102 protein-coding genes, 2 tRNA genes and 1 riboswitch are annotated in these 115,343 nt (G+C 66.8%); of the genes, 53 read left to right on the top strand and 51 right to left on the bottom strand.

Annotated elements, in window-relative coordinates:
• Positions 1–151 precede the first annotated feature (151 nt).
• The 3 genes from L1787_RS13750 to L1787_RS13760 all read right to left on the bottom strand — a co-directional run bounded on the left by L1787_RS13750 (position 152) and on the right by L1787_RS13760 (position 1,689).
• Positions 152–598 (bottom strand): YcgN family cysteine cluster protein, encoded by a 447-nt coding sequence (locus tag L1787_RS13750; protein WP_235709415.1) that lies wholly within the window; start codon positions 596–598, stop codon positions 152–154.
• Positions 591–890 (bottom strand): DUF1491 family protein, encoded by a 300-nt coding sequence (locus L1787_RS13755; RefSeq protein WP_235709416.1) that lies wholly within the window; start codon positions 888–890, stop codon positions 591–593. The genes L1787_RS13750 and L1787_RS13755 overlap by 8 nt, the downstream gene beginning before the upstream one ends.
• An 85-nt stretch (positions 891–975) precedes the next feature.
• Positions 976–1,689, bottom strand: coding sequence for a peptidoglycan-binding domain-containing protein (locus L1787_RS13760; protein ID WP_235709417.1), 714 nt, complete (start codon positions 1,687–1,689; stop codon positions 976–978).
• Positions 1,690–1,844: 155 nt separating this feature from the next.
• On the opposite strand from L1787_RS13760, the gene L1787_RS13765 reads away from it, so the two are divergent.
• Both L1787_RS13765 and gpt read left to right on the top strand, forming a co-directional pair.
• Positions 1,845–2,228 (top strand): hypothetical protein, encoded by a 384-nt coding sequence (locus L1787_RS13765; protein WP_235709418.1) that lies wholly within the window; start codon positions 1,845–1,847, stop codon positions 2,226–2,228.
• A 123-nt stretch (positions 2,229–2,351) separates the two neighbouring features.
• On the top strand, positions 2,352–2,858 hold the full coding sequence (gpt, locus tag L1787_RS13770; RefSeq protein WP_235709419.1) for a xanthine phosphoribosyltransferase: 507 nt from the start codon (positions 2,352–2,354) through the stop codon (positions 2,856–2,858).
• Between the two features lie 117 nt (positions 2,859–2,975).
• Here the strand turns inward: gpt and rnd are convergent, their stop codons facing one another.
• The 13 genes from rnd to L1787_RS13835 form a co-directional block, all read right to left on the bottom strand.
• A complete protein-coding gene (gene rnd, locus L1787_RS13775; protein WP_235709420.1) occupies positions 2,976–4,244 on the bottom strand; it encodes a ribonuclease D in 1,269 nt (422 codons plus the stop codon).
• Between the two features lie 19 nt (positions 4,245–4,263).
• The gene (locus tag L1787_RS13780; RefSeq protein ID WP_235709421.1) at positions 4,264–5,415 is read right to left on the bottom strand and encodes an osmoprotectant NAGGN system M42 family peptidase; all 1,152 of its coding nucleotides are present in this window, start codon (positions 5,413–5,415) and stop codon (positions 4,264–4,266) included.
• Positions 5,403–7,103 (bottom strand): N-acetylglutaminylglutamine synthetase, encoded by a 1,701-nt coding sequence (gene ngg / locus L1787_RS13785; RefSeq protein ID WP_235710029.1) that lies wholly within the window; start codon positions 7,101–7,103, stop codon positions 5,403–5,405. Before ngg ends, L1787_RS13780 begins: the two co-directional genes overlap by 13 nt.
• Before the next feature lie 90 nt (positions 7,104–7,193).
• Positions 7,194–8,969, bottom strand: coding sequence for an N-acetylglutaminylglutamine amidotransferase (locus L1787_RS13790; protein WP_235710031.1), 1,776 nt, complete (start codon positions 8,967–8,969; stop codon positions 7,194–7,196).
• 290 nt (positions 8,970–9,259) lie between these two features.
• Positions 9,260–10,021, bottom strand: a complete 762-nt coding sequence (locus L1787_RS13795) for an ABC transporter permease (RefSeq protein ID WP_235709422.1) — start codon at positions 10,019–10,021, stop codon at positions 9,260–9,262.
• Complete coding sequence (locus L1787_RS13800) at positions 10,018–10,959, bottom strand: ABC transporter ATP-binding protein (protein ID WP_235709423.1); 942 nt, start codon at positions 10,957–10,959, stop codon at positions 10,018–10,020. Before L1787_RS13800 ends, L1787_RS13795 begins: the two co-directional genes overlap by 4 nt.
• Before the next feature lie 563 nt (positions 10,960–11,522).
• Entirely contained in the window at positions 11,523–12,992 is a 1,470-nt protein-coding gene (gene gatA / locus L1787_RS13805) for an Asp-tRNA(Asn)/Glu-tRNA(Gln) amidotransferase subunit GatA (protein ID WP_235709424.1), read from the bottom strand.
• The gene (gene gatC / locus L1787_RS13810; protein WP_235709425.1) at positions 12,989–13,276 is read right to left on the bottom strand and encodes an Asp-tRNA(Asn)/Glu-tRNA(Gln) amidotransferase subunit GatC; all 288 of its coding nucleotides are present in this window, start codon (positions 13,274–13,276) and stop codon (positions 12,989–12,991) included. The genes gatA and gatC overlap by 4 nt, the downstream gene beginning before the upstream one ends.
• A 99-nt stretch (positions 13,277–13,375) precedes the next feature.
• Positions 13,376–14,590: an ABC transporter permease gene (locus tag L1787_RS13815; protein ID WP_235709426.1), complete on the bottom strand. Its 1,215-nt coding sequence runs from the start codon at positions 14,588–14,590 to the stop codon at positions 13,376–13,378.
• Positions 14,591–14,606: 16 nt separating this feature from the next.
• On the bottom strand, positions 14,607–15,632 hold the full coding sequence (locus L1787_RS13820) for an ABC transporter permease (protein ID WP_235709427.1): 1,026 nt from the start codon (positions 15,630–15,632) through the stop codon (positions 14,607–14,609).
• 27 nt (positions 15,633–15,659) lie between these two features.
• Positions 15,660–17,549 (bottom strand): ABC transporter substrate-binding protein, encoded by a 1,890-nt coding sequence (locus L1787_RS13825; protein WP_235709428.1) that lies wholly within the window; start codon positions 17,547–17,549, stop codon positions 15,660–15,662.
• Entirely contained in the window at positions 17,549–19,402 is a 1,854-nt protein-coding gene (locus L1787_RS13830; protein ID WP_235709429.1) for an ABC transporter ATP-binding protein, read from the bottom strand. Before L1787_RS13830 ends, L1787_RS13825 begins: the two co-directional genes overlap by 1 nt.
• A 357-nt stretch (positions 19,403–19,759) precedes the next feature.
• Positions 19,760–20,977, bottom strand: coding sequence for an acyl-CoA dehydrogenase (locus L1787_RS13835; protein WP_255720515.1), 1,218 nt, complete (start codon positions 20,975–20,977; stop codon positions 19,760–19,762).
• A gap of 98 nt (positions 20,978–21,075) precedes the next feature.
• Here L1787_RS13835 and pepN point away from each other — a divergent pair, with 98 nt between their 5' ends.
• Both pepN and L1787_RS13845 read left to right on the top strand, forming a co-directional pair.
• A complete protein-coding gene (pepN, locus tag L1787_RS13840; protein WP_439648294.1) occupies positions 21,076–23,649 on the top strand; it encodes an aminopeptidase N in 2,574 nt (857 codons plus the stop codon).
• 390 nt (positions 23,650–24,039) lie between these two features.
• Entirely contained in the window at positions 24,040–26,388 is a 2,349-nt protein-coding gene (locus L1787_RS13845) for an ATP-binding protein (protein WP_369415100.1), read from the top strand.
• Between the two features lie 70 nt (positions 26,389–26,458).
• On the opposite strand, the gene L1787_RS13850 is transcribed toward L1787_RS13845, so the two are convergent.
• Entirely contained in the window at positions 26,459–27,634 is a 1,176-nt protein-coding gene (locus L1787_RS13850; RefSeq protein WP_235709431.1) for a CaiB/BaiF CoA transferase family protein, read from the bottom strand.
• A 273-nt stretch (positions 27,635–27,907) separates the two neighbouring features.
• Here L1787_RS13850 and L1787_RS13855 point away from each other — a divergent pair, with 273 nt between their 5' ends.
• The 4 genes from L1787_RS13855 to L1787_RS13870 all read left to right on the top strand — a co-directional run bounded on the left by L1787_RS13855 (position 27,908) and on the right by L1787_RS13870 (position 31,815).
• Positions 27,908–28,738 (top strand): enoyl-CoA hydratase-related protein, encoded by an 831-nt coding sequence (locus L1787_RS13855; RefSeq protein WP_235709432.1) that lies wholly within the window; start codon positions 27,908–27,910, stop codon positions 28,736–28,738.
• A gap of 75 nt (positions 28,739–28,813) precedes the next feature.
• Entirely contained in the window at positions 28,814–29,785 is a 972-nt protein-coding gene (locus L1787_RS13860) for a TRAP transporter substrate-binding protein (protein WP_235709433.1), read from the top strand.
• 173 nt (positions 29,786–29,958) lie between these two features.
• Entirely contained in the window at positions 29,959–30,498 is a 540-nt protein-coding gene (locus L1787_RS13865) for a TRAP transporter small permease (protein WP_235709434.1), read from the top strand.
• A 12-nt stretch (positions 30,499–30,510) separates the two neighbouring features.
• Positions 30,511–31,815 carry a TRAP transporter large permease gene (locus L1787_RS13870; RefSeq protein WP_235709435.1) on the top strand — a complete coding sequence of 435 codons (1,305 nt, stop codon included), beginning with the start codon at positions 30,511–30,513 and terminating at the stop codon, positions 31,813–31,815.
• Between the two features lie 73 nt (positions 31,816–31,888).
• On the opposite strand, the gene L1787_RS13875 is transcribed toward L1787_RS13870, so the two are convergent.
• Positions 31,889–32,770, bottom strand: a complete 882-nt coding sequence (locus tag L1787_RS13875; protein WP_235709436.1) for an alpha/beta fold hydrolase — start codon at positions 32,768–32,770, stop codon at positions 31,889–31,891.
• A 94-nt stretch (positions 32,771–32,864) separates the two neighbouring features.
• Complete coding sequence (locus tag L1787_RS13880; RefSeq protein ID WP_235709437.1) at positions 32,865–33,647, bottom strand: short-chain dehydrogenase/reductase; 783 nt, start codon at positions 33,645–33,647, stop codon at positions 32,865–32,867.
• A 252-nt stretch (positions 33,648–33,899) separates the two neighbouring features.
• Here L1787_RS13880 and L1787_RS13885 point away from each other — a divergent pair, with 252 nt between their 5' ends.
• The 3 genes from L1787_RS13885 to L1787_RS13895 all read left to right on the top strand — a co-directional run bounded on the left by L1787_RS13885 (position 33,900) and on the right by L1787_RS13895 (position 36,825).
• On the top strand, positions 33,900–34,901 hold the full coding sequence (locus tag L1787_RS13885; protein ID WP_235709438.1) for a TRAP transporter substrate-binding protein: 1,002 nt from the start codon (positions 33,900–33,902) through the stop codon (positions 34,899–34,901).
• Between the two features lie 115 nt (positions 34,902–35,016).
• On the top strand, positions 35,017–35,526 hold the full coding sequence (locus L1787_RS13890) for a TRAP transporter small permease (protein WP_235709439.1): 510 nt from the start codon (positions 35,017–35,019) through the stop codon (positions 35,524–35,526).
• A gap of 27 nt (positions 35,527–35,553) precedes the next feature.
• Positions 35,554–36,825: a TRAP transporter large permease gene (locus L1787_RS13895; RefSeq protein ID WP_235709440.1), complete on the top strand. Its 1,272-nt coding sequence runs from the start codon at positions 35,554–35,556 to the stop codon at positions 36,823–36,825.
• On the opposite strand, the gene L1787_RS13900 is transcribed toward L1787_RS13895, so the two are convergent.
• Positions 36,791–37,633, bottom strand: a complete 843-nt coding sequence (locus tag L1787_RS13900; RefSeq protein WP_235709441.1) for a sugar phosphate isomerase/epimerase family protein — start codon at positions 37,631–37,633, stop codon at positions 36,791–36,793. The two genes, L1787_RS13895 and L1787_RS13900, sit on opposite strands and share 35 nt — an antisense overlap.
• A gap of 112 nt (positions 37,634–37,745) precedes the next feature.
• Between L1787_RS13900 and L1787_RS13905 the strand changes: the two genes are divergently transcribed.
• Positions 37,746–38,693, top strand: coding sequence for a LysR family transcriptional regulator (locus L1787_RS13905; RefSeq protein WP_235709442.1), 948 nt, complete (start codon positions 37,746–37,748; stop codon positions 38,691–38,693).
• Between the two features lie 21 nt (positions 38,694–38,714).
• On the opposite strand, the gene L1787_RS13910 is transcribed toward L1787_RS13905, so the two are convergent.
• From L1787_RS13910 to L1787_RS13920, 3 genes are all read right to left on the bottom strand, one after another.
• Positions 38,715–40,241 (bottom strand): Ppx/GppA family phosphatase, encoded by a 1,527-nt coding sequence (locus L1787_RS13910; protein ID WP_235709443.1) that lies wholly within the window; start codon positions 40,239–40,241, stop codon positions 38,715–38,717.
• Between the two features lie 5 nt (positions 40,242–40,246).
• Positions 40,247–42,373, bottom strand: a complete 2,127-nt coding sequence (locus L1787_RS13915) for an RNA degradosome polyphosphate kinase (RefSeq protein ID WP_235710037.1) — start codon at positions 42,371–42,373, stop codon at positions 40,247–40,249.
• A gap of 96 nt (positions 42,374–42,469) precedes the next feature.
• Positions 42,470–43,132 carry a P-loop NTPase family protein gene (locus L1787_RS13920; RefSeq protein WP_235709444.1) on the bottom strand — a complete coding sequence of 221 codons (663 nt, stop codon included), beginning with the start codon at positions 43,130–43,132 and terminating at the stop codon, positions 42,470–42,472.
• A gap of 213 nt (positions 43,133–43,345) precedes the next feature.
• On the opposite strand from L1787_RS13920, the gene purM reads away from it, so the two are divergent.
• Both purM and purN read left to right on the top strand, forming a co-directional pair.
• Entirely contained in the window at positions 43,346–44,392 is a 1,047-nt protein-coding gene (gene purM, locus L1787_RS13925) for a phosphoribosylformylglycinamidine cyclo-ligase (protein ID WP_235709445.1), read from the top strand.
• A 2-nt stretch (positions 44,393–44,394) separates the two neighbouring features.
• On the top strand, positions 44,395–45,081 hold the full coding sequence (gene purN, locus L1787_RS13930; RefSeq protein WP_235709446.1) for a phosphoribosylglycinamide formyltransferase: 687 nt from the start codon (positions 44,395–44,397) through the stop codon (positions 45,079–45,081).
• A 128-nt stretch (positions 45,082–45,209) separates the two neighbouring features.
• On the opposite strand, the gene L1787_RS13935 is transcribed toward purN, so the two are convergent.
• Both L1787_RS13935 and L1787_RS13940 read right to left on the bottom strand, forming a co-directional pair.
• Positions 45,210–47,318 carry a molybdopterin oxidoreductase family protein gene (locus L1787_RS13935; protein WP_235709447.1) on the bottom strand — a complete coding sequence of 703 codons (2,109 nt, stop codon included), beginning with the start codon at positions 47,316–47,318 and terminating at the stop codon, positions 45,210–45,212.
• Between the two features lie 43 nt (positions 47,319–47,361).
• Positions 47,362–47,892, bottom strand: a complete 531-nt coding sequence (locus L1787_RS13940; RefSeq protein WP_235709448.1) for a GNAT family N-acetyltransferase — start codon at positions 47,890–47,892, stop codon at positions 47,362–47,364.
• A 71-nt stretch (positions 47,893–47,963) separates the two neighbouring features.
• Here L1787_RS13940 and L1787_RS13945 point away from each other — a divergent pair, with 71 nt between their 5' ends.
• The 6 genes from L1787_RS13945 to L1787_RS13970 all read left to right on the top strand — a co-directional run bounded on the left by L1787_RS13945 (position 47,964) and on the right by L1787_RS13970 (position 54,480).
• The gene (locus L1787_RS13945; RefSeq protein ID WP_235709449.1) at positions 47,964–48,869 is read left to right on the top strand and encodes an AAA family ATPase; all 906 of its coding nucleotides are present in this window, start codon (positions 47,964–47,966) and stop codon (positions 48,867–48,869) included.
• A 94-nt stretch (positions 48,870–48,963) separates the two neighbouring features.
• Positions 48,964–49,449 (top strand): MarR family winged helix-turn-helix transcriptional regulator, encoded by a 486-nt coding sequence (locus L1787_RS13950; protein ID WP_235709450.1) that lies wholly within the window; start codon positions 48,964–48,966, stop codon positions 49,447–49,449.
• Between the two features lie 3 nt (positions 49,450–49,452).
• Positions 49,453–50,640, top strand: coding sequence for a vWA domain-containing protein (locus L1787_RS13955; RefSeq protein ID WP_235709451.1), 1,188 nt, complete (start codon positions 49,453–49,455; stop codon positions 50,638–50,640).
• A gap of 269 nt (positions 50,641–50,909) precedes the next feature.
• Positions 50,910–52,877, top strand: coding sequence for an aq_1923 C-terminal domain (locus L1787_RS13960; protein WP_235709452.1), 1,968 nt, complete (start codon positions 50,910–50,912; stop codon positions 52,875–52,877).
• 123 nt (positions 52,878–53,000) lie between these two features.
• On the top strand, positions 53,001–53,288 hold the full coding sequence (locus tag L1787_RS13965) for a DUF1294 domain-containing protein (protein ID WP_235709453.1): 288 nt from the start codon (positions 53,001–53,003) through the stop codon (positions 53,286–53,288).
• A 298-nt stretch (positions 53,289–53,586) separates the two neighbouring features.
• On the top strand, positions 53,587–54,480 hold the full coding sequence (locus tag L1787_RS13970) for a sugar kinase (RefSeq protein ID WP_235709454.1): 894 nt from the start codon (positions 53,587–53,589) through the stop codon (positions 54,478–54,480).
• A 20-nt stretch (positions 54,481–54,500) separates the two neighbouring features.
• On the opposite strand, the gene L1787_RS13975 is transcribed toward L1787_RS13970, so the two are convergent.
• Complete coding sequence (locus L1787_RS13975; RefSeq protein WP_235709455.1) at positions 54,501–55,031, bottom strand: gamma carbonic anhydrase family protein; 531 nt, start codon at positions 55,029–55,031, stop codon at positions 54,501–54,503.
• Positions 55,032–55,080: 49 nt separating this feature from the next.
• Positions 55,081–55,512 (bottom strand): cupin domain-containing protein, encoded by a 432-nt coding sequence (locus L1787_RS13980; RefSeq protein WP_235709456.1) that lies wholly within the window; start codon positions 55,510–55,512, stop codon positions 55,081–55,083.
• Between the two features lie 415 nt (positions 55,513–55,927).
• On the opposite strand from L1787_RS13980, the gene L1787_RS13985 reads away from it, so the two are divergent.
• The 11 genes from L1787_RS13985 (at position 55,928) to phnE (ending at position 64,919) form a co-directional block, all read left to right on the top strand.
• Positions 55,928–56,506, top strand: coding sequence for a permease (locus L1787_RS13985; protein WP_235709457.1), 579 nt, complete (start codon positions 55,928–55,930; stop codon positions 56,504–56,506).
• Between the two features lie 7 nt (positions 56,507–56,513).
• Positions 56,514–57,026 carry a permease gene (locus L1787_RS13990; protein ID WP_235709458.1) on the top strand — a complete coding sequence of 171 codons (513 nt, stop codon included), beginning with the start codon at positions 56,514–56,516 and terminating at the stop codon, positions 57,024–57,026.
• Positions 57,027–57,352: 326 nt separating this feature from the next.
• Entirely contained in the window at positions 57,353–57,568 is a 216-nt protein-coding gene (locus tag L1787_RS13995) for a DUF2934 domain-containing protein (RefSeq protein WP_235709459.1), read from the top strand.
• Between the two features lie 119 nt (positions 57,569–57,687).
• The gene (locus tag L1787_RS14000) at positions 57,688–58,359 is read left to right on the top strand and encodes a Crp/Fnr family transcriptional regulator (RefSeq protein WP_235709460.1); all 672 of its coding nucleotides are present in this window, start codon (positions 57,688–57,690) and stop codon (positions 58,357–58,359) included.
• Positions 58,360–58,497: 138 nt separating this feature from the next.
• The gene (locus tag L1787_RS14005; protein ID WP_235709461.1) at positions 58,498–58,932 is read left to right on the top strand and encodes a YeeE/YedE family protein; all 435 of its coding nucleotides are present in this window, start codon (positions 58,498–58,500) and stop codon (positions 58,930–58,932) included.
• Positions 58,929–59,357, top strand: coding sequence for a DUF6691 family protein (locus tag L1787_RS14010; protein ID WP_235709462.1), 429 nt, complete (start codon positions 58,929–58,931; stop codon positions 59,355–59,357). Before L1787_RS14005 ends, L1787_RS14010 begins: the two co-directional genes overlap by 4 nt.
• An 11-nt stretch (positions 59,358–59,368) precedes the next feature.
• Positions 59,369–60,253, top strand: coding sequence for an MBL fold metallo-hydrolase (locus tag L1787_RS14015; RefSeq protein ID WP_235709463.1), 885 nt, complete (start codon positions 59,369–59,371; stop codon positions 60,251–60,253).
• Positions 60,254–60,309: 56 nt separating this feature from the next.
• Positions 60,310–62,031, top strand: a complete 1,722-nt coding sequence (locus L1787_RS14020) for a SulP family inorganic anion transporter (RefSeq protein ID WP_235709464.1) — start codon at positions 60,310–60,312, stop codon at positions 62,029–62,031.
• Positions 62,032–62,161: 130 nt separating this feature from the next.
• Positions 62,162–63,010 carry a phosphonate ABC transporter ATP-binding protein gene (gene phnC, locus L1787_RS14025; RefSeq protein ID WP_235709465.1) on the top strand — a complete coding sequence of 283 codons (849 nt, stop codon included), beginning with the start codon at positions 62,162–62,164 and terminating at the stop codon, positions 63,008–63,010.
• Between the two features lie 26 nt (positions 63,011–63,036).
• On the top strand, positions 63,037–64,035 hold the full coding sequence (gene phnD, locus L1787_RS14030; RefSeq protein WP_235709466.1) for a phosphonate ABC transporter substrate-binding protein: 999 nt from the start codon (positions 63,037–63,039) through the stop codon (positions 64,033–64,035).
• Positions 64,036–64,106: 71 nt separating this feature from the next.
• Entirely contained in the window at positions 64,107–64,919 is an 813-nt protein-coding gene (gene phnE, locus L1787_RS14035) for a phosphonate ABC transporter, permease protein PhnE (RefSeq protein ID WP_235709467.1), read from the top strand.
• A 42-nt stretch (positions 64,920–64,961) separates the two neighbouring features.
• Here phnE and typA read toward each other — a convergent pair whose 3' ends face one another.
• A complete protein-coding gene (gene typA / locus L1787_RS14040) occupies positions 64,962–66,812 on the bottom strand; it encodes a translational GTPase TypA (RefSeq protein WP_235709468.1) in 1,851 nt (616 codons plus the stop codon).
• A 129-nt stretch (positions 66,813–66,941) separates the two neighbouring features.
• A complete protein-coding gene (locus tag L1787_RS14045) occupies positions 66,942–67,943 on the bottom strand; it encodes a LacI family DNA-binding transcriptional regulator (protein WP_235709469.1) in 1,002 nt (333 codons plus the stop codon).
• A 290-nt stretch (positions 67,944–68,233) separates the two neighbouring features.
• On the opposite strand from L1787_RS14045, the gene mgrA reads away from it, so the two are divergent.
• Genes mgrA through L1787_RS14060 form a run of 3 tightly spaced genes read left to right on the top strand, consistent with a single transcriptional unit; the run spans position 68,234 to position 70,374 of the window.
• Complete coding sequence (gene mgrA, locus L1787_RS14050) at positions 68,234–69,277, top strand: L-glyceraldehyde 3-phosphate reductase (protein ID WP_235709470.1); 1,044 nt, start codon at positions 68,234–68,236, stop codon at positions 69,275–69,277.
• A gap of 23 nt (positions 69,278–69,300) precedes the next feature.
• A complete protein-coding gene (locus L1787_RS14055; RefSeq protein ID WP_235709471.1) occupies positions 69,301–69,600 on the top strand; it encodes a hypothetical protein in 300 nt (99 codons plus the stop codon).
• 18 nt (positions 69,601–69,618) lie between these two features.
• Entirely contained in the window at positions 69,619–70,374 is a 756-nt protein-coding gene (locus L1787_RS14060; protein WP_235709472.1) for an SDR family NAD(P)-dependent oxidoreductase, read from the top strand.
• Between the two features lie 42 nt (positions 70,375–70,416).
• On the opposite strand, the gene L1787_RS14065 is transcribed toward L1787_RS14060, so the two are convergent.
• From L1787_RS14065 to L1787_RS14075, 3 genes are read right to left on the bottom strand one after another with little or no spacing between them, the layout of a single operon-like run.
• The gene (locus tag L1787_RS14065; protein WP_235709473.1) at positions 70,417–70,995 is read right to left on the bottom strand and encodes a peroxidase-related enzyme; all 579 of its coding nucleotides are present in this window, start codon (positions 70,993–70,995) and stop codon (positions 70,417–70,419) included.
• Positions 70,992–71,492: a CMD domain-containing protein gene (locus tag L1787_RS14070; protein WP_235709474.1), complete on the bottom strand. Its 501-nt coding sequence runs from the start codon at positions 71,490–71,492 to the stop codon at positions 70,992–70,994. The genes L1787_RS14065 and L1787_RS14070 overlap by 4 nt, the downstream gene beginning before the upstream one ends.
• An 8-nt stretch (positions 71,493–71,500) precedes the next feature.
• Positions 71,501–72,988: an NAD(P)-binding domain-containing protein gene (locus L1787_RS14075; RefSeq protein WP_235709475.1), complete on the bottom strand. Its 1,488-nt coding sequence runs from the start codon at positions 72,986–72,988 to the stop codon at positions 71,501–71,503.
• Between the two features lie 449 nt (positions 72,989–73,437).
• Between L1787_RS14075 and L1787_RS14080 the strand changes: the two genes are divergently transcribed.
• The 4 genes from L1787_RS14080 to L1787_RS14095 all read left to right on the top strand — a co-directional run bounded on the left by L1787_RS14080 (position 73,438) and on the right by L1787_RS14095 (position 80,345).
• A complete protein-coding gene (locus L1787_RS14080) occupies positions 73,438–74,982 on the top strand; it encodes an OpgD/OpgG family glucan biosynthesis protein (RefSeq protein ID WP_235709476.1) in 1,545 nt (514 codons plus the stop codon).
• A gap of 133 nt (positions 74,983–75,115) precedes the next feature.
• Complete coding sequence (locus L1787_RS14085) at positions 75,116–75,646, top strand: hypothetical protein (protein WP_235709477.1); 531 nt, start codon at positions 75,116–75,118, stop codon at positions 75,644–75,646.
• Positions 75,647–75,845: 199 nt separating this feature from the next.
• Positions 75,846–76,820 carry a M15 family metallopeptidase gene (locus L1787_RS26095; RefSeq protein WP_235709478.1) on the top strand — a complete coding sequence of 325 codons (975 nt, stop codon included), beginning with the start codon at positions 75,846–75,848 and terminating at the stop codon, positions 76,818–76,820.
• 87 nt (positions 76,821–76,907) lie between these two features.
• Positions 76,908–80,345 carry an indolepyruvate ferredoxin oxidoreductase family protein gene (locus L1787_RS14095; protein WP_235709479.1) on the top strand — a complete coding sequence of 1,146 codons (3,438 nt, stop codon included), beginning with the start codon at positions 76,908–76,910 and terminating at the stop codon, positions 80,343–80,345.
• Positions 80,346–81,895: 1,550 nt separating this feature from the next.
• Here L1787_RS14095 and L1787_RS14100 read toward each other — a convergent pair.
• From L1787_RS14100 to L1787_RS14110, 3 genes are all read right to left on the bottom strand, one after another.
• Positions 81,896–83,428: a L,D-transpeptidase family protein gene (locus L1787_RS14100; RefSeq protein ID WP_235709480.1), complete on the bottom strand. Its 1,533-nt coding sequence runs from the start codon at positions 83,426–83,428 to the stop codon at positions 81,896–81,898.
• A gap of 145 nt (positions 83,429–83,573) precedes the next feature.
• Entirely contained in the window at positions 83,574–84,530 is a 957-nt protein-coding gene (locus L1787_RS14105) for an acetyl-CoA carboxylase carboxyltransferase subunit alpha (RefSeq protein ID WP_235709481.1), read from the bottom strand.
• A gap of 82 nt (positions 84,531–84,612) precedes the next feature.
• Positions 84,613–85,488, bottom strand: coding sequence for a tyrosine recombinase (locus L1787_RS14110; protein WP_235709482.1), 876 nt, complete (start codon positions 85,486–85,488; stop codon positions 84,613–84,615).
• Between the two features lie 329 nt (positions 85,489–85,817).
• On the opposite strand from L1787_RS14110, the gene L1787_RS14115 reads away from it, so the two are divergent.
• Genes L1787_RS14115 through L1787_RS14125 form a run of 3 tightly spaced genes read left to right on the top strand, consistent with a single transcriptional unit; the run spans position 85,818 to position 88,851 of the window.
• The gene (locus tag L1787_RS14115) at positions 85,818–86,405 is read left to right on the top strand and encodes a shikimate kinase (RefSeq protein ID WP_235709483.1); all 588 of its coding nucleotides are present in this window, start codon (positions 85,818–85,820) and stop codon (positions 86,403–86,405) included.
• A gap of 2 nt (positions 86,406–86,407) precedes the next feature.
• On the top strand, positions 86,408–87,547 hold the full coding sequence (gene aroB / locus L1787_RS14120) for a 3-dehydroquinate synthase (protein ID WP_439648295.1): 1,140 nt from the start codon (positions 86,408–86,410) through the stop codon (positions 87,545–87,547).
• A 29-nt stretch (positions 87,548–87,576) separates the two neighbouring features.
• Positions 87,577–88,851 (top strand): HlyC/CorC family transporter, encoded by a 1,275-nt coding sequence (locus L1787_RS14125; RefSeq protein ID WP_235709485.1) that lies wholly within the window; start codon positions 87,577–87,579, stop codon positions 88,849–88,851.
• 701 nt (positions 88,852–89,552) lie between these two features.
• Here L1787_RS14125 and olsB read toward each other — a convergent pair.
• The gene (gene olsB / locus L1787_RS14130; protein WP_235709486.1) at positions 89,553–90,458 is read right to left on the bottom strand and encodes a l-ornithine N(alpha)-acyltransferase; all 906 of its coding nucleotides are present in this window, start codon (positions 90,456–90,458) and stop codon (positions 89,553–89,555) included.
• A 321-nt stretch (positions 90,459–90,779) separates the two neighbouring features.
• Here olsB and L1787_RS14135 point away from each other — a divergent pair, with 321 nt between their 5' ends.
• The 7 genes from L1787_RS14135 (at position 90,780) to L1787_RS14165 (ending at position 95,205) form a co-directional block, all read left to right on the top strand.
• Positions 90,780–92,282 carry a YifB family Mg chelatase-like AAA ATPase gene (locus tag L1787_RS14135; protein ID WP_235709487.1) on the top strand — a complete coding sequence of 501 codons (1,503 nt, stop codon included), beginning with the start codon at positions 90,780–90,782 and terminating at the stop codon, positions 92,280–92,282.
• 72 nt (positions 92,283–92,354) lie between these two features.
• A complete protein-coding gene (locus L1787_RS14140; RefSeq protein WP_235709488.1) occupies positions 92,355–93,131 on the top strand; it encodes an SIR2 family NAD-dependent protein deacylase in 777 nt (258 codons plus the stop codon).
• 223 nt (positions 93,132–93,354) lie between these two features.
• Complete coding sequence (locus tag L1787_RS14145) at positions 93,355–93,867, top strand: cold-shock protein (RefSeq protein ID WP_255720557.1); 513 nt, start codon at positions 93,355–93,357, stop codon at positions 93,865–93,867.
• An 11-nt stretch (positions 93,868–93,878) separates the two neighbouring features.
• On the top strand, positions 93,879–94,499 hold the full coding sequence (locus tag L1787_RS26100) for a DUF192 domain-containing protein (protein ID WP_235709490.1): 621 nt from the start codon (positions 93,879–93,881) through the stop codon (positions 94,497–94,499).
• Positions 94,500–94,595: 96 nt separating this feature from the next.
• Positions 94,596–94,672: transfer RNA gene (locus L1787_RS14155), tRNA-Pro, on the top strand.
• A gap of 24 nt (positions 94,673–94,696) precedes the next feature.
• Positions 94,697–94,999, top strand: a complete 303-nt coding sequence (locus L1787_RS14160; RefSeq protein ID WP_235709491.1) for an ETC complex I subunit — start codon at positions 94,697–94,699, stop codon at positions 94,997–94,999.
• Between the two features lie 129 nt (positions 95,000–95,128).
• Positions 95,129–95,205: transfer RNA gene (locus L1787_RS14165), tRNA-Arg, on the top strand.
• A gap of 196 nt (positions 95,206–95,401) precedes the next feature.
• Here L1787_RS14165 and L1787_RS14170 read toward each other — a convergent pair.
• The 7 genes from L1787_RS14170 to L1787_RS14200 form a co-directional block, all read right to left on the bottom strand.
• Entirely contained in the window at positions 95,402–95,986 is a 585-nt protein-coding gene (locus tag L1787_RS14170) for an SAM-dependent methyltransferase (protein ID WP_235709492.1), read from the bottom strand.
• On the bottom strand, positions 95,983–96,726 hold the full coding sequence (locus tag L1787_RS14175; protein ID WP_235709493.1) for a PIG-L deacetylase family protein: 744 nt from the start codon (positions 96,724–96,726) through the stop codon (positions 95,983–95,985). The genes L1787_RS14170 and L1787_RS14175 overlap by 4 nt, the downstream gene beginning before the upstream one ends.
• Positions 96,723–97,841 carry an acyl-CoA dehydrogenase family protein gene (locus L1787_RS14180; protein WP_235709494.1) on the bottom strand — a complete coding sequence of 373 codons (1,119 nt, stop codon included), beginning with the start codon at positions 97,839–97,841 and terminating at the stop codon, positions 96,723–96,725. The genes L1787_RS14175 and L1787_RS14180 overlap by 4 nt, the downstream gene beginning before the upstream one ends.
• The gene (locus L1787_RS14185) at positions 97,834–98,976 is read right to left on the bottom strand and encodes a glycosyltransferase family 2 protein (RefSeq protein WP_235709495.1); all 1,143 of its coding nucleotides are present in this window, start codon (positions 98,974–98,976) and stop codon (positions 97,834–97,836) included. Before L1787_RS14185 ends, L1787_RS14180 begins: the two co-directional genes overlap by 8 nt.
• A 242-nt stretch (positions 98,977–99,218) precedes the next feature.
• On the bottom strand, positions 99,219–100,610 hold the full coding sequence (locus L1787_RS14190; RefSeq protein WP_235709496.1) for a PepSY-associated TM helix domain-containing protein: 1,392 nt from the start codon (positions 100,608–100,610) through the stop codon (positions 99,219–99,221).
• Positions 100,611–100,793: 183 nt separating this feature from the next.
• Positions 100,794–101,783: a copper chaperone PCu(A)C domain-containing protein gene (locus L1787_RS14195; protein ID WP_304523964.1), complete on the bottom strand. Its 990-nt coding sequence runs from the start codon at positions 101,781–101,783 to the stop codon at positions 100,794–100,796.
• A gap of 77 nt (positions 101,784–101,860) precedes the next feature.
• Positions 101,861–102,241 carry a hypothetical protein gene (locus L1787_RS14200; protein WP_235709497.1) on the bottom strand — a complete coding sequence of 127 codons (381 nt, stop codon included), beginning with the start codon at positions 102,239–102,241 and terminating at the stop codon, positions 101,861–101,863.
• Between the two features lie 316 nt (positions 102,242–102,557).
• Positions 102,558–102,760, top strand: a riboswitch (cobalamin riboswitch).
• Positions 102,761–102,914: 154 nt separating this feature from the next.
• Between L1787_RS14200 and L1787_RS14205 the strand changes: the two genes are divergently transcribed.
• Genes L1787_RS14205 through L1787_RS14215 form a run of 3 tightly spaced genes read left to right on the top strand, consistent with a single transcriptional unit; the run spans position 102,915 to position 105,745 of the window.
• Positions 102,915–103,934, top strand: coding sequence for an ABC transporter substrate-binding protein (locus L1787_RS14205; protein WP_235709498.1), 1,020 nt, complete (start codon positions 102,915–102,917; stop codon positions 103,932–103,934).
• A gap of 24 nt (positions 103,935–103,958) precedes the next feature.
• Positions 103,959–104,984 (top strand): FecCD family ABC transporter permease, encoded by a 1,026-nt coding sequence (locus L1787_RS14210; protein WP_235709499.1) that lies wholly within the window; start codon positions 103,959–103,961, stop codon positions 104,982–104,984.
• Complete coding sequence (locus L1787_RS14215; protein WP_235709500.1) at positions 104,981–105,745, top strand: ABC transporter ATP-binding protein; 765 nt, start codon at positions 104,981–104,983, stop codon at positions 105,743–105,745. The genes L1787_RS14210 and L1787_RS14215 overlap by 4 nt, the downstream gene beginning before the upstream one ends.
• 13 nt (positions 105,746–105,758) lie before the next feature.
• On the opposite strand, the gene L1787_RS14220 is transcribed toward L1787_RS14215, so the two are convergent.
• The 4 genes from L1787_RS14220 to L1787_RS14235 are packed head-to-tail and all read right to left on the bottom strand — an operon-like array spanning position 105,759 to position 109,145.
• Positions 105,759–106,298, bottom strand: coding sequence for a VOC family protein (locus L1787_RS14220; protein WP_235709501.1), 540 nt, complete (start codon positions 106,296–106,298; stop codon positions 105,759–105,761).
• Between the two features lie 5 nt (positions 106,299–106,303).
• A complete protein-coding gene (locus L1787_RS14225) occupies positions 106,304–107,581 on the bottom strand; it encodes a TRAP transporter large permease (protein WP_235709502.1) in 1,278 nt (425 codons plus the stop codon).
• Complete coding sequence (locus L1787_RS14230) at positions 107,578–108,144, bottom strand: TRAP transporter small permease (RefSeq protein ID WP_235709503.1); 567 nt, start codon at positions 108,142–108,144, stop codon at positions 107,578–107,580. The genes L1787_RS14225 and L1787_RS14230 overlap by 4 nt, the downstream gene beginning before the upstream one ends.
• Positions 108,141–109,145 carry a TRAP transporter substrate-binding protein gene (locus L1787_RS14235; protein ID WP_235709504.1) on the bottom strand — a complete coding sequence of 335 codons (1,005 nt, stop codon included), beginning with the start codon at positions 109,143–109,145 and terminating at the stop codon, positions 108,141–108,143. Before L1787_RS14235 ends, L1787_RS14230 begins: the two co-directional genes overlap by 4 nt.
• A 122-nt stretch (positions 109,146–109,267) precedes the next feature.
• On the opposite strand from L1787_RS14235, the gene L1787_RS14240 reads away from it, so the two are divergent.
• Both L1787_RS14240 and L1787_RS14245 read left to right on the top strand, forming a co-directional pair.
• Positions 109,268–110,323 (top strand): LacI family DNA-binding transcriptional regulator, encoded by a 1,056-nt coding sequence (locus tag L1787_RS14240; protein ID WP_235709505.1) that lies wholly within the window; start codon positions 109,268–109,270, stop codon positions 110,321–110,323.
• Positions 110,320–111,177, top strand: a complete 858-nt coding sequence (locus L1787_RS14245; protein ID WP_235709506.1) for an N-acyl homoserine lactonase family protein — start codon at positions 110,320–110,322, stop codon at positions 111,175–111,177. The genes L1787_RS14240 and L1787_RS14245 overlap by 4 nt, the downstream gene beginning before the upstream one ends.
• A gap of 77 nt (positions 111,178–111,254) precedes the next feature.
• Here the strand turns inward: L1787_RS14245 and L1787_RS14250 are convergent, their stop codons facing one another.
• The 4 genes from L1787_RS14250 to L1787_RS14265 form a co-directional block, all read right to left on the bottom strand.
• Complete coding sequence (locus L1787_RS14250) at positions 111,255–112,364, bottom strand: isocitrate/isopropylmalate dehydrogenase family protein (protein ID WP_235709507.1); 1,110 nt, start codon at positions 112,362–112,364, stop codon at positions 111,255–111,257.
• A 60-nt stretch (positions 112,365–112,424) separates the two neighbouring features.
• The gene (locus tag L1787_RS14255; protein ID WP_235709508.1) at positions 112,425–113,381 is read right to left on the bottom strand and encodes a TRAP transporter substrate-binding protein; all 957 of its coding nucleotides are present in this window, start codon (positions 113,379–113,381) and stop codon (positions 112,425–112,427) included.
• A gap of 83 nt (positions 113,382–113,464) precedes the next feature.
• A complete protein-coding gene (locus L1787_RS14260; protein ID WP_235709509.1) occupies positions 113,465–114,742 on the bottom strand; it encodes a TRAP transporter large permease in 1,278 nt (425 codons plus the stop codon).
• A 13-nt stretch (positions 114,743–114,755) separates the two neighbouring features.
• Positions 114,756–115,253, bottom strand: a complete 498-nt coding sequence (locus L1787_RS14265) for a TRAP transporter small permease (protein WP_235709510.1) — start codon at positions 115,251–115,253, stop codon at positions 114,756–114,758.
• Between the last annotated feature and the right edge of the window lie 90 nt (positions 115,254–115,343).

Raw genomic sequence — 115,343 nt, forward strand, 5'->3', positions numbered from 1 at the left:
CGCTCACCCTTCCGGTCCCGACGGAAGAGTCATTGCCGAATATCGAACGTTGCGACTGAACCCATTTCCCGGTGGGCCCCGTCGCTCGGCCCTTCTTCGCGACAGTGCCCAACCTATAGCCTAGCAGCGGGAGGGTGTCAACCTATAGTTTTCATTCTTCGTCGGGCCAACCGACGATATGTTCCTCGTACGCCTCGACACCCACGTCGTCCTCGGACACCACGCGCCCGCGGACCGAGATGCCGGCCTCGTGCACGGTCGCCGGATCGCCCGATTTCAACGGATGCCACCAGAAAAGGTCGCGCCCCTCCCGCACCAGGCGATAGCCGCACGTCGCCGGCAGCCATGTCAGCGCGCGCACCGTTTCGGGGGTCAGGGGAACACAATCGGGAACCACCTCCGTCCGCCGCTCATAGTTGCGGCACCGGCACGTCCCGTGATCGAGCAAGGTGCAGGCGACGTTCGTCCACGCGATCTCGCCCGTATCATAATCCTCGAGCTTATTGAGACAGCAGCGCCCGCACCCGTCGCACAGCGCTTCCCATTCGCTCGGGTTCATCTCCTCCAGCGCCTTCGTGCGCCAGAACGGCTCACTCATATTCGTCCGCCGTGAAGAACGCGCGCCCGTCACGGTCCTCGACCGTCACCAGCCAGAGATCGCGGTCGAACGAGGCTTCCCGCTCGATCCGTTCCGTGACGTCCATATACGGCGCGCCGCTGAGCAATTTCTCAAAGCCCCGCCGCCCGTCGTCGAACGTATGGGGGCCATAAAGGTCCGCCCCGTTCCCGTGCAGACACTCGACGAAGACCGCGCCCGCGCTCTCGTCACCCTTGCGCGAGATCGCGGCGAACGCGCCCGCGGCGGAACATCGACGCACGTAGGCGCTCACCCAGACGGCGGCCTTCAGCCGGGGTGCGGGCGCCCACTCGTCTCTATCGTCAAATCTCAGATCACTCACGCAAGGGGAATTGGGCTCAAGCGCCCTCGCCCGCAAGCGCCCGCAGCACTTCCGGCGTCATCCCCTGCGAACGAAGGCCGCGCGCCGCGGAAAAGCGCTCGAGCGCCGACCTTGTTTGCGGTCCCATTTTACCATCCACGGACACCGGGCCGAATCCGCGCTCGTTGAGCAGTGCCTGGACCTCGAAAATGTCCATCTGCGCGGCGGGCCGCCGTGTCACGGGGGCCGGCTCCGCGACAACCGGACGCGGCGCATCGACGCTCACCGCCGCCACGATCGCAACGTTAGGCTGCCCCGTCTCAGGAAGGCCGCGATCCCGCTCGAACTGGCGAATGGCCTCGGCCGTCGGCTCGTCGAGAATGCCGGTCACCTCACCGGAATAATAACCGGCTTCGGCAAGGCCGGCCTGGACATCCTCGATCAACGAGATATCCGCATCGGTCTGCCCGGCGTCGAGGGTGATCTCACGGATCGGGTCGTTGTCGGCGCCATTGTGCGCGGCGAAGGACTGGGCGCTCTCACCCGCTCCCCATAGCGGGGCCGGATGTCGCTCGTCCTGCTGCCACAAGGCGTTGCTCGCGACGACCGCGACGATCGCGATCCCGGCGACCGAAGCCGCCGTCGCTCCCTTCCGGCGCATCACACGCCGGCGAATGCGCCGCCCGGTCTGGCTGACCACGGCCGCCCAATCCTCGATAGGCAATCGATCAATATGTTCGGTCAGACGCACAGTGAGGTACCTCCTTGACCCAGGTTGCCAAAAACCTGTGAAAAGGGTGTTAAACGTGACCTCACTCGGGCCTGCACAATCCGATCGGACGCGCCAACCTGCCCGTTACCCGCTCCTGCTATCTTCGGTTCGAACAACGATCGGACACAAGCCTCATGTCAACTCTGTTCAAGCTTATCGCGCTCGCGATCGTGGTGGTCCTGCTGAGCCCGGTTTTCGCGGGGAACACCCAATTCGGTCAGGTGGTCGGCGCTGCGATCGACGATGCGCGCTCCTTCTGCGACCGCCGGCCGGAAACCTGCCGCCAGGGCATGGAACTCATGCGCGTGACGGGTCGCCTCGTCGGTGAAACGCTCACCAACCTCGCCGATAACGTCCACAACGCGGCGACGAGCGGCAATGACGATGCCCTCACTCCCGAGGATCGTGCCCTGTCCCCCGCTTCGGTCAACACACGCATGCCCGACGCATCGGCCGCCGCCAAAGGCGACGTGAAGCCCGACGCCTTCGCCGCACACGGCCAAGATCGACCGATCTGACCGCGAGCGCGGCCGGCTCAGGCCAGGAATCTCTCGAAAAGCGCCATTTGCGCCATCAACGCCTTCCGTTTCACACGATCGGAAGGGATGATGGCGCAACGCTCTTCAACAACCCCGGACGCCATGGCCGAACAACGACTTCGACTTCCCGAAAAAGCCTTCCCCGTCTCGTGGGACCAGTTTCACCGTGACTGCCGCGCCCTCGCATGGCGGCTCAACGGGGCCGGTCCGTTCGAGGCGATCGTGTGCATCACGCGCGGCGGCCTCGTCCCGGCGGCGATCGTCGCGCGCGAACTCGGCGTTCGCGTGATCGATACGATCTCCATCGTCTCCTACGGTGATTTCAAGCAGCTCGAAGCGCTGAACGTCGTGAAGGACGTCGATCCCAAGATCGCATCGGGCGACCCGGCCAAGACCCTCATCGTCGACGACCTCGTCGACACCGGTAAAACCGCCCGTCTCGTCCGCGACAAGCTGCCCGGCGCCCACTTCGCGACGGTCTACGCCAAGCCCAAAGGCCGCCCCCTCGTCGACACGTTCGTCACCGAGGTCAGCCAGGACACTTGGATCTATTTCCCGTGGGATCTCGGCTATTCGTTCCAGCCCCCGATCCACGGCGGGATCGGCTAGAAAGAGCCGCGCCACGAAGCCAAAAAAACCGCGCGACTAAGCTGGAAGGGCCGCCGCGGTGGGGCCGGAGCGGCCGCCGCGGCGCATTTGCCCGTCACGATCCGCGCGAGCCGTGGCTCAGAGCGAATCCTGCGCCGCATCCTCGTGCGGCGCCGTCTCGGCGGACATCGCCTCGTCACCGCCATTGCGCTTGCGGCGCCGCCGGGAGCGCCCACCGGTCGCCGGAACCGGGTTCACCGGACGATCGCAATCGATCGTCTTCAACCCGCGCCCGTCGAACGCGATCGCGATCTCGCCCGCCCGCAGCTTGAGCGCCGCCTCGCCGAAGACCGACCGCCGCCAGCCCGCGAGCGCCGGTGCGTCATGCCCCGCGACGATCGCCTCCAGCTCATCGACCGTCGCGACCACCTTCGGCGCGACGCCGTTCGCCTCGGCGCACAGCTTCAAAAGCACCTTCATCAGCTCGACCGCCGAGCTCGCGCCCTCGATATTCGGCTTGCGCTTGGGCAGCGCCGGCAGCTCGCTCGCCGGCCGTGACGTCACCTCGTTGACGATCGCAAGGCTCGCCTGGCCGAGCCGCGAGCGCTCGAACCCCTTGCCGACGGCCCGCAATTTCGCGAGCGCCTCCGGCGATTTCGGACGCTGGAGCGCGATCTCGTAGATCACATCGTCCTTCATCACACGGTTGCGCGGCACGTCGCGCTCGCGCGCCTCCCGCTCGCGCAGGGCCGCGATCTCCATCAGAACCGCGAGTTCCACCGGCTGCCGCGCGCGCGCCTTGAGGCGTTTCCAGGCGTCCTCCGGCTTGATGTCATAGGTCTCGGCCGAGGCGACCAGCGCCATCTCCTCCGACACCCAGTCCGTCCGCCCCTTCTCGGCGAGGGTGTCGCGAAGATGGGTGTAGACGGCGCGAAGGTGCGTCACGTCCGCGAGCGCGTAAGTGAGCTGCGCGTCCGTCAGGGGCCGCTCGGCCCAGTTGGTGAAGCGGGACGACTTGTCGACGATGCTTCCCGTCACCCGCTGGACGATCTGATCATAGGCGACGCTGTCACCGAAGCCGCACACCATCGCCGCGACTTGCGTGTCGAAGATCGGCGACGGCACCTTGCCGCTCAGATGATGGAAGATTTCAATGTCCTGACGCGCGGCGTGAAACACCTTCATCACCGCCTCGTTCGTCATGAGATCGAACAGCGGTTCGAGCGACAGCTCCTCGGCGAGCGGATCGATGATCGCCGCCTCGTCCATCGATGCGATCTGGACGAGGCACAATTTCGGCCAAAACGTCGTCTCGCGCATAAACTCGGTGTCGACCGTCACGAACGGCGCCGAGGAGAGACGCGTGCACAAGGCTTCGAGCGCGTCCGTCGTCCTGATGATATCCATCGCCTTCAGCCTGCGTCTTTCAAACCTGCGGCTTGCCGGGACGCGGGAACACGTCCGCGTCCTCCATCGGCTGGGTGGTGAAGCCGGCAATCGGCCCCATCGCATCCCGATCGCGTTGGATCTCCACCGGGCTTACCGCATAAGCCGTCAAGAGTTCCGCGATCGACCGCAACGCGTGCAGATGTACGCGTTCATAGCCGTGCGAGCTATCCACGCCGAACGTCACCAGAGCTGTGCGTACGTCATGGCCGGCCTGCAACGCTGCCGCGCTGTCGGAACGGTAATAGCGGAACACGTCCTTCTGATAGCGTATTTCGTTCTCTTCGCACAAACGCACCAGTTTTTGCGTCAAATGCCAGTCGAACGGCCCGGATTGGTCGGCCATGCCGACGGTGACGCCGAACTCCGCGCTCGCCTGGCCGGGCGCCGTCGTCCCGTTGTCGATCGTCACCATGGAGGCGATATCGTCGGTCAGCACCGACGCGCCGCCGATCCCGACCTCCTCGGCGATCGAGAACAGAAAGAAGAGATCGACCGGCAGCTCGACCTTTTCCCGCAAAATCGCGTCGATCGTCGCAAACAGGATCGCGACCCCCGCTTTGTCGTCGAGATGGCGGGAGACGATGTAGTCGTTGTCCATGAACTCCGGCTGCGGATCGATCGCGACGAGATCGCCGATCCCGAAGCCGAGACGGCGCAGATCATGCTCGTCCTTGAGGATCGCGTCGACCCGCATTTCGACATTGGTCCAGGCGACGGGCTGGGTGTCGATCTCGTCGTTGAAGGTATGGCCCGAGGCCTTCAGCGGCAGGATCGTCCCCCGATAGGCGCCATTGTCGGTGAAGACGGTCGCCCGCGCGCCCTCCGCGAAACGGGAGGACCAATGCCCCACCGGCACGAGCTCCAGGCGCCCGTTCGACTTCAGCTGCTTGACCTGCGCCCCGATCGTGTCGAGGTGAGCGATCATCGCCCGCGCGCCTTTGGGGCTCGCGCCCGGCAGACGCGCCCGGATCGCACCGCGCCGGGTGATCTCCATCTCGACGCCGAGCCGCCGCAGCTCGCCGACCGCCGTGCGGACGATCGTGTCCGTGTACCCGGTCGGCGACGCGATCGACAAAAGCTCGGCCAACGTGTCCTTTAGATAGACGGTGTCGATGGTCAGGCGGGACACGTTGCCCCCATTTCGGACGAGCCCTGTCGCGCCTGCCGTGCCGCATGGGGCACCGAAAGCGGGAACAGGAGGTCGATGAAGCGCTCGGCCGTCGGCTGCGGCTCGTGATTGGCAAGGCCCGGCCGCTCGTTCGCCTCGATGAAGCGATAGTCCGCCTCGCGATGCGACGGCACCATCAGATCGACGCCGACGACCGGAATGTCGATCGCCCGGGAGATCCGCACCGCCGCATCCACCAGCGCCGGATGCACGTGATCCGTCACGTCGTGGATCGTCCCGCCGGTGTGAAGGTTCGCCGTGCGGCGCACCTGCACCTCGCGCCCGTCATCGGGAACGCTGTCCATCTCGAATCCTTGCAGCCGAAGGCAGCGCTCGGTCTCGGCGTCCATCGGGATCGACGCCTCCCCGCCTGTCGCTGCCGCCCGGCGGCGGCTCTGCTTTTCGATCAACGCCTTCACGGTCGATGTACCATCTCCGAACACACGCGCCGCCTTGCGGACGGCCGCGGCGACGACCCGATGATCGATCACAACGAGCCTCAGGTCATCGCCCTCGACGAATTCCTCCACGAGAACACGCTCGCACACCTCCCTTGCGCGGGCAAAGGCGGCCTCGATATCGTCCTCGGCGGTCAGTCCGACCGAAATTCCGCGCCCCTGTTCGCCCCGCGCCGGCTTCAAAACGATCCGCTCGTGCTGCTCCAGGAAGCCGCGCGCCTCGTCGGCGGTGGTCGCCTCGATCTCGTCCGGCACCTCGATCCCGGCGCGCTCCACGATCCCGCGCGTCACGGCCTTATCGTCGCAGATCGACATCGCGACCGCGCTCGTCATCTCCGAGAGCGATTCGCGGCAACGCAGCGAACGCCCGCCATAGGTCAGCCGGAAATAACCGTTCGCGCCGTCGATGATCTCGACGTCGATCCCCCGCCGCCGTGCTTCTTCCACGATGATGCGCGCATAGGGGTTGAGGTCCACCTCGGGCGCGGGCCCGGCGAAGAGACGCTCGTTGATCGGATTCTTCCGCTTCAGCGTGTAGGCCGCGAGCCGCTCGAAACCGAGCTTTTCATAAAGCTGGATCGCAAGGTCGTTGTCGTGCAGCACCGAAAGGTCGAGCGTTGCGCACCCGCGCGCCTTGAAGACGTCCGCCAGGCGGCGCACCAGCGCCTCACCGACCCCGGAATGGCGGGTTTGCGGATCGACCGCGAGGCACCAGAGCGACGTCCCCTTCTGAGGATCGTCGAAGGCCCGCGCGTGATCGATCCCGGTCACGGTCCCGATGATGGCGCCCGTCGCCTCGTCCTCGGCGACGAGATAGGTGAAGGCTCGGCTGTCACGCCGACGCCAGAAGAAATCCGGCCGCACCACCACCATACCGCGCGAGGAATAGATGCGGTTGACCGCCTCCGCGTCCTCCTCGCTCGTCAGGCGGCGCACGATATAACCCTGCGGCGGCTTGTCGGCCGGCTCATAGGCCGAAAGATCGAGCCGAAAGGTGTGGCTCGGATCGAGAAAAAGTTCGAGCGGCGCCGCCGACAGCATGACGTGCGGCTCTTCGACGTAGAAGGCGATATCGCGCCGTCCGGGCCCTTCCGAGCGCATTGCCTCGGCGAGCGCTTCGGCGCTTTCATACGTTTCGGCGAAATGAAGTGTCCCCCAGCCGCAATCGAGCCCGACATTGGTCGGGCCCATCGCGGACCGGGGGCGCACCGGGTTCTCTTGCGAAGCGCCTTCGCTCGTCGACTGCGCTCCGCTCTCGGTCTTCTTGGTCATCGGTACCTCTTAGATCCGATGGGACTGCAACCACATCTCCAACAACGCCACCTGCCAAAGCTCCGATCCGCGCAGCGGCGTGATATGAGCCGGCGGGTCGGCAAAGAGTGTGTCGAGATATTGAGTCTGGAACAGGCCCCGGTCCTTCGCCGCGGATGCACCCAGAACGTCCCGCACCATGTCGAGTACGGGGCCCGAGATATATTTGAGCGCCGGCACGGGGAAATATCCCTTCTTCCGGTCGATCACTTCATGCGGAACGAGCTGACGCGCGACGTCCTTCAGGACGCCCTTTCCGCCTTCCTTCAACTTGTGCTCCGGCGGGATCCGCGCCGCAAGCTCGCAAAGCTCGTGATCGAGGAACGGCACGCGCGCCTCGAGGCCCCAAGCCATCGTCATCGCATCGACGCGCTTCACCGGATCGTCGACCAGCATGACGGTGGAATCGATCCGCAGCGCCTTGTCGACCGGATCGTCCGCCCCCGCCATCGCAAACTGCTCACGCACGAAATCGAGGCTCGCATCGTGGTCGGCGAGATAAGGCGGCGCGATCTCCGACTTCAGCCGATCGTGCGAGCGGTCGAAAAAGGCCTTGCTGTAGGCAGCCAGCGGATCGTTGGCCGAGGCCATCGGCGGATACCAGTGATAGCCACCGAACACCTCGTCCGCGCCCTGGCCGGACTGAACGACCTTGATGTGCTTCGCCACCTCCCGCGACAACAGGAAGAAGCCGACATTGTCGTAGGAAACCATCGGCTCCGGCATTGCCGACACCGTCGCCGGCATCGCCTCGATCATCTCCGAGGACGGGATGAAGATCTTGTGATGGTCGGTCCCGAACCGCTCGGCGATGAGGTCGGAATATTGATACTCGTTGCCGACCTCCCCGTGCGCGTCCTCAAAACCGATCGAGAAGGTCTGAAGTCCGGTCTGCCCCGCCTCGGCGAGCAGCGACACGATCACCGAGGAATCGACACCGCCCGAGAGGAGGACGCCCACCGGAACGTCGGCCACCATGCGCCGGCTCACCGACGTCCGCAGCGCTTCGAGCACCCGGTCGCGCCACACCTCGCCGGAGGTCGCGAGGTCCTCCGCGGTGCGCGTATAATCGATGCGCCAATAGACTTCGTCCTTCATCGACCCGTTCGGCTCGATGACGCGGATGGTCGCCGGCGGCAGCTTGCGCACACCCGACAAGATCGTGTGCGGCGGCGGCACGACCGCGTGGAAGGTCATATAATGGTGAAGCGCCACCGGATCGATCGAGGTGTCGACATCGCCGGCCGCGAGGATCGCTTGCAGCGAGGACGCGAAACGGATGCGGTCTTTCGTCTGCGAATAATAAAACGGCTTAATCCCGAAACGGTCGCGCCCCATGACGACGCGCTGGCTGTCCCGCTCGTGGATCACGAACGCGAACATGCCGTGAAAGCGCTTCACGCAGTCGGTGCCCCAGGCGTGATACGCCTTCAAGATCACCTCGGTGTCGCCCGAAGAGAAGAACTGATACCCCTTCCCCTCGAGCTCCCTGCGCAGCTCGGGATAGTTGTAGATGCAGCCATTGAAGACGATGGAGAGCCCGAGATCGGGATCCGTCATCGGCTGCGCCGAACGGGTCGAAAGGTCGATGATCGTCAGCCGTCGATGACCGAAGGCGACACGGTCACGCGCGAGAATGCCGGCCCCGTCGGGCCCTCGCGGCGCCATCGCATCGGCCATCGCGGAAACGGCCCCCACAGATGCGATGCTCCCGTCGAATGTGATCTCGCCGCAAATTCCGCACATCCGGTCCAAACCCCCTTATTCAATCGAATTGTTATGCGACATCCGTCGCCGATGATAGGCGCGTGCCATCAGGCCGGAGGCCCCGAAGGGCCGTCCAGCCGCCGCACGCTCACGTGGATAAGGTTAGGTCTGGATGGTCAGAGATAAAGGACGCGCGAGACGCAAATGCACGCCGGTGCGCCTTTTCGGATCGCGCAGAACCCATGCAACCCATTGATTCAAAACATGATTTTCAGGCGGGAGCCTGGAATGCACGCGCGAAAGAAAATTTCGCGCGTGCGGCCCGCCTCCTATGTCCGCAACCGATAACCCGTGCGGAACATCCACCAGATCACGCCGAGACACAGCGCGACGAAGAGCACGATCATCGACGCCGACAGCGCCAGATTGACGTCGGCATAGCCGAAGAAGGTCCAGCGATAGGTCGACACGAGATAGACGACCGGGTTGAACAGCGTCACCGTCTGCCAGACCGGCGGCAACATCGAGATCGAGTAGAAGCTGCCGCCGAGGAACACCAGCGGCGTGATGATGAGGAGCGGGACGAGCTGAAGCTGCTCGAAATTGCGCGCCCAGATCCCGACGATGAACCCGAACAGCGAGAACACGAGACACGTCACGATCAAGATGACGACCATCAGGATCGGATGGGCGACCTCGATGTCGACGAAGGCGTGCGCTGTGATGAAGATCACGATGCCGATCAGGAACGACTTCGTCGCCGCCGCCGACACGAAACCGATCACGATTTCGAGGAACGAGACCGGCGCCGACAACAGCTCGTAAATCGACCCGATGAATTTCGGAAAGAAGATGCCGAACGCCGCGTTGGTGACCGATTGGGTCAACACCGTCAGCATGATGAGACCCGGCACGATGAACGAGGCGTAGCTGACGCCTTCCACCTGCTCGATGCGCGAGCCGATCGCCCCGCCGAACACGACGAAATAGAGCGAGGTCGTGATCACCGGCGAGACCAGGGATTGCAGGACGGTTCGGAACGCCCGCACCATTTCGTGGCGATAGATCGCCCAGATTGCGAGCCAGTTCACGCCGCGTCTCCATTCCCGTTATGGACGAGTTCGACAAAGATGTCCTCGAGCGAGCGCCGGCGCGTGTCGACGTCGGCAACGACGATCCCCGCCCCCGCGAGGTCGGCGAAGAGCCCCGCGAGCGGCGGCCCGCCTTCGAGGGTGGTGTAGATCAGCGAACGCCCGTCCTCCGCCCGCTCGAGCCCATGGTTCGACAACACATCCGGCACACGCTCGACCGGCTCGGCGAGATGGATGCGCACTTGCCGCTGCCCGAGCCGCTTCATCAGCGCGCCTTTTTCCTCCACGAGAAGGATCTTGCCGCCCGAGATGATCCCGACGCGATCGGCGATCGCTTCCGCCTCCTCGATATAATGGGTGGTCAGGATGATCGTGACGCCGTCGGCGCGGAGCTGGGCGACGACCGCCCACATCTCCTTGCGCAGCTCGACATCCACCCCCGCCGTCGGCTCGTCGAGAAACAGAACGCGCGGCTCGTGGGCGAGCGCCTTCGCGATCAGCACGCGCCGCTTCATCCCGCCGGACAACTCCATCACCGCCGCGTCCCGCTTGTCCCACAGCGTCAGCGCCTTGAGGAGCCGCTCGATGTGCGCATCGTTCGCCCGCTTGCCGAAGAGCCCGCGCGAGAACCGGACCGTGTCCCAGACCTTTTCGAACGGCTCGAGCGTGATTTCCTGCGGAACGAGCCCGATCAGCGAGCGGGCCTTGCGATAGTCGTCGACGATATCGTACCCGCCGACCGACACCCGCCCGGACGTCGGGCGCACGAGCCCGCAGATCGTCGAGATCAGCGTCGTCTTGCCCGCGCCGTTCGGGCCGAGAAGCGCGAGGATTTCACCCCGCTCGATGGTGAGGGACACGTCCGACAAGGCGGTGTGCCCGGAATCGTACGTCTTGTTGAGGCGATCGACCGTTAAGATCGGATCATGCTCGTTCATGGGGTTCAGTCCATTCCTATTCCGGTGCGCCCGGCGTCTTTCGCCCGCGCGCATCGTCTCGTACCGACTGGGAACGGCGCGTCGTGTGCGAGCCGCGTCTACGGTTCGCGCCCCTTTCTCTCCGTCCGGTGTAAGGGAACCACGTCGATGAATCTGCCTGGCGAGACACCGGCCCGGCCTCGATGAGGCAGAGCGGAGCCACCCTCCAATTAAGCGCGATGGCACGCATGTCCAGAGCGACGCTCACAATGTGAAGTCAACGTCCCGATCCGGCGAGGCGAAGGCCGCCCGAGGCGGCCCGGCGCACCGTGCGCGGGCGTCCCGCCCGCCCGAAAAATCGCCCAGACCAAGACCCGAACATCGAAGCCATCCGCCGCGTGACGGACGTCACGCCGGCCAACGTCGCCGCCCGAACTCACGGGCGGACGGGACGGGCCTCTTGCGAGGGCGCGCCGCGACGGTGGTTCCACCATCGGCCCCCGCCCCCGCTGATGCCGGACGCGAGATAGCCTAACGCAGCGCCGCGCGCCGGCTCAGGGCGGACGGCCGCGGCAATGCCCGGCCTATGTCGTCCACCACATCTGCGGCGAGAAATGCCCCGCCGCATCCTCGATCGCCCGCGCGAGGGGCATCAGCGCCTCCTCCTCGAACGGCCGACCGATGAGCTGGAGCCCCAGCGGCAGACCGCTTTCCGAAAGCCCCGCGGGGATCGAGATCCCCGGCAGCCCCGCCATGTTCACCGGCACGGTGAACACGTCGTTGAGGTACATCTCGACGGGATCGGGCTTGCCACCAAGACCGAAGGCCGGCCCCGGCGTCGTCGGCGTGAGGAGAGCGTCGATCCCCTCATCGAACACGGTTTCGAAATCGCGCTTGATCAGCGTGCGGACCTTCTGGGCGCGCAGATAATACGCATCATAATAGCCCGCGGAGAGCACGTAGGTGCCGATCAGGATACGCCGCTTCACCTCGTCGCCGAACCCGGCGGCGCGGGTGTTCTCGTACATCGAAATGATGTCGTCGCCCGGCACGCGCAGCCCATAACGCACGCCATCATAGCGCGCGAGGTTCGACGACGCCTCCGCCGGTGCCACGATATAATAAGCGGCGAGCGCGTATTTCGTGTGCGGCAGCGAGACCGGCACGATCTCCGCCCCCGCATCGCGCAGCCACTCGACGCCCTTCTGCCACAACGCCTCGAGCGCGTCCGGCATCGGGTCGACGCGATATTCCTTCGGAATGCCGATCCGCTTGCCCTTCACGCTGCCGCCGAGCGCGGCTTCATAATCGGCGACCGGAAGATCGACCGAGGTGGAATCCTTCACGTCGACCGAGGCCATTTCCTTGAGGAGGATCGCCGCGTCCTGGACCGTCCGCGCGATCGGCCCGGCCTGATCGAGCGAGGAGGCGAACGCCACGATGCCCCAGCGCGAGCAGCGCCCATACGTCGGCTTGATGCCGACCGTGCCGGTCAGCGCGGCCGGCTGGCGGATCGAGCCGCCGGTGTCGGTCCCGGTCGCGCCGGCGCACAGATGCGCCGCGACCGCCGCCGCCGACCCGCCCGAGGAGCCACCCGGAACGAGCTTGCCGTCCTTCCCGCCCCATGGATTGAGGACCGGTCCGAACGCGCTCGTCTCGTTGGAGGAGCCCATCGCGAACTCGTCGAGATTGAGCTTGCCGAGCTGCACGGCGCCCGCGGCCCACAGATTGGCCGTGACCGTCGATTCGTAAGGCGGCACGAAATTGCCGAGGATCTTCGATCCGGCCGTCGTCGCCGTGCCCTCGGTGCAGAACAGATCCTTGACGCCGAGCGGCACGCCTTCGAGCGCCCCACCCGTCCCGGTCGCAAGGCGCGTGTCCGAGGCCGCCGCCATCTCCCGCGCCTTCTCCGGCGTCACGGTGATGTAGGCGTTGAGCGCGGAAGCCGCCTCGATTGCGTCGAGATAGGCGTCGGTCAGCTCAACCGCGCGGATTTCCTTGCTCTTCAGCTTGTCGCGCGCCTCGGCGAGCGTGAGATCGGTCAGCGCGCTCATTCGACCACCTTCGGCACCAGGAAGAAGCCATCGTCGGACTCAGGCGCGTTGGCGAGCACCTTGTCCGGGTTGCCGCCGTCCGTCACCTCGTCCGCGCGTCGGCGCAGCGCGGCGTCGACGGTCGCCGTCATCGGCTCGACGCCGTCGACATCGACCTCGCCGAGTTGCTCGACAAAGCCCAGGATGGCGTTCAACTCGCCCTGAAGGCGCTCTGCTTCGTCATCGCCCACCTTGATGCGGGCGAGGTGCGCCACGCGGCGCACGGTTTCCAAGTCAACGGACATGAGGGTCGCTCCAACGGTGCGCTCCGCCTACCACCCGCCGGGCGGCCGGCGCAACGGTCAAGGCATGCCGCGCGCCGTTCGTCACCCGTTGCGGCCGCCTCAATTCTTGTAAGGGTCGGCCGCGTCGCGCAATCCATCGCCGAGGAAGTTGAAGGCGAGCACCACGATGATGATCGGGATCACCGGCGCCATCAGCCAGGGATAGATCGTCACGACGGTGATGTTCTGCGCCTCGTTGAGGAGGACGCCCCACGAGATCGCCGGCCGTTGCAGGCCGAGATTGAGGAAGGAGAGCGCCGTCTCGCCGAGGATCATCGTCGGGATCGACAGTGTCGCCGAGGCGATGATGTGGCTCGAAAAGCCCGGCAAGAGATGCCGCCGGATGATCCGCTGTGGCGGCGCGCCCATCAGCATCGCCGCCCGCGCATAATCCTCCTCGCGCAGAGCTAGGAGTTTGGAGCGGACCGCACGCGCAAGCCCCGGCCAGTCGAGAAGCCCCAGAATGATGGTGATGCCGAGATAGATCCACAACGGCGACCACGTGACCGGTAGGGCCGCCGAAAGCGCCATCCACAAGGGCAACTCCGGCAGCGATCGGAGAATCTCGATGAGCCGCATGATCACGCTGTCGACGATGCCGCCGAAAAAGCCCGCGATGCCGCCGAAGAGCATGCCGAGCCCGATCGAGATCGCGACACCCACGAGACCCACGGTCAGCGAGATCCGCGCCCCGTGGACGAGGCCGGAAAGAACGTCGCGCCCGAGCCGGTCCGTGCCGAGAAGGAAGAAGGTTCCTCCTTCGGGCGGGCAGACGAGATGGAAGCGGCCTTCGATCATCCCCCAGAACCGATAGGAATCGCCGAGGCAGAAGAAGCGCAATCTCTGCGGCTCGCTCACGTCGGTCTTATAGACCCATTGCAGCGTGTCGAGGTCGATCTCGGAGACCATCGGATAGACGAACGGTCCGACGAAACGCCCCTCGTGAAAGAGCTTCACCGGCTGCGGCGGGGCATAGAGGAACTCGGCATTCCGCCCGTTCGGATCATACGGCGCGATCGGATCGGCGAACGGAACGCACAGATAGAACAGGAACAGCACGACCGCCGACCACACGGCGAGCTTGTGGCGGCGGAAACGCCACCAGATGATCCGCCATTGCGAGGCCTGGAAATAGCGCTCCTGCTCCGGCGAGAGGCGCTCGGCCTCTCCCGGATCGAACGGGCGATCGTCGACATAATGATCGGCGGCGCCCGGAAGATCGACGCTTGCCTCTCCCGCGCGACGCTCGGGATCGAGCCGGGTCGTCTCTTTCATCGTGCGTACGCCCCGCTCACGCCGGCGCCTCCTGGCCGAGGCGGATTCGGGGATCGAGCGCCGCCAACAAAAGATCCGAAATGAGCATACCGATGAGCGTGAGAACCGCGACGAAGAGGAGAATGAAGCCGGCGAGATACTGATCTTGCGACTGGAGTGCGCCGAGCAGGATCGGCCCGACCGTCGGCAGGTTGAGGACGACCGAGACGATCACCGAGCCCGACACAAGCGACGGAATGAGATTGCCGATGTCCGCGATGAACGGATTGAGAGCGACCCGGAGCGGGTATTTGAGGACGAGATTGCGCTCCTTGAGCCCCTTCGCCCGCGCCGTCGTCACGTATTGGCGGTTCAGCTCGTCGAGGAGGTTCGCCCGCAAGCGGCGGATCATCGCCGCCGTTCCTGCCGTTCCGATCACGATCGTCGGCACCACGAGGTGGGACAGGATCGACATCAATTTGTCGAAGCTCATCGGCTCGTCCATGAAGCGCGGCGCCATCAGGCCACCGACCGACACGCCGAACCACTCGTTCATCAGGAAGAGGAGGATCAGCCCGAGCAGGAAGTTCGGAACCGCGAGCCCCAGATAGCCGAGAAAGGTGAAGCCGTAATCGCCCCAGGAATATTGCCGCGTCGCCGAATAGATCCCGATCGGGAACGAGACGATATAGACGAAGAGGATCGTCGCGAAATTGAGGATCACGGTGAGGAGGAGCGAGCCGGACACCACGTCCCCGACCGGCTTCTGAAACTCGAACGACCAGCCCCAATTGCCCTGCAGGATCCCATCGAACCCGTGCTGACCGGGCCAGATGCCGACCCACACCCCGTACCGCTCCAGGAACGGGCGATCGAGGGCGAACTCACGCCGCAGAAACTCCAGCTTGGCGACCGAGGCCGCCTCGCCTTGCGCCTGGAGCTGCGAGATCTGGTTCGTCAAATAGTCGCCGGGCGGCAACTCGATGATGAAGAAGATCAGCAACGAGATGATGAACAGCGTCGGCACCATGCCGGCGAGCCGACGCAGAACATAGGCAATCATGACGGCTCCGGCCCTTGACGCGAGAGGTTAGCTGGCGTCGTCAAAAAAGAACTCGTCCATCCGATAGACGCCGAATTGGGCGCCCGGATCCCAGCCATAGACGGCCTTCTCCGGCACATTCTTCAGCGTGTTCTTGACGACGACGGGCTGCACCACCCCTTCGACGGTCCCGATGGTCAGCACCTCGGAGGCGTGCAGTGCCAGGATCTGCTCCCAGGCCGATGCGCGCTCTTCCTCCGTCTCGGTCGCGAGCCAGTCGTTATAAAGGGTCATCAGCTCGATCGCCGGTTGATAATCCGGCTTCTCGCCGCTCTCCCCGCCGCTCATCTCGAAAGCGCCCCAAGACGGGCCGGTGAGGAAGATCGTCGACACCGGCGCCCGTTCGTCCGGCGGCATGTTGGCCGAGGGAATGCCGTTATCGAAGCCGGCCCACACGCTCATCGCGAGTTCGCCGGAGAAGGCGCGGTTGCGCAGGACGTCGCGCTGGGACGGCCGCGGAAACAGTCCCACGCCGACCTCCTTCCACGTGTCCTTGATGAGCTCCAGCGCGTCGATTTCGATCGCGTTCTCGCCCGCCGTCTCGACGATCAGCTCCAACGGCCGCCCGCTCGGCAGGAGGCGGATACCGTCCGAATTGCGCTTGGTCAGGCCGATCTCGTCGAGGAGCGCGCTCGCTTTCTTCGCATCATAAGCGGGCGGGTCGAAATGGCCGGCCTCATAAAGCGGGCTTTGCGGCAGCACGGTGTTCGCCGACGGCTTGCCGAGCCCGAAGAACAGGACGCGGTTCAAAAGATCCCGGTCGATCGCCATCGACAGCGCCTGACGGAACCGCTTGTCGCGAAAGAGCTCGCGAAGCTCCGGGTCCTTCACGGTGAGGTTCGGATAGAGCGCGATCGCCGAAGCATAGGCCTCCGGCCAGAGGTAGGTCTTGTAACCCTTTTGCTGCTCGCCCCGCTTGAGGACCGGCAGATCCCCGAACACGAGACCGCGCGACTGAAGATCCGCCTCACCCGCCTGCACCTTGGTCGCGATCAGGCTGCCGTCGACGACCGACATCACCACCTTGTCGATATAAGGAAGCTGCTGCCCCTCGGTGGTGACGCGGTGGAAGTACGGGTTGCGCACCATGACGAAGCGTCGATCGGTGCTGCTCTTGGTCGGGATCCAGGGCTGAAGGGACGGCAGATCCTGGTTCGTCGCGTCGTACATATCGTCGCGCAGATTGTGGAGCGGTGCCCAGGAACGGACCCGCGCTTCACGAACTTGCCGGTCGATCTCCGCCTGATCGCCATATTTCGGGTTGAATTGTTTCAGATAATGCGCCGGCCGGTAGATGAAGGGCGGACGCGCCTGGGCGAGCGTCGGGAGGAAGCGCGGATTGGGCTTGTCCCACGTGTAGCGCACCGTGGTCTCGTCGATCACCTCGAAGGCGGGCAACTTGCCGTCGACCAGCATGTAAGGCGGCGGGGTCGGCGTCAGCTCCTCATTGGTGAGGATGTCCTCGTAGAAATAACGCAGATCCTCGGAGGTGAACGGCGCCCCGTCCGACCATTTGTGCCCCTTGCGCAGATGGAAGGTGAAATCCCGCCCTTCCTCCACATCGACGGCCCGCAAAATGTCGGGCTCGAGGTCATAATCCTCGTTGTAGCCGACGAGCCGCGCATAGCCCCACACATTGATGAGGCGCATATCCTTCGCGCGGCCGATCAGCGTCTCGAGTTCACCGCCGTGCTTGCCGACCGTCCGCCCCGTCGCGGCGAGATCGACGACCAACGGCTCTTCGGGAACGCGCTCCTCGATCGGCGGGAGCCCGCTATGGGTGTTGGACAGGGTCGCAGTTTCGACCAGAGCCGGCCGCTCGGCGAAGGCCGAGGGCGCAACCAGCATCAAAGCGCAGACGATGAGTGTGCGGATCATCAAGCGGCATCCTTAATTGCCGGAACCTCGCCGGGCGCGCAGACGAAATGGCCAGGGAAACGCTCGACCATGGTGGGCGTTTCGCCGGGCAGGAGTCGATAGGGTTCGGGCCATGCGGCCGGATCGGACGCGCGTCCGGCCGACAGCGCCGCAAAATCGAGCGGGCGATGGAGATTGGCGTCCGGAACCGCCGTCAGCAACGCCTTCGTGTAAGGGTGCTGGGCATTGTCGATCACCGCCCGTGTCTCGCCGAGCTCGACGAGGCGGCCGCGACACATCACGGCGATCCGGGTCGCGAGGTAATCGACCACCGCCAGATTGTGGCTCACGAATAGATAGGTCAGGCTGAGTTCGCGTTGTAGATCACTCAGAAGATTCAAGACCTGCGCCTGAACCGACACGTCGAGCGCCGACACCGGCTCGTCGCAGACGAGAATATCCGGCCGCAACGCCAGAGCGCGCGCAATGCCGACCCGCTGGCGCTGCCCGCCGGACAGCGAATGCGGATAGCGGCGCAGCATTTTCGGGTCGAGCCCGACAAGTTCCATCAGATCGCGCACGTGTTGCTTGCGGCTCTCCGGCGTTCCGACATTGTGGATCACCAGCGGCTCGCCGATCACCTCGTTGATCGACATGCGCGGATTGAGCGAGGAGAACGGATCCTGGAAAACGAGCTGGATCCGCCGCCGATAGGCGAGCAGGTCCTCGCCCTCGAGCGTTGCGATATCGCGCCATCCATCCCCCTCGCGGATCCGGATATGACCGGACGAGGGTTGGAATGCGCGCATCACGGCGAGCGCCGCTGTGGTCTTGCCCGAGCCCGATTCGCCGACGATGCCGAGACACTCCCCGGCATTCACCGTGAAGCTCACCTGATCGACCGCCGTCATCGTGCGCGGCTTGGAGAGGAAGCCGCCTTTCTTGAGCTGGAAGCGTTTGACGAGATTGTCGACCTCGATCAGCGGCTCGCCGCGCTTTACCTCGCACGGCGCCCCGAATGCGGACAATTTCGGCTCGATCGGCCGGATCGGCACCAGCCGCTCGGTCATGTCGAAGGTCGGCACGGCGTGCAGCAGCGCCTTCAAATAAGGATGCTGTGGCGCCTCGAAGATCCGCTTCGACGGCCCCTTCTCCATCACCCGGCCCTGATAGACGACCACCACCTGGTCGGCCATGTTCGCGACCACGCCGAAATCGTGCGTCACGAGCATGATGCCCATGCCGATCTCGGCCTGCACGTCGCGCAGGAGCTTCAGGATCTCGGCCTGGATCGTCACGTCGAGCGCCGTCGTCGGCTCGTCGGCGATGACGAGCGCCGGGCGGCACATCATCGCCATCGCGATCATCGCGCGCTGGCGAAGCCCGCCCGACAGCTCGAACGGATAGGTGTCGAGCGCATGATCGGGGTTCGGGAACTGCACAAGGCGCAGCATCTCGCGCGTCGCGTCCCGCGCCGTCTTCCGGTCCATATTCTGATGGAGCCGCCCCGCCTCGCCGATCTGATCGCCGATCGTGTGGAGCGGCGACAGGCTCGTCATCGGCTCCTGGAAGATCATCGCGATACGGTTGCCGCGGATCTTGCGCATCAGATCGCCGTCGCGCGGCAGGCCGACGAGATCGGTCGTGCTCTGGTCGACGGGATCGGTGAAGAGGATCTCGCCCTCGGGAATCGTGGCGACCGACGGCAGCAGCCCCATCACCGCCTGCCCGATCGTCGACTTGCCGGACCCGGATTCGCCGACGATGGCGACGGTCTTGCCTTCGGGTATTTGAAACGAAATGCCGTCGACCGCCCGGTTCACCCCGTCGATCCGGTATTCCACTACGAGGTTACGCACGTCGAGGACGGCCATAGATCCTACGTCCTAAGGCGTTGAGACCATGCAAGTCTTGCGGTGATTGCATGATCGAGCGTGAAGGGCAACGCTGCCGAACGCCGACAATCACCGCTCCACCGTCGGTTTCGCGCTCTTGTCTGGCAGCGTCCGAGATAGACCGTCACCCCGACGACAAGATGACAACAAGGCAATCGTCCGGCGACAATTATTTCGCCCTCATCGGCGAAATGGTCGTCTCTCAACGTCCCACCCTATCAATTCGTCTCGCCCGATGCCGCCGATTGAAACAAAAAACGCCTCCGCCGGCACGCGAAATCGCGGCTGGCGGAGGCGTCTGACGTTGGCGGCGGGGCGTCGGCCGCCTTGTGCCGCTCAGAAGAAGGCCTGAAGCCCGGTCTGCGCCCGGCCGAGGATCAGGGCGTGGACGTCGTGCGTGCCCTCGTAGGTGTTCACCGTCTCGAGGTTCACCATGTGGCGAATGACGTGATACTCCTCGGAGATCCCGTTTCCGCCGTGCATATCCCGCGCCATCCGCGCGATATCGAGCGCCTTGCCGCAATTGTTGCGCTTGACGAGGGAGATCATCTCCGGCGCCATCTCCCCGTCGTCGAAGAGGCGGCCGACGCGCAGCGAGCCCTGGAGGCCGAGGGCGATCTCGGTCTGCATGTCGGCGAGCTTTTTCTGGACGAGCTGGGTCTGGGCGAGCGGGCGGCCGAACTGCTTGCGGTCGAGCGTATATTGACGCGCGGCGTGCCAGCAGAATTCCGCCGCCCCCATCGCGCCCCAGGAGATGCCGTAGCGCGCCCGGTTGAGGCAGCCGAACGGACCGCGGAGGCCGGACACGTTCGGCAGGAGATTGTCCTCCGGCACGAACACGTCGTCCATCATCACCATGCCGGTGACCGAGGCACGCAGCGAGATCTTGCCCTCGATCTTCGGCGCATCGAGCCCCTTCATCCCCTTTTCGAGGACGAAGCCGCGGATCTTGTCGTCATGCGCGTCGGACTTCGCCCAGATGACGAAGACGTCGGCGATCGGCGAGTTGGAAATCCACGTCTTGGCGCCCTTGAGGAGATAGCCGCCATCGACCTTCTTGGCCCGCGTCGTCATCCCGCCGGGATCGGAGCCGGCGTCGGGTTCGGTCAGCCCGAAACAGCCGACGAATTCGCCGCTGGCGAGCTTCGGCAACCACTTTTTGCGTTGGCTCTCGTCGCCATAGGCATAGATCGGGTACATGACGAGCGAGGATTGAACGCTCATCATCGAGCGATAGCCCGAATCGACGCGCTCCACCTCCCGCGCGACGAGCCCATAGGAGACGTAACTGGCGCCCACTCCGCCATATTCTTCCGGGATCGTGACCCCGAGAAGGCCGATCTCACCCATCTCGTTGAAGATGGACCGGTCGGTCTTTTCCTCGCGAAACGCGTCGATCACGCGCGGCAGGAGCTTGTCCTGCGCATAATCATGGGCCGTGTCGCGAATCATCCGCTCGTCTTCGGTGAGCTGCCCCTCCAAGCGGAAGGGGTCGTCCCACTGGAACGGAACGGTCTTGTCGCGCACATTCCCGGACTCGGCTGCGGCCGACATGTTCTCTCCTACCCCAAACTCAGTGATCTTTCATACGTGAAGGATCATAGGCGCCGCCGCCCGAAAGGGCAAAGGACCGCGAAAGGATACCCGAGATGATGCGCACCGACACAGGCCAGACGGTCCGGCTGATCGACTATGCGCCAACCCTCTACCGCGCGCCCCGCACCACCTTGATGTTCGCGCTCAATCCGACGCGGACCGTCGTGCGCAACACCACGACCTACGAGCCGCGCGGTTCGGTGGACGGCCCCCTGACCCTCGTCGGTGACGGCCTGATGCTCCTCGGCGCCGAGCTCGACGGACGCGCCTTGCCCCAATCGGCCTATGAAGCGAGCCCCGACGCCTTCATCCTCAAATCCCCGCCGAACCGGCCGTTCGAGCTCTCGCTCATCACTGTCATCTCGCCCGACGAGAACACCGAGCTCATGGGCCTCTACCGCTCGAACGGCGTCTATTGCACCCAGTGCGAGGCCGAAGGCTTCCGCCGCATCACCTACTCCTATGACCGCCCCGACGTCCTTTCGGTCTACGACGTCTTCATCATCTCGGACGGTTCCGGCGATCCTGTCCTCCTGTCGAACGGCAATCTCGTCGAGACCGGCGAGATGAACGGCGCAAAGACCGCCCTCTGGCACGACCCGTTTCCGAAGCCGACCTATCTGTTCGCCCTCGTCGCCGGCGAACTCGGCGTCGTCACCGACACCTTCACGACGATGTCGGGCCGCGCCGTCGACCTTGCGATCTATGTCGAAAAGGGCAAGGAGCCCCGCGCCACCTACGCGATGGACGCCCTCAAGCGCTCGATGCGCTGGGACGAAACCCGCTTCGGCCGCGAGTATGATCTCGACGTCTTCAACATCGTCGCCGTGTCCGACTTCAACATGGGCGCGATGGAGAACAAGGGCCTCAACGTCTTCAACGACCGCTATGTGCTCGCCGATCCGGGCCTTGCGACCGACACCGACTATGCCGGTATCGAGACGGTGATCGCCCACGAATATTTCCACAACTGGACCGGCAACCGGATCACCTGCCGCGACTGGTTCCAGCTCTGCCTCAAGGAAGGCCTCACGGTGTTCCGCGACCAGGAGTTCACCGCCGATGTGCGCTCCCGCTCGGTCAAGCGCATCGAGGACGTGCGGCGCCTGCGCCTACATCAGTTCAGCGAGGATGGCGGCCCGCTGCGCCACCCGGTTCGCCCGAACGAATATGCCGAGATCTCGAACCTTTACACGACCACGGTCTACGAAAAGGGCGCCGAGGTCATCCGCATGCTCCACACCCTCATCGGTGAGGCGGCGTTCCGGCGGGGGATGGACACCTATTTCGCCCGCTATGACGGCACCGCCGCCACCATCGAGGACTTCATCGCCTGCTTCGAACTCTCCGATCCGAGCGCCTTCATGCGCTGGTATCTCGAAGCCGGCACGCCCACCGTCGCGGTCGAAGAGGCATTCGCCGACGGCGCCTACCGGCTCACCCTCACCCAGAAGCCGTTCATGGGCGCGGCGCTGAAGCCGATCCCGGTGCGCCTTGCCCTCATGGGCGGCGGCGGCGCGCACGATCTCACCCGCGCCAAGATCGAGGGGGCGAGCCTCAAGGGCGACCGTCTCGTGCTCGGCGAGACGGCGACGATCACCCTCGACGGCCTCAACGAGGCGCCTGTCGCGTCGGTCTTCCGCGCCTTCTCCGCGCCGGTCCATGTCGAGCGCTCCGCCGATCCGGAACGCGACTTCCAGCTCCTCGAGCGCGACGACGATCCGTTCAACATCTGGGACGCCGCCCAGCGCCGCGGCCTCGATGCCCTGCGCGCCGACTATGACGGCGTGGGGTTCGACGCCGAGCGGCTCGCCCGCGCCCTCGCCGCCCTCGCGAGCGATCCGGCGCACGAGCCCGCCTTCCGCGCCTTCATCCTTCAGCTTCCGACCCGCCACATGCTGGTGGAGGCGATCGGCAACGACGTTGACGCCGAGAAGGTAGACGCCGCCCACAAGGCGCTGTCGGCCGCGCTCGGTAACGCCATGATGGCGACGCTCGAGGCGATCCACGACAAGCCGGCCCCCGCGCCGGACGACGTCTCGCCGGAGGCGGCCGGCCGCCGCTCGCTGCGCAACGCGGCGCTCGCCCTCCTCACCGCCGCCGGCAACGCCGACCGCGCGACCGAACAGGCCGCGAGCGCGACCAACATGACCGACCGCCTCGCCGCCCTCGCGGCCCTCGCGGCCGCCAATGCCCCGACGGCGGACGACGCGCTCGCCCGCTTCCACGACGATTTCGAGAGCGAGCCCCTCGTCCTCGACAAATATTTCGCCCTTCAGGCCTCCCGCAGCGACGGCAAGGCGCTCGATCGCACCAAGGGGCTGATGGATCATCCACGCTTCAGCCTGAAGAACCCGAACCGCACCCGCAGCCTCATCGGCGCGTTTGCCCAGAACACCGCCGCATTCCACGCCGCGGACGGGTCGGGCTACCGCTTCCTCGCCGATATCGCGCTGAAGCTCGATGCGGCGAACCCGCAGGTCGCGGCGCGCCTCCTCACCCTCTTCAGCGAGTATCGCCGCTTCGACACGCCCCGCCGCGAGGCCGCTTATGCCGCTCTCAACGGTGTGCTCGAACAGGCGAAATCGTCCGACGTGGGCGACATCGTCCGCCGCCTCCTGAAGGCATAGCGACCAGACGGGCCGGCGGGCCTTGCGCCGCGCCGGTCCGTGTCCCGTTGGGGCAAAAAGGAAACGCTTAACGAAGTGTTAACCACACTTGGACAAAGCTCGGGAGCCGCTCATAATCTAGGTCGATTCGAGCACATTTTGCGGGATTCCATGGCAGCGACCACGCGCATGTCGGACGAGGACGAGCCGCGCGTCGGCTCCGCGTCGGCCGCGACGGCAAACGCCGGGGCCGGGGGAGCCGCACGTCATCGCCCCGCCCCGAGATCCGAAACGAGCGCGCCCGGCCGCCCGAGAGCCGGCACGTCGCAGGCCCGCCCACGGCCGCGCACTCCCGAACCGCCGGCGAACCGCCGCGCCGCCACCCCCGCCGTCCGCGCCGAGGCGCCGCCGGTGGAGGCCGACGCGGCCGAGCCGCCCGCCTCGGTCCAGCGCCTCTATTCGGCGAAGGCGAGCGGCAACGGCGATGCGGCCCGCGCGAGCCGCTTGCGGATGGACGGTCACGTCCGCCTCCTCGCCGAGCCCGGCTATGGTCAGCTTCTCGCCCGCGAGCCGCTCTTGCGCCGGGCGATCCCGCTCCTCACCATCATCTTCATCCTGGTGATCGCCGCCTATCGCGTCGCGATCACGCTCGACCATCGCGCCACCGCCGAGGCCGAGGCCCGCAGCCAGATCGGCCTGATCGCGAGCGCGATGTCGGCCGAGATGAGCCGCCGGATGGCAGAGGAAGATCTGCCGATCGAATCGATCTTCGCGACGAGCCTGCCCGAAGGCGCCACCGAGAGCGGGCGGCAAGTCACCCTGATCGACGAGGACACGATCCTCGCGTCGACCCCGTTCCGCCAGGATCTCGTGGGCGGTCCCGTCGCGAACCTTCTCGGCCCCAACCAGCCGATGACCACCTTCGGCCGGCGCGCCGGGGTGATGGAGGTCGCCGGCGACGGCACCACCTTGTTCGCCACCGTCCATCACCTCGCCGACCGCTCGGCGATGATCGCCGTCACGCAGCCGGAGCAAGCCGTCCTCTCGGCCTGGCGCGACGAGATGAACACCAACGCCGTCCTCTTCATGTGTACGGCCGGCGTCATCATCGTGGTCGTCTACGCCTTCTATGCCCAGTCGGCGCGCGCCCGCTCGGCCGATCAGATCTACACGGCGACCACCACCCGCATCGACACCGCCCTCACCCGCGGCCGTTGCGGCCTCTTCGACTGGGACGTCGCGCGCGGCCGCATGTTCTGGACGCAGTCGATGTTCGAGGTGCTCGGCATGCCGCCGCGCGACGAGCTGATGGGATTTCGCGAGGTCGCCGCGCTCGTCCACCCCGACGATGGCGGGCTTTACGAGCTCGCCCAGCGCCAACTCACCACCGGCGAGCGCGTTCTCGACCGCACGCTGCGGATGCGCCACGCGGACGGCCGCTGGATCTGGCTGCGCTTCCGCGCCGAGCTCGTCACCGACGACGAATCGGGCCGGCCCCATCTCATCGGCGTCGCGCTCGACACCACGGAACAGAAGCGCCTCGCCGAGCAGTCTGCGACCGCCGACATGCGCCTTCGCGACGCGATCGAGACCGTGTCGGAGGCGTTCGTCCTGTGGGACGCGCAGAACCGCCTCGTGATGTGCAACACCAAATATCAGGAGATGCACAATCTGCCGGACGACGCGGTGAAGCCCGGCACGCCCTACCATGTCGTCATCGAGGCGGCGCTTCAGCCGGTCGTCTCCTCCCACCTCCTCACCCACACGGCGGGACCGGACGACGACCGCTCCTATGAGGCCGAGCTCGCCGGCGGCCGCTGGCTACAGATCAACGAGCGCCGCACCAAGGATGGCGGCTTCGTCTCGGTCGGCACGGACATTACGACGCTGAAGACGCACGAAGAGCGGCTGATGGAGTCGGAAAAGCGCCTCAAGGCGAACGTCGTCGAGCTGAAGAGCGCCCGCAGGACCGCCGAAAATCAGACGCGCCAACTCGCCGAGCTCGCCGAGAAATATGCCGAGGAGAAGACCCGCGCCGAGGACGCCAACCGTGCGAAATCGGAATTCCTCGCCAACATCTCGCACGAACTGCGCACGCCGTTGAATGCGATCATCGGCTTTTCGGAGATCATGCGGAACCAGATGTTCGGCACGCTCGGTTCACCGAAATACGAGGAATATTGCGCCGATATCCACCATTCGGGCACTTACCTGCTCGGCGTGATCAACGACATTCTCGACATGAGCCGCATCGAGGCGGGTCAGGTCGATCTGTCGGTCGAGATGGTCGACCTCGCCGAGCTTTTCACCGAGGCGACGCGCATCATGACGCCGACCTCGGCGGAGAAGAACATCACCCTCGCCTCGGCGATCACCGACGGCATGCGGATCCAGGTCGACCGCCGCGCGATGAAGCAGATCCTCCTGAACCTCATGTCGAACGCGGTGAAGTTCACCCCGAACGACGGCTGCGTCACGACGCGCGCCCGGCTCGAACGGGACTGGGTCGTCGTCGCCGTGGAGGACAACGGGATCGGCATCCCGAAGCGCGAGCTCGAACGCCTCGGCCAGCCCTTCGTGCAGGTGGAGAACCAGTTCACCAAGACACACCAGGGGTCGGGTCTCGGCCTTGCGATCGCCCGCTCCCTCACCGAGCTTCACCGCGGCAAGATGGACATCCAGTCCGAGGTCGGCCACGGCACGACCGTGACCGTCCGCCTCCCGCGCGAGCACGCCGCCGAAAGCCGCAACGCCGCCTGAATCACGGCGCCGCAGGATGCGGCGCCCCGGGATCATTCATCCCGAGACGCCGCGCCCTCGTCGGTCGATGTCAGACCACCCCGTCCGAGCGCAGAGCGCCGATCCGCGCCGCGTCATAGCCGAGTTCCGAGAGGATCGAGTCGGTATCCTCCCCGAGATCGGGCGCGGCGCGCGAGATCGCGGGCGGCGTGCGGTCGAGGTGGACGGGAAGGCCCACGAGCTGGATCGGTCCCCGGCGCGGATGCTCCACCGTGGCCGCGATGCCGAGATGCTGAACCTGCGGGTCGGCGAACACCTCGTCCATCCGGTAGATCGGGCCGGCCGGCACGTGGGCGGCTTCGAGCCGGTTCAGCCAGTTCGTCGTCGTGTCGGACCGGAAGATCGGATCGAGGAGCGCGTTCACCGCCGGGCGGTTGTCGAGCCGGGCCTGGACGGTCGCAAATCGCGGGTCGGTGCCGAGCTCGGGGTGACCGATCTCGGTGCACAGATCGCGCCACTGCCCGTCACCAGCGACACCGAGATTGAGATAGCCGTCCTTGGTCGCGACGACGCCGGTCGGGGTCGAGACGGGGTGATCGTTGCCGGCCTGCTCGGGCACGTCCCCGTCGACGAGATAGCGCGCGGCCTGAAAGTCCATCGTCGCGATCTGCGCCTCGAGGAGCGAGGTGTGCACCCACTGCCCCTTGCCGGAGACTTCACGCTCGACGAGCGCCATCAGCGTCCCGGTCGCCGCATAGACCCCGGCCGACAGGTCCGCGACCGCCGCGCCCGCCCGCACCGGCCCCTGCCCCGGCAGGCCCGTCACCGCCATCAGCCCGCCCATGCCCTGCGCGATCTGATCGAAGCCCGGCCGCTTGGTGTACGGCCCATCCTGGCCGAAGCCGGAGATCGAGGTGAGGATGATGCGCGGATTGATCGCCGACAGCGTCTCATAGTCGACGCCGAGACGATATTTGACGTCCGGCCGATAGTTCTCGACGACGATATCGGCCGTCTTCACCATCTCCTCGAAGATCTTGCGGCCTTCGGGTTTCTTGAGATTGAGGCTCAGCGACCGCTTGGAGCGATGCAGGTTCTGCATGTCGTACCCGTCGCGCGGACCATTGATGGTCGCGTTCGGGTCGACCCCTTCGGGCGGCTCGATCTTGATGACGTCGGCGCCGTAATCCGCGAAAAGCCGACAGCATGTCGGCCCCGCGCGCACGCGCGTCAGATCCAGAACCCGAATATGTGATAGCGCTCCCATACGCCTCCCTCGCTCCACACGTGTTGGGATGATGTTCCCCCGAAACTGCGATGGTTCGGCGAGACACATTCATACCTTATCGTTATCTCAGCTATTCAGTTGTAACCGCGAAGACCCGCTCGATAGGATGCCGTCAGAGACTCGCCGGAGCGCGTCGCGACGTGACCCATGGCGGTGATCGTAACCCTTGCGCTCCGGTTTCAACACGATGCGCGCGTTGACGTTTTCCGGCCCGCCGGTTCGGACGTCACGCACTTCAGGACGGTGACACGATTGACCGCACAGAGCATAGACATTCCCACCTCGCCGGCCACCGCCGATCTCGGGGATGCCCTCATTGTCGAGCGTGCGTCCGACACGACGGCGCTCGTCACGATCAACCGTCCCGACCAGCGTAACGCGCTGACACTCGCGATGTGGGTGCGCCTCGCGGAGATCTTCGAGGCGCTCGCCGAGCGCTCCGAGCTGCGGGCGATCGTCCTGACCGGTGCCGGCGGGGCCTTTTGCGCCGGCGCCAACATCAAGGAATTCGACACGGTCCGCGCCACCAATGACGATGCGCTCCATTATGCTGCCATGGTGGACCGGGCGACGGTCGCGATCACCCGATGCCCGAAGGCGACCTATGCGGCCGTGTCCGGGCCGTGCTTCGGCGGAGGCGTCGGCGTCGCGGTCGCCTGTGATTTCCGCATCGCCGACACGAGCGCCTATTTCGCGATCACCGCCTCGCGCCTGTCGATCGTCTACGGGATCGAGGAAACGCGGGCGCTCTATCACACGGTCGGCCTCGTCGCGGCCAAGGAGATGCTGTTTTCCGGGCGCCGCTATCACGCCGAGGACGCGCTGAGGATCGGCCTCGTCTCCGAGATCAGCGAAGGCGAGGCCCTGCCCGCGGCGATCGCCGCGGCGGACGAGCTCGCCGGCTGCGCCCCGTTGTCGATCGCCGGCACCAAGATCGTCCTCGAAGCTCTCACCGAGGGCGAGACGGCGGAGCGCGAGGAACGGATGTCGGTCGCCGTTGAGCGCGCCGTCACCAGCGAGGACTATCGCGAGGGCCGCGCCGCCTTCGCCGAAAAACGCCGCCCGCATTTCACCGGGCGGTGAATAAAGACGCACGGAACTTGCATGACCCGTCGTCGGTGCGTCCGGCGTATGGGCGTCACATAAGGGAATGAGCTGATGAAGAGCTTGAAGGCTGCCGCAGGTTCGGCACTGATCGCGTCCATGGTGTTCGCTGTGCCGGCCTCGGCCCAGACGCGTTGGGATATGGCGACGCCCTATCCGGACGCCGAGTTCCACACCAAGAATATCCGCCAATTCGCCGAGGACGTCGCCACCGCGACCGACGGCGATCTCGAAATCACGGTGCATTCGGGCCAATCGCTCTTCAAGCACCCCGAGATCAAGCGCTCGGTTCAGTATCAGCTCGTGCCGCTCGGCGAAGTCCTGATGGGCAACCTCTATAATGAGGATCCGCTCTTCGGCGCCGACAACATCCCCTTCATCGCGACGAGCTATGACAAGGCGAAGGCGCTTTGGGATGCGCAGCGGCCGATGATCGAGGAAAAGCTCGCCGCCGACGGTATCCGCCTCCTCTTCGCCGTGCCGTGGCCGGGCCAGGGCTTTTACCTGACGGACGCGATCGAGACCGCGGACGACCTCAAGGGCGTGCGCTTCCGCACTTATAACGCGACGACCGCACGCATGGCCGAGCTCCTCGGCATGGTGCCGACGACCGTCGAGGCGGTGGAAATTCCGCAAGCCTTCTCCACCGGCATCGTCGACGGCATGGTCACCTCCGCCGCCACCGGCGTGCGCACCAAGGCGTGGGATTTCACGGATAATTTCTACGACATCAACGCCTGGCTCCCGAAGAACATGATCATCGTCAACGAGAGCGCCTTCTCCTCGCTTCCCGAAGAGACGCAGGCCGCCGTCCTGGAGGCCGCCAAGACCGCCGAGACCCGCGGTTGGGAAATGAGCCAGGCCGAGAGCACCTCCGCCGTCGAGACGCTCGCCGAGAACATGAACGTCATCGAGCCGACCGACACGCTGATGAGCGGCCTTCAGGCCGTCGGCGAGGAAATGGCGACCGAGTGGGCCGAGGCGAGCGGTGACGAGGGCAAGACCGTCCTCGACGCGATCAAATAAAGCCGCGTGCATTGCGACACGATCGCGGGCGACCTGTCTCGCCCGCGCCTTTTTCCGACGGGCGGCCTCGGCCGTCCGTCTTGCCATGATGCGTCCGGCGCCGTGCCCGTCACCGCGCCGGCTCGTCCGCGTCTCGTTCCTGCGCGATTGCGCATCCTGATCGGAGGACCACTGTGCTGACGCGCGTTCTCGACATCCTCTATCGCGGCGCCGGGGTCCTCGCCGGGGTCTTCCTGGTCGCCATCGCGGTCATCGTCGCCTCGCAGATCGTCGCCCGGCTGATGGGCAAGATCGTGCCCTCGGCCGACGAGTTCGCCGGCTTCTGCCTCGCCGCGACGTCCTTTCTCGGCCTCGCCTTTGCCTTCCGCGAAGGCAGCCACATCCGCGTCACCCTCTTCGTCCATGCCGCGCGCGGCTGGCTGCGTCAGGTGTTCCTCGTCGTCGCCCTTGCGATCGCGGCGACGATCATGGGGATCTTCGCCTGGCACACGCTGAAGATGGTGGGCCAGAATCTCATGCGGAACGAGGTCACCTCCGGCCTCATCCCGATGCCGCTCTGGTTGCCGCAGGCCGGCATGGCGATCGGCGTCCTTCTCTTCTTCATTGCGATCCTCGAGGATCTCGTGCGCGCTCTTCTCGGCAAGAGTCCGGTCTTCACGACCGGCGAGAGCGACCCGAGAGGCTCCGACAACCCCGCCGCCGACACGCACTAGGACGGACTTTTCATGGATCCCATGCTCGTATCGGGCTTTCTGATCGTCCTGATGCTGGTGCTCCTGGCGCTCGGCGTCTGGGTCGCCCTCACCTTGATGATCGTCGGCTATCTCGGCATCGTTCTCTTCTCCGGAGCGCCCGCCGGGGCGATTATGGCGACGACGATCTGGGGCCAATCCTGGTCCTGGGCGCTGACCGCCTTGCCGCTGTTCATCTGGATGGGCGAAATCCTCTATCGCTCGAAGCTCGCCTCGGAGATGTTCCGCGGGCTCGCGCCATGGCTCGCCCCGCTTCCGGGCCGCCTTCTCCACGTCAACATCGCGAGCTGCGGCCTCTTCGCGGCCGTCTCAGGCTCCTCCGCGGCGACGACGGCCACCATCGGCCGCATCACCATCCCGGAGCTCACCCGCCGCAATTACGACGCGCGCGCCGTCATCGGAACGCTCGCCGGCTCGGCGACGCTCGGCTTCCTCATCCCGCCCTCGATCATCCTGATCGTCTACGGCGTCGCCGCCGACGTCTCGATCTCCCGCCTCTTCATCGCCGGGATCCTGCCCGGCCTGATGCTCGTCCTCCTCTTCATGGGTTATGTCGCGGTCTGGGCGAGCTTCCATAAGGATCGGATCCCGCCGGCGGAGCCCAAAATGCCGTTCTGGCAACGGGTCAAGGCGACGGCCGGCCTCATCCCGATCATCGGCCTCATCGTCTGCGTGATCGGCTCGATCTATGCCGGCATCGCGACGGCGACCGAGGCGGCGGCCGTCGGCGTCATCGGCGCGCTCGTCCTCTCGCTCTTGTCGGGAACGCTCAATTGGGCCTCCTTCCGCGACAGCGTCGCCGGGGCGACGCGGACCACCTGCATGGTGACTCTGATCCTCGCGGGCGCCGCCTTCCTGTCGGTTGCGATGGGCTTTACCGGCATTCCGCGCAATCTCGCGAGCTGGGTGGGCTCGTTCGAGCTGACACAGTTCCAGCTCCTCCTCGCCCTCACGGTCCTCTTCATCGTGATGGGCTGCTTTCTCGACGGCATTTCGATCGTGGTGCTCACCGCCTCGGTGATCATGCCGATGGTGCAGGCGGCGGGGATCGATCTCATCTGGTTCGGCATCTATCTCGTCGTCGTCATCGAGATGTCGCAGATCACGCCGCCGGTCGGCATCAACCTCTTCATCCTGCAATCGATGACCGACCGTGACCTCCTCTTCGTCGCGAAGGCGGCCTTTCCCTTCTTCCTCCTCCTCGTCGCGGCGACGATCCTCCTGATCCTCGTCCCCGAGATCGCGACCTTCCTGCCCTCCCTGATGACACGGGGCTGACGGCCGGACGCGGGCACAAGAAAAAACGCCGGCCCCTCGGGGCCGGCGTTTTCGTTTGCGACGGAGGCGATGCCTACTTGTCGGAGATGATCTTGCCCGACACCGAGCGCGGATCCCGCGCCGGCCAGCGGCCGACATCGACGAGGTGCAGGAACGCCTCGATCTGACGGTTGAACTCGGCCGGCGTCTCGATGTTGATCGTGTGGCCCGCATTGGGGATCACCACCAGCGCGGCGGTCTGGATCTCCCGCTTCATCAACAGTGACGGCTCGAGGCACGGCCAGTCCTCGTCGCCGGTGATGACGAGCGTCGGCGCGGTGATCGTGCGCATCTTGTCGATAAGCTCGTAGAGCGACGGGCGCTTGCTCTGCACCCCACGCATCGTGTTCGCCGAGCCCTTGGCGGAATGCTCGATGAGCTGGTCGCGGAACTCGGCCCAGCCGCGCGGATCGTTGTTCTGGAACTGCACCCGCGTCGGTCCGAGCGCGTAGGCGCCGCCGGCCTTTTCCATGCCGTCATTCTCGAAACCGTCGGCGGCGGCGTTCGCCTCGTTCGAGAACTGATCGCGCTTGCCGGGTTCGGCGCCATAGCCGCAGCCGCCGATCACCAGCGACAGGCAGCGCTCGGGATAGGTGAAGCCGAAATGAAGGGTCGCGAAGCCACCCATCGAAAGGCCGACAATGTGCGCTTTCTCGATCCCGAGACCGTCGAGCACGGCCTTGATGTCATCGCGCGCACGGTCTTGCGAGTAGCTCGACGGATCGGGCGGCACGTCGGACGGCAGAAAGCCGCGCGCCGAATAGGTGATGCAGCGGTAAAAGCGCGCGAAATGGCGAAGTTGCGGCTCCCAGGAGCGCCAATCGCCGGCGAACTCGTGGACGAAGACGATCGGCGTCCCACTCCCCGCCTCTTCGTAATAAAGGTTCACTCCATCGTCGGTGGTGACGTGGGGCATAGTCGAAGATCCTCCTCGTCTCGACGCCGGCGCCGGGGCCGCGCGTCGCTCGTGCTTCGCCGTGTGGCGAACGTCTCAGTCCCGCGCGACGCGCCTAGAATGTGCGGCTCCGGCTCGCGATCCCGCCATCGATCGTCACCACGGTGCCGCTGGTATAAGCGGACCGATCGGACGCGAGCATCGCGACCATCCAGCCGATCTCTTCCGAGCTCGCACCGCGCTTGAAGGGAAGCGGCTCCCTGAGGCTTTCCCAGTTTTCCGCCGATCCGGTCCGCGCTGCCGCTTTCTTGCGCATCAAGGCGACGAGGCGGTCGGTCTCGACCGGGCCGGGATTGAGGGCGACGACGCGGATGCCGTCACGGAAAGAATAGCTGCCGAGCGCCTTGGAGAAGGCGCACAGGCCGGCATTGGCCGTCGAGCCGCAAATATAATCGAAGTCGAGCGCCTCGGCGGCGTTGCCGATGACGTTGACGATGACGCCGCTCTGCTGCGCCTTCATCCGCTCATAATAATGGCGGCACATCGAGATATAGCCGAACACCTTGAGGGCCCAGGCGGCCGACCAGCTCGCATGGTCGAACTCCAGGAGATTGCCGCCCGGAATCGCGCCCGCATTGTTCACGAGGATGTCGATATCGCCGACGGTCTCGACGACACGGAGCCGTTCCATCTCCTCGGATAGGTCCGCGGCGATGGTCACGACGTCGATCGAAAGCCCGTCGCGGACATAGTCGGCCGCCTCGTGGAGCGTCGCCGGATCCCGCGAGACCATCGCGATATTGCATCCTTCCTCGGCGAGGATCCGCGCCGTTGCGCGGCCGATCCCCTTCGAGGCGCCGGTGACGAGGGCCTTACGCCCATTCAGTCCCAATTCCATAGCAATCGCCTTTTTGGCCGGTTCGACCGCGCCGTGTCGATCCATTCGCATCGCGCCAAGGGGGAAGATTCGTACCAGCTCGCCGAAGGCCCGGACTATGCCGGATCGATATATCTGGTACGCCGCGCGGCTGCCGACATCGGGGCCGATTTGGCGCAAGCTCTGCACGATCGGACATAACGGCCCGCGCTTTCACGCATGAGCAAGGGCCACACGGAAACGCAAACAAAGACCGATCGAAGGAGCAGCGCGATGACGAAGAGAAAGATGCAAATCCGCCTTGGCCTTACCGGGACGGCCTTGGCCGTGCTCGTCGGCGCCGTCGCCGCCGCGCCCGTCGCCGAAGCCGCGGAAAAGACGATCCGCGTCAGCTACGAAACGCCCGACGCCCACATCAAGAGCCGCACGATCGTGGCCTTCAAGGAGGAGATCGAGAAGATCTCCGACGGTTATTTCGAGGTGGAGCTCTATCCCGCCGCGCAGCTTCTCGGCCCGTCCGAGGAGGTCGCCGCCACCGCCCGCGGTCAGATCGAGATGTCGGCGCCCTATTTCAGCTACATCGCGCCGGTCGAGCCGCTGATGAACATCTACCAGGCACCCCTGGTGTTCGACAGCTACGACCAGCTCATCAAGTTCCTCGAGACCGACGAGGCGAAGGCGCTCGCCGAGAAGCTTGAGGCGCGCAATCTGGAATCGACCGGCTACTGGTTCGAGAACCCGACGCGCCTTTGGGGCAAGGAGCCGCTGCGCACGATCGACGACCTCAAGGGCAAGAAGATCCGCACCGTTCCGTCCGAGATCCTGCAAGGCGCCGTCGCCGCGATGGGCGCACAGCCGACCGCGATCCCCGGCACCGAGCTCTATCTCGCCCTTCAGCAGGGCGTGGCGGACGGGGCGTTCACCGCGCCGAATTACGGCCTCACGATGAAATATTACGAGGTCACCGACGCGGTCACGAAGCTCGACCTCTTCTATGGCGGCTATCTCGTCCTCTTCAACAAGCGCTGGTACGACGCGCTGCCGGAAGAGCGTCAGGCCCAGCTCGTCGAGGCCGTCGCCGCCGCGCGCGCCTTCAACGAGGAGAACGTCAAGGCGGACCTCGAAAAGGTCGATGAGGACCTGCGCGCCGTCGGCCAGGAGGTGATCGAGCTCAGCCCCGAGGCGCTCGCCGACTTCCGCGCCGCGCTCGCCCCCTATTACGAGACGCTCGACCCCGAGATCCAGGAGATGATCAAACAGGTCCAAGGTCTCTGATCATCCCGTATTCTCTGGCGAAGGAGGACTTCATCGTGCTGGATCGAACACGTGCGCACGGCCTTTTGTCCGTGACCGATTTCCGATCGCCCTCAACTTCGAGCGGGGTGGCGCGATGAGGTTCGTCCGGGCCTTCTATTGGACGATCGCCGCCGCCATGGCCTTGTGCTTCATGGTGGCGGTGCTCCTCACCTTCGGCATGACGGTGAGCCGTTATCTCCTCTCCTTCTCCGACCCGACGGCGGAGTATCTTTCACGCTATTTCGTCATCCTCGGCACCTTTCTCGGCTTTCCCGTCGCGGTGCTTCAGGCGCTGCACGTCCGCTTCGACCTCATCGACTATTCATTGCAGGGGCGGATCAAGGCGATCTTCCAGTTGATCGGCTCGCTCCTGTCGATGCTGATTTGCGTGATCTTCGCCTATGCGGCCTACCTCTTCGTCGATGACAGCATGCTCTTCGGCGAGATCATGCCCACCGGGTTCAACATGCCGCTGTGGATTCCACACGCGAGCATCCTTCTCGGCATGGGGCTCGGCGTCGTCGCCTACGCGCTCGTCATCGTGTTCGGCCCGATCGAGGTCGAGGACGCTGCCGAGATCGAAGCCGTCATCCATCATCCCTGACCGGCACGGGATCGAAACGACACCATCATGGGACCACTGCTTCTCTCCTCCGGCGCGCTCTTCGTTCTCGGTGTGCCGATCGCCCTCGCGATGTCCGCCGGTGCGCTGCTCTATCTCTATCTGAGCGGCAATCTCCTCCTGATCGGCCCCGCGACCTGGTTCTCCGGGCTCGACAAGGCGCCGATCATGGCGATCCCGTTCTTCATCCTGTCGGCGGAGATCCTGAGCCGCGGCGGCGCCGTCGCGCGTCTCGTCGACGCGATCGACAGCCTCATCGGCCACATCAAAGGCGGTCTTGCCGTGGTGGCGGTGATCGCGACGATGATCTTCTCCGCCGTCAGCGGCTCGTCGATCGCGACGGCGGCGGCGGTCGGCATCGTGCTCATCCCGCAGATGCTGCAACGCGGCTATCCGGAACGCTTCGTCCTCGGCCTGATCGCGTCCGCGGGCGGGCTCGGGATCCTCATCCCGCCCTCCGTGCCGCTGATCATCTACGGCACGGTGACGGGGGTGTCGGTCGGCAAGCTCTTCCAGGCGGGCATCCTGCCCGGCATCATGATCGCGATCCTGTTGTGCCTCTTCGCGATCCTCCAGGCGCACCGCCTCGGCCTCGACAGCCGGCCGCCCGACAGTTGGGCGAGGCGGCGCCAGGCGCTGTGGGACGCGCGGGCGATCTTCTCGTTTCCGGTCGTCATCCTCGGGTCGATCTATGGCGGCATCTTCACGCCGTCCGAATCGAGCGCGCTCGCGGTCATCTACGCCCTCGTGATCACCGCGCGGACCTACATGCGCATGGGCCTCGGCCAGCTCCTTGCGGTGATGGTGAGCGCCTGCGCCACGACCGCGGCGATCCTGATGATCCTCGCGGCCGCCGCCCTCTTCGGTTACGCAGTCACGCTCTCCGGCATCCCGCAGCTCGTGGTCGATTGGATCGCCTCGCTGGGGCTCGATCGGACGACATTCCTCCTCCTGATCAACCTCGTTTTCATCGTGCTCGGGATGTTCCTCGAGATCATCTCGATCATTCTGATCACGCTGCCGATCATCTTCCCGCTCCTCGCGATGTTCGGCGTCGATCCGATCCACTTCGCGATCATCATGATCGTGAACATGGAACTCGCGGTGATCACCCCGCCGATCGGTCTCAATCTCTTCGCCATCGCCGCAATCGCCAAGCGGCAGGTGAAGGACCTCTTCATCGGCGTGGTGCCGTTTTATCTGGTCATCTTCATCGGCCTCATCATCGTCACCTACGTCTCCGACGTCAGCCTGCTGCTCGTTCGCTGGGCACCGATCTGACGTCCGACGCGGCAGCCGCGAGGCGGGCGAACGCCTCGCGGCTCTCCACCATCACCTGCCGCAGCGGGCGGCCGTCGAGTTGGTGGTGGAAAAGCTCCACCTCGTAAACGTCGGCCCAGCCGCCGGCCTCGGCGAGGCGGAGGATCCGTGCAAGGTCCATCATGCCCTCGCCGAGCGGGCGGCGCATCGGCGGCGCCCCTTCCGGGCACGCGACGTCGCAGACCTGCAGCACCGCGAGCCCGCCGGGTGCGGCGAGAACGCGGTCGAGATCGTGGTCCCACCAGGAATGGAAGAGGTCGAGGGTGATCGCGAGGCCCGGCACGCGCGCGCACACCGCCTCGGCATGGGCGAGCTGGCAGATGGCGCCCTTGTAAGCGAGATCCATCGGATGGATCGGCTCGAGGGTGAGCCGCGCCCCGAGATCGCGCGCCGCCCCCGCGAACGCCTCGATCGCCGCGTCGATCTCGGCCCGCGCCCGCTCCACCGAGAGGCCGCCCGGCCCCGGCCCGCCCGGAATGAGGTTGAGCGGCGCGCCGAGCACCGGCGCCGCCTCCAACAGACGGCGATTCTTCCACTCCTGACGGCGCCGCGCCGCCTCGTCGGCCTGCAGGAAATAGCCCGCACTGTTCAGCGAAGAGACCGTGAGGCCGCGTGCGGCGATCGCCTCGGCGAGACGTTCGGCGCTCATCTCATCGAGCGCCCGCTCCACGATCGCGACGGCCGAATAGCCCTCCGCCGCGGCGTGATCGAGGAAATCGAGGACCGTATCGGCCGGTGAAGCGGCATATTGGCTGATCGACAGGTTCAAGCGTGATCTCCATCACAGAGCGGGGCGGACCGGCGCCACGGTGAAACGTGCGGACGACCGAATTGCGCTGTAGGGTGGGACGGCGCGGGTCGAGCGTGTGCGAAAGCGTGTGATGGAAATTCGTCAGCTGCAATATTTCGTAGAGGTTGCGCGCAGCAAGAGCTTCTCGCGGGCGGCGGTGGCGCTCGGCGTCGCCCAGCCCGCTTTGTCGCGTCAGGTCCAGCAGCTCGAGGCCGAACTCACCGTCCCGCTCTTCTACCGCAATGGGCGCGGGGTGAGCCTCACCTCGGCGGGCGAGCTTTTGCTGTCCCACGCGAACGAGATCCTCTCCTCCGTCTCCCGCGCCTCCTCCGAGGTCGCGGCCCTGCGCGGCCAGCCGACCGGCTCGGCGGTGATCGGCGTTCCCCCCTCGGTCGGCCGCGTCCTCACCCTCCCGCTCGCCCAGAAGCTGAAGCAGGAGTTTCCGATGGTCTCGGTGAAGATCGTCGAGGGGTTCAGCGGCCACATCCTCGAATGGCTCGGCAATGGGCGCATCGATGTCGGCATCTTCTACGACGACCCGATGACCCACCGGTTCGTGCTGGAGCCACTCGCGCGCGAGGCGCTCTATCTGATCGGCCCGGCGGAGGCCCATCGCGACGACACGTCCGAGACGATGCAAGCCGCCTCCCTCTTCGACCTGCCGCTGATCCTGCCGTCCCGCTCGCACGGATTGCGGCTCTATCTCGACGATGTGGCGCTGCAGTTCAAAAGGCAGTTTCGCATCGAACTCGAGGTCGATGCGCTGTTCTCGATGATCCACGCCGTTCGCGACGGGATGGGCTACACGATCCTGCCGCAGACCGCGATCCTCAACGAGCCGTCGAGCGAGGCGTTTCGCTGCTGGCGGCTCACCGATCCCGACCTCGTCCGCGTCATCACGATGTCGACCTACGGGCATCGGCCGGACTCGGTGCCGACGCAGCAAATTTGCCGCATCGTGCGCCAGGAGGTCCGCGGGCTGATCGCCAACGGTTATTGGTCCTCCGTCGCGAAGCTCACCCCGCCCGACACCGCCTGAGCCGGTAAGGCCGGCCCCACCTCATTCGATGCGGATCATCCCCTGCCCGCCGATCTGCTTGGCGAACTGACGCATCCGCCGCAACGGCCGCTCGCCCTCGATCGCGGCGAGATCGCGCGGGAGATAGAGAACGAAATCCTTGCCGTCCCACTCCACCCGCGTGCGCGGCAAGATCCCCGGAACGCCCGGCGACAGCACATAGGCGATGCGGAAGGCCGCCGCGAGGAAGCGCGCCCGCTCCTGCAACGCCTTCGAGCACAGGATGTCGGCCGAATGCTGGCCCGACGGATCGGCGAGCCCGCCATAACGGTCGTGCAGAACGAGGGCGAGGAAGCCCCGGCCGGCATGGTCGACCCCGTAGAGCGCCGCGTTGGAGACGATCGCGAGCGCCTGATCGCCGCGATAATCGGGATGGGCGCGCCAGCCGATATCGGAGAGGAGGCAGGCGGCGACGCGAAGGCGCTGCTCGTCCTCGCTTTCCTCGATGCCGAGGGCGCGGAAGACGGCGCCGGACCATTCGACGAGCTCGGCCGAATGCTGCGGCGAGCGACTGCGCAGGAGCGCGAGCTCCTCCGTCGCGAGAAGCAGCGGATCGCGCCGCTTCTCCGCCTCGCCGAGCGTCGAATAGAGGAGACCCTCGCGCACGCCGAGCGCGGAGGCGACGATCGATGTCGGCCGGCCCTGCCGGATGATCGTCTGCAAGGCCGCCGCGCCCCACGGAAGCAGCGGACGCCGCCCCTTCGAGACGACGCCGGCATGGGACATCGTGTCGAGACCGTCGCGCAGCAGCCTGGCGCAAAACTCCGACATCTCGGCCGCGTCGACGCTATAATGGTGCATGATCGAGATCGGATAATCCGTCTCGGCCATATGCAGCCGCACCAGCGAACGCCAGGTGCCGCCGACCGCGTAGAAGGGCCGCCCCGCCAGAAGCGGGAGCTGACGCGAGGCGCCGAGCGTCTCCTCGAGGATCGCGACGCCGCGGGGCAGGTTGTTCTTCGCATCGCCTTTGAGGCGCAACGTGCCGAGGGGAAAGCTTTCCCCCGCCCCGAGATTGGCCTCCGTCAGGTCGATCAACTCGAGCGAGCCGCCGCCGAGATCGCCGACCAGCCCATCCGCCCGCCAAAAGCCGCACAGGACGCCGTTCGCGGCCATCGTGGCCTCTTCCGACCCGTCGAGCACGCGCACGCCGATCCCGGAAATGGCCTCGATCTCGCGGATGAAGTCCGGTCCGTTCGAGGCATCGCGCGCCGCTGCGGTCGCCACGATGGTGACATCCTGCACCGAAGCCGCCTTGACGATCGCCATGAAGCGGCGGATCGCGGCGAGCGCGCGCTCCATCGCCTCGTCCGAGATCCGCCCCGTCTCGGCCAGTCCTTCACCGAGCGCGGCGAGGACCTTTTCGTTGAAGAGAACCGTCGGCGCCCGGCAGGCGTGCTCATAGAGCACCAGGCGAACGGAGTTGGAGCCCACGTCGACGACACCGACGACGCCGCTGCCCATCCGTCGGCCGCGCGGCATCCCGGCGGCCTGGGAGAGTTCACCCATCACGCTCAATGGGGAGGCAACGCGAAGGTCTTGGGCGAGGAGAGCTCGAGCGCCCGCCCCCGACCCGAGAGCGACGGATTGGTCATGAAATAATAGTGCGCATTCACAGGCTCTTCGCCCTCCCCGCGGATCACGCGCTGGTGCCCGCCATCCGGCAGAACGCTCCAGCTTTGTTCATTGTCACGCAGGTTTGCGACCATGATTTGGTCGAGGATCTGCGCATGGACCGTGTCATTGTCGATCGGAACGAGTGTTTCGACCCGGCGATCGAGGTTACGCGGCATGAGGTCAGCCGACCCGATATAGATAACGGCGTTCGGCGACGGCAGATCCGAACCATTGCCGAAACAGAAGATGCGGCTGTGTTCCAGGAAGCGGCCGATGATCGACTTGACCCGGATATTTTCCGACAACCCCCTGACGCCCGGCCTCAGACAGCAGATCCCCCGGACGACGAGATCGACCTCGACCCCGGCGGCCGACGCATCATAGAGGGCGTCGATGATCCGGGCGTCGACGAGGGAGTTCATTTTCATCCAGATCGCGCCATGGCGCCCCGCCTTCGCGTGGCCGATCTCGGCCTCGATATGGTCGAGGATGCGCTTGCGCAGCGTAATCGGCGACACCGCGAGACGGGACAGCTCCGCCGGCTCGGCATAACCGGTGATGAAGTTGAAGACCCGCGCGACGTCCTGGGCGATCACCGGATCGGCGGTGAAGAAGGACAGATCGGTGTAAATCTTCGCGGTGATCGGGTGATAATTGCCCGTCCCGATATGGACGTAGGTGGCAAGCCGCCCGCTCTCGCGCCGCACCACCATCGAAAGCTTGGCGTGTGTCTTCAGCTCCAGAAAACCAAACACCACCTGAACGCCCGCCCGCTCCAGATCGCGCGCCCAGCGGATATTCGCCTCCTCGTCGAAGCGCGCCTTGATCTCGATGAGCGCGGTCACCGACTTGCCGGCCTCGGCCGCGGCGATGAGGGCGGCGACGATGGGGCTGTCGTTCGAGGTGCGGTAGAGCGTCTGCTTGATCGCCACCACATCGGGATCGGCGGCGGCCTGGGCGATGAATTGGACCACCACATCGAAGGATTCGTAGGGGTGGTGGATCACCATGTCCTTGGTGCGGATCGCGGCGAAACAGTCCCCGCCTTGGTCGCGCACGCGCTCGGGAAAACGCGGCGTATAGGGCTGGAATTTGAGATCCGGCCGATCGAGCGAGACGAGCTGCGACAGATCCTTCAGCGCGAGCATTCCGTCGACCACCATCATCCCGCTTTCGTCGACGCCGAGCGCGGAGGCGACGAAGGCGCGCAGGTCCTCCGGCATCGAGGATTCGGTCTCGAGGCGGATCACGCTGCCGCGCCGGCGCCGCTTCAACGCGCTCTCGAAGGTGCGCACGAGATCTTCGGCCTCTTCCTCGATTTCGAGATCGCTGTCGCGAATGACGCGGAAGGAGCCGGTCGAAAGGATCTCGTGTGCCGGAAAGAGACGGTGAAGGTGAAGGCGGATCGCGTTGCCGAGCGCGATGAAGCGCTGCGTCGTCCCTTCGCTCTCGAGCCGCAAGAAACGCTCCACCTGGGCCGGAATGCGCACCAAGGCGACGCGCTTCTCTCCCTCGGGCGCCTTCAACATCAGCGCGAGCGAGAAGCCGAGATTGGGAATGAAGGGGAAGGGATGTGCCGGATCGATGGCAAGGGGCGTCAGAACCGGAAAGACATGGGTGAGGAACGTCTGCTCGAGCCCTTCGAGCTCACGCTCGCTGAGGCTGTCGAGGGCGGCGATCTCGATACCGGCGTTAGAGAGATCGTCCCGCAATTGAAGGAATTGCTGCTGTTGCTGGGCCTGGAGATCGGCGACCGCGGCGTTGATCTTGGCGAGCTGCTCGGACGGGGTGAGGCCGTCATCGCTGATCGCATCGACGCCGGCACGGACCTGGGCGATGATACCGGCGACGCGGACCATCAAAAATTCGTCGAGATTGTTGGCCGAGATCGACAGAAAGCGGAGCCGCTCCAAGAGCGGATGATGCGGATTGGCGGCCTCTTCGAGGACGCGCTCATTGAAGGAAAGCCAGGAAAGCTCACGATTGATGAAGCGCGCGGGACTGGACCTCAGCGCATCGTCCATGTCGTGACGTAAAGAAACGCTGGGCGGCGCGTCCGGCGCCTCCAGAGTTGCCGTATCCGCTGCCATGTCTGTTCCCCGCATTGGCGTTCCGCCGGGCTATGGCACAATGTTGTCCGATGGTGAACCGCTCTCGCGCAACACTCTTGCCGCAAGTGGCCGTGTCGGGGGGCGACGCTCGGCGAGGCCGGTCTTGTCCATCTCCTCGACGACCTGACAGGCGGCGTGAAGCGTCCGCTCCATCCGCGCCATGAGAAAGGTGACGACGGCGGGATCGGCCGGGAGCTGGCGGGCGATGAAGGCGTCCAGCAAAACGCGGCGAAGGAGCGCATCGTCGGGCGCGTCGAGCGCCACCTCCGGCACCGCGCGAAGGCGTGAGGCGAGGTCGGCGAGGCGGATATTGGCGCGGGTCGTTCCGGTCAGCAGGAGCGTCGAATTGGCCGCCCGCACCGCGTTGATGAGATGGAACAGCGCCTGTTCGTCGACATTTTCGATATCGTCGACCGCGACCGGCCCCGTCGCGATCGCGACCGCGTTCTCGCCCGTCAACGCCGGGCCCGGCACCACGAGCCCGCCCGACAGGTCCGCGAAGGCGTGTGCGAGATGGGTCTTGCCCGATCCTCGCGGACCGCGCACCATCACGATCGGATGCGGCCAGCGCGGCCAATCGTCCAAGATTCGATAGGCGTCCTCGTTGCTGCGCGAGATCACCGTCTCCGGCGGCGCGGCAGGTATGCCAAGATCGAGGGCAAGCTGTTCCATCACCCATCCGTCGCACGGGACGCGGCCGAAATCCGCCGCTCACCCCGCAACCACTCTAGTCCAAGCGGGGCGAGATGCTCCGACCTCGCACCGCCACACCCGCTTTCAACAAGGGGACTGCGGACCCCCTGTTGATAAGCCTCACTTTCCATCGGCGTCGAACCGTGGCACTTGCGCGCGGGTCAACCCCTTTTCTCACGAGGTCGCCCCGCTATGAGCGAGAGCCCCCGCGCCCAATATGCCGCCGCCGGTGTCGATGTCGATGCCGGGGAGGCGCTCGTGGAGCGCATCAAGCCCCTCGCCGCCACGACTGCCCGCGCCGGGTCCAAGCCGTCGCTCGGCGGTTTTGGCGGCCTGTTCGATCTCGGCGCGGCGGGACATGGCGATTCCCTTCTCGTCGCCTCGACCGATGGTGTGGGCACCAAGCTGCGCCTCGCGATCGATCTCGGCATCCACACCGGCGTCGGGATCGATCTCGTCGCCATGTGCGTGAACGACGTTCTCGCCCAGGGCGCCGAGCCGCTCTTCTTCCTCGACTATTACGCCACCGGCAAGCTCGACGTGCCGGTCGCGGCGGACGTCGTCTCCGGGATCGCCGAGGGTTGCCGGCAGGCCGGCTGCGCCCTTGTCGGCGGCGAGACGGCCGAGATGCCCGGCCACTATCAGGGCGCGGACTATGACCTCGCCGGCTTCGTCGTCGGCGCGGTGAAGCGCGACCAGGTGCTCCCCCGCCCGACGATCGCGGCGGGCGACGCGCTGATCGGGCTCGCCTCGTCCGGCGCGCATTCCAACGGGTATTCGTTGATTCGCAAGATCGCGCGCGAACGCGGGTGGGACTTCGCCGCCCCCTTCGCCGGCGGAACGCTGGGTGAAGCGCTGATCGCACCGACGCGGATCTACGTGAAGCCCGTCCTCTCCGCCCTCGCCGAGCACGGCGCGGCCATCAAAGGCATCGCGCACATCACCGGCGGCGGCATCACCGGCAACGTGCCGCGCATGTTGCCCGACACGCTCGCCGCCGAGATCGACCGCGGCGCGATCTTCGAGAACCCCGTGATGGAGTTCCTCGCCCGCGAAGGCGGCCTCGACGCCGAGGCGATGGAGGCGACCTTCAATTGCGGGGTCGGCCTCGTCCTCGCCGTGGCGCCCGAGGCGGCGGACCCGGTGATCGCAACGCTGACCGACGCCGGCGAGACCGCCGCCCGTCTCGGCACGGTGACGGCGCGCGGCGCGGACGGCGCCGCCTGCATCATCCGCTGATCATGACCGAGAAGACCCCTATCGCCGTCTTCGTGTCCGGGCGCGGGAGCAATTTCCTCGCGCTCGCCGAAGCGGCGGCCGACCCCGCCTATCCCGCCCGCATCGCCCTCGTCGTCTCCGACAAGCCGGACGCGGCCGCCCTCACCCGCGCCGCCGAGATCGGCATCGCGACCGCCGTCGTCGAGCGGCGCGGCCATCCCTCGAAGGCGAGCTTCGACGCCGCGCTCGAGGCCGAAGTCCTCAAGGCGGGCGCGCAACAGATCTGCCTCGCCGGTTTCATGCGGATCCTCGGGCCGGAATTCGTCGGCCGGTGGGAGGGGCGGATGCTCAACATCCATCCCTCGCTGCTGCCGTCTTTTCGCGGCCTCGAAACCCATAGGCGGGCGCTCGAAGCCGGCGTGAAGTTCCACGGCGTCACCGTCCACCTCGTGACGGCCGAGCTCGATGACGGCCCGATCATCGCCCAGGCGGCAATCCCGGTCCTGCCGGACGACACCGAGGACACCCTTGCCGCCCGCGTCCTTGGGGCCGAGCACAAGCTCTATCCCGCGGCACTTGCGGTCCACCTCTCGGGTGCGGCGCACAAGCCGCTCGCCGCCGTGCACTTCAACCCGCCCCTCTGGGAGCTTCAACACAGCGAGGACCAGAGCGCCCTCGCCCTCTTCCAGGATCCCCCGACGGACGGTTGAGCGAGCCGCAGACCGCCGGCGACCGGCGGCCTTTCCTCGAGCCAGCCCGCCGGCGACCAGCGGCCGTTCCTCGAGCCCGCCGGCGACCGCCCCTTTCCTCAGGTCCGCCGGCGACCGGCGGCGCTCCCTCAAGCCGTCTCGGCGACCATTGCCAGCGCGTCGGCGCCGGCGCGTTCGAGGCGCACGCTGTTGTCGTGAAAAGCCGCCCCGCCATAGGGCGCCATCGCGTCCGCGCCCGTCAGCGTGTTGATGCCCTTTCCATCGACGAAAGCCTCATTCGGGTAGAGGCCCTCGCACACGAGCGTTCCGCGCCCGACGCCATCGAAGAGCTTTGCCGTGACGAGCACCGCGCCCCGCCCGTTGGACAGGCGCACGAGAACCCCGTCGGCGATCCCCATCGGCGCCGCGTCCTCCGGGTGGACGAGGACGGCGGGCGCCCCCTCGCGCTTTTGCGATCCGGGCGTCTCGTTGAAGGTCGTGTTGAGGAAGGAGCGCGCTGGCGCCGTCACCAGGCGGAACGGGCGATCCTCGCTCGCCCGGTCGATGACGTCCCAATGATCGGGAAAGACCGGCATTTCGGTATAGGGGCCCATGGGGCCGTTATTGGGGGCGGGCGTCGCCGTCCAGTTCGGGCGGAAATGGAAGCGCCCGTCGGCATGGGCGAAGCCGTTCACATAATGCGCCTCCTCGAAGGAGGGCTGGCAGTCGATCCAGCCGTCGCGCTCGAGGGCGGCGCTGTCATAGCCGGAGGCGTCGAGCATCCACTTGATGTGCTCGCGCGGGGTCATGTGGAAGCCCGGATGCTCCGCCCCGACGCGCCGCGCGATTTCCTTCTGGACATAATCGTTCTCGCGGCACTCACCCGGCGCGTCCACGAGCTTGGGGCCGAGGAGGATGTATTGATGCCCGCCGCCTTTGTAGATGTCGTCATGCTCGGTGAACATCGTCGCCGGGAGGACGATATCGGCCATCCGCGCGGTCTCGGTCATCACCTGCTCGTGCACCGCGAGGAAGAGGTCCTCGCGCGCAAAACCGCGCCGCACGCTCTCCTGCTCGGGGGCGACCACCATCGGGTTGGTGTTCTGGACGAGCATCGCGGCGACCTCGGGCCCACCCTGTAGCGCCTCCGCGTCGCCGGTGAGGATGCGGCCGATCTGGGACTGGTCGAGCCGCCGCGTCGCCCGGTCGACGACGTCGGTCCCTTCGATCATCGTCTTGTCGAGGGTGTAGATCGCGCCGTTATTGTGGAAAGCGCCGCCGCCCTCGCGCTGCCAGACGCCGAGAACGGTCGCGATCGAGGCGGCCGCGTGCATCGCGACGACGCCGTTGCGCTGACGGGTGAAGCCGTAGCCGAGGCGGAAAAAGGTCCGCGCCGTCGTGCCGACGATCTTCGCGAAGGCCTCGATCTCCTCCACCGACAGGCCGGTGATGGCGGCGGCCCATTCCGGCGTGCGGGTCGCGAGATGGGCCTCGAGCCCGGCCGGATCATCGGCATAGCGGGCCATATAGGCCCGGTCGGCATACCCGTCGCGGAAGGCGACGTGCATGACGGCACAGGCGAGCGCCGCGTCGGTGCCCGGCCGCAGGATGAGGGCGAGATCGGCCTGCTTGGTCGTGTCGTTCGCATAGACGTCGACGACGACGATCTTCGCCCCGCGCGTCTTCCGGGCGTGGGCGGCATGGGTCATGACGTTGACCTGTGTCGCCACCGCGTTGGTGCCCCAGATGACGAGACAGTCCGCCTCACGCATTTCCCGCGGGTCGGGACCGGCAAGGCGCCCCGTTCCCGCGATATAGCCAGTCCACGCCCCGTTGGTGCAGATCGTATCGTATTGGCGCGAATAACCTTTGGCATGGCGAAGGCGGTGGATACCGTCGCGCTGCACGAGGCCCATCGTCCCGGCATAATGGTACGGCCATACCGCCTCCGCGCCGGCCTTCGCCTCCGCCGCGAGGAAGGCTTCGGCGATGCGGTCGAGCGCCTCCTCCCAGCCGATCGGGCGAAAATCCGTGCCGCCCTTCGGCCCGGTCCGCATCAGCGGCGTCATCAGACGGTCGGGATGATGGGCGCGCTCGGCATATCGGGCGACCTTCGCGCAGATCACTCCGGCGGTGTAGGCGTTGCCGCTCGCGCCGCGAATGCGGCCGATCTTGCCGTCTGCAACCTCGACCTCGAGGGCACAGGTGGAAGGACAGTCGTGCGGGCAGGCGGAGCGCTGGCGAAGTGGCGCGTTCATAACGGCTTCCGTCGACGTGGATGGAACGCCGCAGTCTACGCGATCATGTCAGGGCATCAAATGCCGGCGCGTATTCGATGGGAAGGTCGGCGGGAACGGGCTGCTCGGTGAGGAGCAGAGCCATGAAATGCGGGCTCTGATAACGCGACTTGAACGGCCGGGCCGCGTCGCGCGAAAAACCGAACCGGCGATAATAAGAGGGATCGCCGAGGAGAAAGACCGCCTGCCACGTGCCGGCGGCCCGCACCTTCTCGAGCGCCGCCTCGACGAGGCGCGAGCCGATCCCCCGTCGTTCGAGCGACGGTGAGACGCTGAGCGGCGCGAGGCCGAGCGCCGCGATTTCACTTCTCATTCGGGACAACATGATGTGCCCGACGACATTGTCGTCGAGCGTCGCAACGAGCGCGATCTCGGCATCTCCGTCCGCCCGGAGGGCTCTGACGAGGTCGGCCTCGCCCGCTCCGCCGAACGCGGCGCGGACGATCGCGTCCACCGGATCGTGATCATCGGGCCGTTCCTCCCGAACGATCAGGCGCTCCGGCGCCGTTCTACTGTTGTCCTTTGGCAAGTCCATGCGCTACCCCTTGGGTTGACCGGCAACTCTCGCCGGCAGGTCCCCACCGTGCACAACACCAAAGGCCGAGCGTGAGCGCACTACCCACGTCCATTGACGAGACCGAAACGCTCCTCGCGGGCGCCGACTATGTCGCCGATCGGTCTCTCGCCACCGTCCTCTATCTGGCGCTGAAGCTTCAGCGGCCGCTCTTTTTGGAAGGCGAAGCCGGAGTCGGCAAGACCGAAATTGCGAAGGTCCTCGCCGCCGCGCTCGGCCGCAAGCTGATCCGCCTACAATGCTATGAGGGTCTCGACCAGGCTTCGGCGCTTTATGAGTGGAATTATGCCGCTCAAATGCTCGCGATCCGCCAGGCCGAGGCGACGACCGGGGGAGAGGCCAACGTTTTTTCCGAGCACTTCCTCATCAAGCGCCCCATCCTCGAGGCGCTCGAGACCCCGCTCGAAGGCGCGCCCGTCCTCCTGATCGACGAGCTCGACCGGGCCGACGAAGCCTTCGAGGCCTTCCTCCTCGAGGTCCTCTCCGATTTCCAGGTGACAATTCCCGAATACGGCACCATCCGCGCCACCGAACCGCCGATCGTGATCATCACCACGAATCGCACGCGCGAAATTCACGACGCGCTTAAGCGGCGCTGCCTCTATCATTGGGTCGATTATCCGACGATGGCGCGCGAGCGCGAGATCGTGCGGCGCAAGGCCAAGGGGGCCGGCGACCGGCTCGCCAGCGAGGTCGTCGCCTTCGTTCAAATGTTGCGCCATGGCGATCTTTTCAAACCGCCCGGCGTCGCCGAAACGCTGGATTGGGCGCAGGCGCTCGCCGAGCTCGACCAGATGGTCCTCGAACCCGGCATCGCCGACGATACACTCGGCGTCCTCCTCAAATATCAGGACGATATCGCCAAGGTGCGTGGGTCAGAGGTCCAACGCATGATCGACGACATCAGGACGAGCGCCAACGCGCGCCCCGTCGCCTGACCGCGGCGGCCTTCGGGCCGGTGCGGTACGCGCAGACGAAGCTCATTAAAAAACGACAACGACATAAACAGATGCTTTTCGTTCAGGCCCATTCATGTTTTGCAAGACGACGTCCGCCGGCTATCTCGCCAACCATTGTGCCCGCCTTTTCGTCCTCGCCTTTGCGGCGCGGATCCAACCCTTCGGCCTCGTGGCCGGCCAATTTCCCGTCCTCCTCGAATTGTGGGACACCGACGGCCTGACGCAAAAGGAGCTCGTGGAGCGGACCGACGTCGAGCAGGCGACGATGGCGAACACCCTCGCCCGCATGGAACGCGACGGGCTGATCCGGCGCACGCCCCATCCGAGCGATCGGCGCGCCCAACTCGTCTGGCTGTCCGACCGGGCGAAGATGATCAAGGATCCCGTGATCTCCGCGGCGATCGAGCAGAACGACATTGCGCTCGGCCGGCTTTCCGACGCGGAGCAGGAACTCTTCATCGCGCTGCTGCGTCGTGTCGTGGACACCTTGCGCGCCGAACGGCCCCGCGCCCGCGAGCGTCAGGAGCTCGAGAACACCGCCAAAGGCCATCCAGGATGAGGCATGACGACAGCCGCTGACGAGACGCAGGCCCCGAACGGCGAACGCGGTCACCTTCACGAGAACATCGCGATGTTCACCCGCGTCCTGCGCGATTCGGGCCTGCCAGTCGGGCCTGCCCACGCAATCGACGCGGTGCGCGCGGTCGAGGTCGCGGGCGTACGCTCCCGCGCCGATGTCCGGGCCGCGCTGCAGGCCGTGTTCGTTCACAAGCGCGATCAGATCGCCGTGTTCGACGCCGCCTTCGACGCCTTCTTTCGCGGCCGCAACCTCCTCGACAAGATGATGGAGCTCTTGTCGCCCGTCGCCGACGAGCGCGCCCCCGCGCAAAAGCCGCGGGCGGCGGCGGCGCGCGTCAATGCCGCGCTGAGCCCGCCCAAACGCGACGACCGGACGAGCCATCAGGAGGTCGAGATCGACGCGCGCCTCACGGCGTCCGACGACGAGATCCTGCGGACCAAGGACTTCGCGCAGATGACGGCGGCCGAGCTCGACCGCGCGCGTCAGGCGATCGCCCGCCTTGCCTTCGACGCCGATCGCGTCCGCACCCGGCGCCATGTCGCCTCCCCGCGCGGCCGCTTCGACCCGCGCCGCTCGATGCGCGCGGCGATGCGCACCGGCGGCGAGATGATCGTGCCGCGGCGGACCGAACGGGCGGTGAAACCGCCGCCGGTGGTGGCGCTCTGCGATATTTCCGGCTCGATGGCCGACTATTCGCGCATCATGCTCCATTTCCTCCACGCGCTCGGCGAACGGCGGCGCGTGACGACCTTCCTGTTCGGCACACGCCTTACCAACGTCACGCGCTCCCTCTCCCGGCGCGATCCCGACGAGGCGCTCGCTTTATGCGCCACCCAGGTCGAGGACTGGTCCGGCGGCACGCGCATCGGCACATCGCTCGAAGCGTTCAACCGCGACTGGTCGCGCCGGGTTCTCTCCGGCGGGCCGATCGTCCTCCTCGTCACCGACGGGCTCGAGCGCGACACGGACACCTCGACACTCGCGCGCGAGGCCGACCGCTTGCATCGATCCTGCCGCAGGCTCCTCTTCCTCAATCCGCTGTTGCGCTATGACGGATTCGAGGCGCGGGCGCGCGGCATCCGCACGTTGATCCCGCTTGTCGACGCCATGCTGCCGATCCACTCGGTGGAGAGCGTCGCCGACCTCGCCCGCGTCCTCACCGAGACGTGAGGCGAGGAAGCTGTGGTTCGATAGGAAAAAAGCTTCCCCTCGCGGCCTTCGATCACCATTCGACCATGATTGACGGATCACGTGCCCGCTCAAAGCGGCCTGAGCCCTCCATTCGGCTCGGAAGGTCATTCTTCGATGGCACAAGCAACGATTGACGGCGGGTTGGTTCGTACCGAAATCCGTGGCAAGTAACAGCGACGGCGCCCGCCTCAAAAAGGGACTAATCCATGCGTCTCCGATACATCACATCAGCACTGACTGTCGCGGTCGTGAGTGTGCCCGCAGCCTACGCGCAATCCGGGTCTTTCGACGCGGCGGCAGCGGTCGAAACCTTCCTGACCGATGCGTCGAGCTATGGCGCCGAAAGTGCGAGCGTCGGCGGGGTGACGTCGTCGGGCGATGTCGTCACCGCCTCCGACGTGACGTGGACATGGGCCTCCACCGTCGGCGAGGAGAACGAAGAGGTGACCGTCAACGTGACGTTCACCGCGCCGAGCGTTGAGATCGAAGGCCTCATGGAAACGGCCGACGGTTATGGCGCCGCCCGCATCGCGATCCCTGAGATGGCGCTGAACATCGAGACGACGGGCACCGAGGAGGCGTTCAAATACGACGTCACCGCGACCGACTACGAGATCGTGAACGGCAGCTGGCAAGCGTTCCCGACGATCGCGGACGACGAATCGGCCCCCGTGTCCCGCTTCGCGCCGCTCGTCGACTGGGCGGTGCACCAGTCCTATGACAGCTCGTCGATCAGCAAGCTGACCGGCAACATCATCGTCGCCGGGGACGTGCAGGAACTGTCCTACGGCCCGGTCACCGTCGGCCCGGTCAGAGACGGCGTCCACGAATCGTTCGAGTATGGCCCGATCGAGTCGACGCAGACGACCGAGATTCCGAACGAGGACGGCACGTCGACTTCCGTCGATATCGCGATCAATTACGGCGCCTCGCGCGGCAAGGATCTCGACATCCGCCCGTTCGCGGCGTTTCTCACCGGCACCGGCGCCACCGACGGCCCGCAGCCGATGATCGGCCTCATCGAGCTTGATAGTATGAGCATGAGCGGCGGCGACATGTTCAACCTGTCGATCGGCAAGAACACGATCGAGAACATCACCGTCGACCCGAGCCACGGCCCGCTCCTCGAAAAGCTCGATTCCTTCGTTCTGGCGCTCGAAGCCGACGAGGAACCCGATCCGCAGGCCATGGCGACGCTCATGATGGACGTCTATGGCGCGTTCGGCATCGGCAAATACGGGATGGACGACATCACCATCTCGACGCCCGAAGGCACCGCTGGGCTCGAAAGCGTCACGATCGAGGATCTGAGCGCCGCCGGCCTCGGCCTCCTGTCGGTCAACGGTTTCAGCATGGACGCGACCGAGGGCACAGGCTCGCTCGGCACGTTCGAGCTCGCGGACCTCGTGTTCCCCGAGCGCGAGGCGTTCGTGAACATGATGCTCAGCAACATGATGGGCATGCCCTCCGACCTGCAGACGACCCTCGGCGCGATGCCCTATCTCGGCCGCATCACGGTGAAGGATCTCGACATCACGACGCCCTCCGGCGAGGTGAAGCTCGGCCTCTTCGAGAACAAGCTCGAGGACTATGTGCCGCCGATCCCGACCAACATCTCGATCGAGTTGAAGGGCCTCGAACTGCCGGCCGCCCTCCTGCCCGATCCGCAATCCCAGATGATGGCGCGCGCGATGCAGCTCGACCCGGTCAAGGCCGACGGCACCATCAAGCTGCGCTGGGACGAGGACACGCAGCGCGTCGAGCTCGACAAGGACATCGACGTCGACGGTGTGGGCCGGATCCAAGCGGATGCGACGCTCTCCGGCATCCCCAAGCTGATCTTCGAGAACCCCTCCCGCGCCAATGAGGCGGTCGCCACCGCCGCGGTGAATTCGCTGAGCGCGACCTTCACCGACGAGGGCGTCACGCGCTTCATTCTCGGCATGATCTCCGAGCAGGCCGGCGTGCCGGCCGAGCAGATCGTCGAGGGGATCGCGCAGCAAGCCTCGATGCAGGTCGCGATGGTCACGGGCGACGAGCAGCTCAGCAGCGAGGTCTCCGACACGCTGTCGACCTTCCTCAACGACCCGGAAACGCTGTCCTTCACGGCAAGCCCCGCCGCGCCGGTCGCGGTCGCGCAGATCATCGGCGCGGCGATGACGGCACCGCAGGCGCTGCCCGGCCTCCTCAATCTGTCCCTGTCGGCCAACCAGTAAGGCCCCGCGCCTCGACCGACGGACACGACGGCGCCCGCGCCTCGACCGACCACCACGGACGCCCTGCCGGACTTCCGGCAGGGCGTTTTCCGTCCCGCCCCCGACGCTGTTCAGAGTTCGACCTTGAGCCCTTTCCTTCTCCTCGCCGTCTGGCTCGTTCTCATCAACATCGTCGCCTTCGCGATCTTCGCGCGGGACAAGCGATCCGCGATCCGCGACCGACGCCGCGTCCCGGAGCGCGCTCTTCTGACCCTCGCCGCGATCGGCGGGGCGCCGGCGATGGTGGCGGGCTCGGCGATGATCCGCCACAAGACGCGCAAGCAGCCCTTCCGCGCGATCCTCCTGACGATCCTCGCTTTGCAGATCGTCCTCGCCGTCGCCGCGATCGCCTGGAGCGTCGGGCTCATCTAGCCGGACCACGATCCAAGGGGGCGACCTGCGGCCGATTGTGTTTCGGGACGCGCCGACAGCCTCCCCCCATTGCGCAATGCGAAAAGCTCGGCGACCCTAACGCGTCGCGCTCCGGTCGCCCCGATCCCTGCGAAGCGGATCGCGCCCGCTCAATCGGCGAAACAGGTCCGGCCGCTCGATCCATGACGGTTCGCGCCGGCCGACCGGCAACGGACGACAAACAGCGCGGCGACGACCAGCGCGACGACAGACGACACGTGAAGACAGACAACACGTGACGACAGACAAGGAGTGCGGGATGGAGGCCCTGTTCATCGGCCACGCCTATATCGACATCACTTTTCTCGCCGAGAGCCTGCCGACGGGCGACGACAAGACGATCGCCAACGACTATGCCGTCGCCTTCGGTGGCAATGCCGTCACGGCGGCCTTTTGCGCGGCGAAGCTCGGCCTCAAGGCGGAGATCCTGTGCCAGCAGGCCGATGACTGGCTCTCGCGCATGTTCCTCGAAATGGCCTCACGCGCCGGCGTTCCGGTCCACGGGCGCAAGGTGGCCGAATCGAGCCTTTCCTTCATCATGCCGAAGGACGGCAAGCGCGCCATCGTGCGCTGCCGTGACGACGAGTTTCGCCACCCCTTCCCGACCCTCAACCTCGAAGGCTGCCGCGGTCTCCACCTCGACGGGCACATGGCCGATGCGGCGCTGCATTATGCCAAGGTCTGCCGCGAGGCGGGGATGCTCACCTCCCTTGACGGAGGCTCGGCCCGACCCGGAACCGACGAGCTGCTCAATTATATCGACGTCGCGGTGATCTCGGAGCGGATGTGCGAGCAGATGCACCTCAACCCGCTCGCCATGCTCGATTATCTGCGCTCCAAGCACTGCAAGGTCGGCGCCGTCACCCTCGGCGAGCGCGGCCTCGTCTGGTACGAGGGGGATCAGGAGGCGCAGACGATGCCCGCCCTCGACGTCCCCGCCGACAAGGTGATCGACACCTCCGGCGCCGGCGATGTCTTCCATGGCGCCTATTTCTACTCCGCCCTGACGCGGCCGGAGCTGTCCTGGGCGGAGCATTTCGATTTCGCGCGCTCCGCCTCCGCCTTCGCGGTGCAGCATCTCGGAAACGAGGCCTCGTTGCCGACCCTTGAAGACATCGAGGCGATCCGCGCCTCCCTGCCCGAGGCGGCCTGAGGGCCGCCCCGCGTCAGGGGTCAGCCGATTTCGGTCAGCTTGCTCTGATAGCGCTGGAAGTTGCGGACATAGTGCGAGGCGGACTTCATCAGCCCCTCGCGCGTCTTCTCGTCGAGCTCCCGCACGACCTTGCCCGGCGCGCCGACGACGAGGCTGTTGTCCGGGATTTCCTTGCCCTCGGTGATCAACGCGCCGGCGCCGATCAGGCAATTGTCGCCGATCTTCGCCCCGTTGAGGATGATCGCCCCCATTCCGATCAGCGTGTTGTTGCCGATCGTGCACCCGTGAATGATCGCGCGGTGGCCGACCGTGCAGCCCGCGCCGATCGACACCGGATAGCCGGGATCGACGTGGATCATCGTGTGTTCCTGGATGTTGGTCCCGGTGCCGATGCGGATCGTCGTGTTGTCACCGCGCAGAACGGAGCCGAACCAGATGCCGACATCCTCCTCCAAGACGACATCGCCGATCACGTGGGCGCCGGGGGCCACCCAATAGGAATCGTGGCGGGGCAATGTGGGACGTTTGCCGTCGAGTTCGTAGATCGGCATCAAGATTTCCTTCCTCAGGGTGGCGCCGAAGCGCCTTGTCGTGGCGGCGTCAACGATCCGGCAAACGCGGGGTGGGCACGACGCCGTCCGGGAGCGGCAGCGGCCGGTTCGCGCTTTCCAGATGCTCGACCGTGTTGAAGACGAGATCGGTCTCGCCGGTGTTCTCCAGATCGTGGATCATGAAGTCGCCGGGCGCAAAGCTGATATGCTCGGTCATGCCCGCGCTATATTCGGTCTCCACAGGCGGGCCGCCATTGATCCGCGAGACGGCCTTTCCGGGCGTCAAAGCAGTCCAGAAATAGTCGAGCACGTGGCGGTGGAAGCCGATGCGTTCGCCGGGCTTCAAATGGATGTACCAGACCCGCGCCCGCTCGCTTTCCGAAAGCAGGACATGGCCGACGCAAGGGTTGAATTCGTTCCGCTCCAACTCGTGCGCAAGCTCCGGCGGAAGCGGTGCATCGGCTGTCGACTCTGCGGTCATTGGTCGGTCCTCCCGGTCACTTTTTGGAGACATAGGAGGCCATTTTCGCCGGTCGAGCAATGGGCGACAAAGCACCGCTTTTCGCCAATCCAGCAATGTCGACAAAGCACCGCTTTCTCGCCAAGCGTGCCAATGGATGGCAAGTCCACCAACCGCGGAACCGAACGCGGCGACGCGATCGCCGGCGACCGACCTGCGCTCCACCTTCACCCATCGGCAAAGAACGCTCCGCGCATGAGGGGTGGCCGAGGCTCTGGCGCTCGCCGGCAAAGGGGCGCACGATGGACCACACTCACCGCCCGCCCTATGTCCTCCTCGTCCACTCGTCTCTGGTTTCAATGCCCTCCACCCGATCCCTTTCGGCCGGCCGCCGAGGCCGTGCCTCCGTTTTGCGCTTCGTCCCGCTCGCCGACCGATGACGCGAGAACCCGACGCCCCCGCCTCCGTCGAGCGCCCCACCCGTAAGCGCCGCCTCGTCGACGTCACGGTTGCCGTCTTCGGGGTCGCCGCGCTGATCGCCGGATATTTCAACTGGCGGCTCGGCGGCACGGCGGCGGTGGCGGACGGGGCCGAAGAGGCGGTGTTCTCGCTGGTTTCCGTCCTGCCGCAGCTCGTTCTCGGCATCGTCGTCGCCGGGCTCGCGCAGGTGGTCATCCCGCGTGACCGAATCGGCAAGATGCTCGGCGAGCAGTCGGGGATCCGCGGTCTCCTCATCGCGACGGGCATCGGTGCATTGATGCCGGGCGGCCCGTTCGCGTCCTTTCCCCTCATCTATGCGCTCGCCCATGCGGGGGCCGATGTCGGCGCGCTGGTCGCCTTTCTCGTCGGATGGGCGGCGATCGGGGTGCATCGTCTGCTCGTTTGGGAAATCCCGTTCATGGGCGCCGAATTCGGGATCGTGCGCTTTCTGTCGAGCCTGCCGCTGCCGATCATCGCCGGGCTTCTCGCGCGGTGGCTGATCAACACCTTCCCGCGCCTGCGCAATCCGTTCTGAGGCGACAATGGATCTCGGGATCGCTCTCCTCCTCCTGATCGCCGCCGGCCTCGGCGGAACGCTCGCCGTGCGTGACCCGGCTCGGCTGAAAGAGGGTCTGGCGCTCGCCTGGAAGCAGGGCCAGCCCCTCCTCGTGCGCATTCCGGTCGCGATCCTCGCCGCGACCTACCTCTCCCGCCTCGTGCCGCAAGAGCGCGTCTCGCAGCTTCTCGGCCCCGATAGCGGCTTCGTCGGCATCCTCATCGCCTCCGCCGTCGGGGGCCTTACGCCGGGGGGGCCGATGCTCGCCTTTCCCCTCGCCCTCGTCATCTGGCAGCTCGGAGCGGGCGAGGCGCAGATGGTCGCCTTCCTCGCCTCCTGGTCGATCCTCGCGATCCACCGCGTCCTCACCTACGAGATCCCCCTCCTCGGCGGTCGCTTCACCATGATCCGCATCGCATCGAGCTGGATGCTGCCGCCGCTCGCGGGGGTCCTCGCGGCGGGGATGCTTCTCTTCTGGCACGGCACGCTCGGCCGCTGAGACGCGGCCGGGCCCGCCAGCCTTCCGCCGGTTCGTCACCAGGAAGGATCGCAATGTTCGGGCCGGATAAAGGCCTCGTTCACCAATTCTCGCGTAACGATAGACGTCGAGCCCGTCGACATCTGGACGTGTCGCGGTGCGAAGCCGGGTTACGACGAGACGCCCACCGCCAAGCGCGGCATCGAGCGTCACGGCTTCGACCGTCCCGCCAGAAGGTGCCGCCCGAGCATGGCGCCCGTGCGCCATTCCGGCCGACCGCGCCGAACGCGGCGGCCGGGCCGCACCTGCGACGCCGACCGACCGTGTTGTTGGATGAGGGACCTCGAATGGACAAGATCTCGGAAGACTGGATCCGCACCCGCGCCTACGAAATTTGGGAATCGGAGGGCCGCTGCGTCGGCCACGACCAAGCGCATTGGTTCAAGGCGACACAGGAACTCGCCGAGACCATCGACCTGTCGGCAAAGCCCGCCAAGAAGGCAAAGCCCAAGGCCCGCAAGCCCCGCGCCCGCAAAAACACCGAGGCGCGCGCCTCCCTTTAAACGTCTCGCCCAGGGAGCGCCGGAGCGGCCGACATGACGGCCCCCCGATAAGGCGGTATTGTCGCGTTTGCGGGCGCCGCGGCGCTCGCGGACGAACGTGATGCGCGGCGGTATCGAACATGGCGATCGGCACAGAAGGCGACTGGACCGAGCGCTTCGCGGATCTCAGCGCGGTGTCGCCCGAGATCCGCGCCGAACTCCTTGCCCGCAGCGACCTGATCCGCATCCCGCGCGGCAGCGTCCTGTTCGAGCCCGGCCAGCAGCCGAAGGCGATGGTCATCCTTCTGGAGGGAACCGCGCGCGTCCAGCAGCGCAGCGAAACCGGGCGGGAGGTCTCGCTCTATCGCGTCCATGGCGGGGAAAGCTGCGTGATGACGACCGGCTGCCTCCTCGCCAGCGAAGCCTACTCGGCCGAGGGCATCGCCGAGACCGACATCACCGCGATCGCGATTCCGAACGCGGTGTTCGACGATCTTCTCAGCCGGTCGAAGGAATTTCGCGAGTTCATCTTCCACAGCTACGCGCGCCGGCTCACCGACCTGTTCGTCCTCATCGAGGATCTCGTCTTCAAGCGGGTCGACGTGCGCCTCGCGGCGCGCCTCATCGCGCTCGCCCAGGACGACGGCGTCGTGAAGGCGACGCATCAGAACCTCGCGACGGAGCTCGGCACCGCACGCGAGGTCATCTCCCGCACCCTCCACGACTTCCAAAAGCGCGGCCTCGTCGAACAAGCCCGCGGCGAGATTCGCATCACGAAGCCCGAACCCCTGCGGCGTTTGGCACAATCTTGACCCGTCGGTGACATAGTCACCGTCGGTCCGCGGCCTGCCGTGCGATAGAACAGATCTTGTTTTCGCGCGGGTCTCCTCGTGGCGCGCCCGATCGGAATGCCGGTCGCGCGGAGCCCCCACCGGACCGGACACATGCCCATGACGACATTCACCCCATGGCTCTCCCTCGCGGGCGGCGCGATGATCGGCCTTTCCGCCGTTCTGTTCATGGCCTTTCACGGGCGCATTCTCGGTGTCACCGGCATCGTGCGCGGTGCGATCATTCCGGCGGGCTTCGCCGATTGGTCGATCCGCGTCGCGATCCTCCTCGGGATGGTGACGGGGCCGCTCGTCTATCTCGCGCTGTTCCGGGATTGGCCGGTGGTCGAAATTCCGGTGACGCGCACGATGGTGATCGTCGGCGGGCTCCTCGTCGGCCTCGGTGTCGGGTTCGGCGGCGGCTGCACCTCCGGTCACGGCGTTTGCGGCATCGCGCGGCTCTCCCCGCGCTCGCTCGTCGCGACGGTGACGTTCATGGCAACGGCGTTCGCGACCGTCTTCGTCGTGCGCCATGTGATCGGGGGCATCGCATGAGCCTCCTTCTCGCGCTCTTGATCGGCGTCGTCTTCGGCACCGGGATCGCCGTGTCGGGGATGATCAACCCCGCCAAGGTGCTCAATTTCTTCGACATCGCCGGGACGTGGGACCCCTCCCTCGCCTTCGTGATGGGCGGCGCGCTCGCCGTCACCTTCGTCGGCTATCGCCTCGTCTGGCGCGAGGGGCGGCCGCTCTTCGCCGAGCGCTTCTTCCTGCCGACCACGAAGGATATCGACGCGCAGCTCATCGGCGGATCGGCCGTCTTCGGCGTCGGTTGGGGGATCGCCGGCTTTTGTCCGGGCGGCTCGATCCCGGCGCTCGGCACCGGCATCGCCGACGTCTATCTTTTCGTCTTCGCGCTGATCGCAGGGCTCCTCCTCGCCCATTTCGCGAAGACCTTCGGCCAACTCAAAACGGCATGAGCGGGACCCCCATGAGCGAGACCTCCGCGCCGGCCGGCAAGCCGGACGTCACCGCCTTTTTCGACCCGGAGACCAACACGATCTCCTATGTCGTGAAGGATCCGACCAGCGACGCCTGCGCGATCATCGATTCGGTGATGGACATCGACTATGCCGCCGGGCGCATCACCTCGACCCACGCCGATGCGATGATCGCCTTCGTTCGCGCGCAGGGTTTGCGCCTCGAATGGCTGATCGAGACGCACGTTCACGCCGACCACCTCTCCGCCGCGCCCTATATTCAGGGCATTCTCGGCGGCAAGATCGGCATCGGCGCGAAGATCACGACCGTTCAGGAGACCTTCGGAAAGATCTTCAACGAGGGCACGGCGTTCGAGCGGGACGGCAGCCAGTTCGACCGCCTCTTCGAGGACGGCGACCGCTACACGATCGGCAACCTGTCCGCCTATACGATCCATACACCCGGCCACACCCCCGCCTGTATGACGCACGTGATCGGCGATGCCGCATTCGTCGGCGACACGCTCTTCATGCCGGATGGCGGCTCGGCAAGGGCGGACTTTCCGGGCGGCGATGCGGGGACGCTCTACGATTCCATCCAGAAGGTCCTCGCCCTTCCCGGCGAGACGCGCCTCTTCATGTGCCACGACTACGCCCCCAATGGCCGCCCGATCCAATGGGAGACGACGGTGGCGGAGGAGAAGGCAAACAACATCCATGTCGGCGGCGGGACATCGCGGGAGGCGTTCATCGCGTTCCGCACCGCGCGCGACGCGACGCTCGCAATGCCGCGCCTCATCATCCCCTCTTTGCAGGTGAACATGCGGGCCGGCGCATTGCCGCCGGCGGACGACAGCGGGACACATTTTCTGAAAGTGCCCATCAACAGGCTGTAAGCTCCGCGCTGATACCGGCGTCCGCCTTTGGACGGCCGCCGACGAGGGTCCGATCGATGCTCCGTTATCTGCCCATCCTCGAATGGGGCCGCCGCTATGATCGCGAGACGCTGACGAGCGACATGGTCGCCGCCGTGATCGTCACGATCATGCTCATCCCCCAATCGCTCGCCTATGCGCTCCTTGCCGGCCTGCCGCCGGAGATGGGCCTTTACGCCTCGATCACCCCGCTCCTCGCCTATGCGGTGTTCGGCACCTCGCGCACGTTGGCGGTCGGGCCGGTCGCCGTCGTGTCGCTGATGACGGCGGCGGCGATCGGCAATCTCGGCCTCACCGACCCCGCGGCGATCGCGCAGGCGGCGATCATGCTCGCCCTGCTGTCCGGCCTCTTCCTCCTCCTTATGGGGATCTTCCGTCTCGGAGTGATCGCGAATTTCCTGTCGCATCCGGTGATCGCGGGCTTCATCACCGCCTCGGGGATCCTAATCGCGGCGAGCCAGATCAAGCACATTCTGGGGATCGGCGGCGGCGGGGAGACGCTGCCATCGATCCTCTCCTCGCTCGCCCGCCATCTCGGCGAGACCAACCTTCCGACCGTCGTGATCGGCGTTGCGACGACGCTCTTTCTCTTCGCCGTGCGGCAACGGCTCAAGCTCTTTCTCCTCGCGCGCGGCGTCCCGGCGAAGACGGCCGACATCCTCACCAAAGCCGGGCCCGTCCTTGCGATCGCGGCGTCGACCCTCGCAGTCTGGGCGCTGTCGCTCGACGGGGCCGGCGTTGCGATCGTCGGCACGATCCCGCAAGGGTTGCCGCCCGTCACCCTGCCGCCGCTCGACCCGGAGCTTTGGCTCCAACTCGCGGGGCCGGCGGTGCTGATCTCGATCATCGGCTTCGTGGAGAGCGTTTCGGTCGCGCAGACGCTCGCCGCCAAGCGCCGCCAGCGCATCCTGCCCGACCAGGAGCTGATCGGCCTCGGCGCGGCGAACACGGCTGCCGCCTTCACCGGCGGCTATCCGGTCACGGGCGGGTTTGCCCGTTCCGTCGTAAATTTCGACGCCGGCGCGGCGACCCCGGCGGCCGGCGCCTTCACCGCCGTCGGCATCGCGGTCGCGACCCTCGCGCTGACGCCGCTTCTCTTTTATCTGCCGAAGGCGGTGCTCTCGGCGACGATCATCGTCGCGGTCCTCTCCCTCGTCGACCTTTCGATCCTGTCGCGCGCCTGGCGCTATTCCTTCGCCGATTTCCTCGCCGTCGCGGCGACGGTGGTCCTGACGCTCGGGCTCGGTGTCGAGATCGGCGTGTCGGCGGGCGTCGGCATTTCGGTGCTCCTCTTCCTCTGGCGCACCTCGCGGCCGCACATCGCCGAGGTCGGCCTCGTCGAAGGGACGGAGCATTTCCGCAATATCCTGCGGCACAAGGTCAAAACCTTCCCGGAAATTCTGACGATCCGCGTCGACGAAAGCCTCTATTTCGCCAATACGCGCTATCTGGAAGATTATATCCTGGAGCGCGTCGCCCCCGCCAAAGGCCTCAAGCACGTCATCCTGATGTGCTCGGCGGTCAACGATATCGACATGAGCGCGCTTGAAAGCCTCGAGGCGATCGACACGCGCCTCGCCGACATGGGTGTCGCGCTGCACCTGTCCGAAGTGAAAGGGCCGGTGATGGACAAGCTGAAGCGGACCCACTTTCTCGACATGCTGACGGGCGAGGTCTTCCTCACCCAATTCGGCGCGATTCAGGCGCTCACCAAGACCGATCGGCAGGACGCCGCCTGACGCGGCGATCCTGAGGGCGTCGAACCGGCCTTTGTCCTCAAGCGCCTCGCCTGTCATCGAAGCTCAATAAAAGCATCAAAAAAGCGTTGCCTGCCGCTTGTACTCGGTTCCCGAACACGGGGACGACACTATGCCAGCGGTTTCGGTCGACCGGCTCTCGAAACATTTCGGGGGCCGCCACGCCTTGAAGAGCGTGAACCTTTCGATCGGCGAAGGGGAGATGGTCGCGCTGATCGGCGCGTCCGGCTCCGGCAAGTCGACCCTCATTCGCCACATCGCGGGCCTCGAACGGGCGGACGCGGGAAGCGGCGCGGCCCGGATCTTCGACCGAGCGATCCAGGAGAACGGCCGCCTCGCCACCGACGCGCGGGCGCTGCGCCGCGAGGTCGGCGTGATCTTCCAGCAATTCAACCTCGTCTCACGCCTGCCGGTGATCGTGAACGTCCTCGTCGGTCTTCTCGGCCGCATTCCGGTCTGGCGGGGAACGTTGGGGCTCTTCACCCGCGAGGAGAAGCAGCTGGCCCGTGCGGCGCTGACGCGGGTCGGGGTCGGCGAACTCGCCTGGCAGCGCGCTTCGACGCTCTCGGGCGGCCAGCAGCAGCGCGCGGCGATCGCCCGCGCCCTCGTGCAGCGCGCCCGCCTCCTCCTCGCCGACGAGCCGATCGCCTCGCTCGATCCCGCCTCGGCCCGGCGCGTGATGGACACGCTCGCCACCGTCTGCCGCGAAGACGGGATCACCGTCATCGTCTCACTCCATCAGGTCGAATATGCGCGCCTCTACTGCCCGCGCACGATCGCGCTGCGCGACGGAACGGTTGTCTTCGACGGCCCGTCGAGCGCACTCACCAACGCCTTTTTGACCGAGCTCTACGGAGAGGCCTCCGAGGAGCTCATCCTTCCCGACGCACCGCTCACCGAACCCGCCAGGGTGCGCGCCGAGCCCGTCATCCTCGCCGGCGCGGCCGTCGCTCCGGCCTGATCCGCCCCTCGAACAGGAACACCGCCATGACCCTCAACGTGCGCGCGCTGGCTGCGGCCACGCTCATCGCCGCCGGTATCGCCGGACCGGCGATCGCCCAGGACACCATCAATTTCGGCATCATCTCCACCGAGTCGCAGAAGAACCTACGCACCCAGTGGGAGCCCTTCCTCGCCGCGATGGAAGAAAAGACCGGCCTCGAGGTCGAGCCGTTCTTCGCCTCCGACTATGCCGGCGTCATCGAAGGGATGCGCTTCGGCAAGGTGGACGTCGCCTGGTTCGGCAACAAGTCCGCCATGGAAGCCGTCGACCGCGCCAACGGCGAGGTCTTCGTGCAGACCGTCGACGTCTCGGGCAACCCCGGCTATTGGAGCCTCATCCTCGCGCCGAAGAACAGCCCGCTGAACTCGGTCGACGATCTCCTGAAGTGTGACGGCACGCTGAATTTCGGCATCGGCGATCCGAACTCCACGTCCGGCTTTCTCGTCCCCATGACCTTCATCTTCGCCGCCAACGGCATCGATCCGAAGGAATGCTTCAAGACGGTCCGCAACGCGAACCACGAGACGAACGCGATGGCGGTCGCCAACGAGCAGGTCGACGCGGCGTCCAACAACACCGAGAACCTTGCGCGCATCGAAGAAAACAGCCCGAAGGCGTTCGAGAACATCAAGATCATCTGGAAGTCGCCGCTGATCCCGTCGGATCCGATCGTGTGGCGCAAGGACCTGTCGGACGAGACGAAGGACGCCGTGCGCACCTTCTTCCTCACCTACGGCACGCCCGAGACCGACGGTGATGTCGAGGCCGAGAAAGCGATCCTCGCCGGCCTCGCCTGGGCGCCCTTCCGCGCCTCCTCCGACGCGCAGCTCCTGCCGATCCGCGTGATGGAGCTTTCCAAGGAAATCGGCCAGATCGAGGCCGACACCGCCCTCTCCGACGCCGACAAAGCCGCGCAGATCGAGGCGCTGGAGGCTCAGAAGGCCGAGTATCAGGCCGAGATCGACGCCCAGCCGCAGGGCTGAACCGCACCCGATCGAACCGAGGGCGGGCCATCCGGTCCGCCCTTTTTCGTTTTCCACCGCATCGAGGGTTCATGACCGAGCTCACGCATCATGAGGGCGACACGCCGTTCGTCGCCAAGCGCGATTGGACGCGCAGCGCGTTCAACATCCTGGTCTGGGGCGGCCTTGCCGTGCTCCTCGTGTGGAGCTGGTATCCGGCGGAGATGGACCGCTGGACCTACCTCTTCACCGATGCCGGCAACATGGCCGAATACGCGTCCGGCTTCCTGTCGCCGAGCTTCAGCGATCTCGATTATTATCTGCGGGAAATGGTGCTGACGGTGCAGATCGCCGTGTGGGGCACCGCGCTCGCGGTGGTCCTCTCGGTCCCGTTCGGCATTCTCTCCTCGAACAACATGGCGCCCTGGTGGATCGTCCAGCCGGTGCGGCGCCTGATGGACGCCTTCCGCGCGATCAACGAGATCGTCTTCGCCGTGCTGTTCGTGGTCGCCGTGGGGCTCGGCCCGTTTGCCGGGGTGATGGCGCTGTTCGTGCACACCACGGGCGTCCTCGCCAAGCTCTTCTCCGAGGCGGTGGAGGCGATCGACCCTCGCCCCGTCGAAGGCATCCGCGCGACCGGAGCGACCAAGATCCAAGAGATCGTCTATGGCGTCATCCCGCAGGTGCTGCCGCTCTGGATGTCGTTCTCGCTCTACCGCTTCGAGTCGAACGTGCGCTCTGCGACGGTGCTCGGCCTCGTCGGCGCAGGCGGGATCGGCCAGGTGCTCTTCGAATCGATCCGCGGCTTCTATTACGCGGAAACCGCGACGCTGCTGATCGTCATCGTCATCACCGTGACGATCGTCGACCTCATCTCCCAGCAGCTTCGCCGCATGGTCATCTGAGGCGGAAACGAAAACGCCGGCCCGTGGGGGCCGGCGTTCGGATCATGCGTCTTCCGACGCGCGTTCGGCGCGCTTGCGATCGTGCGGGTCGAGATGGACCTTGCGCAGGCGGATATTCTTCGGCGTCACTTCGACGAGCTCGAAATCGGTGATGTAGGACAGCGCCCGCTCGAGGCTCATGCGGATCGGTGGGGTGAGCTTCACCGCATCGTCCTTACCGGCGGAGCGCACGTTGGAGAGCTGCTTGCCCTTCATCACGTTGACTTCAAGGTCGTTGCCGCGCGTATGCTCGCCGACGATCATGCCGCGATAGACCTTGACGCCCGGATCGATGAACATCGGCCCGCGATCCTCGAGGTTCCACATCGCGTAGGCGACCGCCTCGCCGTCGCCGTTCGAGATCAGAACGCCGGTGTGCCGGGTCGGGATCACGCCCTTGTGCGGCACGTAGTCGTGGAACATCCGGTTCATGATGCCGGTGCCGCGCGTGTCGGACAAAAGCTCGCCCTGATAGCCGATGAGGCCGCGCGTCGGGGCATGAAGCACGATGCGGGTGCGGCCGGCGCCGGAGGGCTTCATCTCGGCGAGATCGGCCTTACGCTCAGACAGCTTCTGAATGACCGTGCCGGAATGTTCGTCGTCGACGTCGATCACGACCTCTTCGATCGGCTCCAGAAGGCCGCCATCCTCGGCGCGCTGCATGACGACGCGCGGACGCGACACGCCGATCTCGAAGCCTTCGCGGCGCATCGTCTCGATCAGGATGCCGAGCTGCAATTCACCACGACCGGCAACCTCGTAGGCGTCGCCGTCGCTCGTCTCGCTGACCTTGAGGGCGACATTGCCTTCCGCTTCGCGCATCAGCCGGGCGCGGATCACGCGCGACTGGACCTTGTCGCCTTCGGTGCCGGCGAGCGGCGAATCGTTGACGCGGAAGGTCATGGCGAGGGTCGGCGGGTCGATCGGATGGGCCGGGATCGGCTCCGAGACCGACGGGGCGACGATGGTGTCGGCGACCGTCGCCTTGGTGAGGCCGGCAAGGGCCACGATGTCACCGGCGCGCCCCTCCTCGATCGGCGTGCGATCGAGCCCGCGGAAAGCGAGAACCTTGGAGACGCGCCCCATCTCGACGATCTCGCCGGTGCGCGACAGGCCCTTCACCGACTGGTTCGGCACGACGGTGCCGGAGGTGATGCGGCCAGTCAGGATGCGGCCGAGATAGGGGTCGGCCTCGATGGTGGTGGCGAGCATCCGAAACTCGCCCTCCTCCACCTTCGGCTCCGGCACATGGGAGACGATGAGGTCGAGGAGCGGGCCCATCGTGTCGGACGAGCCGACTTCCGGCGAAAGGCTCATCCAGCCTTGCTTGGCCGAGCCGTAGACGATGTGGAAATCGAGCTGCTCATCGCTCGCGCCGAGGGCGTCGAAAAGCTCGAACACCTCGTCGACCACTTCCTCGTGCCGCTCTTCCGGCTTGTCGATCTTGTTGATCGCGACGATCGGGCGGAGCCCCATCTTGAGCGCCTTGCCGAGGACGAACTTCGTCTGCGGCATCGGCCCCTCGGCGGCATCGACGAGGATCACCGCGCCGTCCACCATGTTGAGGATACGCTCCACCTCGCCGCCGAAATCGGCGTGGCCCGGCGTGTCGACGATGTTGATGCGGGTCGGCGGCGTCTGCTCGCTCTGCCACTCGACGGAGGTGACTTTCGCGAGGATGGTGATGCCGCGTTCTTTTTCGAGATCGTTGGAATCCATCACCCGCTCGGCAACCCGCTGGTTGTCGCGGAAGGCGCCGGATTGGCGGAGCAGGACGTCGATCAGCGTCGTCTTGCCATGGTCGACGTGTGCGATAATGGCAACATTTCGCAACGCGCGCTTTTGCGTGGTCATTGTGTCAAATGGACTGTCGGTTGGGGGACGGTGAAGCCGTGCACCAGGACCGATGCGAGATCGGTGCCATTTAGCGTCAAGACAGCCCCGCCCACGCCCGAACCTTCAATGACCCGGGCGGGTGAAACACTAAGTGCGCCCTATATCAATCACGGAGCCGCGAATTTCAACATTCGCGGACAAGATGCAGCGTTGCGGTGCTGCATCGTCCCCCGCGACGCGGGCGGCGAGACGCTCCCAGGCCTGCCGCGCGAGGGCCTCGAACGGCGTGCGTACCGTGGCGAGCGGGGCGATGGCGACCTCCGACCAATCCGGCTCGGTGAGGGTGAGGAGCGAAATCGCTTCGGGATGCCGCACCCCGAGCGCGCGGAAGGCCCGCAAGGTCCACAAAGCGAGGCGAGCGTTCGCGACGATGATCGCCGTCGGCGCGTCCTTCGCCGTCAGGATCGGCGCGAGGCGCGCGCGATAAGCCTCCTCCGTGTCCCCCGCGGCGAGGAGGCGGCCGCCGCCCGGAATGCGCGCCTTGTCCATTGCGGCGCGAAATCCGGCGAGGCGAGCGCGCGTCAGGCCGAGTTGGGGCCGTTGGGCGGTGAAGAGAATCCGGCGATGGCCCTTTGCGAGGAGCCGTGCGGTCGCCTCCAGCGCCGCGGCCTCCTCGTCGAGGCTGACCTCGTCGAACGCGGCACCTTGCGGACGGGCGAGGAGCACCGCCGGCACGCCGGCCTCGGCGATCAGCGCCAAAGCCGCCGCCGGCTCCGCGCTCGGCAACAGCACGATCCCCCTGACATTTTGGGCGAGCAGCGCGCGCACCCGCGCCGTCTCCACCGCCGGATCCTCCGCCCCGAAGACCGGAATCACCTCGTGGCCGGGGAAGGCATCCGCGAAGGTCGCGAGGAGCGGCGCAAGGTGCGGATCGTCGGCGAAGGGGACGCAGAGGCCGACGAGGCGGGAGGCGTGCGACCGCAGGCTTCGCGCCGAGGCGTCGGGGACATAGGCGAGCGCGTCGATCGCCGCCATCACCCGCTCGCGCTTGTCGGCGGTGACGGGACGCGTGCCGTTGAGGACGTTGGAGACGGTCCCGGCCGACACTCCGGCACGGCGCGCAACGTCCGTGATCGTCGCCTTTCCCATGGCGAATCTCCGTCTGCCGGAGGCGATCGTAAATCGGTTCAATCGCGGCCGCCAACGGGCGGACGGAATGGCCCCCGCCTCATCCACCAGAGTTTGCATCGCGCCTCGCCCGAAAGCGCCGAGCCTTGGAGCGACAGAGCCGCGCGGGACTGGCGAAAACGGCGCCTCGATCCGGCGCGATGGCGGCCGGCGCTGCAGATTCGGTTTTCGTCGCCCCTTACCCCTTGCCCTCGGCGCATATCTGTTGAGGGTAAGCGCAACAACCAAGAGACGACCAAGGACATTCTGGCATGACCTACCAACCGGCCGCCACGCGGTACGATTCCATGCTTTACCGCCGCTGTGGGCACTCCGGTCTCAAGCTTCCGGCAATCTCGCTCGGCCTCTGGCACAATTTCGGCGAGGACGCCGTTCCCCAGAACAAGCGCGCGATCTGCCGGACCGCCTTCGATCTCGGCATCACCCATTTCGACCTCGCCAACAATTACGGCCCGCCGCCGGGAAGCGCCGAGATCGCGTTCGGCGATATCCTGCGCACCGACTTCAAGGGCCACCGCGACGAGCTGATCGTCTCCTCGAAGGCCGGTTACGATATGTGGCCCGGCCCCTATGGCTCCTGGGGCAGCCGCAAATATCTGATGGCTTCGTGCGATCAATCGCTGAAGCGGCTCGGCACCGACTATGTCGACATCTTCTATTCCCACCGCTTCGACCCCGACACGCCGCTCGAGGAGACGATGGGCGCGCTCGACGCGATCGTGCGCCAGGGCAAGGCGCTTTATGTCGGCATCTCGTCCTACAACTCGGCGCGCACGCGCGAGGCGGCGGCGATCCTGAAGGATCTCGGCACCCCCTGCCTCATCCATCAGCCGTCTTACAACATGCTGAACCGCTGGATCGAAGAGGACGGGCTGAAACAGACGCTGACCGATCTCGGCATCGGCTCGATCGCCTTCACGCCGCTCGCCCAGGGGATGCTCACCTCGAAATATCTGTCGGGTACGCCCGAAGACAGCCGCGCCACCAAGGGCAAGTCGCTGCGGCCGACGATGCTCTCGGACGCCGCAATCGAGAATATCCGCAGCCTCAACGCCATCGCCGAACGGCGCGGCCAGTCGCTCGCCCAGATGGCGCTCGCATGGGTGCTGCGCGATCAGGCGATCACCACGGCCCTCATCGGCGCCTCCCGTCCCTCTCAGGTCGAAGACTGTGTCGGCGCACTCACCAACCTCACCTTCACCAACGAGGAGCTCGCCGAGATCGACCGTTATGCGGTCGATGCGGACATCAACATCTGGGCCCGATCCTCGAACGAGGTCGGCGCCGACGGCTAACTCGCAAACGTGACGGAGATCACATGACCGATTGGCTCGATACATCCCAGGAAACGCCCGACACCGCCCTGCCCCGTCCCGCCCAGGCCCTGTGGTGGCTGAAAAAAGGCGGCTATCGCGTCGGCCCCGAATGGGAACGCGCCCATGCCCTCTGTCAGGAGGGCGAAGGCGATCTCGACCATGACCGCGTCCATGCCCTGTCCCATTGGATCGAGGGCGACATGGGCAATGCCGGCTACTGGTATCGCCGCATCGGCGAGACGAGAGCCGCCGATATTTCCACCGAGGCGCAGCGCATCGCCTCGGAAATCGCGCATAGCTAGAGGACGGAGCGAAAACGAATGCCAGAATTTGCGATCTACCCGAGCCTTCGGGACAAGAGCGTCCTCATCACCGGGGGCGCCAGCGGGATCGGCGAGGAGATCGTCCGCGCCTTCGTCGGCCAGGGCGCCAAAGTCGGTTTCATCGACTTCAACGCGGACGCCACCGCCGCCCTCCTCGATGCGCTCGACGGCAAGGCCGAGGCGGAGATCTGCGACCTCAGAGATATCGACGCCACCCGCGCGGCAATCGGCGCACTGACCGCCCGTAACGGCGCCCCCACCGTCCTCGTCAACAACGCCGCGCGGGACGACCGCCACAAGTGGCAAGACGTGACGCCGGATTATTGGGACGAGCGTTTCAACCTCAATCTGCGCCATCAGTTTTTCTGCGCGCAGGCGGTGGCGCCGGGCATGATCGAGGCCGGCGGCGGCTCGATCATCAATATGGGCTCCAATAGCTGGTGGGAAGCGACGGGCGGAATGCCCGCTTATACCGCGGCGAAAGCCGCCGTTCACGGCCTCACCCGCTCCCTCGCCCGCGATCTCGGCCCGCACCGGATCCGCTGCAACACCGTCGTCCCCGGCTGGGTGATGACGCAGCGGCAAAAGGATCTCTGGGTGACGCCCGAGACGATCGACCGCCACCAGAAGCGCCAGTGCCTGCCGGACCTCATCGAGCCCGTCTATCTCGCGCGGATGGTGCTCTTCCTCGCCTCCGACGACTCGGCGATGTGCACCGCGAACAACTATATGGTCGAAGCCGGCTCGATCTGACCCGACGCGCCGGACCGGGGCGAGCCCCGGCCCGGCGGTCTCTCAGGTGCGCTCGACGGGATCGCCGAGCGAATGCATCAGCCGGTTCGCCCAGCCGAACAGCGCCGTCGACAAGATGAGGTCGAGGATCTCCGTCTCGTCGAGACCGGCCGCCTTGAGGGCGGCGATATCCTCGGGCTCGGCCTTGCTCGGCGTCTCGGACAGCTTCACCGCGAAGCGGAAAATCGCGGCGGCGCGCGGCGGCAGCGCCGCTTTCGTGCCGTCGGCGAAGATCGCCTCCACCACGCTCTCGTCCTTGGTGAGCTGATTGTAGCGGCTCGCATGGACGGCCATGCAATAGACACAGCGGTTCACCGCCGACGCGCCGATCGCGCCCAGCTCCCGCTCCGCCCGCGACAGCCCGCCTTTATTATAGAGGATCGCGTTGAAGAGCGGCGTGCGCACCTTCAGCGTCTCGACATCGTTGGCGAGGACGAGGACGTACTCCGACACCTTGGTGTTCGACGGCGTCACCTTCAGCGCGTCGAGCTGGGCGGGCGTCGCTTCCGACAAGTCGATCGGCTTCACCCGCGGCTGCCAATGCGGGATCGTCGTCGTGAAGTCCTCGATGATCGCGCTCATGCTGCGCCTCGCAGAAGGCTAAGGCCCGCGACGAGGCGGATCTGATAGGCGAGGAAGGCGTTGAGCTCGGCCAGCCGCACGATGTCCGCGTCGGCGACGCCGGCGGCCTGCATCGCGGTGATTTCCTCCGCCGTCGCCTCGCGCGGCGTGACGGCGACCTGGTCCATATAAGCGAGGATCGCCGTGAGGCGCTTGTCGTCGCCGCCGGTGAAGGCGGGATCGGCGAGCGGCGCGATCTCGGCCGGCGCGCCCGCCGTCTCGAACAGCGCACGATAGTGGGACACGAGCGTCTCCGCCTCGTTCTGCCGTGCAATGCGCACCGCGAGCGCGGCGCGTTCGGCGTGGGAGATGCCACCCGGATCGGTCGGCGTCAGCGACGCGTCATGCGCCGCCTCGGTCGCCGCGAAGATATCCTCCCGCACGGTCAGCGCCGCGACGAGAGGGTCGGTCTCGGTCAGTCCGCTCGCGGCGAACACGACCTCGTTCACGAGTGCCATTCGCTAACTCAGCTCCTTGCCGTTTCGTCCGCAAGAACGGGTTCGAATGCGGACGCTGTCCATTCGTCACCCTGCAGCTCCGGCTTCGAATAATCGAGGAGCGTCGTGTACTGGTTCTCGATATCCTCCACATAGAGCGTCGCCGCGATATCGCGCGCGAGCCACGAAGCGCCGTCCGACACGCCCGGAATGTCGCCGCTCACCTTGCCGAGGCTGAGCGAGGCGGCGTGATTGAAGCAGTAGATATTGGACAGCCACGGCGCGACCCCCTCGGTCCGCTCGCGGAAGGTGAAGTCCTTGTTGAGATAGGGGAAATTGCCGAGCTCGGCGTGCTGCTCATCGGCCGGCGGCGTATAGCGGTCCTTCCAGAGGAGGATCTCGCCGGCGACGTCCGCGAGCTCCTTGCGCGCGACCGCCTCCACCGTGAACCCGGTCCCGAGGATGAGAAAATCGGTGTCGAGGCGGGTGCCGTCGGCAAAGTCGATCGCGAGCGCCTCGCCGACCGTCTCAACGCGGGTGATCGCCTTGCCAAAATGGAAATAGGCGTTCGGATGCCGGCTCACCCGCAAGGTGGAGCCGCGCGGGGCCGGCGTCTGCATCGCGAAGGCATAGTGCATGATGCGCCAGCGCCATTCATCGGGAAGCTCGGGAAAGCCGCAGGAAAAGCCGTAGGAGCCGATGCCCATCAGCTTGTTGATGGTCGGCATCTCGGCCCGGCGGATGAGATGGCGCACCTCTTTCGCACCATGCTCCAGCGCCTCCGCCGCATTGTCCACCGCCGAAGCCCCGACGCCGACGACCGCGACGCGTTTGCCCGCGAGGGCGTCGAAATCGATATCGTCCGAGGAGTGCGCCCATCGATCGCGCGAGACGCCGTCGACGAAAGAGGGAATGTTCGCCCGGCCGATCCCGTCCCGCCCCGTCGCCATCACGACCTTGCGGGCGAGGATCGTCGACTGGTTCGCGCCCGCGCCGGAAATGGTGAGGCGCAGATACGGCCCCTCCGGATCGATCTTGTCGACATTCACCTCGTTCTCGATCGGCACGTCGAGGGCTTTGCGGTACCAGCGCAGATAATCCATCCACATCGGCCGAGGGATCTTGTCGAGCGCCTCCCACGCCGTTTCGCCGAACTGGGCGGTGAACCAGGCGCGGAAGGTGAGCGCGCTCATTCCGAACGCCGGGCCGACCAGCGTTTTCGGCGATCGCAGCGTCTCCATCCGCGCATAGGTGACCCAAGGCCCTTCAAGGCCCGAGGGATTGCGGTCGAGAATACGGATATTGCGGACGCCGCCGGTCTGCAGCGCGAACCAGGCGACGAGGCCGCACATCCCGCCGCCGATGATCACGACATCGCTGACGGTCTCCTCGCCGACGCGCCTCGGTGGGACCCAGTTGGCGGGCGGGCGGCACAAATAGTCGAGATCGCGTGCGAGCGCGGCTTCGAGCGCCGCGAGGCCTTCGGGGGTGCGCTCTTCGATCGTCGTGCCGTCCATCGTCCCCATTCTCCTCGTCGAATGTCTGTCTCGGCCGCGCACCCGGCGGACCCATGATGATGATGCGGTCGCACGAGGCGCGTGGCGTCATGCTCCCTGTAGCGGCATTGCGCCGCCCCCACCAGCCGGGACGGCGCACACCAGCCTCCCGAGCCGCAGGCAATTTGCGTGCCTCGGGCGGCACACGAGCCGGGCAATCGCGCCCCGATCCCGTTTCGATCGGCGCCCCGCGACACCCGGCCTCATCCTATGTAATCGACGAAGCGGCGACGCCGCCCTCTATAGGGCGCGTTGCGTGTGCGCCATTGACCCCGTCGGGGCGCACGCGCACATGGAGCCTGCCTTCGGCCTCCGGCGATCGGGGGGAAGGCGAACGGGGCGCGGCGAAGAGGGCACCGATCGCGGCGCCTCCTCTATCGTGACGCGCTCATTGTGAAGTTGGGGATGAGATGGCGAAGATGATGATGGACCGGCGCAGCGCAGTGGCATCCCTTTTGGCGATGGCCGTCCCATGGGGCGGCAAGGCATTCGCCGCAACGCGCGGACAGGTGTCGCTCGGCCCGCCCTCGCCGTTCTCCTTCGACTGGCTCGTCAAGAATGCCGAGCATGCGGCGCGGATGCCGAACCCCGAGGTGAAAATTCCCTATCCGGAGGTCCTCAACCGGATTGGCTATGACGAGCACTGGCAGATCAGCTTCCGCCCCGAGGCGGCGCCGATCGTCGGCGATCTGCCGCTGCAATTCTTCCATCTCGGCCGCTATGCCCGCGAGCCGGTGCGCATCAACCTCCTGCAGGACGGTAACGCTCGCGAGGTCGTCTACAGCGAAGACCTCTTCGATATGCCGGCCGACAGCCCGGCGCACGAGCTCGGCGAGGGGACGGGCTTTGCCGGCCTGCGCCTCATGCGGCCGGACAACAAGCCGGACTGGATCTCCTTTCTCGGCGCCTCCTATTTCCGCGCCGACGGACCGGAGGCCCAATATGGCCTGTCCGCCCGCGGCCTCGCGCTGAACACCGGCCTTTCGACCCCGGAAGAATTCCCCCGCTTCAGCGAGTTCTGGGTGGGTGACGGCGAGCGCGAGGGGGAGGACGTCCTGATCCTCGCCCGGCTCGATTCGCCGAGCGTGACGGGCGCCTACCGAATCGGCGTGCAGCGCGAGCCGGAACAGCACTGCAATGTCGAAATGCGCCTCTTCTTTCGCCAGAGCGTCGAGCGGCTCGGCATCGCGCCCCTCACCTCGATGTTCTGGTACTCCGAGATCAACCGCCACGATGGCGGCGACTGGCGCCCCGAGGTGCACGACAGCGACGGGCTCGCGATCTATACCGGCGCGGGCGAGCGCATCTGGCGTCCCCTGCGCAATCCGAACCGCGTGACCACGACGAGCTTCGTCGACGACAATCCCCGCGGGTTCGGCCTCGTCCAGCGTGACCGCAACTTCGAGAATTACCAGGACGACGGCGTCTTTTATAACCGCCGGCCGAGCGCCTGGATCCGTCCGCACGGCAATTGGGGCAAGGGTGCCGTCCAGCTCGTCGAGATCCCGACGACGGACGAGACGTTCGACAATATCGTCGCCTATTGGACGCCGGAAAAGCAGCCGGTCGCCGGCGATTCGCTCGCCTTCGACTACACGCTCGAATGGCGCGAGCGCGACCCCGAGCCCGACGCGGTCGCCCACACCGTCGCGACCTATAGCGGCGATGGCGGTATTCCCGGCCAGCCGTTGCCCGATAACGTCACGAAATATGTCATCGATTTCGCCGGCGGCGGCCTTGACGGGCTGAGCGCCGACACGGCGCTCGAGGTGTCCGTCCAGTCGAACCACGGGACGATCCTGCGGCCTTCGATCCGTCCCGTCGTCGGCGAGCGGCGTTGGCGCGCGATCTTCGACCTCGAGGCGGAGCCGAACCAACCCGTCGAGCTTCGGCTCTTCGTCCAGAAGGACGGCAACCCGTTGACCGAAACTTGGACGATGCTCGCCGAGAAATAGGCCGACCGGCGCTCTGCGGGTGCGGCGAAGATCACCGTCCTTCGCCGCATCCACGCTTCATGGTCGGAGGCCCCCGCCGTCGCATGTTATGATGACCGCGAGCACTCGGGAGGTCAGAGGGAGGTCAGCCGCCATGATCCGCGCATCGCTCGCCATCGCCTTTTTCGCCGCGACCACGATCGGCGCATCTGCCGATCCCGTCGAGCGCGCCTATCGCGCGTTGATGCAGGTTCGCGAGGTCGAGACGATCGACGTCATGGGCGACACGGATCACCAGATCGGCGTCGCCGCCTTTCGCGGTCTCGCCCTCTTCGACGACGGCGAGGTCGCCCTCCACCGCTATGAAGGCGGTTTCGACCTCACGGACGGCAGCGGCCATTTTTACGGCTATGCCCTTTGGCGCTTCGATGACGGGTCGGAGATCACGGCGCGCTATGAAGGCGAGGCCCGCGCCGAGGATCCCAACGATTTCGAGGTGGAGGCGCGGATCGCCGACATTCGCGGCACCGGCCGGTTTGAAGGCGCGGTCGGGTCCGGCACGTTCGCCGGCAAGCGCATCGACCCGATCGCCGACGGTGGAAGCACCTTCCTGCGCGGCGAACTGACCCTTTCCCTGCCGGGCAAGACGGAACCGCCCCCCGAAGACGAGACCGGCGCGAACTGAAGACCCCCACGCTCAGACCGGACGGGCGGAGCCCCTCGCCCGGCGCGTCCTCGGCCCGTGGCGGCCCGGCGCATAGATCGGCGCACACCCTCCCGCCTTTTAAGCGGACGACCCCCACCATGGCGCCCAGCGCGCAAGGCGGTCAGGCGCCCCGGCGCTTGATCAACACGGATATTCTGGAGACGATCAGAGAATGCAGGTGAAACGTCCTCTCGCCATGGTGATGTTGTCGGCCTTCGCCGGCCTCGCCATCGACGCAGCCGCCGCCGACACCGCGATCGGCGGCAAAGAACCGCCGCCGATCCGACTCGCGCAAGCGCCCGAATCGAACCCCATCCGCCCCGGCCAACACCAACGCCAGCAGCAAAGCGAGCGTCCCGCCAACAATTCCGGCGGCGGTTTCTGGCAGCGTTTGACCGGCGGCGGTCAGAACACGGCGACCGACCGGACATCCGCCGCGCCCGGCGCGAACACGGCGCAGCAGCGCCTCCTCGCCGCCTATCCCGGCGCCTTCCGCATCGAGGGCAACGCCGTCGTCTTTCCGAGCGGCGAACGCATCGTCTGGGACGACGGCCGGCGAAAGAGCCCGGCCGACCTCCTCGTCGACGCGGACGTCGAGGATATGTTCGCCTATCCCTATCCGCCGGCGAGCCGCGGTGAGATGGCCCCGCCGAAGGACCATGACCCCGGCCGCATTCGGAACGAGGCCTTCTTCAAAGCCCTTTACGGGGCGAGCGAAGGTGCCGTCCGCGCCGAGGTGCGAACGATCCCTTGGGTGCCGCGCCTCGGCAACAGCACGCTGACGGTGACGACGCGCTTCGGCATCGACCAGAAGCTCGCGGCGGTCTCCGACGAGCTGCAGCGCCTGCCGCCCCGCTTTCACAAATATCTGACCCCGCCCGCCGGCGCCTTCCTGTGGCGTCAGATCGCCGGGACCGACCGGCTCAGCGTCCACGCCTTTGGCGCGGCGGTCGACATCAACACGCAATTCACCAACTATTGGCGCTGGGACAACGCGGCCGCCGGCGGCGACATCCCCTATCGCAATCAAATTCCCATCGAAATCGTCGAAGTGTTCGAGAAATATTGCTTCATCTGGGGCGGACGCTGGCACCATTACGACACGATGCATTTCGAATACCGTCCCGAGTTTTTGCCGAACTGCCGAAACTAAGGGGGCCGGCGCGGCCACCGTGCCCCGCGACGATTGCAGCCCCGCGTGCCGGAGCGTACGCTTGTCTGGAATTGAACGAGGTACGATGTGACCAGAGCCGTCTCGCTGGATGACAAGTACGACCTCGAGAAGGCGGACGTCTTCTTGTCCGGCACGCAGGCGCTCGTCCGTCTGGCACTCGCCCAACAGGCGCGCGACCGGATCGCCGGTCATCACACCGCCGGTTATATCAGCGGTTATCGCGGCTCCCCGCTCGGCGGTCTCGATCAGCAATTCGGCCGCGCCAAGCGCGTTCTCGGCCCCGATATCGTCTTCCAGACCGGCCTCAACGAAGACATTGCGGCAACCGCGCTGTGGGGCACCCAGCGCACCGCCTTGAACGGCGAGAACCGGACCGACGGCGTCTTCGGCATGTGGTACGGCAAGGGCCCCGGCGTCGACCGCTCGGGGGATGCCTTGCGCCACGCGAACCTTGCGGGCACGGCCCCGCTCGGCGGCGTCCTCGCTTTGATGGGCGACGATCACACCTGTGAAAGCTCGACGACGGCCCACCAGTCCGAGTTCGGGATGATCAACGCTTTGATCCCCGTCCTGTCGCCCTCGGGTGTCCAGGACATCGTGGATTTCGGCCTCCTCGGCTTCGCGATGAGCCGCTTTTCCGGCCTCTGGGTCGGACTCAAATGCGTCAAGGATACGGTCGAGGCAACACAGTCGATCGACGGGCGGATCGACCGGCTATCGATCGCGCTGCCGGATCTCGACATACCCCCCGGCGGCCTCAATATCCGCGTCGGCTTCGACCCGCTCGGCGAAGAGGCGCGGCTCCACGCGCACAAGCTCCCCGCCGCGCAGGCCTTCGTGAGCGCGAACCGCCTCAATCCGATCCTCGCGCGGGGCGGGCGCCATCCGCGCATCGGCATCGTCGGCACCGGCAAGAGCTGGCTCGACATCCTCGACGCCCTCGCCGCCCTCGGGATCGACGAAGTGGCCGCCGCCGATCTCGGCATCCGCCTCATGAAAGTGGGCTGCCCCTGGCCGCTTCCGGCGGACGACGTGCGCGCCTTCGCCGACGGGCTCGAGGAGATCATCGTCGTCGAGGAAAAGCGCGGCCTCGTCGAGCCGCAGATGAAGGACATCCTCTACGGAACGGCGAACGCGCCCACCATCATCGGCAAGACCGACGCGGCCGGCGCCCCGCTCTTCCGCGCGAGCGGCGCGCTCGACGCCGCCCATGTCACCGCCGTCATCGGCCGCCGCCTCGTGGAGCGCGGCGCGGAGCGGCTGACGGCCCCGGTCGAAGAGGCCGAAGCGCTCCTCGCCCGGCTCGCCGCGACCGGCAGCATCGTGGAGCGGAAGCCCTATTTCTGCGCCGGCTGCCCGCACTCCTCATCGACCGTGGTGCCGGACGGCGCGCGCGCCTCGGCGGGCATCGGCTGCCATTTCATGTCGATCTGGATGGACCGCTCGACCGAGGGCTTCACCCAGATGGGCGGAGAAGGCGCGCAGTGGATCGGCGAGGCGCCCTTCTCGACCCGCAAGCACCTCTTCCAGAATATCGGCGACGGCACCTACAACCACTCCGGCTCGCTGGCGATCCGCGCCGCCGTCGCGAGCGGCACGACGATCACCTACAAGATCCTCTTCAACGACGCCGTCGCGATGACCGGCGGACAGACGCACGATGGCGGCCTCACGGTCCCGGCGATCGCCGCCCAGATGCGGGCCGAGGGCGTTGCCGCCGTCGCCGTCGTCTCCGACGAGCCGGAAAAATATGCCCCCGGCGCCCTTCCCGCCCAGTGCAGCGTCAATCACCGGGACGACGTGATCGCGGTGCAGGAGGAATTGTCGCGCATCGAGGGCGTGACGGTGATGATCTACGATCAGACCTGCGCCTCGGAAAAGCGCCGCCGTCGCAAGCGCGGCACCTATCCCGACCCGGACCGGCGCGTCGTCGTCAATGAACGGGTGTGCGAAGGCTGCGGCGATTGCGGGGTTCAGTCGAACTGCGTCGCGATCCAGCCGGTCGAGACCGCGTTCGGCCGCAAACGCCAGATCGATCAGTCGAGCTGCAACAAGGATTTTTCCTGCCTCAAGGGCTTTTGCCCGAGCTTCGTCACCGTCCATGGCGGCGTGTTGAAGACGACCGATCATCCCGAGATCGACGGCGACATTCCCGAACCGGAGCGCGCCCCGCTCGACGAGCCCGTCGGCCTCCTCGTCACCGGCGTCGGAGGGACGGGCGTCGTCACCGTCGGGGCGGTGATCGGTATGGCCGCACACCTCGAAGGGCTCGGCGTCGGCGTCATCGACATGGCGGGGCTCGCGCAGAAAGGCGGCGCGGTCCTCTCCCACATCAAGATCGCACCGCGGCGCGAGGACGTCACGACGATCCGCGTCGGTCCGGGCGGAGCGCGCGCCGTGCTCGGCTGTGATATCGCCGTCGCGGGAACGGCGAAGGTGCTCGCGGCGATCGCGCCGGGCGGCACCATCGTCGCCAACACCCATGAACAGATGCCGGGCGAGTTCACGCGCGATATCGACTTCCGCCTTCCGGCGCGGCGGATCCTGAAGGCCCTCGAAGAGCGCGCGACCACGATCGCGTTCGACGCGACCGGCCGCGCGAAGACCCTCTTCGGCGACGCGATCGCTGCCAACATGATGGTGATGGGCGCGGCCTATCAGTCCGGCGCGCTCCCGATCTCGGCCCGCTCGATCGAGGCGGCGATCACCCTCAATGGCGCCGCCGTCGAGATGAACATCGCCGCCTTCCGGTTCGGCCGCCTCACCATTGCCGCGCCCGCCCGCGTCGAGGCGCTCCTCAGCGCGAGCGAGGCGACGCCGCTCCCTCATCGCGCCCTCGCCGACACGCTCGACGCGCGCCTTTCCCAGAAGACAGCGAGCCTCACCGCCTATCAGGACAGCGCCTATGCCGAGCGCTTCAGTGCGCGGATCAGCGCCCTCACGGTCGCCGCAGCGCGGGCGGGCGTCGATCGCGATCGTCTGGTGGAGACCGCGGCGAACAATCTTTATCGCCTGATGGCGGTGAAGGACGAATACGAGGTCGCGCGGCTCTTCGTCGATGGCGGCTTCGAGGCGCAATTGAAGCGGCAGTTCGCGAGCTGGGACCGCCTCTCCTTCCACATGGCGCCGCCGGGTCTTCGCGGTGCCGAGCCGGGTGTCAGGCCGAAAAAGCGCACGTTCGGGCCGTGGCTGACGAAGGTGTTGCCGGCGCTTGCGCGGATGAAGCGTCTGCGCGGCGGCCCGCTCGACATTTTCGGCTACAGCGCCGAGCGGCGCGAGGAGCGCGCCGTGCTCACCCGCTACGAGGCGACGCTCGACCATATCGCCGCCACCCTCACCGGCGCGCGTCTCGACCCCGCCATCGCGCTCGCCGCCTGGCCCGACATGGTGAAGGGCTACGGACCGGTCCGCGCCGCGAACACCGCCCGTGCCTTGAAGGCCGAGGAGGAACGCCGCGCCGCCTATGACAGCCCGCCCGACACCCGCCTGATGGCCGCGGAGTAAACGGCCGCCCGCGGCGCCGTCGCGCGCGGCCGGCGGGATCGCCCCGGCCTCCTGCGCAGAATGGGGCGAGGCCGTCATAGCGCAGCAAAGCCGCGCTCCGTTCGCCGCAAGGCGAAGCGCTATCACGTCGCGACGCCCCGCGTGGCAGATCGCTGGTCACACTTGCCCGTCAGCGGTCATGGCACCGGGATACGGGGCCGGCTCGCGCCAAGCGCGCCGTTGCTGCGCTATGACGGCCCTGCCGCGTGCCCACGTTGACGGCGGCATCGCGATCGCCACACCCCGTACGCCCGCCCGGAGACCGGAACGTCCTTCCGGCTCCTCCCGGTCATGGGCATCGCCAAGCGGTGGGATGACGCCCCTAAGCCCCCGCCGCAGCGGCCACGCCACGAGGGACGCCCCCAAACGCCCGACGTCAGGTGTACTCCGCACCACGCCTCCCCGCCGGACCTGTCGCGATGCGGCGTCGCTCGCGCGATGACCGTCGCAGGCCCCAGGAGGCCGACGACTTTCACCATCCGAAAAGCTAGGCCACACCGGGATAGCCTCCACGCCTGCCTTCTCCTCCGGGCCGCCGCATGGGCGATGTGGACCCACATCTCCCGGAAAAGACGGCGATGACAGGTACGAGGCTCGGGAGAGCCGATCACGCCAGAACGCGGACGGCCATGACGCCGGATTGTACCGGCTGCGAAAGCCACGGGGCCGCGCAGGTGGCGACGGCGCCGGGGCGCACGGATCGCGATGGCGTTGCGACGCACCAATGGCGATAGCGCCGGGTGTGTGGGCGGCGATAGTGCCGGGGCGCTCGGGCGGCGATAGCGCCGGTGTGGTCGGATGGCGATAGCGCCGGGGTGCACGGGTGGCGACGGCGCCGAGGTGCCCGGGCGGCGATGGCTTCGGGGCACACGGATGGCGATGGCGTCGGGGGTACAAGGGCGGCGATAGCGCTGGGGCGCACGGATCGCGATGGAGGGCGCACGGGTTTCGACGGCGCCGGGGTGCCCGGGCGGGCGATGGCACGAAGGCGCACGGGTATCGATGGCGCCGAAGCGCACGGGCGGCGATGGCGCCGGTGTACGCGGATGGCGCTGGTGCCGGAGGAATAAGGGCGGCGATAGCGCCAGGGCGCACGGATGGCGATGGCGCAAGGGGGCAAGGGCGCACGGGTGGCGACGGCGCCGGGGTGCCTGGGCGGCGATGGCATCGGGGCATACGGGCGGCGATCGCGCCGGTGTGCGCGGATGGCGCTGGCGCCGAGGGTACAAGGGCGGCAATGGCGTCGGCAGGGTAGTTGGCGATGGCCGCCTCAGTGCATGGACCGCGATGGCGTCGTCGCCCACAGGTGGCGATCGCGCGGGAGCGCGCGGGTGGCGCTGGGACGGGAGATCGGATCGGCGGAGGAGGTCGACGGCGGCGTCGTTCGAGCCGGGGCGTTATAACGCCGTCCCCCTATCGAGGTCGCACGCTCCGGGTGGAGGCGTCGGCGCGAGGCGCGGCGAACGGCACGCCCAAAACAGAAGCGGCGCCTCGTGGGCGCCGCGTTCCGGTTAGTTGAAGATCGATGTCGCCTTGCGGAAGATGCCCTTGCTGCCCTTCGTCACCGAGGAGAAGAAGCCGCTTTCCTCGTCGGTCTCAGCGGCGAAGCCGAGGGCGGTCGGCGGCATGTCGGAGTCCGCCATGGCCGGGTCGGCCGGAGTTTCGGCGGGGCTCGGCGCCTCGGTCGCCGCCGGAGGCGGTGCCGGGTTCGCGCCCGAGGTGGACGCGACGGCGACGCCCGGAAGGGATTGCGACGGCGCAGGCTCGGACGGTGCCGTGCTCGCCACCGGCGCGGGCGACGGCGCCACGGAGGCAGTCGAGGCGACCGGCTCGTCACGCCGGCCGAAGGGGTTCGGGAAGCGGAAGCCGCCGCCGCCATTCTGCGCCTCGGCCGGCGCATCGCCAGCGCGGGGCGAGCGGCGCGGGATCGGCGTGCCATTCGGTGCGACGGTCGCGACCGTGGTTTCCTCGGCGGGAGCCGCATCCGTGGCCGGTGCTGCATTCGACGTCGACGCCGCGTTCGAGGTCGACGGCGCCTCGTCGGTGCGTTCGTTGTTGAAGAAGGTCGCGATCTGGCTCTCGCGCTGGGCCCAACGCTCTTCGCGCTCCTTGCGGGAGGTGGCGCGCGCGATCTCGACATTGCGCTTTTGGAGGTCGGCGTCGCGCTTGGCGACCATCAGCTGCTCGACGACCGGGTCGACCCGATAATCGGGGCAGTTCGCGGCCGCGACGAAACGGCCTGAGCTCGGCGTCGCGTTGAAGACATAGCGCTTGCCGCACACGTCGATGTTCGGGGCCTGGCCCGTGACCTCGAAATAGTCGGAGCCTTCCTTCAGCATTTCCCAGAAGGCGAGATGCTCGCTGTCGCTGTGGCGAGCCATGTTCTCCGGCGTCATGCGGAAGGGGAAGGCCTGGACTTGAAACCCCTTCTGGCCGCCGGCGAACGCTTCGCGCGCGAGAGCGTAGATTTCCTGAACCTGGACGTCCTCGACCGCGTAGCAGCCGCGGGAGGAGCAGTCGCCGTGCACCATGATGAACGAGCCGGTGCGGCCGTTCGCGCGATCATAGGAGTTCGGGAAGCCGAGATTGAAGGCGAGATGATAGCTCGAGTTCGGGTTCATCAGGCCGGGGGTGACGGTATAGAACCCCTCGGGCGCCTGACGGTCGCCCTCTTTGAATTTCGGGCCGAGTTCGCCCGACCAGGCGCAAATATCATACTCCTTCAGGAGTTTGTATTTGCCCGCACGGTCCTGCTTCCAGACCTCGAGGACCGACTCTTCCTTGTAGATGCGCAGCATGATCGGCGAACCGACTCTCATGCCCATCCGGTCGATCTTGCTTTCGAGGGCGGCGGGGACCGGCGCGAGGTGCGCCGCTGTCGAAAGGTCGCTGACCTGGCAGCCGGCGAGCGCCACGGAGGCGATCCCACCAGCAAGGACCACGCCGCGTACGCGGCGGAAATTGCCGGCCACGCGACGCGCGAAGCGCACCATCTGCGGCGACTGACGGTCATCGTTCGACATGGGGACGTGATCAAGGGACATGCGATCTTCCCGCGGTCATGGTGGCGACTACTCTTGCCACACTAGCTGGCGTGTACCCTGTGCCGGCGACGTTGACAAACCGTCAACGACGTCAGGCGGCGTCTTCCCCACCAAACAGGGCGTGGCTGTGGCAAGCGCGCAACGCTCAAGCGTCGAGCGTGCGCCCGATCTTGAGGAAACGCTCGGCGCGCGTGGATTTGAGCGCCGGCCCGTCGAGCTCGGCGAGCTCGGAAAGCGCGGCTTCGAGCGCCTTTCCGACCCGGTCGATCGTGTCGACCGCATCGCGGTGGGCACCGCCGAGCGGCTCGTCGATGATGGTGTCGATCACCCCGAGACGCAGGAGATCCTGCGCGGTGATCTTCATGTTGGCGGCCGCTTCCTGCGCCCTTGCGGCGTCGCGCCACAGGATCGAAGCCGCCCCTTCGGGCGAGATCACCGAATAGATGGCGTGCTCCAACATCAGGACGCGGTTCGCCGATGCGAGCGCCAGCGCCCCGCCCGATCCGCCCTCGCCGATGATGACGGCGACGGAGGGAACGGTCAGCATCAGCGCCTGCTCGGTCGAGCGGGCGATCGCCTCGGCCTGGCCGCGCTCTTCCGCGCCGATGCCGGGATAGGCGCCGGCCGTGTCGATCAGCGTGAGGACCGGCAGGCGGAAGCGCTCGGCGAGCTGCATGATGCGCTTGGCCTTGCGGTAGCCCTCCGGCCGGGCCATGCCGAAATTGTGCCGCAGGCGGCTTTCGGTGTCCGACCCGCGCTCATGGCCGAGAACGGCGACCGAGCGGCCCGCGAAGCGGCCGACGCCGGCGACGATGGCCGCGTCATCCGCATAGGCGCGATCGCCGGCGAGCGGGGTGAAGTCCTCCAGGAGCCGGGCGAGATAATGGGAGGTGTGCGGCCGGTCGGGGTGGCGCGCGACTTCCGTCTTCTGCCAGGGCGTCAGCTTGGCATAGACCTCGGCGAGCGCCTTCTCGGCCTTGTCCTCGAGCTTTGCGATCTCGTCGCCGCCATCGACGGCGCTCCCGTCCCCGAGATTGCGCAATTCTTCGATCTTACCGATCACGTCGGCGACGGGCTTTTCAAAGTCGAGGAACGTACGCATTCACCAAATTCACGGCTGTTGGGGACGGGCGACCCTTAAATTGGTCTCCCCGCCTGTCAAGCGGAAGCCGAACAATTTCGACCTAAGCCAGGGGATGGCAGTCGTTGAGGACGGCGACGAGATGATCGGCCTGCACGTGGGTGTAGATCTCGGTCGTCGCAATGTCCTGGTGGCCGAGGAGCGTCTGAACGACGCGCAGATCGGCCCCGTTCACCAGAAGATGCGTCGCGAAGGCATGGCGCAGAACATGGGGGGAGACCTTGGCGGAGGGCAGCCCGGCCGCGGCGGCGAGGCCCTTCAGATCGCGCGCGAAAGCCTGGCGCGTCAGATGGCCTTCGCGCGAGCGCGCCGGGAAGAGGAAGCGGTTCGGCGAGGGACCGCGCGCCGCCCGATAGCGCTCGACGGCAAGATGCGCGGCCTCGGTGAGCGGCACCATCCGCTCGCGCCCGCCTTTGCCCTTCACCATCATCACCTCGCGCCGGTTGGCGACGGCCGATTCGGGCAGCGACACCAGCTCGGAGACACGAAGCCCCCCGGCATAGAGGAGCTCCAACAAAGCGGCGAGACGCGTCGGCCCCGCCCCGCCCGCCTGCGCCGCCTCCTCCGCGGCGACCAAAAGCCCGCGCACCTCCTCGATCGACAGGATCTTCGGCAGCGCCTTCGGCCGCTTCGGCCCGTCGACGAGAGAGCCCGGATCGTCCGCCCGTGCCCCCTCGGCATAGAGAAAGCGCAGGAAGCGCCGCACGGCCGACAGCCGCCGGTTCTGCGTGGTCTTCGCCTCGCCCCGCGCCGCCATCGCCTTCAAGAAGGCCGACAGATCCGCCTCGCCCGCTTTCTCCGGGTCGACGCCGCGGCCCCGGCACACGTCCGCAAAGCACACGAGATCGCGCCGATAGGCATCGATCGTATGCCGGGACGCGTCGTGCTCGACCGCCATCATTTCCAAGAATGCGTCCATGGCTGGCGTCATGCTGGGCTTGCCTCCGAACCGGTGCGGCGACGCTCGCCCGCCAGCCATTAGGGCGGCGTGGAGGAGATCGATCAAACTTTATCGATCGGCGATTTGGTGCGGTAAAGCGCATCACGGACCCGGATTCTCGGGCGTTGAAGACCGCGACGGGCTTGACGGCGCCGTCCACCTTCGGCAGCAGGCTCTGTGACGATGACCTGCCCTCTCGTCCACCACTGGTCGTGGCGTGGGGCTTGAAGTTCGTCGCATAATCCTGTCCGCTGAGATGGGCGTGGCCGACGATGGGCGGCAGATAACGAAGGGGTGGGAGAACTCCCGTGGAACAGGATGGGCCGCAGGCCCTGTTGCAGACGCTGGAGGGCCGCAACCTCGTGCTCGTGGGGTTGCCTGGGGCCGGTAAGTCCAGCGTCGGAAAGCGCCTCGCGGCGCGGCTCGCCATTCCCTTCGTCGACGCCGACAATGAGATCGAAAAAGCCGCAGGCATGTCGATCAGCGACATTTTCGCGACCCATGGCGAAACGGAATTTCGCGCCGGTGAAACGCGCGTCATCGCCCGCCTGATGGAAGACGGGCCGAAGGTCGTCGCGACCGGCGGCGGCGCGTTCATGTCGGCCGAAACGCGGGAGGCGATTGCGGCGCGCGGGGTCTCCATCTGGCTCGATGCGGCGACCGACGTTCTGATCGCCCGCATCGCACGGCGCACGCACCGCCCTCTTTTCAACAATGTCGATCCGCACGCGAAACTAATGGAGCTGCGGACCGTTCGCGATCCTGTGTTCGCGACGGCGAGCCTGCGTGTCGTCTCCTCGGCGGGACCGCACGAGAAGGTCGTCGCCGCGATCATCGAGGCATTGCGCAAACATCTCGGCGCGACATCCGCGCCCCAACCCGTGAGTGAGGCATGACGATCAGTGCGCTACCCCTAGCGCGGACACACGCTGCGGACCCGGTGACGATCGACGTCCCCCTCGGCGAGCGTCGATATGACGTGGTGATCGGCGGCGGCTTGCTGCCGGCCGCCGGTGCGCTGATCAAGGACCGCCTCGGCACCCGCCGCGCGCTCATCGTGACCGACGAGACGGTCGCCCCGCTCCATCTCGGCACGCTTCAAGCGAGCCTCGATGCCGCCGGGATCGGCGCGACCGCGCACATCGTGCCCGAGGGCGAGGCGTCGAAATCGGTGACGCGGCTCCACGAGGTGGTCGACGCGATCCTCGATGGCGAACTGGAGCGTGGCGATATCGTGATCGCGCTCGGCGGCGGGGTGATCGGCGATCTCGCCGGGTTCGCCGCGGCGATCACGCGGCGCGGTATGCCTTTCGTCCAGGTGCCGACGACGCTCCTCGCACAGGTCGATTCCGCCGTCGGCGGCAAGACCGGCATCAACACCCGGCACGGCAAGAATCTCGTCGGCGCCTTCCATCAGCCCGCCCTCGTCATCGCCGACACCGATACGCTGGCGACCTTGCCGATGCGCCATCGCCGGGCCGGCTATGCGGAAATCGTGAAAGCCGGCCTCCTCGGCGACCGCGCCTTCTTCGAGCGCCTCGAAGCGCTCGGCGCGGCCGTTCTCACCGACGAGCTGATCGAGACGATCGCCACCGCCGTTCAGGCAAAGGCCGACATCGTGACCGAGGACGAGCGCGAGGCCGGCAAGCGCGCCCTCCTCAATCTCGGCCACACCTTCGCCCATGCCGTCGAGCGGTGCGCGGGCTATGACGGGCGCATCGTCCATGGCGAGGCGGTCGGGCTCGGCTGCGCCGTCGCCTTCCGCTTCTCCGTCGCGCTCGGCCTCTGCCCGGCCGAGGACGCCGAACGGGTTGCGCGCCATCTCGACATTGTCGGCCTGCCGACGCGGTTCGATCAGATCCCGGTGCCCCTCACGGCCAAAGGTCTTTCAGAAGCCATGACCCAGGACAAGAAAGTGAAGGACGGCATCATCCGCTTCGTCCTCGTCAACGCGATCGGCGAGGCCTTCGTGTCGGACGGGATCGCGCCGGAGCGCCTCGCCGCCTTCCTGAAGGACGAAGGCCTCCCCCCGTCATGACCGCTCGTCAGAGTTGAGGGGCGACCGTTATGGATCTCAGTCTCGGTCTGACGATCGGCGCGATTGTCGTGTTGCTGGCGATGTCCGCATTCTTCTCCGGTTCGGAGACGGCGCTGACGGCGGCCTCGCGCGCCCGTATTCACCAGCATGAGAAGCAAGGCTCGAAGCGGGCGGCGACGGCCGCCCGGCTGATGCAGTCGCGGGAGGAGCTGATCGGCGCCCTTCTCGTCGGCAACAACCTCGTCAACATCTCCGCCTCCGCGCTCGCGACGTCCGCGCTGATCCGCCTCTTCGGCGAGACGGCCGTGGTCTATGCGACGTTCATCATGACCGCGCTCGTGCTGATCTTCTCGGAGGTCCTGCCGAAGACGCTGGCAATCTTGCGGCCCGAAGGCTTCGCGCTGACCGTCGCGCCGGTGGTGCGGGTCTTCGTCACCCTCTTCGCGCCGGTCACGTTGACGGTGCAGCACATCGTGCGCCTTCTCCTGCGGCTCTTCGGCGTCCGGGCGGACAGCGAGCTCGTCCAGTCCGCGCGCGAGGAGATTCGCGGTGCCGTCGACCTTCAGCATGCCGAAGGCGGCCTCCACAAGGCCGATCGCGACAGGCTCGGCGCCCTCCTCGACCTTGCCGATCTCGATGTCTCCGACGTGATGATCCACCGCACGCGGATGCGGATGCTCAATGCCGACGACCCGCCGGGAACGATCGTCGCCGAAGCGCTCGCCTCGCCCTATACGCGGATGCCTTTGTGGAAGGACAGCACGGACAATATCGTCGGCGTCCTCCACGCCAAGGACCTCCTGCGCGCGGTGCAGGCGGCGGGCGGGCAGATGGACCGCGTCAACGTCCCCGCGATCGCGAAGCCGCCCTGGTTCGTGCCCGATACGACCGGCCTTCAGGATCAGCTCAACGCCTTCCTCAAGCGCAAGACCCATTTCGCCCTCGTCGTCGACGAGTATGGCGAAGTGATGGGTCTCGTGACGCTCGAAGACATCATCGAGGAGATCATCGGCGAGATCGAGGACGAGTATGATGTCGAGGTGGAAGGCGTGACGCTGGAGCCCGACGGCTCGGTGCTCGTCGACGGCTCGGTCACGATCCGCGACCTCAACCGCGCGCTCGACTGGTCGCTCCCGGACGACGAGGCGACGACCGCCGCCGGCCTCGTGATCCACGAGGCGCAGATGATCCCGGACGTCAATCAGGCCTTCACCTTCCACGGCATCCGGTTCGAGGTGACGGAGCGCGAGCGCAACCGTATCACCCGGATCAAGCTCTCGAAGGTGGAGGACGAGGAGGAATAGCGTTCCCGCCGCCGGGTCGAGCCCGTCTCGACACGGCGCACCGGCGCGGGATGGGGTGCGAGAGAGGACGAGCACGCTCCGCGTTTTCTTCGCCGGCTGCGGCCGCGCTTCGCCGCTTGATCATCCCGCGCAACGCCCGATATCCCGCGGCCTCCAAGACGTCGACTTTGGAGGTCAGGCGGCCGGACAGACGACGACCCCTCGGCCCGCCCCGCGCCGCCGGCACGCGGTTTCGCACACATCCCACAGCGCCCCCGCCCCGCGTCCGTTCTCTGCCAGCCGCGCCCGATCGGCGAAATCGATATGAAACCAATCGTTGGCCGCCGCGACCCCAGTGGTCTCATGGGCCGCCGGGATGTGGAGCGGCGAGGCCGGCTGGCCGATCCCATAGCGCGGGGCTGCCGAGCGGACCCGCGACCAGCATGTCGCGATCGGCGAGGTGAAGCTCTTGCGCATCCATGCGGCGACGCGTGGGTCAGCCGCCTCGTGCGGGGTTCAGAAGGGATCAAGCTCGGCGAGGATGCGCCGGTTGCGAGCGCTGCGGCGAGCGGCTCGATATCGTCGCGCGATGCGGGTCTCGCCCGTGAGCATCGCCGTTGTCCTGTCCCGATAGCGGCGCGCGGTGTTCCGAAGCGGCCCCACAAGAAAAGCCCGCCGGACTGGGTCGCGGCGGGCTTAATTCCGTTCAGTGCCGTCTCGTCTCAGGCGTGGCGGGTCGCGTTCGCGCCATAATAGTTGATATAGCGGTGCGAGATGCCGGAGACGGGCAGGACCATCATCACGTCGGTCGTCCCGAACTGATGGTCGACGACCGCGCCGTCGGCGACAAAGGCGCCGAGGCGGAGATAGCCTTTGATCAGGGGCGGCAGCGCGCGCAGCGCCTGTTTCGGATCGACTTGATCGGCCGGGATCCGGTTCATCGAGACGTACCGTTCCGGCAGCGCCTGAACGCGCCATTCGTCCGGCGCCATATGGTTGTGGTGGAGATAAGAGAGCGCCACCGAGAGCGCCTCGAGGTCCGTTCCGCCGAGCGAGGCGCAGCCGAACATCACATCCACATTGTGGCGCAGCACGTAGGACCATGCGCCATGCCACAGGAGTTCGACGGTGCGCTTGTCCCGATAGGGCTTCAGGACGCAGGACCGACCGAGTTCCAGAAAGTTGAGATCCGTGTGACCGCCGAGCATCGGCGCAATGTCGAACTCGGAGGCGGAGTAGAAGCCGCCATGCTGCTCGGCGATCTCCTGGCGCAGCATCCGATAGGTTCCGACGATCCGCGGGCGCGGCTTGCGGAAGCGGCGCGCGGCGACATTGTGGTCGAGCACCAACAAATGGTCGCACAGATTGTCGAACTGGTCGCGGTCGCGGCGGGTCGCCATGGTGAAGGCGTCCGGCTGGGCGGCCATCTCTTCGTAAAAGACCTGATAGCGCACATTCTGGGCGCGCTTCACTTCGCCGGCCGTGCGGGCGAGGCGAACCTCGAGCGTGCCGAGTTGGCCGAATGTCGGCGTTTTCCGATCGAGCGGCTGGCTGCGCTTACCGGGAAGGCGAGGATGCTGCCCGAACCACGGGCCGACGGTGGTGTGAGGATTGCGCCCGGTCGGCACGAAACGACGAACGACCGGAGACAGCGAACGAAGCCGAGCGACGGTACGCCGACGGCGGGCCCCACGGGGTTCGACGATCAACGCATTCCCCCCGATGTGCCCATCGAGCGGTTGGTTCCCATGGATTTCGCGCCCCTTCCCGCGCCGCAAGTTCCATCGCGCTGCGGCTTGTGTTGCGAGACGTTATTGCCCCAGCGCGCCCTTCGCAACGTGGTGAGGGGTAACACGAACGCCAAGATCGTCAATTCGTGCCTTTACTGGTTGCGACATGTCGACCCATAAGCTACCTTTGGTTGAATATGTCCAGATCGGGCCAACCTCGTGGTCAGTCGCGTCACAACCATTGCCTTTCGAGGAATCGAAACCGTCCCCGTCGACGTAGAAGTGCAAATCGCGCCGGGTTCCGTGGGATTTACCATCGTCGGCCTGGGCGACAAGGCGGTCACCGAAAGCCGCGAACGGGTGCGTTCCGCCCTTGCGGCGAGCGGCCTCGCGTTGCCTCCACGCCGCATCACCGTCAATCTTGCACCGGCGGACCTTCCAAAGGGTGGAAGCCACTATGATCTGCCCATCGCCCTCGGTCTGATGCTCGCGCTCGGCGTCGTCCCCGACGGCGCGGTCGACGGCCATGTCGTCGTCGGCGAGCTCGGGCTCGACGGGCGGATCGTCGGCGTCGCGGGCGCGCTTCCCGCCGCCGTCGGCGCCAACACGCTCGGCAAGGGCCTCATCTGCCCCGCGGGCGATGGAGCGGAGGCGGCATGGGCCTCGGCCGAGATGCCGCTTCTCGCCCCGGCGAGCCTTGCCGCCCTCGCCAACCATTTTGCCGGCCGCCAGACGCTGTCCCGCCCGACGCCGCAGCTCGGCCGCCCCCCCATCCCCAACGCCGACCTTGCCGACGTGCGCGGACAAGAAAGTGCCAAGCGCGCGCTGGAGATCGCGGCCGCCGGCGGCCACAATCTCCTGATGATCGGGCCGCCCGGCGCCGGCAAATCGATGCTCGCCGAGCGGATGCCCTCGATCCTTCCTCCGCTCGAGCCGCGCACCCTCCTTGAAAGCGCGATGATCCGCTCCGTCGCCGGCGATCTCGTCGACGGCAAACTCGAGGCGCGCGCCCCCTACCGCGCGCCCCACCATTCGGCGACGATGGCCGCCCTCATCGGCGGCGGACCGAAGGCGCGGCCGGGCGAGGTCTCGCTCTGCCATGGCGGCGTCCTCTTCCTCGACGAATTACCCGAATTTCAGCCCCAGGTGATCGACGCGTTGCGCGAGCCGCTCGAGACGCGGCGGGCGACCATTGCCCGCGCCGCGAACCGGGTCACCTACCCCGCCCGCTTCCAACTCCTCGCCGCGATGAACCCGTGCCGCTGCGGTCATGGGGACGAGCCGGGCCACACCTGTAAGCGCGGCGATGCCTGCCGCGATGCCTATCAGAGCCGCATTTCCGGGCCCCTCCTCGACCGGATCGACCTCACGATCCGCGTCGGTGCGGTGACGCCCGCGGATCTCCGCGGCGCGCCCGGCGAGGGCTCCGTCCACGTCGCGGCCCGCGTCGCCGAGGCCCGTGCCCGCCAGACCCGCCGCTATGGCGAGAGCGAGCGTGCCGCTCTCAACGCCGAATGCCCGATCGACCGTCTCGACATGGTGCTCCAGGCCGACGGCGATGCGATCGCCCTCGTCGATCAGGTGGTCACCGAGCGGCGGCTGTCGGCCCGCGCCTATCACCGCACATTGAAGGTCGCGCGGACGATCGCCGATCTCGCCGGGAGCGAGCCGGTTCAGCGTATCCATGTCGCCGAAGCCCTCGCCTATCGCCAAGCCCTGTAAGAATAACGCCTCTTAACCTTGCCGATCATGAGACCCTTGCGCCTTTTGCTTGGAAGAGTTCAGAAACAACACATGACGCGACGGATCCTCAGTGAAACGACATCAGCCAGTGACGCGCTGCTCGACGCGCTGCGGTCGGCCGGCCGGGTCGTCGTCTTCACCGGGGCGGGAATCTCGACCGAATCCGGCATTCCCGACTTTCGCAGCACCGGCGGCATGTGGAGCCGGATGGAGCCGATCCTCTATGACGCGTTCCTGACCTCCGAGGACGCCCGCCTCACCGACTGGCAGCGCCGTTTCGACATGGCCGAGCGTTTCGCCGCCGCCGAGCCCAATGCGGCCCACCGGGTGATCGCGCGCCTTGCCCAAGAGGGAAAGGTGACGACCGTCGTCACCCAGAATATCGACGGTCTCCACGCCCGCGCGGGCGTTCCCCGCGACAAGCTGATCGAGATCCACGGCGCCGGCGACCACGCGCGCTGTCTCGATTGTGGCAAGCGCCATGAAATCGCCGAAGCCAAGCACGCCATCGAGACGACCGGCGCGGCGCCGCGCTGCGCCGATTGTGGCGGCCTCGTGAAGGCGGCGATCATCTCGTTCGGCGAGCCGATGCCGCAAGACGATCTCGAAGCGGCGATGCGGGCCGCGGTCGAGGCCGACCTCTTCCTGGCGCTCGGCACCTCGCTCGTCGTCTACCCCGCGGCCGCGCTGCCCCAGCTCGCGCGCGAGGCCGGAGCCCGCCTCGTCATCGCCTCGCGGGCGCCGACAGAGCAGGATCAAGACGCCGATTTCGTGGTGCGAACGCCGCTCGCGGCGACGTTTGCTGCGTTGGAACAGGTGAAAATTTGACGAAAATCCTGTGTCTCATCCGCAACACAGGGCGACGACGCTGCAATGGCCGTCGCCGAAAGAGTGAATCAATGGTAACGTCTGATTCACGAATGCGGTCCGTGGCAGTGTCATTGGTAAAGTGGCGGGTATAGTGGTGAGCGACGACAAAGCGGTTCGATTTTACGAAGACTATTCTGCCGACGACCGAGGCAGCGCACCAAACTTCGAGGGCCTCGAAGGACTGACAGAACTGTCCGGTCGCATCAAATGGTTCGATGTTGGTAAAGGCTACGGCTTCATCGTACCGGACGATGGTGGGGCCGACATTCTTCTGCATGTCACCTGTCTTCGCCGTGACGGATACCAGAGCGCTTACGAAGGCGCTCGCGTCGTCTGCGAATGCATGAACGGGCCGAAGGGCCTCCAGGCCTTCCGCATCCTGTCGATGGACGAGTCGAACGCGGCCCATCCCTCGCAGCTCCCCCCCTCGCGGGCCCACGTTCAAGTGACCCCCGAGGGCCCGGCCGAGCTCGCCCGCGTCAAGTGGTTCAACCGCTCCAAGGGTTACGGCTTCCTCACCCGCGGCGAGGGCACGTCCGACATTTTCGTCCATATGGAGACGCTGCGCCGGTTCGGCGTGACGGAGCTTCGGCCCAATCAGGTCGTCCGCGTCCGCTTCGGCAACGGGCCGAAGGGATTGATGGCAGCCGAGATCCTGCCGGAATCCGGGACGACCGTTCCGCAATCGCACTGAGCGAACGCGCAGTGCGCCGGGTCCGTCTCACCTGCGTGGCGCTCTTCGGCGCCGCGCCCGTCCTCGTCCGCGTGGCGCTGATCGGCGCCACGCCGTTCCTCTTCGGCCCGGCGAGTGGCGCTTGGGCCGCAGAACCTGCCGCCCCATCGGCCCCCGCCGCGCCCGCCGCCCCCGCCGCGCCGAGCACCCCGGCGCCTCCGGCCGCGACCGGCACGAACGCGGACGAAGCGGCCATTCCCGACAAAGCGAGCCTGCCGGCCGGCGAACTCCTCCTCCTCACCGAAGCGGGGCCGCATCGCTTCACCATCGAGATCGCCGATGATCCGGTCGAACGCGCCACCGGCCTCATGTACCGCGAGGAGATGGCCCGCGATCACGGGATGCTGTTCGATTTCGGCCGCGAAGGCCCGCGCGCCTTCTGGATGAAGAACACGCCCTTGCCGCTCGACATCATCTTCACGAAGGCCGACGGCACCGTCGTCTCGATAGCGCGGAACACCACCCCGTTCTCGACCGATTCGATCCCGTCAGAGGGTGACGCCCGCTTCGTCTTCGAGGTGAATGCCGGCGTCGCCGACGCGATCGGCCTTGCCGCCGGCGACCGCCTCCTCCATCGCCGCGTCACCGACTGAGCGCCGCCCTGTTCGGGGCCTGTGGCCGGCGGCGCGCCATGCGCTGCTGCCCGTTGCCCGGACGAGAACCAGCGTGTAGGAGATGTGGCGGCGAGTCGGGGCATAGCTCAGCCTGGTAGAGCACCGGTTTTGGGAACCGGGGGTCGTAAGTTCGAATCTTGCTGCCCCGACCATAGCGCCGCCGGTTGGAGACACGGATGCGAGCACGAATTTTCAAACCGTCACGGACCGCGATGCAATCCGGCAAGGGCCGTGCGCGTTGGCGGATCGAGTTCGAGGATCTCGGCCCGCTCGAGGTCGACCCGCTGATGGGGTGGACGAGCTCCGCCGACACCAAGCGCCAGATCCGGCTCGACTTTCCGACCCGCGAGGAGGCGATCGCCTACGCCGAACGGCATGGTTACGATTATCGCGTCGAAGAGGAAAAATCCTCGACCGAAAAGCGCATGGCCTATTCCGACAATTTCCGCGCCGACCGCGTCGCGCCCTGGACGCACTGATCCGCACGTCGCCCCGTGCGCCCCTTCGCGCCTAAGTCACAAGGCTCGTCCCAAGTCGCCGGGCCGAGCCCAAATCGGCAGGCCCAGCCCCGCCGGCGCCAGCCAGGACGGCCATGAGACGAGCGATCCGGCCCCGTAGCTCAGCTGGATAGAGCAACGGACTTCTAATCCGTAGGTCGTAGGTTCGAGTCCTACCGGGGTCGCCAGTCTTTTCAATGGGTTAGACGCGGTTACCGGGTTCGCCCCCACGAAGGCCGTCCCGCGCGGCCCATGCACTCAGCGTCCGCCCACGCCGTTTCGGCGCATAGCGCACGATCCCCGGCCGCGGAACGTTCGGCCGCACCCGAAATATTTCGTCCCGGAGACATTTCCGCATCGCGAGGCCGACCGCGCATGCGCCGGTCAACCCGGCGCTTGCCGCGCCGCCTCCGTGAGCCGGTCGATGCGGTAGAACGGCGTGCGCGTGTCGCGATACGCGGCGAGGCCGGCTTTGCGCGCCGCGTCGATGAAGCACTCGGCAGCCGCCTCGCCGGTGAGCGGCGTGTCCGTCTCGCCGAGCCAGTTGACGAGAACGATCTCGCCCTCCGGCGCGAGCCCGTCGACCGCGCTGCGGGCGCAGGCGGTGACCTCCTCGGCCGTCAGAAAATAAAGGACCTCCGACAGGACGATGAGATCGAACGTGCCCGGCGGCCAGCCCTCCGGCACCTCCGTCCGTACGAAGGCGACGCCCCGCCCCGCGCACCGCTCAGAGGCGGCGGCGAGCGCCACCGCGGACACGTCGACCGCGACGACACGGTCGCTGCGCAGCGCGAGTTCGACCGTCATCGCACCGATCGAGCAACCGATTTCGAGCGTCGCCCCATAATGAGGGCGCGACAAAGACCGCAGCGTCGCGGCGTATTTTTCCCGTTCATAAGGGCTCGTCAGCACCGACCACGGATCGTTGTCGCGCCCATGGAGCGCGTCGAAGACCGCAGCGCGGCTCATGCCGGCGCCACGAAGAATTCGGGCGCTTCCGCGAAATGGCGGGTGAGCGCCGGCGGCATCATGAAGCCGTTCGGATCATCGTCGATGAGGGGTGTGAGCTGGGAGCGGTAATGCGCCATCGCCGCCGCCTTCGCGGCAGCGTGCGGGCCCGGCGGGAACGGGCGGATCCGCGCCGGGTCGAGGTCGGCGCCCGCAGTGCCGAACCGGCCCCATACGGCATAGTCGAACCGCGTGACGGGACGCCGGGCCGCCGCCTCCACGGCATCGGCGATCGCGGCGGCGGCGACATGGTCGCCATGCGGGTCGCCGCGCCAGGTGCACCAGAGCGAGCCGAACCGCAGATCCGCCAGAGACGCCGCCGCTTCGGCCACATGCGCCGCAACGCCCGTATCCGGCAGTGCGAGCGCCATCACCTGGGGCGGCGCCGCGCCGACCGCAGCGGCGAGCGCTCCGAGCGCCTTGTCGAACTCCTCGCGGCGTAGCGCCTTCAGCACCTCGCGCGGATAGCGGCGCGAACGCGGATGGGAGCCTTCCCCGTCGGTGAGGCGAACGATCGTCACCCGCGTCTTTCGGGCAAGCGCGGCGACGAGCGCTGCACCGCAGCCGAGCGTTTCATCGTCCGGATGGGGCACTATGACGAGGAGGCCGTCACCGGGGCCGAGAAGATCAGCGATCGAAACCGCCGGACGTGTCGCCGCCCGGTCGAGGAATGCACCGGCGGCGGATGTCGGCACGCTCATCGCCTCTCTCTTTCGGGGCGTGCGCCCGCACCGTCAGGATCGTCAGCGACGAGGAACCGCGCGATGCGGGCGCGTTTGGCATCGGGCGCGGCCTGCCGCAAAAAGAGGGAGAGGTCGCGGCGGATCCGCTCGATGTCGCCATGCTCGAAGGCCATCATGCCGAGGCCGCGCTCCACCCGGTCGATGACGGTGAGGCACGCCTCTTCCGTCGCCTCCCGCGCCATCAGCGCATAGGCCGCCGCCCCCTCCGGGTCGGGGCACGTGCCCTCCGCCTCTACCCGCCGGGCCGCGCTTTCGATCCAGAGCCGCGCCGTCTCGCACGCCCGCGCCGCGTCGGAGATGCGCCGCTCCTGATGCGGATCGTTCGCCCGGCCGCGACGGCGCAGCGCCTGCACCAAGAGCCCATAGAGCGCCTCGGCACCGCCGAGATGGGCGGCGCAATAGCGCCAGACCCCGCCCTCGAATGCGGGTTCGCGCAAGAAATCACCGGGTTCGCCGATGCGCGCCTCTACCGCGACCGGCAGCCCCTCGAGGTCGTACGTTCCCGAGAGTGTCGCCCGCATCCCGGACTGGCGCCACGCGGCCGGGTCCGCCCGGGCCGGATCGTCCGCCGGCACGAGGACGAGTTGCGGCCCCTCTTGGTCCTCCATCGCCGCCGTCACCAGCGCGAGCGTGACGGAGCCGAGGCCGGAGGCGTAACGCTTGCCACCCGCGAGGACGAAGCGGTCCCCGTCCGCGCGCAGCCGCGCGGGGCTGGCCCCGTCCGCGCCCCATACGCCGAGGAGAGCGCCGGCGCGAACCGCCTCGAAGGCCGGCTCCCGCGCCTCTGAAGCGCCGTAGAGCGCGATGAGCTTTACCGCGTTGATGTGCCCCTCGACGAGGCGCGCGAGGGAAAGGTTCGCCGCGCCGAGCTCTCTGAGCAACGCAAGGCAAGCGAGCGCGCCATCCGGTGCGGTGCCGAGCCCGTCGCCGCCGTCGGCCATCGGCAGCGGCGCGCGCAAGATGCCGTGCGCGCGCAGGAGCGCGAGTTCCTCCGAGAGGTCGAGCCTCGTCTCCGCCGCACCGGCGCTTGCGGCGATGGTGTCGAACACGTCCGCTGGAAGGGCCTCAGTCATGAAGATGGGCCTTCGCGACAGCGAGACGGCGCGCCGGGGGCGCGAGGTCGAGGCGCGTTAAAAGCGTCTTCGCGTCCGCCAGCGCCTCGATCGCCTCAGAGAGACGCATCGCCGCCATGCCGCCACGCTCGACGCACCTGCCGCCGGCGGCGATCGCGCACACGCGCAACAGGAATGTCCGCAGCGGGACGAGGAGATCGTCGACGCGAGGATCGGCGTCGCGGCAGCGCTCGGCGATGGTCTCCGCCATGCCGTTCCGGGCTCGCACGTCGGTCCGCAACGAGGTTCTGACGGTGATGCTGCGCTCGACGGCGAGGGGAAGGCCGGCCGCGATGACGGCTTCGGTGAGGGCGCGATCCTCGTTGCGCCGCCCGATCGGAAGGCGCCCGACCGCGCGATAGGCCCGCGCCGAGATCGCCATGTTCGCACCGCCGGCCGCCAAGAGCAGCGGGCACGAGGTCGGTCCGACGAGGCGCTCCCAGATCGCCTGATAGGCCTCGCCGAGTGCGGCCTCCACCGCGCCGGCGCGGCGGACCTCGATCGGCAGCGCCGCCTCCTCGTCCCGGTCCACCTCGATCCCGGCGACGACGAATGCCGCCCCACCGTCGAGCCGGGCCGTTATCCGGACGATCCAGTCCGGAGGCACCGCGGTATCGGCGTCGGTGGACAGAAGTGCCGCATCCGCGCTGCCGACCGCTTCGGCGATGTCGAGCGCGAGGCGGCGGGCGATCGCGACGCCCTCGGCGGGGTGCTCGAACTGACACTCGCAGCACAGGACCGGCACCCCGGCGCTCGCCGCCCAGTCACGGACGATATCGCCCGAGGCGTCGGCGCTGTTGTTGATGATGAAGACCGCGCCGGCGGACGGGGCCGCGCGCAGAGCCGCCCCGAGCGCGGCGAGGGTCTGCGGCAGCAAGGCCGCCTCGTCGCGCACCGGCACGCACACGATCGCGCTGAGGCCGAGCCGCGGCGCGAACGCATGACATCGCCGGATCGTGACGCCCCCCTCATAGGGGAACGCCGCAAGGGCCGCGCGAACCCGTGGCAGATCGGCGAACCAGCGCGCGTCGTGCGGCCAATACGGATCGGGGGACTGGACCGCGCGCAACGGCGGCAGGGGAACGTCTAACAGCATTGGCCTCCGACCAAACTGGCGGAAACCTGACCGCGCCAGGCTCTGACCCTGAACGATCGCCACGGCCATGTCGTTCAACAGAGTTAAATGCGCCATTTCTCTTTTGGGGCGCCGACGGAAAACCGTCTCGAAGAGGAAAAATTAGGTACCAGGCTCTCGAAATTCTTGCCCCGATGCCAACACAGCGGATTGCGGCGGCACCATCCACGGCCCCGCCGCGCCCGTCTCCGTTGCGCGAACGCCTAGACCTCGCCTCCCTCCGTGCGTGCGGATCGCGGGCGCATCAACGGCTGGATCACGAGGAGATCGACGAGCACCATCACGATGAGCGACACGCCGACGAGGGGAAAGACGATCCCGCCGATCGCGAGGATCGCGACCAGCCCATAGAGCACCTGCGGACGGGCCGGCATCGGTGGAACGCCGAGGCTCAGCGCCGGACGACGCGACCACCACATCACAGCCGCCGAGACCGACATCAGGACGATGGCAAGACAGGCGCCGAGCAGGACGAGCTGATTCAGAAGGCCGAACGCCTGCCCCATATGAATGCCGACGCCCCACTCCGCCGCCGCCCCCAACGCCCCGAGATCGGCAAGACCCATGTCGAACAAGACGTCGCCGCTATATTGGTCGAGGTGGATGACGCGCTCGTCCCGCACATCGTCCGGATAGACCGAGGCGGTGAAGACCCCCTCCGCGCCGCGCGGCATGTTGAGCGCATAGCCCGGATGAATGCCCCGCGCCTCAACGGTCGCGACGATGCGGTCGAGGCCGACCGGCACCCCCTCGCCTGTCGATGTCGGCATCGGCTGCTTTTCGAGGATCCAGGGCGCCCGGTCGAGCGCCTCGGCCGTCGGTATGGTCGAGGTCGGCGCGTTCCCCGCATAGCCCTCGGGGAGGCCAAGCCCCATCTTAGCGCTGAGATCATAGAACTGGCTGCCCCAAAAGCCCGACCATGGGAGGCCGGAGAGCGCCAGGAACGCGATGAAGCCGGCCGTGTAGATGCCCGTGACGGCATGGATGTCACGCCAGAGCGGCCGGCCCCTCTTCGCCTTGACGCGAAACGCTGCGGCTCGGTGATTGCGCGGCCACCAGAGATAAATTCCCGTCACCACGAGAACGATCGCCCAGCCCGCGACCGCCTCGATGATCCGGTTGCCCCACCAGCCGGCGATCTCGAGACTGTGGAGCTTGCGGACCGTCCACATCAGCGGCGAACCGGCCGCGCCGCCGTCCCACACGCTGCCGAGGACGAGGCCCGTATAGGGGTCGACGGAGACGGCGTCCCTTCGCCCGTCTGACCCCGCGATGGAGAATTGCGCGGCGCGGTCGGGCGCCGTCGGCGGCCGGTACGCGTGCAGCGTTCCGGGATGAGCTTGGAGCGCGCGGGCGGCGAGCGCCGAGGCGGGAAGGCGTGGCTCGCTTACGACCTCGACGCGGGTCAGATCGCGATAGACGAGATCGTTGATCTCGTCCTTGAAGAGATAGAGCGCGCCGGTGAGCGCGAGAAGGATCATGAAGGGAAGCACGAGAAGCCCGGCATAAAAATGCCAGCGCCAGACGGCGCGATAAAGGTCGATCCCGGTGCGCGAGGCGGACGCTGTCCGCTCGCCTGCGGTGATATGGGTCATGATAACAGGGTTCCTGCGGCAGCGTCGGAACGCGCCGTGTGAAGACGGGATCGTGAGGGCGCACGCCGGCGAGCGATGCCGCAGCGCCGCGCGATCGGCGGCGCGGCGCGGGGGCTCGGGACCGGCGCGCATCGGTGGCGCGCCGGCACGATCAGTGGCGCGCCAGGCGCGAGCGGGAGCGGATCAGTGGTGCGCGTGGCCGCCGGTGGGCTTGTTCGCCCCCATCGGCGCGACGGCGAGGTCCACCGTGATCGTCCCGGCGTTTTCGAACTCCAGGGTGATCGGCACGGTGTCCCCGGCGCGCGGGGCCTCCGTCAGTCCCATCATCATGATATGGTAGCCGCCCGGTGCGAGCTCGACCGCCGCGCCCGCCGGGATCATCAGCCCCCCGTCGACGGCGCGCATCGTCATCGTGCCGTCGTTGACCGCCATCTCGTGCACCTCCACCGTGGACGCGAACGGCACAGAGGCGGCGAGGAGTCTGTCGTCCGCGGTGCCGTCATTGGTGATCGTCATGTAGCCGCCGGCAACGTCCGCGCCGGGGGGTGGCTGCCGCATCCACGGCGTACCGATGGTGAGGTCGCCCGCCGCGTGCTCCGCCGGCGCGGAGGCGCCATGGCCCGCACCATGACCGTGACCGGCGCTCTCGGCGGCACCCGCGATCCGCAGCAACGGGGCGGGATGGGCAAGGTCGTGCGGATCGGCGCCCGGCGCGGCGATCTCGGTCCATGCGGCCTCCCCGTCGGGGCAGGTCTGGACCACCTTGAAGGCGAGCGTGTCGCCGGGGCTGACATCGGTGATGCGGCCGCGGAAGACGAACTCGTCATAATGGGCGTCGGGAAGATCGCCGCCGGACCACGTGATCCCGGTGACGCTGCCCGCCGGATGGCCCGGCGCCACGCCGCCTTCGGCATCCTCGCCCGACGCCGTCGTCAGCGTCCAGCCGGCCTTCGGCATCGGTTTCACGTCGACGAAGCCGTCCGGCATCGTGACGGTGACGGCGTTGGTCGGCTGGCCGTCGCATCCGTGGGGGATGCGCAGCACCGCTTTATAAGTGGCGTTGGCGGGGGCTTCGCCGACTTCGAGGGTGACGTGGGCGGACGCGGCGCCGGCGGCGAGGGTGACGGTGGCGAGCACCATCGTTCCGCAGATCATGCGGTGGATATCGAACATCATAAGCTCCTGAATTGAACGGCCGAAGATGATCGGGCGCGAACGGATCACGCCCGTGGACATCGATGCGGGTCGGTTCAGGAGACGGGGGGCGCGCGGATCCGGGCCGAGCCTGCGAGCCGTTCGGCGCGAATCCGCTCGGTGAGTGGCGCGATCGTGCCTTGCGGCGCCTGCGGGCAGGCCTCAGAGGCCATCCCTCCCGGCGGAAGGAGCGCGACGGCCGCCGAGAAGCAGCAGGTCTGGAAATGCCGGTCGCTCGACGTGTCGTCACCGTCGACCGCATAGGGGCCTGCCCCGTAGCAGAAGACGCCCGCGACGGACCCGCCCGAGAAGGCTGCGACCGGAAGGAGGAGATTGGAGACGAGGAGGATGGCCGAGAGCGCGACCAGGGGCTGCCGCAAGGCGCGAAGCCGTTGCGCCGCGGTCATCCGCTCAGCCTTTTGGATCGTTCGGCGCATTCGGATTTCGCCATCGTCGTCGTGATCGCATTTTTACTCGGCAGGCGCGGCGATGTCATGAAAATCTCCCGAGCCCTCATGCGACACGTCGCCTTTTGGCCCCTTGTGCGATGCCTTCCGGGGGCCGGGCGCGTCGCTCTTCATGAGCGGGACGGCATTCTGAACCGTTTCAATCGTGCAAGGCTGGTGTCGAGGGCGTTCGCGCCGCGAACCGAAATGGGCGGATCACACGCGCTCGCCCTGCGACGCCGATGGGATGAAAATGGTGGCGAGCGGCCGCGCCAAGGCGGCGGCGAGTTGACTTGGTTTCGCGCCGATGCATTGTGCCAGCGTCGGTTCTCCGAGAGGAGATCAAAAGGGAATCCGCCGGAAGAAGCCTCTTCCGAACCGGAACTGCCCCCGCAACTGTAGGCGGCGAGCCTTGCCCCGTGATCACCACTGACCCCGCCGGGGTTCGGGAAGGTGGGGCGAGCGTGATGACCCGTCAGTCAGGAGACCTGCCGACATTGACGCGTCACACCGGGCGGGGTCGCCCCGGGGAGGATGGATGATGCCGAGCGGCAATAGCGGGCGACACGGTCCGCCGACGGCCGTGCACGTCGGGTGCGCGGCAGCCGGAAACCCGGGTGCCATTCACGCCTGGATCGCACCTTTCGGGAAAGGCATCACCCTCATGAACCACCCTCTGCACCGCCTCGCGCTCGCCGCCTGCACGGCGCTCGTCGCGGTCTCGTCGGCCCACGCGACCGACTATCCCCTCACCATCGTCAATTGCGGGGTCGAGCTGCGCTTCGATGCGCCGCCCGAGCGGGTCGTCACGGTCGGCCAATCGGCGACCGAATCGCTCTATTCGCTCGGCGTCGGCGACACGGTCGTCGGCACGTCGGTGTGGTTCAACGCGGTGCTCCCGGACTATGCCGAGCTCGACGCGACGATCGAGCGCCTCGCCGAGAATGATCCGAGCTTCGAGAGCATCGTCAACAAGCGCCCCGATCTCGTCGCCGTCCAATATGAGTGGCATGTCGGACCGCAAGGCATCGTCGCAACGCGCGATCAGTTCCACGAACTCGGCATCGCCACCTACGTGATGCCCGCCGATTGCGACACCAAGGACAACACGACCGGCGGCGACGGCACCCGCACCGCCGCGTTCTCGACGGACGCCGTCTATAAGGGCCTCACCGAGCTCGCGGCGATCTTCGACGCCGAGGATGCCGGCGACGCGCTGGTCTCCGACTTGAAGGCGCGCGAGAGCGCGGCGATCGCGAAGGCCGAAGGGCTCGGCCTTCCGGGCGACACGTCGGCGGTCTTCTGGTTCTCCTCCCCCGACAGCCAGATCGATCCCTATGTCGCCGGCCGGAAGGGGGCGCCAGGCTACATGATGGACAAGCTCGGCATCCACAATGTCATCGAATCGGACGAAGAGTGGCCGACCGTCGGATGGGAATCGATCGCCCGCGCGGATCCGACGATCATCGTCGTCGCGGAAATGGACCGTCGCCGCTATCCTGCCGACGATATCGAGGTGAAGATGGATTTCCTCAAGACGGATCCGGTCGCGAGAGAGATGACCGCCGTCCGCAATGGACGCATCGTCGTCATGGACGCGCACGCGATGAGCGCCACCCTGCGGTCGATCCTCGGGCTCGAAACCGTCGCCGACGCGCTCGCCACGCTCGACCTTCCCCGATGATCGAGGCCGCGAGGCGCGTGATGCATGAATAAAGCGTGGCACTGGGGGTGGATCGCCCCCCCGGTGCTGCTGGTCGCGCTGGTCGCGGGGGCATCGATCGGGGAGACGGCGATCCCGGCGCAGACGGTGCTGTCGGTGCTCGCCAACAAGCTGTTCGGCACCGCGATCCCCGTTGACCGGATCGATGCCGGCATCATCTGGAATTACCGCCTCAGCCGGGCTCTGATCGCGGCCTGTTGCGGTGCGGGGCTCGCGCTGTCGGGTGTCGTCCTCCAGGCACTTTTGCGCAACGCTCTCGCGGATCCTTATCTCCTCGGGATCTCGGCCGGGGCCTCCACCGGCGCCGTCGCGGTGACGGTGGCGGGGCTCGGCGGAGGTCTCGTCTCGCTCTCGGCGGGGGCTTTCGTCGGAGCGTGCGCGGCCTTCGTCCTTGTCGTCGCGCTCGCCCAGGCGGCGGGCGGCGGGACCGGGGCGCGCGCGGCCGGCGTCATCATCCTCGCCGGGATCGCCGGATCGCAGCTCTTCAATGCGCTGACGGCGTTCGTCATCGCGAAATCCGCGAACGCCGAGCAGGCGCGCGGCATCATGTTCTGGCTCCTCGGCAACTTGTCGGGCGTGCGGTGGCCCGATGCGTGGCTCGCCGTGCCCGCCGCCGTCCTGGCGCTCACCGTGTGCGTCCTCCATATCCGCGCGCTCGACGCCTTCACCTTCGGCTCGGACAGCGCCGCCTCGCTCGGCATCGCGGTGCGCCGCTGTCAGGCGGTCCTCATCGGGGTGACGGCACTCGTGACGGCGGTCATGGTCTCGTTGGTGGGGTCGATCGGCTTTGTCGGCCTCGTCATCCCGCATGCGATGCGCTTCCTCGTCGGCGTCCGGCATGGCCGCCTCATTCCGGCATCGGCGCTCGCGGGCGCGGTCTTCCTGATCGCCTCCGACATCATCTCGCGCATCGTCATCCCCGGCCAGGTGCTGCCGATCGGTGTCATCACCGCCCTCATCGGCGCCCCCGCCTTCGCCCTCATCCTCGTCCGGGGACGGTCCGGCCGATGAAGATCGCGGCGGAGGGGGTCGGCTGGCAGGTCGGCGGGACGACGATCGTCGACGGGGTGACGTTCGACGTGAGCCCCGGCGAGATGTTCGGCCTCGTCGGCCCCAACGGGTCGGGAAAATCGACGCTTCTGAAGATGCTCGCCGGGATCCGCCCGCCGAGCGCCGGCCGCATCGCGCTCGCCGACGCGCCCCTCGAAACGCTGTCCCGCCGGCGCATCGCGCAGACGGTCGCCTTCGTCGAGCAGTTCGCCGATACGGTCGACCGCATCACCGTGCGCGATGCGGTGGAGCTCGGGCGCACGCCGTGGCTCTCGGCGCTCGCGCCCTGGTCGGCCCGTGACGAGGCGGCGGTGTCGGACGCCCTCGCCTCGGTCGACATGACCCGGTTCGCCGCGCGAAGTTGGCACACCCTGTCGGGCGGCGAGCGCCAACGCGTCCACATCGCGCGCGCCCTCGCCCAGCATCCGGCGATCCTCGTGCTCGACGAGCCGACCAACCACCTCGACATCCACCACCAGCTCTCGATCCTGACGCTGATCCGGCGGTTGCGGGTGACGACCATCGTCGCCCTCCACGACCTCAATCAGGCCATGAATTGCGACCGGGTGGGGATCATGGACCAGGGCCGCCTCGTCGCCGTCGGCACGCCCCATGAGGTGCTGACCGCCGATCGCATCGAGGCGACCTTCGCGATCCGCACCACGATCTGCATCGATCCGTCCGACGGCACGCGCCTGCTACGCTTCCACAACGCCACCTGAGAGGCGGCGGGCCTCAGAGCGTCGTGAGATCGGGAAAGGGGCGCACCGGCCCGCGGCCGTCCCAATCGACCGAGGCGGCGCGGATGAGGTCGAACATCCGCCCCTTGGGGCCGAGCACCTCCGACAGCTCGATCACCGTCCCCGGATGCCCCTCGCCCCCGAAATAGACGAAGCGGCCATTGTCACCGACCTCCCCGCTCATCTTGACCTGGAGGCCAGCGGCCTCGGCGCGGGCGAGATCGTCGTCGAAGGTCTGTGTCCAATAGGCGACGTGTTGGAGGCCGGTGCGCCCGTCCGCCATGAAGTCGCGATACATCGACGGCACGTCGTTGCGGATCTGGATCAGCTCCACCTGCATCGGACCGGAATTGGCGAGCGCGACGGAGTTGTGCGGCGCGTACTCCACCCCGTCATAGCGGTAGTTCCGGATCGGAACCTTCGGATTGTAGTAAAACGGGCCGACGCCCATGACCTCCGTCCAGTGGGCCATGGCGGCCTCGATATCGTCGACGACATAGCCGAGCTGGCGGATCGGTCCGAGAAAGCGGTTCATCGCTATCAGTCCATCACGAGATTGGGCAGCCACGTCGACAGCCCTGGAAACAGGGTGATCAGACCGAGCGCCACGAAGAGCGGAATGTAGAAGGGCAGAACGCCGACGATGACGTCGGTGAGACGCATCCGGGCGACGATCGAGACCATGTAAAGGCTCATTCCCACCGGCGGCGTCAGGAGGCCGATCATGAGATTGAGCACGAAGACGGTGCCGAGCTGCTCCGGCGGAACGCCCGCCATCAGGAGCGTCGGCGCCACGATCGGCGCGATGATCAGGATCGCGGCGATCGAATCGAGGATCATGCCGGCGATCAGCAGGCAGACATTGAGGATGAGAAGAAGAACGAGCGGGTCGTTCGAGATGCCGAGCAGCCAGCCGCTCGCCTTGAGCGGGATCTGGTCGAGCGTCAAAACCCAGGCAAAGAGCGCCGCGCCGGCGACGACGAAGAGCACGTTGGCCGTCGCCGTCACACTCTCGCGCGCCGCGCCCACGATCCGGCCGGGGCCGAGACTGCGGTAGATGACGAGGCCGAGAATGAAGGCGTAGGCGACCGTCGCCCCCGCGACCTCCGTCGGGCCGAGAATGCCGCTCAACAGCCCCGCGATCATCAGGATCGGGGCAAGGAGCGCGGGCAGCGAGATCCAGAATTTCGCGGCGATCGCCTTCGGCGGATGGCGCTCGGTGTCGCGCGGGAAGTTCTTGACCCGCGCCATGATCCCGACCTGGACCATCAGGGCGGCGGTGATGAGGAGCGCGGGCACGACGCCGGCGAGGAGGAGTTTCACCGCCGAGACCTCGGCGGCCGCGGCAAAGATGATGAGCGGGATCGAGGGCGGGAAGATCGGACCGATGGTCGCCGCGGCGATGGTGATGCCGGCGGCGAAGCGCTTCGAGTAGCCCTGTTCCTCCATCATCCGGATCTGGATCGCGCCGAGCGCGCCGATATCGGCGAGCGCTGCGCCGCTCATGCCCGAGAAAATCAGGCTGACGAGGACGGAGACCTGCGGAACGCCGCCGCGGATGCGGCCGACGATCATGCGCACGAAATCGAAAAGGTGCGTCGTCACGCCGGCGGCGCCGAGAAGCGTGGCGGCGAAGATGAAGAGCGGGACGGCGAGCAGCGGCGTCGAATCGAGCGCGTTCACCGCGCGCTGCGCCATCACCGCGATCGGAAGATCGTAAAGGACGATGACGACGCCCGCCGACACGCCGAGCGCGACGGCCACCGGCACGCCGATGATCAACGCGATCGCGAAGATCGCAACAAGGGTGAGGGTCACACGCCGCCCCCGGATTCGTTGAGCGGCGCGGGCTCGGACATCGTCGCCTCACGCGTGAGGAGGCGCAGCACGTTGAGCAGCGAGACGAGGAGGAGCAGCGAGATACCGACGAGCGCGGGCATGTAGAACCACAGATTGGGAAGGCCGAGGCTCGGCGTCGTGAAGTGGGCCGCACGCTTCAGGTAGGTGGCGAACCCCATGAGGGTGAGCACCGTGAAGAGGGCGACGGAGAGCTCGGCGAGGATGTCGATCCACCGGCCGATCGCCGGGCCGGCGAGGTTGCGCACGAGATCGACGGCGATGTTGGCCCGCGTCAGGGCAAGCCACGGCACCGTCAAAAACACGAGCGCGATCCCGCACATGCGGGCGAGCTCGTCGCTCCAGCTGAGGCCCGTATTCCAGAGATTGCGGGCGAGGATCTGGGCGACGACGAGGCCGGAGATCATGACCAGAAGGGCGCAGGAGAGATAAAGAAGCGCTTCGGTGAGGTGCCGGACGAGACGGGTGAGGATGGCGATGCCCGGCCGCTCCGGCCGGGCATCATGCGGTGCGGCGTTCGTCACTCGACGGCCCTGATCGCCTCATAGACGTCGCCATATTGCTCGGCGAACTCGGCGTCGATCTTCGCCTTCACCGATTCCTGGAAGGCGGCGAGGTCGAGGCCTTCGTCGGGGCCGATCACCGTCATCCCGGCGTCCTTGAGCTGCTGGAGTTCGTCCGCTTCGGAGGCGATCATCGCCTCGGTCGCCTTCTGGCGCACCTCGTCGGCCGCCTCTTGGAGGATCGTGCGCTGCTCGTCGCTCAGCGACTGCCACGTGTCCTCGTTTATGACGATGACCTGCGCGGCGCGGATATGGTCCGTCAGCATCAGGTGGCTCTGCACGTCATAGAGCTTGTGGGAGAGGATGACGTTGACGGGGTTTTCCTGCCCCGCGACGACGCCGGTCGCGAGCGCGGTCGGCACCTCGGCCCAGTCGACCGGGACCGGAACGGCGCCGAGCCCCTCGACGGTCGCCATGTAGATTGGGAAGGGAATGGCGCGGATCTTCACGCCGGCGAGATCGGCGGGCGACTTCACCTCGCGGTCGGCGGTCAATTCACGCGTGCCGAAATAATAGGCGTAGAGAACGCGCACGCCGGCGGCCTCGATGAGACCCTCGTTCATCTCCTTCATGACCGGCGAAGCGGTGTCCATCACCCGCATGAGCTGGTCGACATTTTCATAGAGATAGGGCGTGTCGAAGGCGGCGAAGGGCGGATAGAGCGAGCCGAGCGCGCCGGCCGTGTTATGCGAAAGCGCGATCGTGCCGGTGGAGACGGCTTCGGCGAGCTCCTGAAGTTTGCCGAGCTGGGAGGACGGATAGACCTGGACGGCGATCGAGCCGTTGCTCTTCTCGGTGATCGCGTCGGCGAGCCACTGGGCCTGCATCCCGGCGAGAGAGTTCGGCGCGTTCATGTGCCCGTAGCGCAGGGTGAGATCCTGCGAGAGCGCGGTGCCGGCGGTGACGGCGAGCGCCGCGCCGGCCACGAAGGCGCGCACGAACGGGTTGCGGATGGATGTCACATCGTCCTCCCTGAGCGGCGGCACGGCTGGACGCCGTGCTTGAAAGACCGCTACATATATTGAGTTATATATTTTGAGGCCATTCTACGCTTTCGCTCGTGCGGTGCAATGCGGGAATTCTGATGGAATCTGAGGTGTCCGCCGGCCGGCGCCCCGACATGAAATCCGTCGCCCTCGCGGCCGGCGTTTCGCTCGCGACGGTCGATCGCGTGCTCAACCGGCGGGCGGGCGTCCACCGCGTGACGCGCGAGCGCGTCCTCATCGCGGCCCAGAGCATCGGCTATTTGAGCCCCAACGACGCGACGCTCCTCTCCCGCCCCGAAGCGATGAAGGTCGCCGTCCTGCTGCCGCGCGGCGGCAATCCCTATCTCGTCAGCCTCGGCGCGACGACGCGGGAGATCGCCGCCCGCACCCATCACAATGTGAACATGCGCTGTCGCTTCGTGCCGGCCTTCGACGGCAAGGCCCTCGTCGCCGCGCTCGAGGACGCGGCCGGCTGGGCCGACGGCATCGCCTTCATGGCGATCGACGAGCCGATGGTGGCGGCGGCGGTGAACCGTCTCGTGGCGCGCGGCAAGCGGATCGTCTCGATCGTGACCGACGTGCCGGGTTCGCGCCGCCACGCCTTTGTCGGCATCGACAACGAGGCGGCGGGGCGCACGGCCGCAATGCTCCTCACCCGCTTTGCGGGTCTCGATCGGCCCGACCGGCCCGGAACCCTCGCCCTCCTCGCCGCGACGCGCACCTATCGCGCCCATGCCGAGCGGGAGGCGGGCTTTCAGAATTATCTCGCCGCCCATGCGCCCTGGGTCCGCCTCGCCGGCCCGCTCGAAGGGCGGGACGATCGCGGCCGCAATCGACGCTTCGTCGAGCGGCTGTTGGAGCGCGAGCCGAATCTCGTCGGGATCTACAATTCCGGCGGCTCGTCGGAGGGGATCGGCGCCGCGCTCTGCGAGGCCGGCCGCCGCATCGCCTTTATCGGCCACGGCCTCACCGCCGACACGCGGGACATGCTGACACGCGGCGTGATGGACGCCGTCCTCACCCAGCGCGCCGAGACGATGATCGCCACCGCCCTCGCCGCCCTCGAGCGCGATCTCGAGGATACGACCCTTTCCATGCAAATCGTCTTCGCGACGAACCTGCCGCCCGCCTCCAACCGGATCCCCGTCAGATGACCGATACGCTCCCCCCCTCACCGCTCGCCGCACCACTCCACGAGGTGTATGCGCTGCGCTATGCGAGCCAGCCCGCGCGGCGCCGGCGCGAGAATTTCATGCGCCACGACCACCATGACGGGCCGATGCCGACGGATTATTTCGTCTGGATCGTGCGCAACGAGGCGCGCACCCTCCTTGTCGACACTGGCTTCGGCGAGCGGGCGGCGCGCGAGCGCAAGCGCAAGCTCGATCATGTGGTGCCCGAGGCGCTCGCCCGGATCGGCATCGCGCCGGAGGCGATCGACGACGTGATCCTCTCCCACCTCCATTTCGACCATGCCGGCGGCCTCGACGCGTTCCCGAACGCCGCGATCCATCTGCAAGACGCGGAAATCGCCTACGCCACCGGCCGCTCGATGGGGCACGGGGTGATGCGCGTTCCCTTCGATGTGGAGGATGTGGTCGCCGTGGTGCGCCGCATCTATGCCGAGCGCGTGGTCTTCCATGACGGCGCGGCGGACCCGTTTCCGGGGATCGGCCTCGTCCCCCTCCCCGGCCATAGTCGCGGGCTTCAGGGGGTGACGGTGGAGACGGCGCGCGGGCGCATCCTCCTCGCCTCCGACGGCTCTCATTTCTACGAGAACTTCATGAAGATGGAGCCGTTCGCGATCACCATCGACCTCGCCGAGACGCTCGCCACCTACCAGCGCATTCTCGCGATCGCGGGCCGGCCCGAGAATGTCATTCCGGGCCACGACCCTCTGGTGCGCCGCCTCTTTCCGGCGATCGAGGTCGGCGGCGTGACGCTCCACGCCCTCCACGAGGCGCCGCTCACGACCGTCGCCGACCTTCTCGACGGTGCGACGACCTGACGAAAAAAAGGCCGCGGCCCTTGCCGGCCGCGGCCCGATCATGATGCGCGGGGCCGAAGGGGCCCGTCGCGACTCATTTAGGCGGCGAGCGCCTCGCACACCGCGTCGGTGATCTTGGCGGACGTGGCCGTGCCACCGAGATCGCCCGGCAGGAGGTTCGGGTTCTCGATCACCTTGCCGACCGCCCGGTCGATCCGTGCGCCCGCATCGATGAGCGCGTTGTCGCGGTGCCGCTCGCCGAGCCAGGTGAGCATCAGCCCGCCGGAGAGGATCGTGCCGATCGGGTTGGCGATCCCCTGGCCCGCGATGTCGGGGGCGGAGCCGTGGGCGGCCTGGAAGAAGCCGTTATGATCACCCACCTCGGCGGTCGGTGACATGCCCATGCCGCCGACCGTCGCCGCGCCGAGATCGGAGATGATGTCGCCGAACATGTTTTCGGTGACGATCACGTCGTAAAAATCCGGCCGCTTCACGAGGTGGACGGTCATCGCGTCGATCAGCGCGAAATCGAGCTCGATGTCCGGGTAGTCGGCCGCGACCTCTTTCGCGACGGCGCGGAAGAAGGCGTAGCTGCGCAGGACATTCGCCTTGTCGCACACCGTCACGCGCCGCTTGCCGTCGCGCGGCGCGCCGTTGCGGCTGCGCGAAAGCTCGAAGGCACGGCGCACGATCCGCTCCGTCCCCTCCCGCGTGATGATCGAGGTGTCGCTCGCGATCTTGCCGCGCACGATATTGCCGCCGCCGCGGGCGGCGTAAAAGCCTTCGGTGTTCTCGCGCAAGATCACATAGTCGATCTGGCCCGGCTCGTAATCCCGCAGGACCGACGTCACGCCGGGGTGCAGCTTGATCGGCCGGATGTTGGCGTAAAGGTCGAGCCGGAAGCGGAGCTGGAGGCCGAAATCGAGGCCGGGTTCCGTCCCGTCGGCGGCCGTCACCGTCGGCAGGCCAGCCGCACCATGGAAGACGGCGTCGGCGTCCCGGCACGCGGCGAAGGTCTCGTCGGGGAAGGAAACGCCGGTCTCCTTCCACAGCTCGGCACCGGCGCGGTACTCCTTGAAGTTCAGCTTACCGCTGTCGCCGAGCGCAGTCTGGATGACCTTGAGGCCGGCCTGGCACACCTCCGGCCCGATGCCGTCACCCTCGACGACCGCGATCTCGTATCGGGTCTTCGGCGTGGTCGTGTTCATACGTGTTCCCTTTCAGGGGTCGGTTGAAGGACGGCCCCGGCCTCGCCGGGGCCGGGAGATTCAGTCGGCGGCCACCATACGGCGGTACCAATCGGCAAGGTCGGGGAACTCGGCGACGACGTCGTCGGCCTTCTCACGGAAGGGCGCGCGGTCGATCTCGATCACCGTCATCCCTTTGCTCTCGAGGTCGGCGAGGATCGCGGCCTCCTCCTCGGTGATGTAGTCGTTATACCAAGCGGACGCCTCGTCGGCCGCTTCGCGCAGCGCCGTCTGGGTCTCAGCGTCGAGGGCCTCGAACCGATCGGCGTTGAACTGGAAGGTGAAGCCGTTCGCCATGTGCGAGGTGAGGATGAGATAGTCCTGCACCTCGTCGAGGCTCGCGGACTGGATCGTCGCGAGGGGGTTCTCCTGCGCCTCGATCACCCCTTGCTGGAGCGCGGTGAAGACCTCCGACCACGACATCGGCGTCGGGCTCGCCCCGAAGGTGCGCCACGTCACGAGACGCTCCTTCATCGGCGAGACGCGCATTTTGAGGCCGGCGAGATCGTCCATCGTTTCGATCTTGCGGCTCGAGGTGAGCTGACGGGCGCCGCGATACATGTGGCCGAGGACGAGGAAATTCGCCTCATCGGCGATCGTCGCCTTCAGCTCCTCGCCGACGGGACCGTTCCAGACGGCGGCATAATGCGCGGCATCGTCGAAGAGGTAGGGCATGCTCTCGACGCCCGCGAGCGGATGGTAGCGCGACAGGGTGCCGATCGATTCGATCACGATGTCGATGCCGCCCTGCTGCAGCGCCTCTTGCATCTGTTGATAGTCGCCGAGGCTCGACGAGGGGAAGATGCGCACATCGACCGCCCCGCCGGTCTTCTCCGACACCGCCTCGGCGAATTTCTTCGACGCGGTATGGACCGGGTCGGACGGGTCCTGCCCGTGGCCGAGACGCAGCGTTTCGGCGTGGGCGAGGCTCGTGCCGAAGGCGACGAGGCCGACGGCGCACAAGGTCGTCAATCGCATGGGGAATCCTCCGTGTTGCGGGGTCTGCGCCCCGTTGGTCCGCTCGCGGGGCTTGGCCCCGTCGATGATCCGGCCGCGCGCCATCAGCGCGCGAGCTCCGGCAGCCAGAGCACGAGGCCCGGGATGTAGGTGATGAGGAACAGCACGATGAGCTGGACGGCGATGAAAGGCAGCGCCGCCGCCGCCGCTTTGTTGAGCGGCACGTCGCCGATCTTCGCCGCGAGATTGAGGCAGAGCCCCACCGGCGGCGTCACGAGGCCGACGAGGAGGTTGAACACCACGACGACGCCGAAATGGATCGGATCGATGCCGAGCTCCGGCAGCACCGGCAGGATCACCGGCAAAAGGATCAGCATCGCCGCCTTCGCCTCCATGAACATCCCGATCACGAGGAAGAGGATGTTGAGGAGGAGAAGGATGATGATGGTGTTGGTGGAGATCGCGAAGATCCATTCCGCCACCATTTGCGGCGCTTCGAGGATCGTGAGCACCCAGGCGAACACCAGCGCGCCCGCCGCCACGGTCATCAGCGCGCCGACCCGCACCGCCGTCTCAAAGAGGATGCGCGGCAGAGCGGCGATGCTGAGATCGCGATAGATGAAGATCCCGACGAACAGCGAGTAGACCACGGCGACCGCCGCCGCCTCCGTCACGGTGAAGAAGCCGAGAAGAAGCCCGCCGATGATCAGGAACGGCAGCACGATCGCCCAGGACGCCGAACGCGCCGTCCGCCCGATCTCCGACAACGAAGCGCGCGCATAGACCGGATAATTGCGCCGCTTGGAGATCACATAGGTCATGATGAGGAAGCCGAGACCGAGCATCAGCCCCGGCACATAGCCGCCGAGAAAGAGCTGGGTGATCGAGACCTCCGCGATGATCCCGTAGAGGATCAGCGTGATCGAGGGCGGAATGATCGGCCCGCAGGTCGACGAGCAGGCGGTGAGCGCGACGGTGAACGGCCCCGAATAGCCCTCCCGCTTCATCGCCGGGATCATGATCGAGCCGATCGAGGCCGTGTCGGCCGTCGCCGAGCCCGAAATGCCGCCGAAGAACATCGACGAGAGGACGTTCACCTGCGCGAGCCCGCCCGGCAACGACCCGACGAGCGCGTTGGAGAAGGCGATGATGCGCTTCGTGATGCCGGCCTCGTTCATGATCTGCCCGACGAGCAGGAAGAACGGGATCGCCATGAAGGCGAAGGAGTTGATGCCGGCGACGAAGCGCTGGGGGATCATGCCGAGCGGCAGGTCGCCGATCGCGAGCAGCGCGGCGAGCGAGGCGCCTGCAAGGCACATCGGCAGCGGCAGCCCGATGACCAGCGTGACGACGAGCGTGAGGACGAGGATGGCGAGTTCCATGCTGCCGCCTCGTTCAGAAGGGCCGGATCTCGCGGCGCAGCGCGAGTTCGGCGAGGAAATAGAGCATCATCGCCGCCGACACGGTGGGCGCGAGATAGAGGATCGAGACCGGCCATTCGAGACCGGGGCTGATCTGCGTGGCGTTGAGGCGCACGAGGCGGACGCCATAGACGAGCATCACCAGCGCGAACGCAGCCGCGAACACATAACGCAGCACCGCCATCGCCACCTGGAACGGCTTCGGAACGACCTCGGCGATCACGTCGACGCGGATATTGTCGAGATGGCGGACCGCGAGGGCGAGGCCGATGAGCGCCAGCCACACCATCGCCCAGCGCGCGAGCTCGCCCGACCAGAAGGTCGGCGCGTTGAAGATATAACGCATGACGACCTCGTAGGAGACGACGACGATCATCAGCGCGAAGAGGACGACGGCGAGAAGGCCCGCGGCCGCCTCGATCACGTCGCCGACGAAGCCGACGGCTCCGTTTTCGAGCGTCGGGCGTTTCATGCCGTGGCCGCCCCCACCATTGCGATTTTCATGCAGTTTCCTCCCTGCCGGCCTTTGTCGGTCGATCTTCCGGGTGGCTGCAGCAAGGCA

The organism is Acuticoccus kalidii (genome assembly GCF_021556395.1).
GTDB classification, from domain to species: domain Bacteria; phylum Pseudomonadota; class Alphaproteobacteria; order Rhizobiales; family Amorphaceae; genus Acuticoccus; species Acuticoccus kalidii.

Coding starts and splice junctions, on each gene's coding strand:
- L1787_RS13970 (WP_235709454.1), top strand. CDS start 53,587: ATGGAGGCCCTGTTCATCGGCCACGCCTATATCGACATCACTTTTCTC.
- L1787_RS14140 (WP_235709488.1), top strand. CDS start 92,355: ATGACGCGACGGATCCTCAGTGAAACGACATCAGCCAGTGACGCGCTG.
- L1787_RS14010 (WP_235709462.1), top strand. CDS start 58,929: ATGAGCCTCCTTCTCGCGCTCTTGATCGGCGTCGTCTTCGGCACCGGG.
- L1787_RS14065 (WP_235709473.1), bottom strand. CDS start 70,995: ATGAGCGCGATCATCGAGGACTTCACGACGACGATCCCGCATTGGCAG.
- L1787_RS14195 (WP_304523964.1), bottom strand. CDS start 101,783: ATGTTCGATATCCACCGCATGATCTGCGGAACGATGGTGCTCGCCACC.
- pepN (WP_439648294.1), top strand. CDS start 21,076: ATGCGCACCGACACAGGCCAGACGGTCCGGCTGATCGACTATGCGCCA.
- L1787_RS14175 (WP_235709493.1), bottom strand. CDS start 96,726: ATGAGCGTGCCGACATCCGCCGCCGGTGCATTCCTCGACCGGGCGGCG.
- L1787_RS13955 (WP_235709451.1), top strand. CDS start 49,453: ATGACGACAGCCGCTGACGAGACGCAGGCCCCGAACGGCGAACGCGGT.
- L1787_RS13825 (WP_235709428.1), bottom strand. CDS start 17,549: ATGATCCGCACACTCATCGTCTGCGCTTTGATGCTGGTTGCGCCCTCG.
- L1787_RS14210 (WP_235709499.1), top strand. CDS start 103,959: ATGAATAAAGCGTGGCACTGGGGGTGGATCGCCCCCCCGGTGCTGCTG.
- ngg (WP_235710029.1), bottom strand. CDS start 7,103: ATGGGCCCGACCAATGTCGGGCTCGATTGCGGCTGGGGGACACTTCAT.
- L1787_RS13915 (WP_235710037.1), bottom strand. CDS start 42,373: ATGGACGATGCGCTGAGGTCCAGTCCCGCGCGCTTCATCAATCGTGAG.
- L1787_RS14245 (WP_235709506.1), top strand. CDS start 110,320: ATGACCGATACGCTCCCCCCCTCACCGCTCGCCGCACCACTCCACGAG.
- L1787_RS14170 (WP_235709492.1), bottom strand. CDS start 95,986: ATGAGCCGCGCTGCGGTCTTCGACGCGCTCCATGGGCGCGACAACGAT.
- L1787_RS13990 (WP_235709458.1), top strand. CDS start 56,514: ATGGATCTCGGGATCGCTCTCCTCCTCCTGATCGCCGCCGGCCTCGGC.
- L1787_RS14265 (WP_235709510.1), bottom strand. CDS start 115,253: ATGAAACGCCCGACGCTCGAAAACGGAGCCGTCGGCTTCGTCGGCGAC.
- L1787_RS13995 (WP_235709459.1), top strand. CDS start 57,353: ATGGACAAGATCTCGGAAGACTGGATCCGCACCCGCGCCTACGAAATT.
- phnE (WP_235709467.1), top strand. CDS start 64,107: ATGACCGAGCTCACGCATCATGAGGGCGACACGCCGTTCGTCGCCAAG.
- gatA (WP_235709424.1), bottom strand. CDS start 12,992: ATGAGCGCGCTGACCGATCTCACGCTCGCCGAGGCGCGCGACAAGCTG.
- L1787_RS14000 (WP_235709460.1), top strand. CDS start 57,688: ATGGCGATCGGCACAGAAGGCGACTGGACCGAGCGCTTCGCGGATCTC.
- L1787_RS13950 (WP_235709450.1), top strand. CDS start 48,964: ATGTTTTGCAAGACGACGTCCGCCGGCTATCTCGCCAACCATTGTGCC.
- L1787_RS14110 (WP_235709482.1), bottom strand. CDS start 85,488: ATGGACGCATTCTTGGAAATGATGGCGGTCGAGCACGACGCGTCCCGG.
- L1787_RS14005 (WP_235709461.1), top strand. CDS start 58,498: ATGACGACATTCACCCCATGGCTCTCCCTCGCGGGCGGCGCGATGATC.
- L1787_RS13980 (WP_235709456.1), bottom strand. CDS start 55,512: ATGACCGCAGAGTCGACAGCCGATGCACCGCTTCCGCCGGAGCTTGCG.
- phnD (WP_235709466.1), top strand. CDS start 63,037: ATGACCCTCAACGTGCGCGCGCTGGCTGCGGCCACGCTCATCGCCGCC.
- L1787_RS13920 (WP_235709444.1), bottom strand. CDS start 43,132: ATGGAACAGCTTGCCCTCGATCTTGGCATACCTGCCGCGCCGCCGGAG.
- L1787_RS14185 (WP_235709495.1), bottom strand. CDS start 98,976: ATGCTGTTAGACGTTCCCCTGCCGCCGTTGCGCGCGGTCCAGTCCCCC.
- L1787_RS14080 (WP_235709476.1), top strand. CDS start 73,438: ATGGCGAAGATGATGATGGACCGGCGCAGCGCAGTGGCATCCCTTTTG.
- L1787_RS13860 (WP_235709433.1), top strand. CDS start 28,814: ATGAAGAGCTTGAAGGCTGCCGCAGGTTCGGCACTGATCGCGTCCATG.
- L1787_RS13890 (WP_235709439.1), top strand. CDS start 35,017: ATGAGGTTCGTCCGGGCCTTCTATTGGACGATCGCCGCCGCCATGGCC.
- L1787_RS14085 (WP_235709477.1), top strand. CDS start 75,116: ATGATCCGCGCATCGCTCGCCATCGCCTTTTTCGCCGCGACCACGATC.
- purN (WP_235709446.1), top strand. CDS start 44,395: ATGACCGAGAAGACCCCTATCGCCGTCTTCGTGTCCGGGCGCGGGAGC.
- L1787_RS14020 (WP_235709464.1), top strand. CDS start 60,310: ATGCTCCGTTATCTGCCCATCCTCGAATGGGGCCGCCGCTATGATCGC.
- L1787_RS13985 (WP_235709457.1), top strand. CDS start 55,928: ATGACGCGAGAACCCGACGCCCCCGCCTCCGTCGAGCGCCCCACCCGT.
- L1787_RS14100 (WP_235709480.1), bottom strand. CDS start 83,428: ATGTCCCTTGATCACGTCCCCATGTCGAACGATGACCGTCAGTCGCCG.
- rnd (WP_235709420.1), bottom strand. CDS start 4,244: ATGGATATCATCAGGACGACGGACGCGCTCGAAGCCTTGTGCACGCGT.
- L1787_RS13975 (WP_235709455.1), bottom strand. CDS start 55,031: ATGCCGATCTACGAACTCGACGGCAAACGTCCCACATTGCCCCGCCAC.
- L1787_RS13820 (WP_235709427.1), bottom strand. CDS start 15,632: ATGATTGCCTATGTTCTGCGTCGGCTCGCCGGCATGGTGCCGACGCTG.
- L1787_RS13790 (WP_235710031.1), bottom strand. CDS start 8,969: ATGTGCGGAATTTGCGGCGAGATCACATTCGACGGGAGCATCGCATCT.
- L1787_RS13910 (WP_235709443.1), bottom strand. CDS start 40,241: ATGGGTGAACTCTCCCAGGCCGCCGGGATGCCGCGCGGCCGACGGATG.
- L1787_RS14200 (WP_235709497.1), bottom strand. CDS start 102,241: ATGCGCCGAACGATCCAAAAGGCTGAGCGGATGACCGCGGCGCAACGG.
- L1787_RS13870 (WP_235709435.1), top strand. CDS start 30,511: ATGGATCCCATGCTCGTATCGGGCTTTCTGATCGTCCTGATGCTGGTG.
- L1787_RS14055 (WP_235709471.1), top strand. CDS start 69,301: ATGACCGATTGGCTCGATACATCCCAGGAAACGCCCGACACCGCCCTG.
- L1787_RS14015 (WP_235709463.1), top strand. CDS start 59,369: ATGAGCGAGACCTCCGCGCCGGCCGGCAAGCCGGACGTCACCGCCTTT.
- L1787_RS14190 (WP_235709496.1), bottom strand. CDS start 100,610: ATGACCCATATCACCGCAGGCGAGCGGACAGCGTCCGCCTCGCGCACC.
- L1787_RS14215 (WP_235709500.1), top strand. CDS start 104,981: ATGAAGATCGCGGCGGAGGGGGTCGGCTGGCAGGTCGGCGGGACGACG.
- L1787_RS14160 (WP_235709491.1), top strand. CDS start 94,697: ATGCGAGCACGAATTTTCAAACCGTCACGGACCGCGATGCAATCCGGC.
- L1787_RS14220 (WP_235709501.1), bottom strand. CDS start 106,298: ATGAACCGCTTTCTCGGACCGATCCGCCAGCTCGGCTATGTCGTCGAC.
- L1787_RS14060 (WP_235709472.1), top strand. CDS start 69,619: ATGCCAGAATTTGCGATCTACCCGAGCCTTCGGGACAAGAGCGTCCTC.
- L1787_RS14205 (WP_235709498.1), top strand. CDS start 102,915: ATGAACCACCCTCTGCACCGCCTCGCGCTCGCCGCCTGCACGGCGCTC.
- L1787_RS13905 (WP_235709442.1), top strand. CDS start 37,746: ATGGAAATTCGTCAGCTGCAATATTTCGTAGAGGTTGCGCGCAGCAAG.
- L1787_RS13765 (WP_235709418.1), top strand. CDS start 1,845: ATGTCAACTCTGTTCAAGCTTATCGCGCTCGCGATCGTGGTGGTCCTG.
- L1787_RS13800 (WP_235709423.1), bottom strand. CDS start 10,959: ATGAACGAGCATGATCCGATCTTAACGGTCGATCGCCTCAACAAGACG.
- L1787_RS13750 (WP_235709415.1), bottom strand. CDS start 598: ATGAGTGAGCCGTTCTGGCGCACGAAGGCGCTGGAGGAGATGAACCCG.
- L1787_RS13885 (WP_235709438.1), top strand. CDS start 33,900: ATGACGAAGAGAAAGATGCAAATCCGCCTTGGCCTTACCGGGACGGCC.
- typA (WP_235709468.1), bottom strand. CDS start 66,812: ATGACCACGCAAAAGCGCGCGTTGCGAAATGTTGCCATTATCGCACAC.
- L1787_RS14250 (WP_235709507.1), bottom strand. CDS start 112,364: ATGAACACGACCACGCCGAAGACCCGATACGAGATCGCGGTCGTCGAG.
- L1787_RS13830 (WP_235709429.1), bottom strand. CDS start 19,402: ATGGCCGTCCTCGACGTGCGTAACCTCGTAGTGGAATACCGGATCGAC.
- L1787_RS13850 (WP_235709431.1), bottom strand. CDS start 27,634: ATGGGAGCGCTATCACATATTCGGGTTCTGGATCTGACGCGCGTGCGC.
- L1787_RS14105 (WP_235709481.1), bottom strand. CDS start 84,530: ATGCGTACGTTCCTCGACTTTGAAAAGCCCGTCGCCGACGTGATCGGT.
- L1787_RS13895 (WP_235709440.1), top strand. CDS start 35,554: ATGGGACCACTGCTTCTCTCCTCCGGCGCGCTCTTCGTTCTCGGTGTG.
- gatC (WP_235709425.1), bottom strand. CDS start 13,276: ATGTCCGTTGACTTGGAAACCGTGCGCCGCGTGGCGCACCTCGCCCGC.
- L1787_RS13835 (WP_255720515.1), bottom strand. CDS start 20,977: ATGTCGGCCGCAGCCGAGTCCGGGAATGTGCGCGACAAGACCGTTCCG.
- L1787_RS14075 (WP_235709475.1), bottom strand. CDS start 72,988: ATGGACGGCACGACGATCGAAGAGCGCACCCCCGAAGGCCTCGCGGCG.
- L1787_RS14240 (WP_235709505.1), top strand. CDS start 109,268: ATGGAATCTGAGGTGTCCGCCGGCCGGCGCCCCGACATGAAATCCGTC.
- gpt (WP_235709419.1), top strand. CDS start 2,352: ATGGCCGAACAACGACTTCGACTTCCCGAAAAAGCCTTCCCCGTCTCG.
- L1787_RS13815 (WP_235709426.1), bottom strand. CDS start 14,590: ATGAAAGAGACGACCCGGCTCGATCCCGAGCGTCGCGCGGGAGAGGCA.
- L1787_RS13940 (WP_235709448.1), bottom strand. CDS start 47,892: ATGGACTTGCCAAAGGACAACAGTAGAACGGCGCCGGAGCGCCTGATC.
- purM (WP_235709445.1), top strand. CDS start 43,346: ATGAGCGAGAGCCCCCGCGCCCAATATGCCGCCGCCGGTGTCGATGTC.
- L1787_RS14125 (WP_235709485.1), top strand. CDS start 87,577: ATGGATCTCAGTCTCGGTCTGACGATCGGCGCGATTGTCGTGTTGCTG.
- L1787_RS14255 (WP_235709508.1), bottom strand. CDS start 113,381: ATGCGATTGACGACCTTGTGCGCCGTCGGCCTCGTCGCCTTCGGCACG.
- L1787_RS14070 (WP_235709474.1), bottom strand. CDS start 71,492: ATGGCACTCGTGAACGAGGTCGTGTTCGCCGCGAGCGGACTGACCGAG.
- L1787_RS14180 (WP_235709494.1), bottom strand. CDS start 97,841: ATGACTGAGGCCCTTCCAGCGGACGTGTTCGACACCATCGCCGCAAGC.
- phnC (WP_235709465.1), top strand. CDS start 62,162: ATGCCAGCGGTTTCGGTCGACCGGCTCTCGAAACATTTCGGGGGCCGC.
- L1787_RS14045 (WP_235709469.1), bottom strand. CDS start 67,943: ATGGGAAAGGCGACGATCACGGACGTTGCGCGCCGTGCCGGAGTGTCG.
- L1787_RS13935 (WP_235709447.1), bottom strand. CDS start 47,318: ATGAACGCGCCACTTCGCCAGCGCTCCGCCTGCCCGCACGACTGTCCT.
- L1787_RS14260 (WP_235709509.1), bottom strand. CDS start 114,742: ATGGAACTCGCCATCCTCGTCCTCACGCTCGTCGTCACGCTGGTCATC.
- mgrA (WP_235709470.1), top strand. CDS start 68,234: ATGACCTACCAACCGGCCGCCACGCGGTACGATTCCATGCTTTACCGC.
- L1787_RS13875 (WP_235709436.1), bottom strand. CDS start 32,770: ATGCCCCACGTCACCACCGACGATGGAGTGAACCTTTATTACGAAGAG.
- L1787_RS13880 (WP_235709437.1), bottom strand. CDS start 33,647: ATGGAATTGGGACTGAATGGGCGTAAGGCCCTCGTCACCGGCGCCTCG.